The sequence below is a fragment of the Frigidibacter oleivorans genome (assembly GCF_003993775.1).
Taxonomy (GTDB): domain Bacteria; phylum Pseudomonadota; class Alphaproteobacteria; order Rhodobacterales; family Rhodobacteraceae; genus Frigidibacter; species Frigidibacter oleivorans.
Window position 1 is genome coordinate 1 of record NZ_RJRZ01000001.1, and the last position, 108,422, is coordinate 108,422.

Genomic DNA, 108,422 nt, shown 5'->3' on the forward strand with positions numbered 1-108,422 from the left:
GTCCGCGAGGTCGAGAAGCGCGCCCGCCGGCTGACGCTGATGGAACTGACCGAGCGCACCTGCAAATGGCCGATCGGCGACCCGGCGACCGACGATTTCTGGTTCTGCGGCCTCGGATCGCTGCCGGGCAAGCCCTATTGCGAGGCGCATGTCGGCGTGGCCTTCCAGCCGATGAGCGCGCGCCGCGACCGTCGCCGCTGAGGACGGGCCGGGTGGGGGCGCCGCCCCCGTCCGCTGACGCGGACTCCCCCGGGATATTTGGAAACAGAAGATGGGAAGGGCCGTGCCCTTCCCTTCGTCGTCAGGGGCGGATGCGCCCGGCCATGGCAGGGACAGCATGAGCGCCAACCCCCCGAACCTTCGCCCCGATCTGGCGCCCGCCCCGGTATTCGCGGGCGACGCGCCTCTGGCGGCCCGTGCCGGACAGCCGCGCATCGGCATGGTCAGCCTCGGCTGCCCCAAGGCGCTGGTGGACAGCGAGCGCATCCTCACCCGGCTGCGGGCCGAGGGCTATGCGATCAGCCCGGATTACCGGGGCGCGGATGCGGTGATCGTCAATACCTGCGGCTTTCTCGACAGTGCCAAGGCCGAAAGCCTCGACGCGATCGGCGAGGCGCTGCGCGAGAATGGCAAGGTTCTGGTGACCGGCTGTCTGGGGGCGGAACCCGACTACATCACCGGCGCGCATCCGCAGGTTCTGGCCGTGACCGGCCCGCATCAGTACGAGGCGGTGCTGGATGCGGTGCATCGCGCCGTGCCGCCCGCGCCCGACCCGTTCGTCGACCTCTTGCCCGCCACCGGGGTCAGCCTGACGCCGCGGCACTACAGCTATCTGAAGATTTCCGAGGGCTGCAACCACAAGTGCCGGTTCTGCATCATCCCCGACATGCGCGGCCGGCTGGTCAGCCGCCCCGCCCATGCGGTGATGCGCGAGGCGGAAAAGCTGGTCGAGGCGGGAGTGCGGGAACTTCTGGTGATCAGCCAGGACACCTCGGCCTACGGGCTGGACCTGAAACATGCGGTCAGCGCCGGGCGCGGCGGGCGCGAGCACCGGGCGCATATCACCGACCTCGCCCGCGACCTCGGCAGCCTCGGGGCCTGGGTGCGGCTGCACTATGTCTATCCCTATCCGCATGTGCGCGACCTGATCCCGCTGATGGCGGAAGGGCTGGTCCTGCCCTATCTCGATATCCCGTTCCAGCATGCGGACCCGGCGGTGCTGAAGCGGATGGCGCGGCCCGCCGCGGCCGCGCGGACGCTGGACGAGATCGCCGCCTGGCGGTCGGTCTGCCCCGACCTCGTGCTGCGCTCGACCTTCATCGTGGGCTATCCCGGCGAGACGGAAGAGGAGTTCCGGACGCTGCTCGACTGGCTGGACGAGGCGCAGCTGGACCGGGTCGGGTGCTTCAAATACGAGAATGTCGCCGGGGCGCGGTCGAACGCCCTGCCCGATCACGTGCCCGAAGAGGTGAAGCAGGACCGGTGGGAACGCTTCATGGAGAAGGCGCAGGCGATCTCGGCGGCGAAGCTGGCGGCAAAGGTCGGCAGCCGGCAGCAGGTGCTGGTCGATGCGGTGGATGGCGAGGGCGCGACCTGCCGGACCATGGCCGACGCGCCCGAGATCGACGGCAACCTGTTCATCGACGAGGGGTTCGAGGGGCTGGCGCCGGGCGATCTGGTGACGGTCGAGGTCGAGGAGGCCAGCGACTATGACCTGTGGGGGCGCCCCGTCGCCTGACCGCGTCCCGTAGACCGCGCGGAGCGGGCGGCGCCCCCCGGAATCGGGACGGGCCCCCGGAGGGGCCCGCCAGCGGCGCGTGGCCGCGAGTGACGCGTACGGATCAGATCCAGTAGGGCGTTGCACCGTAATAGCTGAAATAGCCTTCTTCCCAGGTCCGGTCGCGGCGCCAGTCGTCCTGACGGCGGGGCGCGCCTTCCAGCTGTTCCCGGGTGATGTCGGTCACATAGCCGTCGAGCGAGGTGTCATAGCGCAGCTTGCTCCACGGGATCGGGTGATAGTCCTCGCCCATCCCCAGGAAGCCGCCGAAGCCCATCAGGGCGTACGCCACCTTGCCGGACTGCTTGTCGATCATCAGTTCCTCGACATGGCCCAGCTTCTCGCCATCGGGGCTGAAGACACGGGTGCCGTTGACGTCCTTGGACGAGATCTGCGGGTCGGGCCGATTGTGTTCCATGGTGGATCCTCCTTCCGGGGTCAGTCGGAGAATCAACTTTCGCCGCCCGGCCTTGTTCCGCGGACCGCATCCGGTCGGCGCCCTCTGGCCGGCGGATCAGTCTGCCGTGACGGGCGCTACGGCGGCCCCTTGCGCAAGCCGGCCCATAAGGTCGCCGTTCCGGCAATAGGCGGGCGGCGCGGCGGCCCCCGTTTCTTGCCGCTCGGCCAGCCAGCGGTGGCAATCGCCGGGCTCGGCGCAGCCGGTGCAGGCCATGACCGCGTCGCGCCAGTCCTCGGCCGTCAGCCGGCCGTCAACCATCGCCTGCATCAGGTCGATGCCCAGCGTCCGGGCCATCTGGCTGACCAGCCCCGCATGTTCGTTCAGCTTGCGCCCGCCGCACATCCTCGCCTCCTCCGGCCATCCGCATGGCCGCCAGCATCGGCCCTCCGGCAGGGGCGCGCCTTGACCCATATCAAGCCGCACAGAGCGCGCGCAGCCGCGCGCGATCCGCGTCCAGCTGCAGCGCCGCCTCGGCCTGGGCCAGCGCCGCGGTGGACTGCACGCGGGCGGCCTCCGCCATCTGCCCCGGGGCGCAGGCCGCCAGCGCCGCCAGCGCCTTCTGCAGGCGCATCTGCACCTCGATCATCGCGGCGCCGTCGCGGGCGATCGGCGCGAAGGCATCCTCGATCAGGTCGGCGGGGTCCAGCAGCGGCACATGCACCCGGTCGTGGCGCAGCGGCGCGGGCGGGCGCGGGGCGGCATAGTCCACCAGCAGGCGCAGGGCGCGGCCGATGACGTCGATTGCGGTGCCGGGATCGTTGACGGCAGGGGACAGCGCCCGCTGCGCGATCTCGGCCAGTACCGACAGGCCGAAGCGCGGATCGGTGTCGAAGGTGCGCTGGTCGCCGAGGGTGAAGGCCCCGCGCACCGCCTGTTGCAGGTCGTCGTCGCAGGGGCCGGTGATCCGGGCCAGATCCGCCGCCGGATGGACGAAGGCCCCGGGCAGCGCCACGACGAAGATTTCGGACCCCAGCCGCTCGGCCGCGGCCTGCAGCGCCGGCACGTCGAGGTGCTGGACATAGCCGACGCCGGCCCCCGCCCCGGCCAGCGGCCGCACCGCCACGCCCGACACCGGCGCGCGCGCCCCGACATCCATGGGCCGCCCGCCCATCGCAGGCGAGCCGGCCCGCGCCGCCAGCGCCGCCGCCGCGGCCTGTTCCACCCGCGCGGTAGTATGGGCGACGCGGCCGAAGCGGGTCAGATGCTCGATCCAGCGCATCATGGTGAAGACGATCACCCCCACCACCGCCATCGACACGACATACAGCACCAGCCGCCCGCGTTCGCCGTAGATCCCCGCCTGCAGCGCGATGATCCCCACCAGCGAAAAGATAAAGGCGCCGAGGAAGGTCGCCAGCGCCGTCTGGGTGGTGCGGTCCTGCATCAGCAGTTGTACCGCCCGCGGCGTCACCCCGCTGGAGGCCCCGGCAAAGGCCTGCACCATCACCGACAGCGAGAAGGTGGTGACCGTCAGCATCGACGAGGCGAGGATGCCGAGGATCGAATCGACCGCGTCGGCGCCGATGCTGGCGCCCAGATCCTCGGGCAGCCAGGGCGCCACCATGAAGCCCGCCAGCGCCGCCGCGACCGAGACCGCGGAAAAGAGCAGTGCCTTCACCCATAGCTGGCGGGCAGCGCGCGCCAGTCTCCAGAACAGTTGCGATGGCATGCGACCTGCGCCCCCCGATCCTGCGGACCCCGTGTCCGGCCGGCGCCCGCCGGCCCGGCAGCCCCGTCCGACCCAAGCGGCGCCCGCCCGTGCCGGTTCCGTCAGATCCGCCGCCCGGCCCGCAGGTCCGCCACCGTGCGCGCCACCAGGTCCATCCGCTGCGCATTGGGCGGGTGCGAGCCGAGGAAGTCGTTCCCCGGATCCGGCAGGCGCGCGAAGAAGCGCGACCCGCGTTCCGGATCGAAGCCCGCGTCCCAGGCGATCACCGTGCCCAGCCTGTCAGCCTCGAGTTCGTAATTCTTGGCATAGACCCGGCCGCCCAGACCTGCGCCCAGATCCTGCGCGGTGCGGATCCCGGCCTCGTCATAGCCATAGGCCGCGGCCAGCCCGCCGAAGATCACCGCCGCCGCCGCCATCGACTGCTGCTGGCGGGGGATGTGGCCCGCGATGTGATGCGCGGCCTCGTGGCCCATGACGAAGGCCAGTTCGTCGATATTGCGCGCCTCGGCGATCAGGGCGAGGTTGAAGGCCACCACCGGCCGGCCGGCCTCGTCCAGCGTCTGGAAGGCGTTCGGGTCCTGCCCCGGCCGGTCATCGACGACGATCTGGAAATCGCAGTTCACGTTGCGGGTGCGGGCGCGGCATTCCTGTTCGATCGACGGCTCCATCCGGCGCACGACGGTAACGAAGTTCTGCGCCGCCTCGCGCACCGGCAGGGGCGGGCTGTCATCGGGCAGCAGCACGGGCACCGGGCCCGGCACCGTCGCGGGCGGCGGCGGTGCCGCCGCGACGCAGGCCGACAGCAGGGCCGCGGCGAGAGGCAGCAGGCCAAAGCGCGGCAGGCGAGGGCGCGGCAGTCGGATCGGCAGGGCAGGAAGAACGGGCATCGGCAGATGGGCTTCCGCTGGGCTGGTAGGGGCGTGCGAGGGGCCGGAAGGGGCGACCGCGGGCGAAAATAGCCGCCGCGCCCGGTCTGCGGAAGATGCGTTGCAAGGGGTTGGCCCCACCTCACGCGGGGGTGATGCGGCGGCGCCCGAAAGCGCCGCTTTCGATGCCGGCCGGGGGTGCGGATCCGCCCCGGGGCTGGCATGATCGGCCGCAGGCGGACGCAACGGCGAGCGAAAGGAGCCCCCCATGTTCAGCATCGAGCACGATTTCGACGCGACGATCATCACGCTGGTGGACGAGGGATCGGTGAACCTGCAGGAGGATGTGACGATCCAGAGCTTCGAGGATTGCGTGACCGTCCAGCAGTTCGATCCGCGGCTGGACGAGCCGGTGACGATCACCCTGTCGCTGGCGCAGGTGCGCGAGCTTGCGGCGGCGCTGAACCTGCCGGAGGGCGTCTACCGGCTGAAGGCGGTGCGGCAAGGCTAGTCGAGCCGGAACAGCTTGTCCCGCGCGGTGGCGCCGCGGACCAGCACCAGCCGCGACTTGGCGATGCCCAGGGCCTCGGCCAGCAACTCCTGCACGGCGGCGGTGGCGCGGCCGTCCTCGGGCACGGCGGTCACCGCGATCTTCAGCGCGCCGCCCTCCAGGCGGACGATGTTGCGCGCGGCGCGCGGCGTCACCCGCACGGCGAACTCCGCGCCCGGCACGGCGAGATGCCCCAGTTCGCCCTTCTTCATCCGCCCCACCCGACTGCCCGGCCTTTCCCCTGCCCTAGCCTGCCGCTAGGCTCCGCGCCAGCGCCCGATGCCGCCCGAGGGAGAGTGCCATGACCACCGCCTTTCTGACCGATGAACGCTGCTTCTGGCATGGCGGCGGCGCCTATGCGTTCACCCTGCCGGTGGGCGGGCTGGTCCAGCCGGGCGCCGGGCTGCCCGAAAGCCCTGAGACCAAGCGCCGCCTGCGCAACCTGCTGGAGGTGACGGGCCTGCTGCGCGAGATGGCGGTGTCCTCGGCCCCCGAGGCCCGGCGCGAGGATCTGCTGCGCGTCCATCCCGCCGCCTATCTGGACCGGTTCCGGGCGGCCTCGGAGGCGGGCGGCGGCGAATTCGGGCCGCGCGCCCCCTTCGGCCCCGGCGGCTATGACATCGCGGCGCTGTCGGCGGGGCTGGCGATGGCCGCGCTGCGGCAGGTGCTGACCGGGCAGGCGCGGAACGCCTATGCACTTTCCCGGCCGCCGGGGCATCACTGCCTGCCGGAATTGCCCAATGGATTCTGCCTTTTCAACAATATCGCCGTTGCCATCCGGGCGGCGCAGGCGGAAGGGCTGGCCCGCCGGATCGCGGTCATCGACTGGGACGTGCATCACGGCAACGGCACCGAGGCGATCTTCTACGACGACCCCGAGGTGCTGACGATCTCGATCCATCAGGACCGCAACTACCCCACCGACAGCGGCGCGGCGCTCGACCGGGGCGCCGGGCGCGGGCACGGCTTCAACGTCAACCTGCCGCTGCCGCCGGGCTGCGGCCATGTCACCTATCTCGAGGCGATGGACCGGATCGTGCTGCCGCTGCTGGCGCGGTTCCGCCCCGAGGCGATCGTCGTCGCCTGCGGATACGATGCCTCGGCGGTCGATCCGCTGGGCCGGATGCTTGCCACCGCCGACACCTTCCGCGAGATGACGCGGATGGCCCGCGCCGCGGCCGAGGAGCTGTGCGGCGGGCGGCTGGTTCTGGTGCATGAGGGCGGCTATTCCGAGGCCCATGTGCCCTTCTGCGGCCATGCGGTGCTGGAGGAACTGACCGGCAGCGCCTTTCGCGCGCCCGATCCGCTGGCCGAGGTGCTGGCGGCGCGGCAGCCCGGACCGGCGGCGCAGGCCTTTCAGTCCGGGCAGGTCGCGGAACTGGCGGCCCTGTTCCTTTGACGCTGTTCCCCTGACGCTGTTCCCCCTGACGGGCGCTTGCGCTTGCCCGCGCCTCGGGCAAACAGTGGCGCCAACCGCAAAGGAGCCGCCATGCCGCATCCGAACCCCCATGCCGTCGACTTCCTGCTGGCGCGCCGCTCGCGCCCGGCCAAGACCCTGACCGGCCCCGCCCCGGATCGCGTCGCGCTGGAACCGATCCTGACCGCCGCGCTGCGCGTGCCCGACCACGGCAAGCTGGAACCGTGGCGGCTGATCGTGCTGGAACGGGCCGCGCTCGACCGGGTGGCCGAGGTCGCGGCCCGGCGGGGCGAGGCGCAGGGCCTGCCCGAGGAGCAGACTGCCAAGGGCGTGTCGCAATTCCGCGAAAGCCCGCTTTGTGTGGCGGTGGTCGCGGTGCCGCGCCCCACCGACAAGGTGCCGGAATGGGAACAGCTGCTGTCGGCCGGCTGCGTCTGCCTGAGCCTCGTCAACGCCGCGCTGGCCTCGGGCTGGGGTGCCTGCTGGCTGACGGGCTGGCCCGCCTATGACGCAGGCTTCCTGACAGACGCGCTGGACCTTGCGCCCGGCGAACGGATCGCGGGATTCGTCCATCTGGGAACCGAAGGCGCGGTGCCGCCCGACCGGCCCCGCCCGGACCTCGCCGCCACGGTCCGCTGGGTGTCGGCATGATCTTCGGCAGCATCCTCGCGGCCCTTCGCCAGATCCCCGACCCGCGCTTCCTGCGGGTGCTGCTGGCCGGGATCGGGCTGACCCTGCTGCTGCTGGCGGGCTGCTATGCGGGCTTCGTCTGGCTGGTGCAATGGCTGACGCCCGACAGCTTTACCCTGCCCTGGATCGGGCCAGTGACCTGGGTGGACGACCTGCTGTCCTGGGCCTCGGTCGCGGTGATGATCGCGCTGTCGGTCTTCCTGATGGTGCCCGTCGCCTCGGCCTTCACCGGGCTGTTCCTCGACCGGGTGGCGGCGGCGGTCGAGGCGCGGCACTACCCGCATCTACCGCCTGCCAAGGGTCTGGGCGTCGTCGAGGGGCTGGCTGACGCGGCGGGGTTCCTGGGCGTGATCCTGCTGGTGAACGCGCTGGCGCTGCTGGCGCTGTTCTTCGTGGGGCCGCTCGCGCCGATCCTGTTCTGGGCGGTGAACGGCTATCTGCTGGGGCGGGAGTATTTCCAGCTGGCCGCCGCGCGGCGGATCGGCACGCAGCAGGCGGCGCTGATGCGGCAGCGGAACATGGGCCGGATCTGGCTGACCGGGGTGCTGATGGCGGCGCCGCTGACGATCCCGCTGGTTAACCTGACGGTGCCGGTGCTGGGGGCCGCGGCCTTCACGCATCTGTTCCACCGGCTGGCCGCGGCCGAAGCCCGCTGAGCAGCGATCGCGGCCATGACCACCCCGCTGATCCTGCTTGGCCTGTCCCTCGCCGCGCTCGCCGCCGCCGTCGCGATTCCGGGCCTGTCGGACCTCGTGCTGCTGGCCGCGCCCTCGGCCCTGGCCAGCCTGTGGCTGCTGCTGCGGGCGGCCTTGGGCAAGGACCGCCGGAAATGGATCGTGGTCGACGGCTCGAACGTGATGCACTGGAAGGACAACACCCCGCGGATCGAGACGCTGCGCGAGGTTCTGGCCCGGCTGATCCGCCACGGCTATACGCCCGGCGTGGTCTTCGACGCCAATGCCGGCTACCTGATCTCGGGGCGGTATCTGGACGACGGGGCGCTGGCGCGGATGCTGGACCTGCCCGCCGACCGGGTGCTGGTGGTGCCGAAGGGCAGCCCGGCCGATCCCGTGGTGCTGGCCACCGCCCGCGACCTCGGCGCCCGTATCGTCAGCAACGACCGCTTCCGCGATTGGGCCGAGGGTCACCCGGAACTGCAGGAACCGGGCTGGGTCGTGCGCGGCGACTATCGCGACGGCACGTTGCGGATGGACCTCGGCTGAGCCCCGCGCGGTCAGCCGCCGGTGGCGGGGGCCGGCGCGCTGTACCAGCCGCCGCCCGGCCCCATCCGGTGGAACCAGTCCAGATCCTGCACCGTGACCGCGCCGGACAGGATCACCGCCGCCAGCACCGCCCAGATCCCGGTGGCCCAGATCGTCGTCAGCCGCGCCTTGCGCCCGACGACCGCCCCCGCCGGGGCCGAGGCCGGCGTGCCCGGCACCACCTCGCCCGCCTCGGCCTGGGTGGTGAAGCGCAGCGGCAGCACCACGAACAGCGTCATGAACCAGCAGACGGCGTACAGCACGACGGCGGCGGTGATCGTCATCAGACCTGCTCCAGTTCCAGAAGGCAGCCGTTGAAATCCTTGGGATGCAGGAACAGCACCGGCTTGCCATGCGCCCCGATCTTCGGCGTGCCGTCCCCCAGCACCCGTGCGCCTGCCCCCGTCAGCCGGTCGCGCGCGGCGAGGATGTCATCGACCTCGTAGCAGATGTGGTGGATGCCGCCGGCCGGGTTCTTGTCGAGAAAGGCCGCGATGGGCGAGCCCTCGCCCAGGGGATGCAGAAGCTCGATCTTCGTGTTCGGCAGTTCGATGAACACCACCGTCACCCCATGTTCGGGCAGGGGCTGCGGCGCGCCGACCTCGGCCCCCAGCGGGCCGCGATACTGCTCTGCCGCCGCCGTCAGGTCCGGCACGGCAATGGCGACGTGGTTCAGGCGTCCGATCATGTTCTCTCTCTCCCCCGGGACGGGGGGGTTATCCAACGGCCGGGGCAGGCCGCGCAAGGGGCAGCAGGGTCGCGGCCCCTCTGCCCGGGTCGCGCGGCGTTTACTCGCCGTTAGCCAGCGCCGCCGCCTACTGCGACTCGCCGCCCCGGCCCGCGCGGCGCCAGCAGAGGAGACCGGATGATGACCGACGACCCCTTCGCCCCGCTCTCGCCGCCCCGGCCGCAGGGCGACCGGCCCCTCGCCGGCCTGACCGTGCTGCTGGTCGAGGACAGCCGGCTCGCGTCGGAGGCGGTGCGCCTGCTGTGCCTGCGCTCGGGCGCGCGCATCCGCCGGGCGGATACGTTGAAGGCGGCGCACCGGCATCTGGCGACCTATCGCCCCGCGGCGGTCATCGTCGACATGGGCCTGCCCGACGGGTCGGGGGTCGAGCTGATCCGCCTGCTGACCGCCCTGCCCCAACCGCCGGCGATCCTCGCCACCTCGGGCGATGACGCGGTGGAGACGGCGGCGCTGGCGGCAGGGGCCAACGGCTTCCTGCCGAAGCCGGTGGAAAGCCTCGCCACCTTCCAGACGGCGATCCTGTCGGCACTACCGGCGGCGCAGCGTCCGCGCGGGCCGCGCGAGCTGGACGATGACCGGGTGCAGCCCGATCCGCTGGCCCTGCGCGAGGATCTGGCGCTGGCGGCGGACCTGCTGGCGGGGCGCGGCGCGACCGGCCCGGAAACCGGCCGCATCGCCTATGTCGCCATGTTCCTGGGCGGGGTCGGGCGCAGCTCGCATGACCTGCAACTGACCCGCGCCGCCGAAACCCTGCGCCGCAACCTCGCCCGCGGCGGCCCGGTCGAGGCCGACCTGTCGGGACTGTCCGCCCTGGTCCAGGCGCGGCTTTCGGCCGAGGCGGCGGCGATCTAGCGCAGCTCCGCCAGCACCGGGTCCGAACTGACCCGCACCAGCGCCGTCAGGTCCGACAGCCGCTCGATCTGCGCGCCCTCGGCGGTGAAGTTGCCGGGGTCCAGCCAGACGCGGAACGCCTCGGCCAGCGCCGGCCAGTCCTGATCGGTGATCGCGAACCAGGCGGTGTCGCGGTTGCGGCCCTTGACCACCGCCGCCTGCCGGAACGTCCCCTCATAGCTGAAGCCCAGCCTCTGCGCCGCCCGCCGCGACGGCAGGTTCAGCGCGTCGCATTTCCATTCATAGCGGCGGTAGCCCGCGGCGAAGGCCCAGTCCATCATCAGCCACATCGCCTCGGTCGCCGCGCGCCCGCGCTGCAGTTCGGGCGCGAGGTTGATGTGGCCCACCTCGATCGTGCCCTGTGCGGGCGTGATCCGCAGCCAACTGGCCACCCCGCCCAGATGGCCCGTCGCAAGGTCGCGGATCGCATAGAAGAACGGGTCCGCCTGCCCCGCCATCTCGCGCGCCCAGCGGTGATAGGTCGCGGCCGAGGCGAAGGGGCCATAGGGCAGGTAATCCCAGATCGCGTCATCGGCGGAATTGGCACGGAACAGGTCGGCGGCATGCGCCTCGGCATCCAGCCGTTCCAGCCGGGCATGACGCCCCTCCAGCACATCCGGCCCCGGCGCCGCAGGCGGCCTCCATCCCGGCAACAGCTCTCCGAACCTGCGCTGCATCGTCGACCCCGCTCACCCTGTCGCGGGCGATCCTAGGGCCGAAAAACCGCGCCGTCACGGGGGGATGAGCGACCGGCGCTCCGATCCGGCCGGGCCGGCTACAGCAGCAGGCCCGGGTCCGAGCCCATGTCCAGCCCGGGGAACAGCGTGGCCTCGATCAGCGCCCGGTCGAAACCGAACATCCCCCGCATCGTCCACCCGGCCCAGGCCCGCACATCCGAGGTGGGCATCAGGTCGCGCCGGTCATAGAGGTCGGCCTCCGCCAGCCCCGGCCATTGCCCGAGGACGCGCCCGCCCTTCAGCGCGCCGCCCGCCATCAGCATCGCGCCGCCGGTGCCGTGATCGGTGCCCTGGGTGCCGTTCTGCCGGGCGGTGCGGCCGAATTCCGTCATCGCCAGAACCGCCGTCCTGCCCCAGACCGGCCCCAGATGGTCGCGCAGCGTAACCAGCGTCTCGGCCAGCCGCGCCAGCCCGCCCTTCAGCGCATTGGCCTGATTGCGATGCGTGTCCCAGCCCCCGATCGAGAAGGTGGCGATCCGCGTCTCGCCCCTCAGCTGCGCCGCCGCGAATTCCGCCAGCCGCAGCGGCTGTGCATTGGCATTGGGTCCGATCGATTCCGAGGCATTCGCGGCGCTCAGCTCCACCGCCTGCGCCACCGCCTCGCGGAAGGCGGGATCGTCGTGATACACATGGTCCAGCAGCCGCACCGCCTGGTCCGAGATCTCCAGCCGCGCGGCGGGCGCCCAGCTGGACGCGGGCGCGGGACCGGCAAGGATGCGCATGTCGTCCGACCCCACCGCGAAGGCGGTGCGCGAGGTGACGCCCGGCATCGCCTGCAGCATCCGGTTCAGCCAGCCATCGCGCCGCGCCTCGGCCGCGACATCCATGCCGGTCCCGGCCTCCAGCAGGTCCTGCCCGTCGAAATGGCTGCGCTTGTCACGGTAGGGGGTCGAGGTGGCGTGCACGAAGGCCAGTTCCCCCGCCTGCCACATCGGCATCAGCGCGGTCAGCCCCGTATGCATGGCGAAGCGGCCGTCGAGGTCCAGCGCCGCCTCCGGGCCCGATCCCGGCGGCAGCGCGAGCCCGGGGCGCAGCGCGGCGAAGTCCGGGTCGCCCCAGGGCTGCAGGATGTCGAGCCCGTCCGCCGCCCCGCGCAGGATGATCACCACCAGCCGGTTGTCGCCCGGCGCGCCGGCGAAGGTCGCGGTGGTCAGCCAGGGATGTGCGGCGGCCGAACAGCCGATCAGCGTCGCGCCCTTCAGGAACAGTCGGCGGGTCGTCGGGTCCATCGGAACCTCCCTCAGCGGCGGTTGAATTCGGGCGCGGCCAGCACCAGCCCGATCGCCTCGGGCCGGGTCTCGGCCTTGGGCACGGCCCAGGCGAGCCGGTCGCTCAGCGCATCCGACAGCGCCGCCTCGGCGAAGGCCATCGGCTCGGGCAGGTCGCCCTTGCGCCAGGCCAGCGCCGCGCCCATCGCCCACTGGATGCGCGCGGCCAGCCCCTGGGGATGGATCCAGGCCTCGGGCTCCTCGCGCCAGCCGTCGGGGCCGGGCGCCCGCATCCAGGGCTGGCCCATGTCGCGCAGGGGGCCGAGCAGCCGCCGGCCGGCGGACTTCGGTTCCAGCCCGGCCACCTCGTCGCCGCTGACGCCGAAGGCCCGCAGCCCCGCCACCAGCAGGTCATAGGGCTGGCGCAGCTTGGCGCCGAGGCCCTGCCAGCTGGCGGGATGATCCAGCAGCGCGGCATAGGTCGGCATCAGCGCGCCGCCCGAGCCGGCATAGGCCGCGGCGACGTGATCGACCAGCGCCGGGTCCGGATCGTCCGCCACGAAATGCACCGCGAGCTTGCGCGCCAGATGCCGCCCCGTCGCCGGATGCACGGCGAGGTCCGCCAGCGCCGCATGGATATCCTCGACCCGCGCCGCACCCGCGCCGCCATAGCTGGCCCCCAGCACGGTTTCCGCCCCCGGCTCCGCCCGGGCGGGATCGAAGATCCAGCCGGTCTTTTCCGTCCAGCGCAGCCCGGTCAGCAGCAGCGCCATCTGCCGCACATCCGTCTGGCCGTATTCCGCACCTACGCCGAGCGTGTGCAGTTCCAGCAGTTCGCGGCCGAGGTTCTCGTTCAGGCCGCCCTTGCCCTTCTGCCCCGCCTTCGACCCCGGCCCCAGCGAATTGCTCTGGTCCAGATAGTGCAGCATCATCGGATGGGTCTCGGCCGCGATCAGCATCTCGGCGAAGCGGCCGGTCAGATGCGGGCGGATCGCCTCGTCGGCGAAGACCTGCAGCATCGGCTGCATTTCCTGGTTCTTGGCGCGGACGGTGAAATGGTCGAGCCAGAAGGCCATCAGCCGTTCGCGCAGCCCCGCCGGGTCCGCCACCGCCCGGGCGACGGCCATCTGCGCGCCGCGTTCCATCGCCAGCCGGCTCTCGGCCTGCATCGCCTTCAGCGCCGCCTGCGCCTCGGGATCGCCGTCCCGCGCCGCGCGGCGGGCGGCGGTCAGCGCGCGGTGCAGCGACTCGGCCCCGGCAAGGTCCAGCACCGGATAGCGGCGCGCCAGATCGTCGGGCGCCGCCAGCGCAGCCAGCAGCGCCCCCGCATCGGCCGGGGGGGCATGACCCGGCGCAAGGCCGAAGCCGAAGCGAAGCGCGGCGATGGTCGGGGGCGAGGGCATGGCGGGCCTTCCTGCGCGGCATCGTGACGGGAGCCGGGACTCGCGCCCCCGCCCCGCCATTCTACCCGCGTCGCGCCCGACCTGTCCTCACGTTGCAGTGCGGCAAGGCCGGTGCAGCGAAAACCGGCCGGTCCGGGGCAGCTTCATCCCGGGTTTACTTTTGTTCCGGCATTGTTCAAGGTGCAACCAACCTGCAGCACCACATGTCGGACATGACCAGCCAAGCAACGCAAGACCTACGCCGGTTTTTGGGATCCGATCGGTTCGGCTGTGTCCTCGCCGATCCTCCCTGGCGCTTCACTAACCGCACGGGCAAGGTCGCGCCCGAGCACAAGCGGCTGGCCCGCTATCCCACGATGGATCTGGATGAGATCTGCGCGCTACCGGTGGCGGACTATCTGGATGATCGGGCACATTGTTACCTTTGGGTTCCGAACGCGCTTCTGCCCGATGGCTTGCGTGTGCTGTCGGCTTGGGGCTTCGAGTACAAGTCGAACCTGATCTGGCACAAGGAGCGTAAGGACGGCGGCTCCGACGGTCGTGGCGTCGGCTTTTACTTTCGTAACGTCACGGAAGTCATTCTGTTCGGCACGCGCGGGAAGAACGCCAGAACGCTGGCAGCCGGTCGTCGACAGGTCAACTTCATGTCTACCCGCAAGCGCGAACACTCCCGCAAGCCGGACGAGCAATACGATCTAATCGAAGCCTGTTCGTGGGGTCCGTATCTGGAAATGTTCGGGCGCGGTGTGCGCGAGGGCTGGACTGTATGGGGCAACCAGGCCGACGCCGACTACAAGCCGAGCTGGAAAACCTACGCCTACAACTCGTCGCTCGCAGCGGAGTAGGGCTGGACGATTCCGTCGGGAAGGCCAACCAGCAGGAGCGGGCACGGATTGCCGACGCCTCGCGCGACGCGCTCCATCAGCTTCGCCCAATGCGTCGTCGCCATTCCGAACTTGTCCGCAACGAAAAGCCGCGAAAAGGCTTCCGGGAATGGCGTCCCCTGCCTGACCGCCTTATCCACCAGCCCGCTTTGCCGATCCGTTCGCTTCTTGACACCGTGCATGAGCAAATCTTCTGGCTGCTCGACGCGCGCAGCCGCCAGAAAGTCGTGCACGATCCGGGCAAGCGCGCGCTGAAGCGATGCTCCACGCGTGACGATTATGCCGATGCTGATCACGGACTGCGCATGCAGCCGCTGAAAGTTCTCCAGATCGCGGTCGAAGAACGGATCCTTGTTGTTCCATTCGATCTCCAACGCGAGCAGACCATTCGGTGCTTGGCGAACATGATCGATTTCGTGAGTTGTCCCCTCTCCGAGCTTCCGACCGTCGAGCAGAGTCTCGATCCGAAAGTTGTGCTTGCGCCAGCCCATCGCCGCCAGCTGCCGCCGCAGACGCTGGGTTGAGGGCGCCTCACCGCCGCCCGAGGTTATAATCTCGCGAACGTCGAGACGCATCGTCAACAGGGCGTCAATCAGTTCCGCGGTTTCATCCGCGAAATCGGCGGCGAGAATGGCTTGGGCATGGTTGCGGGTCGCAACGTCGAAGCCAGCCTCCCTCAACCGATCCAGCATCCCCCTACTCCTTCGGCACCACCCGCAGCCGCAATTCGCGCAGCTGTTCATTGGTGGGCTCCGAGGGCGCACCCATCATCAAATCCTCGGCGCGCTGGTTCATCGGGAACATGATGACCTCGCGGATATTCTGCTCGTCGGCCAACAGCATCACCGCCCGGTCGATGCCCATGGCGCAGCCGCCATGCGGCGGGGCGCCGTATTTGAACGCCTTGACCATGCCGCCGAAGCGCTTGTCGACCTCGGAATTCGGGTAGCCCGCGATCTCGAAAGCGCGGTACATGATTTCCGGCGTATGGTTGCGGATGCCGCCCGAGATCAGTTCATAGCCGTTGCAGGCGAGGTCGTACTGATAGGCATGCACCTTCAGCGGGTCGCCCGACAGCGCCTCCATCCCGCCCTGCGGCATCGAGAAGGGGTTGTGGCTGAAGTCGATGCGGCCCTCGTCGGTCTTCTCGAACATCGGGAAGTCGACGATCCAGGCGAAGCGGAAAGTGTCCGTCTCGGTCAGGCCCAGTTCCTCGCCGATGACGTTGCGGGCGCGGCCGGCCACCGCCTCGAAGGTCTCGGGCCTGCCGCCGAGGAAGAAGGCCGCGTCGCCCTCGCCCAAGTTCAGCTGCACGCGGATCGCCTCGGTCCGCTCCGGGCCGATGTTCTTGGCCAGAGGGCCGGCGGCCTCCATGCTGCCATCCTCGGCCTTCCGCCAGAAGATATACCCCATCCCCGGCAGGCCCTGGCTCTGCGCGAAGGCGTTCATCCGGTCGCAGAACTTGCGGCTGCCGCCCTTGGGCGCGGGGATCGCGCGGATCTCGGTCCCCTCCTGCTCCAGCAGCTTCGCGAAGATCGCGAAGCCCGAGCCGGCGAAATGCTCGCTGACTACCTGCATCCGGATCGGGTTGCGCAGGTCGGGCTTGTCCGACCCGTACCACAGCATCGCGTCGCGCCAGGCGATGCGGGGCCAGTCGGCGGGCACGGAACAGTCGGGGCGGAATTCCTCGAACAGGCCCTGGATCACCGGCTGGACCGCGGCGAAGACGTCCTCCTGTTCGACGAACGACATCTCGATGTCGAGCTGGTAGAAGTCGGTGGGCGAACGGTCGGCGCGCGGGTCCTCATCCCGGAAGCAGGGCGCGATCTGGAAATAGCGGTCGAAGCCCGCCACCATGATCAGCTGCTTGAACTGCTGCGGCGCCTGCGGCAGCGCGTAGAACTTGCCCGGATGCAGCCGCGACGGCACGAGGAAGTCGCGCGCGCCCTCGGGCGAGGAGGCGGTGATGATCGGCGTCTGGAATTCGTTGAAGCCCGCCTCCCACATCCGGTTGCGGATCGACCGCACCACGTTCGACCGCAGCATGATGTTGCGGTGCAGCCCCTCGCGCCGCAGGTCGAGGAAGCGATAGGCGAGCCGCGTTTCCTCGGGATAGTCCTGATCGCCGAAGACCGGCAGCGGCAGGTCGCCCTCGACCGCGCCCAGCACCTCGACGCCGGTGGCATAGACCTCGATCTCGCCCGTCGGGATCTTCGGGTTCACGAGGCTGTCGTCGCGCAGCTTCACCCGGCCGTCGACGCGGATGACGTATTCGGCGCGAACCTTTTCCAGCGCCGCGAAGGCGGGGCTGTCGCCGTCGCAGATGATCTGGGTGATGCCGTAGTGGTCGCGCAGGTCGAGGAACAGCACGCCTCCGTGGTCGCGGACGCGATGCACCCAGCCCGACAGGCGGACATTCTGGCCGGCATCGGCGCGGTTCAGTCCGGCACAGGTATGGCTGCGATAGGCGTGCATCGTCGTCCCCTTTCCCGAGGCATTCGGTCGTCGCGCCGATAGAACGTGCCGCCCCTGCGAAGTCAAGGCCGCGGGCCCGGGCCCGGCCGGACGCGACCGCGGCGCGGGGCGGAACCGGCGGCATCGGGCAGACCGGGTTGTGCGCAGCCGCACCGCAGAAACCCCTTGCGAGCGGCCGCAACCCTTATTTAACCTGCATCTCGACTTCCGTTTGGTTGCGGTTCTCGCGGCACCTCCGGTCCTTTCCCGCATACGGCCCGTCCCGCATGTCCGACCGGCGGCCCCGCCAGCTGGAGGGTCCCCGCCCATGTGGCCATCACTTCTGGATCAGTTTCTGTCCCGGTTCCTGCAGATCGGCTCGCTGCGCCTGTCGATGCCGGACGGCACCCTGCATCGCTATGGCGACGGCACGGCGCCCGAGGTCGCGGTCGCGCTGACCGACCCGGACCTGCCCCGGCGGCTGGTGCTGTCGCCCGACCTTACGCTGGGCGAGGCCTATATGGACGGCACCCTGACCGTCGGGGACGACGATGTGCGGGGCCTGCTGACGCTGCTTCTGCGCAACCTCAACCGGCCCGGCGCGCGGCGGCGCGGCTGGATCGCCGCGCTCGACACCCTGTCCACCGCCGGCCGCCGCCTGCAGCAGTGGAACCCGGTGTCCCGGTCGCGCCGCAACGTGGCGCATCACTACGACCTGTCCGGCGCGCTCTACGACCTGTTCCTTGATGAGGACCGGCAATATTCCTGCGCCTACTTCCGCCATCCCGACGATACGCTGGACCAGGCGCAGCGGCAGAAGAAGGCGCATATCGCCGCCAAGCTGCGGCTGCAGCCGGGGATGCGGGTGCTCGACATCGGCTGCGGCTGGGGCGGCATGGCGCTGACGCTGGCGCGCGACCACGGCGCGCAGGTTCTGGGCGTGACGCTGTCCGAGGAACAGCATCGCGTGGCGACCGAACGGGTGCGGGCGGCCGGGCTCGGGGACCGGATCGAGATCCGGCTGACCGACTATCGCCGCGTCACCGGACGGTTCGACCGGATCGTGTCGGTGGGCATGTTCGAACATGTGGGCCTGCCGCAGTACCGGACCTATTTCGGCAAGGTGCGCGAATTGCTGGACCAGGACGGGATCGCGCTGATCCACACCATCGGACGCGCCGCGCCGCCTGCCGCCACCTCGGCCTTCATCCGCAAGTACATCTTTCCCGGCGGCTATGTCCCCGCCCTGTCCGAGGCCATGCGCGCGGTCGAGGCGCAGGACCTGTGGACGACGGATGTCGAGATCTGGCGCCTGCACTATGCGGAGACGTTGCGCCACTGGGAGATGCGCGTCAGCGCGAACGCCGACCGGATCGTGGCGCTTTACGATGCCCGCTTCCTGCGGATGTGGCGCTATTACCTGATCGCCTCGGAACTCTCCTTCCGCGAGGGGCGGCAATGCGTGTTCCAGATCCAGCTGGCGCCCCGGGTGGCGACGGTGCCGCTGACCCGCGACTACCTCTACCCGGCCAAGGACGTGGTGCCGGGGCAGCAGGAGCTGGCGGCGGAATAGCGCCCTGTTGCCAAACGGCCGGGCGGCAGGCGATGACGGGGCGACCCTTCCGACGGAGCCGCGATGCCGCCTGCCCCGCTTCCCCCGCTTCTCGGCTCGACCCGGCGCGACCGGGTTCAGGCGCTGCTGGCGCTGCTGTTGTGCCTGTGGGCGGGGTTCACGCTGCTCGATCCCGATCCGGCCGCCGACCTGCGGGCGCTGTGGCTGGCGGCCGAGGCCTTCGCGCAGGGCCGGACCGGCGCGGTCTATGCGGCCGACAGCACCGTCTTCACCATGCGCCCGCCCGAGGAGTGGGTGGCGCGGCTGGCCGCGGGGGTCTCGGCCCCGGTGTATCCCTATCTCTACCCGCCGCTTTGGGTGGCGCTGCTGGCGCCGCTGACCGGGGTGCTGAGCTTCGACACCGTCACCACCGCCGCCGCGGTGCTGAACATGGCGGCGCTGTGGCTGGGCCTGCTGCTGGCCCGGCGCGCTGTGGCGGGCGGCGGACGGCGGCAGATGCCGCCCGCGGGCTGGCTTGCCCTCGGCATGACGCTCATGGCCGCGACGCTGGTGGGCTGGGTGGCGCTGGCGCAGGCACAGCCCCAGATCGTGGTGGCGGTGCTGACGGTGCTGGCGGTCGAGCGGCTGGCCGCCGGGCGCGACGGCCAGGCGGGCGCGGTGCTGGCACTGGCGGCGGCACTGAAACTCTATCCCGCGCTCTTCGCGCTGATGCTGCTGGCGGGCGGACGCTGGCGGGGCCTTGGCGCCTTCCTTCTGGCCGGTGCCGGGCTGGCCGGCCTGTCGGTGCTGCTGGCGGGATGGCCGCTGCACCGGCTGTTCCTCGGGCAGATCGCGCTGGTGTCGGACACGGGGTTTCTGACGGCGCTCAACTTCAATCTCGACGCGCTGGCGATGCAACTGTTCCCCCCGGCAGATGCGATCCGGGTCATGGCGGTCCACAGCGGTCCCGACCCCGGGGCGCTGGACCGGGGCTGGGTCGTGGCGGCGAAAGGCCCGCTCTGGTCCGCGGCGTCGCGGGCGGCGATGCTGGCGGTGGTGCTGGCCTATGCCTTTGCCCTGCGCCGCAGCCGGTCGCCCGCGCTTGGCTGGGCCGGGATGATGGCGGCGCTGGCGCTCGTCTCGCCGCTCAGCTGGGGCTATCACTACATCGCCCCCGCCCTCTTCGCCCCGGCGCTGGTCGACCGCTGGGGCGCCGCGCGGGGCGGTCTGGCGCTGGCGGCGGTGTTCGTGCCGGTCAGCCTGCCGGTCTTGCCCGTGGTCAAGAACCTGGGCGGCGCGATCATGGCGGTGCAGGTCGCCGGAACGGCGGCGATGGCGCTTCTGGCGCTGGTTCTGACGGTCGCGCAGTTCCGTGATGGAACCGACCGGCCCCGGGGGGCGTAGTCGGCACATCCCCGATCAAGCGGACAGGACAATGGCCCTTTACGACCAGCACATCCAGCAGGCGCGCCGCGCCTTCTGCCGCCAGCGGGCGGAGGAGTTCCCGGCATGGCGGACGCTGCTGCGGGCCGAGTTCCTGCTGCTCTATGTCCTGCTGCCCGCCGGCATCGCAATCCTGCTGCCGCCGAGTTCGATGTTCCTGGCCCTCTTTGCCTCGATGTTGCTGGGGCTGTATCTGCTGTGGCGCACCCCCGGCTTTTCCTGGGCGCATCTCTGGGATGGCTGGCGCGGCCTGCCCTGGGGGCTGATCGCGGGCTTCGGGCTGTTCACGCTGATCGGCTCGGCGCTGATCGTGCACTGGACCGCGCCGGCGGCGCTGTTCCTGCTGCCCCGGCATTCGCCGGACCTGTGGCTGACGATCCTGATCTTCTATCCGCTGCTGTCGGCGCTGCCGCAGGAACTGGTGTTCCGGCCGCTGTTCTTTCGCCGCTATGCGACGCTGATGCCGCCGGGCCGCGCGCCGCTGGTGCTGAATGCCGCCGTCTTCTCCTTCGCGCATCTGATGTACTGGAGCTGGATCGTCGCCGGCATGACCTTCATCGGCGGCCTCGTCTTCGCCTGGGGCTATGAGGAGCGTCGCAGCTTCCCCCTGGCCTTCGCGCTGCATGCGGTGGCGGGGCTGGCACTGTTCACCGCCGGCCTGGGCGTCTACTTCTATTCCGGCAATGTCGACCGGCCGTTCTGACCGCCCCGCCCGGCCACCCGCCCGCCGTTAGCCCTTGCGCCCCTTCGGCCACCGACTATAACCGCGACGATTTGCGCCGCCGGGGGTCAGGACATGCCGAAGAGAACCGATATCAAGTCGATCCTGATCATCGGTGCCGGACCCATCGTCATCGGTCAGGCCTGCGAGTTCGACTATTCCGGTGCACAGGCCTGCAAGGCGCTGCGGGAAGAGGGGTATCGGGTCATCCTCGTGAACTCGAACCCGGCGACGATCATGACCGACCCGGAAATGGCCGACGCCACCTATATCGAGCCGATCACGCCCGAGATCGTGGCCAAGATCGTCGAGAAGGAGCGCCCCGACGCGATCCTGCCGACGATGGGCGGGCAGACCGGGCTGAACACCGCGCTGGCGCTGGCGGACATGGGCGTGCTCGACCGGTTCGGGGTGGAACTGATCGGCGCGCGGCGCGAGGCCATCGAAATGGCCGAGGATCGCAAGCTGTTCCGCGAGGCGATGGACCGGATCGGGCTGGAAAATCCCAAGGCCACCATCGTGTCGGCGCCGAAGCTGCCGAACGGGAAGTACGACATCACCGCCGGCGTGCGCGAGGCGATGGATGCGCTGGAAGAGATCGGCCTGCCCGCGATCATCCGCCCCGCCTTCACCCTGGGGGGCACCGGCGGCGGCGTCGCCTATAACCGCGACGACTACGAGGCGATCGTGCGCTCGGGCCTCGACGCCTCGCCCGTGGCGCAGGTGCTGGTCGACGAAAGCCTGCTCGGCTGGAAGGAATACGAGATGGAGGTCGTCCGCGACAAGGCGGACAACGCGATCATCGTCTGCGCCATCGAGAACGTCGATCCGATGGGCGTCCATACGGGCGATTCGATCACCGTCGCCCCGGCGCTGACCCTGACCGACAAGGAATACCAGATCATGCGCAACGGCTCGATCGCCGTCCTGCGCGAGATCGGCGTCGAAACCGGCGGGTCCAACGTGCAATGGGCGATCAACCCCGCCGATGGCCGGATGGTGGTGATCGAGATGAATCCGCGGGTGTCGCGGTCCTCGGCGCTGGCCTCGAAGGCCACGGGCTTTCCCATCGCCAAGATCGCGGCGAAGCTGGCCGTGGGCTACACGCTGGACGAGTTGGACAACGACATCACCAAGGTCACGCCCGCCAGCTTCGAACCGACCATCGACTATGTGGTGACGAAGATCCCGCGCTTCGCCTTCGAGAAGTTCCCCGGATCGAAGCCCGAACTGACCACGGCCATGAAGTCGGTGGGCGAGGCGATGGCCATCGGCCGCACCATCCATGAATCGCTGCAAAAGGCGCTGGCGAGCCTGGAAACCGGGCTGACCGGCTTCGACGAGATCGCCATCGAGGGCGCCCCCGAGAAGGCCGCGGTGATCAAGGCGCTCAGCGCCCAGACCCCGGACCGGCTGCGCCTGATCGCGCAGGCGATGCGGCACGGGCTGGCGGATTACGAGATCCAGGCCGCGACCAGCTTCGACCCGTGGTTCCTGTCGCGCATCCGCGAGATCGTCGAGGCCGAGGCGCGGGTGCGGAAAGAGGGCCTGCCCGTCACCGCCGACGGCCTGCGCCGGCTGAAGATGATGGGCTTCACCGATGCCCGCCTCGCCCGGCTGACCGGCCGCGACGAGGATCAGGTCCGCCGCGCCCGCCGCAATCTGGGCATCACCGCCGTCTTCAAGCGGATCGACACCTGCGCCGCCGAGTTCGAGGCGCAGACCCCCTACATGTATTCCACCTACGAGGTGCCCGCGATGGGCGATGTGGAATGCGAGGCGCGGCCTTCGGACCGCCGCAAGGTGGTGATCCTCGGCGGCGGCCCCAACCGGATCGGCCAGGGGATCGAGTTCGACTATTGCTGCTGCCATGCCTGTTTCGCGCTGACCAAGGCCGGCTATGAAACGATCATGGTCAACTGCAATCCGGAAACGGTGTCGACCGACTACGACACCTCGGACCGGCTGTATTTCGAGCCGCTGACGCTGGAACATGTTCTGGAAATCCTGCGGGTGGAGCAGGAGAACGGCACCCTGCACGGCGTCATCGTGCAGTTCGGCGGCCAGACGCCGCTGAAGCTGGCGCAGGCGCTGAAGGACGAGGGCATCCCGATCCTCGGCACAACGCCCGATGCCATCGACCTGGCCGAGGATCGCGAGCGGTTCCAGAAACTGCTGAACGACCTCGGGCTGAAGCAGCCGGTGAACGGCATCGCCGCCAGCCGCGACCAGGCCTTCGCGATCGCCGGCCGCGTCGGCTATCCGCTGGTGATCCGCCCCTCCTACGTTCTGGGCGGACGCGCGATGGAGATCGTGCGCGACGACGCGCAGCTGGAACGCTACATCACCACCGCCGTGCAGGTTTCGGGCAAGAACCCGGTGCTGCTCGACAGCTACCTCGCCGGCGCGATCGAGGTGGATGTGGACGCGATCTGCGACGGCGAGGCGGTGCATGTCGCGGGGATCATGCAGCATATCGAGGAGGCGGGCGTCCATTCCGGCGACAGCGCCTGTTCGCTGCCGCCCTATTCGCTGTCGGCCGAGACGGTGGCAGAGCTGAAGCGGCAGACGGAACTGCTGGCGCGCGGCCTGAACGTCGTGGGCCTGATGAACGTGCAGTTCGCGATCAAGGACGGCGTGATCTATGTGCTGGAGGTGAACCCCCGCGCCAGCCGCACCGTGCCCTTCGTCGCCAAGGCCACCGACAGCGCCATCGCCTCGATCGCGGCGCGGGTGATGGCGGGCGAAAAGCTGTCGGCCTTCCCGCTGCGCGCACCCTATCCCGCCGATGTCGGCCCGGACACGCCGCTGCCCTATGCCGATCCGCTGACGCTGGCCGACCCGCAGACGCCGTGGTTCTCGGTCAAGGAGGCGGTGCTGCCCTTCGCCCGCTTCCCCGGCGTCGACACGCTGCTCGGGCCCGAGATGCGCTCGACCGGCGAGGTGATGGGCTGGGACCGGACCTTCCCGCTGGCCTTTCTCAAGGCGCAGATCGGCGCGGGCACGCATCTGCCCGAGACGGGCCGCGTCTTCGTCAGCGTCAAGGATGCCGACAAGACCGCCGAACTGGCCGAGGCCATGCGCCAGCTGACGGGCATGGGCTTCACCCTCGTCGCCACCCGCGGCACCGCGTCCTGGCTGAAGGCGGCGGGCGTCGCCTCCGAGGTGGTGAACAAGGTCTACGAAGGCCGGCCGAACATCGTCGACCGATTGAAGAACGGCGATGTGGCGCTGGTGCTGAACACCACGGAATCGACGCAGGCCGTGTCCGACAGCCGCGACATCCGGGCCGTCGCGCTCTATGACAAGATCCCCTATTTCACCACCGCCGCCGCCTCCGTCGCCGCCGTGGCCGCGATGAAGGCGCGGGCGGAAGGGATCGGCGTGCGCACGCTGCAAGGGTGAGGTGCGGCCGGGTCAAAGGCCCGGCGGCATCGAACGCCCGGAGCGCAGGCGGGGGGCCGGAGGAAGTTCAGGACGGCAGGGGCACTATCGCACGCGTCCCTGCAGCTGACCGAAATATCCCGGGGGGAGGCCCGGAACGGGCCGGGGGGCAGCGCCCCCCCCTCTGCCCTCTCCGCCTCAGCCGAAGCGGTTCGGCCCCGGATCGCCCTTGCGGCTGGCCCAGACGACGAGCACGATCCAGCCCACCAGCGGCACGAACCACAGCAGCAGCCACAGCCCGCCCTTGCCGATATCGTGCAGCCGCCGCACGCCGAGCGCGAGCGAGGGCAGCAGCGACACGAGGCTCCACAGCGCGCTGACCGGCCCGCCCGCCTCCATCGCCAGATCGCCGAACAGGATGGCGTCGACGATGCCCATGCCGAGGCCGATCAGGAAACTGCCCAGAACCCACCACCAGAATTCGCCGCGGTTCGACCGGCCCGAAAAGTCGAAATAGCGGGTGAAGCCCAGCCGCACCGCCTCGCGCAGGCCGACCTCGGCGTAATAGGGCGAAGCCGCCTGATCGTCCCATCCGGGCCGGGGGTCGGCCGGGGCCGCGCCCGGCACCCAGGGGCCGGTCCGCGGCGGGTCGGAGGGGCCGGGCAGCGGCGGCGGCTGCATCGCCAGCGCGGCGCGGGCGGGTTTCCAGTCGCTCATGCCCTCGGTCCAGACCAGCGCATCGGCGGACAGCGCGCCGGTGTCGATCAGCGCCCGCAGCGACGGCTCCGCCACCGGGCCGCGCCGTTCCTGCCCCACCGCATAGTGCCACATCCGGTCCGACATGCCGAGATCCCCGCAGACGCCGCCCGACCGGCGGCGCGCGCAGCCTAGCCGCGACAGGGACTGCGTCAATCCCGCGCCGCGCCCCCGGAGGCCTGCCCGCGACATCCGCGCACCGGCGGCCTGCGCCGCTGCGCGGTTGCACCCCGCCGCCCCGCGCGCCTATGTTCCGCCGGGCTGCACCGCACCCCGCCCCATCGAAGGAGACCTCATGTTCACCGGCATCGTCCAGGCCACCGTTCCCGTGATCTCCGTCACCCGGCATCCCGGCCATATCGCGCTGGTGCTGGACCTGCCGGCGCCGCTGCTGGACGACCTGAAGATCGGCGCCAGCGTCGCGGTCGAGGGCGTCTGCCTCACGGTGACCGGCATCGACGGCAGCCGCATCGGCTTCGACGCGATGACGGCGACGCTGGACCGCACCAATCTCGGGCGGCTGCAGGCCGGGGGGCGGGCCAATGTCGAACGCTCGGCGAAGCCTACGGACGAGAATGGCGGCCATGTCGTGTCGGGACACATCTCCTGCACGGCGGAACTGGTGGCGGTGCAGACCGGGGGCGCCGATGCCTTCCTGCGGTTCCGCGTGCCCGAGGACTGGGCGCGCTACATCTTTCCGCGCGGCTTTCTCGCCGTGAACGGCGCGAGCCTGACGGTGGCCGAGGCCGAGGGCAACGAGTTCACGATCTACCTGATCCCCGAAACCCTGCGGCAGACCACCTTCCCCGACTATGCGGCGGGCGACCGGGTGAACATCGAGGTCGAGCAGCAGACGCGGATCACCGTGGACGTGCTGGAACGCACGCTGGAACGGGTGCTGCCGCGGCTGCTGCAGGCGGGGCGCGGCTAGCCGATCAGGATGGCGCGGAAGTCGTTGACATTGGTCAGCGTCGGCCCGGTCACCACCTGCGCCCCGGCGGCGGCGAAGGCGGTATGGGCATCGTTCGCCGCCAGCGCCGCGCGCGGGTCGATCCCCGCCTTCCGCATCCGGTCCAGCGTGTCGGGGCCGATCAGCGCGCCCGCCACCTCTTCGGCGCCGTCCACGCCGTCGGTATCGGCGGCCAGCGCGTGGATGCCCGGATGGCCGGCAAGTTCCACCGCCAGCGCCAGCAGGAATTCCACGTTGCGTCCGCCCCGCCCGCCGGGATTGCGCAGCGTCACCGTCGTCTCGCCCCCGGACAGCAGGATGCAGGGCCGGGCGAAGGGCTGACCGCGCGTCGCGACCTGACGCGCGATCCCGGCCATCACCCGCCCCATCTCGCGCGCCTCGCCTTCCAGCGCGTCGCCGAGGATATGCACCGGAATGCCCGCCGCCCAGCCAAGGGCCGCCGCCGCCTCCAGCGCCATCTGCGGCGAGGCGACGATCCGCGCCTCGGCCCCGGCCAGACGCGGGTCGCCGGGTTTCACCGTCTCGGCCTCGGGACGGTCCAGCGCGGCGGCGACGGCGGGCGGGGGCGCGATGCCATAGCGCGCCAGGACCGCTCGCGCCTCGGCCACCGTCGTCGGGTCCGCCACGGTCGGGCCCGAGGCGATGGTTCCCGGATCGTCGCCCGGCACGTCCGAGATCATCAGCGTCACCACCCGCGCCGGATGGCAGGCCGCGGCGAGCCGCCCGCCCTTCACCGCCGACAGGTGCCGGCGGACGGTGTTCATCTCGGCGATGGTGGCGCCCGAGGCCAGCAGCGCCCGGTTCACCGCCTGCTTGTCGGCGAGCGTGACGCCCGGCAGGCCCTGCACCAGCAGCGCCGAACCGCCGCCCGAGATCAGGCACAGCGCGAGGTCGTCGGGGCCGAGCCCGCGCGCGAGGTCCAGCATCCGCGCCGTCGCCGCCGCGCCCGCCGCATCGGGCACGGGATGCGCGGCCTCCACCACCTCGATCCGGTCGCAGGGCACGGCATGGCCATGGCGGGTGATGGCCAGCCCCGACAGCGGCCCGTCCCAGACCCGCTCCACCGCGCGCGCCATCGCCGCCGCGGCCTTGCCCGCCGCCAGCACGACCGTGCGCCCCCCGGGCGGGGCGGGCAGCGCGCCCGGCAGGCAGATCTCCGGCTGCGCCGCCGCCACCGCCGCGTCGAACATCCGCCGCAGCAGGGCGGCCGCCTCGGTCATTCGCCGATGGCCTGGGCGTAGAGCCCGGCGATCTCGCCCGTCACCACGCCCGGCAGGCCGGTGCCCACCAGCCGCCCGTCGATGCTGCGCACCGGGGTGACGCCGCCCAGGGTGCCGGTGACGAACGCCTCGTCGGCGGCATAGACCTCGGCCATGGTGAAATCGGCCTCGCGCACCGTCTCGCCCGCCGCGCGCCACAGCGCGATCACCTTGGCCCGGGTGATGCCGTTGAAACAGCAGGCCCCGGTCGAGGTCCAGAGCTCGCGCCCCCGCAGGATGAAGAAGTTGGTGGAATTGCAGCTGGCGACGAAGCCGCGGTCGTCCAGCATCAGCGCCTCGTCCGCGCCCATGTCGATGGCCTGGATCAGCGCGCGAATGAAGTTCAGCCGCGAATGCGAGTTCAGCCGCAGGTCGAAGACATCGGGCGTCGAACAGCGGATGGCCGAGGTCATCAGCCGCAGCCCCGTCTGCTTGATCGCCGGGTTCGGGCGCTTGTATTCGGCGACGATGACGATGGTTGGGCCGCCGGTAACGAAGCGCGGGTCCTGGTTGACGGTGGACTTGATGCCCCGGGTGATCATCAGCCGGATATGGACGCCGTCCTCCATGCCGTTGTGGCGCAGCGTCTTCCAGATCTCCTCGACCAGCGCCGCCGGCGTCAGGCCGATGTCCAGCCGGATGGCGTTCGCGCCCTCGTAGAGCCGGGCCATGTGGTCGTCGATGGCCAGCAGCCGCCCCTTGACCAGCCGCAGGCCTTCCCACACGCCGTCGCCCAGCACGAAGCCCGCGTCGAAGATCGACACCGTCGCCGCCGCGCGCGGCACGAAGGCGCCATTGACGTAGATCTCGACCGTCTCGTTGCGCGGGTCGGCGACGTAGCTTTGCGAACTGGTGCTGCTGTCGGGGGCCATCGGATCCTCTGTCGCGGGGTCAGGCGCAGAGAACGGGGCCGCGCCGGGCTTGTCAACCGGGCGGCACGGTCCCCCGCAGCGCCGCCTCGATCACCCGCAGATGGGCGCGCATCGCGGCGGCGGCGCCGGCCGCGTCGCCCGCGGCGATCCGGTCCACGATCGCCGCATGCTGGTCGCTGTGCGCGCCGCGAAAGGCCGCCAGCCCGAGCCGGCGATAGACCCGGTCCCATTCGCGCTGCCAGGCGGCGCGGCGGCGCGCCTCGGACAGGAAGTTCAGAAGGCCGATCAGCACCGGATTGCCCGCGACCGTGGCGACGGCGGCATGGAAGGCGTCGTCGGTGCGTTCGCCCTCCGCCCGGTCCGCCGCCGCGCGGCCCGCCCGCACCCGCGCGCGCAGATGCGCCACATCCTGCGGTCCGGCCCGGCGCGCGGCCTCTGCCGCCACGCCGGGTTCGACGACCAGCCGCGCCGCGATCACATCGAGCGGCGAGGCCCCGGCGGCGAGCGTCGCGTCGCGGGGCCGCCGGTGCGGCGGCGGCTGGCCGCGAAAGGTGCCCTGCCCCACATGCCGCCACAGCTCGCCCCGCGCCTCGAGCGCGGCCAGCGCATGGCGCAGGGTCTGGCGGCTGCAGCCCAGTTGCCCCGCCAGCACCCGTTCGGGCGGCAGCCGGTCGCCGGCATCGGGCGCGGTCTGGGCCAGCAGGCGGGTCAGCGCCGCCTCGGCTTCGGCGCGGGGGGTGCGGGGCATCGGGCCTCCCGATCGTGGCTGCGGGCGCAGACCAAGTTGCAGACCAATCGCCCCTTGGGCAAGAGGGTGTCGCCCGTCATAAGGACCGCCCGATGTTCGACCTGCTGCTTCTGCTTCTCGCCGGCCTCGGCGCCGGCATCCTCAACGCCGTGGCGGGGGGCGGCACCTTCCTGACCTTCCCCACGCTGATCTGGCTGGGCGTGCCGCCCGTCGCCGCCAATGCCACGGCGACGCTGACCGCGCTGCCCGGCTATTTCGGCAGTGCCTGGGCCTATCGCCGCGACATGGGGGGCGAGGGCAGCCTCGGGTTGCGGACGATCACGCTGATCTCGGCGCTTGGCGGTGCGGCGGGTGGGCTGTTGCTGATCGTGACGCCGGGCGACACCTTCCGGGGCATCGTGCCCTGGCTGCTGCTGGCGGCGACGGTCCTGTTCGCGGCTGGGCCCTGGCTGCTGACACAACTGCGCAAGCGCGGCGGCGGCGATGCGGGGCCCCTGGTCTCGGGCCTCGCGATTTTCGCGGTGTCGGTCTATGGCGGCTATTTCAACGGCGGCCTTGGGATCATGCTGCTGGCGACGCTGGGCCTGATCGGCCACACGAACCTGCACGGCATGAACGGGCTGAAGAACCTGCTCGCGGCGGTGCTGTCCACGATCTCGGCCGCGGCCTTCGTCATCGCCGGGCTGATCTTCTGGCGCGAGGCGGCAATCATGGCCGTGGGCACGCTGGCGGGCGGCTATCTGGGCGCGCGGATCAGCCGCCGGATGCGGCGGACCGGGCCGCTCCGGGCCTTCGTCGTCGCGGTGGGTCTGGCGCTGACGGTGGCCTTCCTGATCTGACGGCGCGGTCCCGGCGCGGCGCGGCGCACAACCATCCTGTCGCGCCCGCCACGGCCCGGGGCTTCACACGCGCATTCAATTCCATTACACATGAAATATGGAAAAGAATCGCGCCATCTCCTCGCTCGCCGCGCTGGCCCATGACCAGCGCATCGACGTGTTCCGGCTGCTGGTGCAGGCCGGCCCCGAGGGCATCCCGGCGGGCGAAATCGCGGCGGCGCTGAAAAGCCCGGCCAACACCCTGTCCAACAACCTGCGCATCCTGACCGCCGCGGGGCTGATCCGCTCGGCCCGCGAAGGGCGGTCGATCCGCTATTTCGCCGACATGGACGGGATGCGGGTGCTGCTGGCCTTCCTGATGCAGGATTGCTGCGGCGGCCGCGCCGAGCTGTGCCAGCCCGTTCTCGACACCATCACCTGCAACTGTTGAGGTCCGCCATGCAACGCCCCTACAACGTGCTGTTCCTCTGCACCGGCAACTCCGCCCGGTCGATCATCGCCGAGGCGATCGTGAACCGCGAAGGCGCGGGCCGGTTCCGCGGCTTTTCCGCCGGATCGCGCCCCAGGGGCGAGGTGCATCCCTTCACCCTGCAGCTGCTGCAGCGGCTGAACCACGACACAAGCGGCTTCCGGTCGAAAAGCTGGGACGAATTCGCCGGCCCGGACGCGCCGCAGATGGATTTCGTCTTCACCGTCTGCGATCAGGCGGCGGCCGAGGAATGCCCCTACTGGCCCGGCCAGCCGATGAGCGCGCATTGGGGCCTGCCCGACCCCGCCGCGGCCACCGGCAACGACGCCGAACGGCACCTGGCCTTCTCCGAAACCTACCGGATGCTGCGCAACCGGATCTCGATCTTCGTCAACCTGCCGCTCGGCTCGCTCGACCGGCTGTCGCTGCAAAAGCAGCTCGACGACATCGGACGGACCAAGAGCGAGGCATGATCTTCGACCTGAAGCGCCGTCTGGCGGCCGAGGCTCTCGGCACCGCGCTGCTGGTCGGCACCGTCGTCGGGTCGGGCATCATGGCCGATGCGCTGTCGGGCGACGATGCCGTTTCGCTGCTTGGCAATACCATCCCCACCGGCGCGATCCTGTTCGTGCTGATCACCATCCTCGGGCCGGTGTCGGGGGCGCATTTCAACCCGGCGGTGACGCTGGTCTTCGCCCTGCGGCGCGAGATCGCGGTGGGCGCCGCCCTGGCCTATCTGGCGGCGCAGGTGGGGGGCGGCGTTGCGGGCAGCCTGATCGCCCATGCGATGTTCGACCTGCCCATCGTGCAGATGTCGACGAAGATCCGCACCGGCGGCCCGCAATGGCTGGCCGAGACGGTGGCGACCTTCGGCCTGGTCGCCACCATCCTCGGCGGGCTGCGGTTCCGTCCCGCGGCGATCCCGGCGCTGGTCGGGCTCTATATCACCGCGGCCTACTGGTTCACCGCCTCCACCTCTTTCGCCAATCCGGCCGTGGCCATCGCCCGGGCGCTGTCGGACACCTTCGCCGGCATCCGGCCCGTCGATGTGCCGGCCTTCGTCCTGGCCGAATGCGGCGGCGCGCTGCTGGCGCTGGCGCTGATCGGCTGGCTGCTTTCCCCACAGGAGACCGAATGACCATCGTCATCCATCACAACCCCGATTGCGGCACCTCGCGCAACGTGCTCGACATCATCCGCAAATCCGGGGCCGAGCCCGTGGTGATCGACTATCTGCGGGAAGGCTGGACCCGCCCGCAGCTGCTGGCGCTGTTCGCCGCGGCCGACCTGACGCCCCGGCAGGCGCTGCGCGAGACGAAGTCGCCGGCCAAGGAACTGGGCCTGCTGGACGAGGATGTGACCGACTCCGCGATCCTCGATGCGATGCTGGCCCATCCGGTCCTGGTGAACCGGCCCATCGTCTGTTCGCCGAAGGGCGCGCGCCTCTGCCGCCCGTCGGAAACCGTGCTCGACCTGCTGGACAGGCTGCCGCCGGGCCCGCTTTACAAGGAAGACGGCGAGATGATCCTGAACGACCGGGGCGAGCGCGTTGGCTGATCCGAAGGACGACAGCTTCCGCCCCGCCGACCCCGCCGCGCTGTTCCCCGCCACCCGCAGCACCCATCTGCCGCGGATCCTGATCCTCTACGGCTCGCTGCGCGCCCGCAGCTTTTCGCGGCTGGCGGCGGAAGAGGCGGCACGCATCCTCGACCGCCTCGGCGCCGAGGTGCGGTTCTTCGACCCGTCCGGCCTGCCGCTGGTCGATGACGGCACCGATGCCACCCATCCCAAGGTGCAGGAACTGCGCGATCTGGTCGGCTGGTGCGAGGGCATGGTCTGGTCCTCGCCCGAACGCCACGGGGCGATGACCGGACTGATGAAGACGCAGATCGACTGGATCCCGCTGTCGGACGGCGCGGTGCGCCCGACGCAGGGCAAGACGCTGGCGGTGATGCAGGTGTCGGGCGGCAGCCAGTCGTTCAACGCGGTCAACCAGCTGCGCATCCTCGGGCGCTGGATGCGGCTGCTGACGATCCCGAACCAGTCCTCGATCCCGAAGGCATGGACGGAGTTCGACGAGGACGGCCGGATGAAGCCCTCGGGCCTCTACGACCGGATCGTGGACGTGATGGAAGAGCTGGTGAAGTTCACCCTGCTGACCCGCGACATCCGCGACCATCTGGTGGACCGCTATTCCGAACGGGTGGAAACGGCGGCCGACCTGATGCGCCGGGTGAACCAGGGCAACCTGTAGCGGGACGTTATTTCGATACTCATGGAAAGAGCCTTGCGCGGCCGCGCCGCTGCGGCTAGCGCTATTTCCATGGATATCGAAACAGCTACCCGCCAGTTGCGCGCCATCGGCCATGACACCCGGCTGCAACTCTATCGCCTGCTGGTGCGCGCCGGTCCCGGCGGCCTGCCGGTGGGCGAGGTGCAGGCGCGGCTCGGCTTGCCGGGCTCGACCCTGTCGCATCACCTGCGCCGGCTGGTCGACACCGGGCTGGTCCGGCAGGACCGCCATGGCACCAGCCTGATCTGTACCGCCGTCTACCCGGCGATGCAGGGGCTGGTGGACTATCTTGCCGGCGAATGCTGCGCCGACGCGCCGGACGCCGAAACCGCAACCGCCCCGCCGGAGCGCGCCGGATGACCACGGACCTGTCCGCCCGCGCGCTGTGGTCGCTGGGCGCGACCCAGATCATCGGCTATGGCACGCTCTACTATGCCTTCGCCTTGCTCGCGCCCGGGATGGCAGCCGACCTCGGCTGGTCGGAGGCACAGGTCTTCGCCGCGCTGACCGTCGCGCTGCTGGTGGGCGGGTTCTGCGCGCCGGTCGCGGGACGGCTGGCCGACCGCCACGGCGCCGCGACGGTGATGGCGGCGGGATCGGTGGGGGCGGCGCTGGCGCTGACGGTCTGCGCCCTGTCGCCGGGGCCGGTCCTCTATGCCATCGGGCTGGTGGGGATGGAGATCGCGGGGGCCTGCGTGCTGTATGCCACGGCCTTCGTCGCCATCGTCCAGATCGCGGGCGACCGGGCGCAGCGGCGGATCACCCACCTGACGCTGATCGCGGGTTTCGCCTCGACGATCTTCTGGCCGCTGACGACCTGGCTGGCGGGCATGTTCGACTGGCGGCAGATCTTCGGCCTCTTCGCGGCGATGCACCTCGGCCTTTGCCTGCCGCTGCATCTGTCGCTGCGCGGTGCGGGGCATCCCGCGCCCCGCACCGCCGCGCCGCGGGTTCCGGCCGGCCGGGGCGACGGGCAGACGGGCGACCTCGTGCTGCTGCTCGGCGCCTTTGCGATCTTCGGCTATGTGCTGGGATCGGTGACCGTCCACATGCTGCCGCTGCTGACGGCCCTGGGGCTCGGTCCCTCGGGCGCGCTGGTGGCGGCGCTGTTCGGGCCGGCGCAGGTGGCAAGCCGCGTGGTGAACATGGCCTTCGGGCGCAACCTGGGCCAGATCGAGCTGGCGGTGATCGCCGCGATCCTGCCGGTCGCGGGCATCGCGGCGCTGGCGAGCGGCGGAACGGTCGCCGCCGCCATCTGCTTCGCGCTGCTGTTCGGCATGGGATCGGGGCTGACGAGCATCGTCTCGGGAACGGTCCCGCTCGAACTCTTCGGGCGCGAGGGCTACGGGCGGGCGGTGGGGAGCCTTTCGGCCGCGCGGCAGCTGGCGGCCGCGCTGGCGCCCTTCCTGCTGTCGGTGCAGATCAGCCGCTTCGGGGCAGCCGCGGCGCTGTGGTCGGCGGTGGCGGCGGGACTGGCGGGCACGGTCCTGCTGATCTGGCTCGCCCTGCGCCGGCGCCCGCGCGCGGTCCTGCGCCAGGGCTGACGGCTCAGTCGGGTGCCGCCGGCGGGTCCGGCCGATCCTCCGGCTTCCATCCGCGCGGCCGCGTTAGCGCCTCTTCCAGCCGGTCGGCGAAGGCAAGGCGCGCGGCCTCGTCCATCTGCAGGATGCGGTCGGTCAGGATCGCGTATCCCAGTTCGAACCCGTCGCGCGCCCGCGCCTTCTGGATGTCGAAGGCGGCCGTCGCCTCGGCCGGGTCGAAGGGCTGGGCACGCAGCGCGGCCAGCACGCGGCGGGTATCGGCCTCCATCTCGCGGCGGATATCGTGCATCCCCGGGCCCCGGCGCGCAAATTCCTCGCGGATCGCCCGCCGCTCGGCCTTGCTCAGCGCGAGCGTATAGGGACCGAAGCCTACCTCGACCCGGTCGCGACCGGAGGGGGGGCCGGGTTCGGGATCGGTGACCGCAAAGCCAATCACCGTGCCCGCCACCAGCAGGTTCAGCGCCAGCGAGGCGATCAGCGCCGGTTTCAGCCAGCGCGAGCGCGCCCCGGGCGGAACGGCGGCAGAGGGCCGGTGCGGGTCAAGACCGGTCATTCCGCGGCCTCCGGTTCCAGCAAGGCGTAGGTCATGCTGTCGAGCCCGCCGAACGGGTCGAACTCCTGCGCGGCGCTGTCGGCGCCGGGAACCAGCGCCATGCCGCTGCCGACGCCCGGCAGGCCGGTTGCCAGCCCCGATGCCCCCAGCCACAGCCCGACCGAGGCGGCACTGACCAGACCGCCCGCCGCCGCGCCCCAGCCTGCAAGCCCCTCGCGCAGCCGCCGCGCCAGCGACGCGGATCGCCGCGGCCGCGCCGTCGCCGGGCGCCACACCTCCGGCGTCGCCGCCAGCCGGTCGCGCAGATCCGCCTCGGTTTCCGCATCGGCCAGCACCCGCGCCAGGAAATCCGCCGGCGGCAAGGGTTCGGCCGCGCGCAGATCCGCGAACAGCGCCAGCAGCGCCGCCTCGTCGTCCCGTTCGTTGGCCGGCATCGCCGGACCCGATCGCCTGTCGCTAGTCATCCTCGTACCCCAGTTCCTCGCGCCGTCCCGCCAAGGCGCGGACCAGCGCCCGTTTTCCCCGTGCCGTCAGACTTTCCACGGCCTCTACCCCCACGTCCATGATCGCGGCGATCTCGGGGTTGGCCAACCCCTCCAGATGGCGCAGCACGACGGCCTGCCGCTGCCGGTCGGGCAGGTCCGCCAGCGCCTGCCGCAGCGCCTCGGCGCGGTCGGCCTCGATCATGCCCGCCACCGCGGCCGGCCGGTCATCCGCCGGTTCGTCGATCGCCTCCAGCGGCATCCCCCGGCCCGCACGGCGCAGGCGGTCGGTGCAGAGGTTCGACGTCACCCGGTAGAGCCAGGTCGAGATCTTCGCCTCGCCCGGCCGCCATTCGGGCGCGATCCGCCACAGCCGCAGCATCGCCTCCTGCGCCACGTCCTCGGCCTCGGCGGGATCGCGCAGCATCCGCTGCGCGACACGCAGGGCGACCGGGGCGCAGCGCAGGGTCAGCTCGCGCGCGGCGGCACGGTCGCCCGCCGCGTAGGCCAGCAGCAACGCGTCGTCCGAAACCTCGCCATGCGTGTCGAGCGCCATCACCATCGCCCCGGCACTAGCCCGGCCCCGACGGCTTCGCAACCGCCGGGATCGTCGCCGATCCCGGCCTTGCGTCGCCGCCGGACGGCCGCGTCAGTTGCCGCTGCCGGCCGCACCGGGCTGCGCGCCCTCGGGCGCGGGCGGCGGCGTCACGGCTTCGGGTGCGGTGCCGGCGGGTGCCGCGGCTTCCGGCGGCCCGCGCCGGTCGCCCCGGCGTTCCTCGCGGCGTTCCTCGCGCTGCATGTCCCGGCCCATCCGCGCGCCGCGCTCACCGTCGCGCGGGCCTTCGGCACGGTCGCGCCCGCCGCGGTCATGCATCCGCATCATCCGCTCGCGGACCGCGGCGATCTCGGCCTCGGTCACAGCGCCGTCGCCATCGGCATCGACCCGGTCGAACAGCCGCTCGGGCATCGGCGGGGCCATCAGCTCGCCCACCGACAGGGCGCCATCGCCGTCGAGGTCCTGCGCCGCGATCTGCCGCTCGGCCTTTTCGCGGATCCGCGCCTCGGCGGCGCGCATCTCATGCGCCACCAGTTCCTCGGTGTCGATCCGGCCGTCGCCATTCGCGTCCAGACCCTCGACCCGGGCGGCACGGAAGGCGGTCACCTCGGCTTCGGTGATGCGGCCATCGCCATCGGCATCCACCTCGGCGAAATCGGGCAGACCGCCCATCATGTTCATCATGCCCATCATCCCGGGCATCGGCCCGTCGAACGGGCGGTGGTGCGGCATCTCGCGCCCCTCGCGGGGAGGTGCGGCCTCCTGTGCGAGCACCGGCGTCAGCGCGGTCGCGCCGGCCAGAAGGGTCACGGCCGCCAGAACGGTCTTGGTCCGCATCGAGAGTCTCCTCTGATCTGTCCGGCAGCCTCCAGCAGCCGCCGATGCAGATGAAACGCGGCAGGGCGCGCGATCCGTCGCGGCCATGTCGGCGGCCATGCCTGTCGACGGGGCAAACGGCCCGGCGGTCCTTTGCGACATCTGCGCGCGGCCCCCTCGCGGGGGCTTGGCGGCACCCCATGTTTCGGGGGATAAGGCGCATTGCGCGACAGGATCCGATCACATGCCCGACACGTCCCTTCCCGGCGAGAGGCTCGCCGTTCCGACCGACCGTTCCGGCAGCCAGCCGGAGGAGCGTCCGCTGCGCCCCGCGCTGATCCGCGGCTGGCGGCGGCGCTGTCCGGCCTGCGGCGGCGGCCCGATGCTGTCGGGCTATCTGACGGTCCGCGATGCCTGCCCCGCCTGCCACGAGGATCTGCACCATCACCGCGCCGATGACGGCCCGGCCTATCTGACCATCCTGATCGTCGGCCACCTGATGGCGCCGGTGATCCTGTGGGCCTTCGTCACCTTCCGGCCCGATCCGCTGATCCTCGCCTCGGTCTTTTCGGTCGGGACGGTCGCGCTGTCGCTGTGGCTGCTGCCGCGGCTGAAGGGGGCCTTCGTCGCGCTGCAATGGGCCAAGCGGATGCACGGCTTCGACGAGGCGGCCGGCAGTGGGGCAGCCCGCGGCGGGGCGGCCGGCAGTTGAACGACCCCGTCCCGATCCGCGACGCGGCCACCATCATCCTCGTGCGCCGCGGACCGGCGGGGCCGGCGATCCTGATGGGCCAGCGCGGCGCGGCAGCGGTGTTCATGCCGTCGAAATTCGTCTTTCCCGGCGGCGCGCTCGATCCGGGCGACGCCGCGGTGCCGCTGGCCGCGCCGCCCGATGCCCGCTCGACCGCGCGGTTGGCCCAGGGCGGGGGCGACCCGCGCGCACTGGCCGCCGCCGCGATCCGCGAATTGTGGGAGGAGACGGGCCTGCGCCTTGCCGCGCCGGGGGACTGGGACGATCCGCCGCCGGACTGGACTGAATTCGCCGCGGGGGGATTCCTGCCCGATGCCGCCGGCCTGACCTATGTCTTCCGGGCGATCACCCCGCAGGCCCGGACGCGCCGGTTCGATGCGCGGTTCTTTCTGGCCGATGCCGCCCGGCTGACCGGCAACCCCGACGATTTCGGCCGCGCGACGGACGAGTTGTCCTTCCTGCACTGGGTGCCCGTGGCCGAGGCGCGGCAGCTCGACCTGCCCTTCATCACCGAGGTGGTTCTGGCCGAGGTCGCGGCGCTGCTGGCCGAGGCCGGGGAGGGGCCGCTGCGCCTGCCCGAGTCGGTGCCCTTCTTCGACAGTTCCGGCGCGCAGCCGGTCTTCCGCCGGATCGCCTGATCCCGTCAGGCCCGATGCGCCAGCACGATGGCCAGCAGGCTCGCCACCACCAGCAGGATGCCCGCGGCCTCGCGCAGGGTCAGGCGTTCGTGGAACACCAGCGCCGAGATAATCAGCGTGAACACCACCTCGACCTGCCCGACCGCGCGCACATAGGCCGCGTTCTGCAGGGCGAAGGCACAGAACCAGGCGGCCGACCCGACGATGCCGGTGACGCCCACCCAGACTGTCCGCCGCCAGGCGCGGAGCGTGCGCGACAGTTCCCCCGGCTCGCGCCAGGCCAGCCACAGCGCCATGCCGATGCTTTGCGCCGCGGTGACACAGGCCAGCGTCACCAGCGCCCGGGTGACGAAGGGCAGCGGCATCAGGTCGATCGTCGCGCCCCGGTAGAAGATCGAGGACAGCGCGAACAGCCCGCCCGCCAGCACGCCGTAGAGCGTCGCCCGGCCCGAAAAGCCGCCCGCCCCGCGCTGGCGCGACAGCAAGAGGACGCCCGTCATCCCGATGGCGATGGCGAGCCAGCCGGCAGGCCCGACCGCCTCGCCCAGGATCAGCGCGGAAAACAGCGCCACCTGCACGGTTTCGGTCTTGGTAAAGGCGACGCCCACGGCGAAGTTGCGCAAGGAGAACAGCGCGACCGTCAGCCAGGTCGCCGTCACCTGTGCGGCGCCGCCCGCCAGCACGAACAGCGCGAAACGCGCGCCGGGCAGCGGCGGCAGGTCGCCGCCGCCCAGCCCAAGGGCCAGCAACGCCGACAGCGCGGCGATGGGCGCGCCGAACAGGAAGCGCGAGAAGGTGGCGCCCCCGACCGACAGGCCCGCGGCCCGCAACTGCTTTTGCAGCATGAAGCGCAGCGTCTGCACCGCCGCGGCGGCGAGGGTGATGGGGATCCAGAGCACGGAGGGTCCTCGCCGGGGTTGCTGCGGCCCCGGCCCGCACCGTCAGGCCAGGATCAGGCCCGCCTCAGGCGCCGCTGCGGCCCCGCGCCGCCGGATGGGGCACCGGATCCTTCGCCCGCAGGAAATGGCGGCGAAACACCTCGGCATAGGAGCCATAGCGATAGCCGTCGTTCTTGGCGAGGTAATAGTCGCGCCGCGCCTTGTAGATCGCGGGCAGCCGGTACCAGGCCACGCCCGGATGGGTATGGTGGACGACATGCAGGTTGTTGTTGAGGAACAGCAGCGCCAGCGGGCCGCGATCCTCGACGATCACGGTGCGGCCCCGCGCCTTTTCATGTGCCCGATGTTCGAGGAAGGTGCGGATCTTCAGCACCGACATTGCGGCATAGGCGGCAGGCAGATAGGCCCAGACCGGCATCGCCGCCTGCGACAGCCACAGCGCCACCACCGCCACGCCCCCCAGATGCATCAGCCAGTCGTCCTGGATGCGGGCATCGCCGGCGCGGATCGCGTCCCAGTCCCCGCGCAGGAACACCACCGCCGACACGAGCGGCCCCAGCAGCATCCGCCCCGCCAGCGTGTTGTTCAGCCGCAGCGCGAACTGCACCGCGCGGGGCAGCGTTTCCCAGATCCCCGGATCGAGGTAGTTCGACTCCGGATCGTCATAGGGGTCGGTCAGCCGTTCGTCCTGATGATGCGCCAGATGCGTGTCGCGGAACCGGCCGTAGGGATAAAGCAGCCCGAGCGCCGGAAACACCGTCAGGTCGCTGAGCATCCGGTTGCGGAAAGGGTGGCCGTGCAGCACCTCGTGCTGCAGCGAGGAATGCAGCGTGATCGCCAGCACCACCAACAGGAATCCGGCGGGTGCGAACAGCTGCCACAGCACCGTGGTTCCGATCCCCCAGCTGCCATAGCAGGCCACCAACAGCAGAAGCGTCGGCCATTCGGCCGGCGCGGCAGTCTTGACTCCGTTCATGAACGTCCCCGATGACCCGCTCTGTCGCCGCACGGCGGGTTCGGCTGCGCAGCAAACACGACTTGCCCGAGTCGTGCAAGAGTCGGGGAAGGCAGAGTGCCGCGGCGCGGCAAGGCGGCGTCAGCGCAGGCGCAGCCGGTCCGTCGTGTAGCCGTTGAAATCCAGCACCTCGCGCGCCGCCGCGAACAGGTCGCCGCGCCGCTCGGGGCTGCGGCCGAGGATCGTGCCGAACCGTCCCGAGGGCGTGCCAAGCACCGCCACCCGGTAGTCGGCATCGACCCACAGCACCCAGACCGGCGCGCCCTCCAGTTCGGCGCGGGCAGGGGCAGCAAGGTCGATCCGCCCCGGTCCGGTGACGGTGGCCCGCCCGTCGAAGCGGATCGCCCCGCGCGGGCCGCAGGCGGTGCCGGTCACCGTAAAGCGGCCCGGCCCGACCGACCGCCAGCTTTCGCGGGTGACGCCGCAGGCGGCGGTGCCGGCGGGGAAATCCGCCAGCACGAACCAGTCGCCGGCAAAGCGCGCCGGGTCGAACAGCGCAGCCGAGGCGATGGTGGCGCGGGGGTCGCGGTAGCCCTGCCGGTCGGCGGGGCCGGCACAGGCGGCCAGCAGCAGAAGGGCAAGAAGGGCGCGCCTCATTGCAGGCATTCCGTCACCCTCAGGGCGCTGGCGGTGACCACCTCGTGGCAGCCGAACAGCGGCACGACCGGCGCGCAGGTCATCGAACGGGCGAGGCAGGCGCCCTCGCAATCGGCGCCGGTGCGGCAACTGTCGCCCGCGTCGCGGGGGGTGCGGATGCAGGCGAAGGCCCCGCCGCCGCCCTGCGCCGCGAAGCGCCCGCCCGTCCGGGTGCAGGCCTGCGCGGCGCCGTTCATGGCCGGTGGCCAGGCGTTGGTTACGGGGGCCGGCGCGGCCTCCGCCCCCGCCGCGGGTGCCGGGTCCGGCGCCGGTTCCGGCGTCGCAGCCACAGGGGGCGCCGCGGTGACGGCAGGGAAGGCAGGCGCCGCGTCGAGCGGCGTCGTCTCGATGGCCTCGCCGGCGATGGCGGCGGCCACCGGCGCGTCCACCTGCGCACTGCCCCCGCCCCGGCCCGGCAGCGTCATCCCGCAGCCGGCGAGCATCGCCATCAGCCCGAAGGCCACCAGAACCCGCCGCATGCCATCCTCCCTGCCGGATGCCCGCAGGCAACCCGATCCCGGCCGCCGCCGCAAGCCGCTCAATAGGGCATCGGATGGGCGCGGTGGATGCGTCCGATCGCCGTCAGCAGTTCCGGCGCCAGCACCAGATCCGCCGCGCCGATGGCGGTGCGCAGCTGCGCCTCGCTGGTCGCGCCGAGGATCGGGATCACCGGGAAGGGCCGCGTCAGGATCCAGGCGATGGCCATCTGCGCCGGATCCATCCCCTGCACTCGCGCCAGATCGACATAGGCGGCGATGGCATCCCAGACCCGCGGCGCGATCCGCCCGCCCAGATCCGGCGTGCGCGACCGGCGCGAGCCTTCGGGCGTGACATCGGGGGCGTATTTGCCGGTCAGCAACCCCGCCGCCAGCGGCGAATAGGCCAAGAGCGTCACATCCTCGTTCACCGCGAGTTCCGCCAGATCGCTGTCGAAATAGCGGCAGAGCAGCGAATATTCGTTCTGGACCGAGGCGGCGCGCGGCCCTGCCCCGGCTTCGGCCAGACGCAGCCATTCCGCCATGCCCCAGACGGTTTCATTCGACAGGCCGAAGGCGCGGATCCGGCCCTCCGTCACCAGATCGGCCAGCGTGCCGAGGCAATCCTGCATGTGCTGCAGCGTTTCGGCCCGGTCCTGCTGCGAGGGGTCGTAGTCCCAGATCTGGCGGAAGTGATAGCTGCCGCGGTTCGGCCAGTGGAACTGGTAGAGGTCGACATGGTCGGTGTTCAGCCGGCGCAGCGACGCCTCCAGCGCGCGGCGGATCGAGGCGGGGGTGATCGGCTCGCCGTCCCGCGCCTTGCCGCCCTTGCCGGCCATCTTCGTGGCCAGCACCACCTCGGACCGGCGACCGGTCTTGCGGAACCACGAGCCGATGATCTCTTCCGTGCGGCCGATGGTTTCCACCGCGACCGGGTTGACCGGATACATTTCGGCCGTGTCCCAGAAGTCGATGCCGTGATCCAGCGCCATATCCATCTGGACGTGACCCTCGGCCTCGCTGTTCTGCGTGCCCCAGGTCATCGTGCCGAGGCAGAGGACGGATACGGAAATGCCGGTCTGGCCGAGCGTGGTGCGGTTCATCGGGGGCCTCTGGATCGGGAAGGTCGGGTTCGGGACGGGTCGGGTTCGGGATGGGTCGGGGCACCCTAACGGCCCGGGCGGCGACGGCAAGATGCCGCGCCGCGACCCCGGTCACCGCCGGGCAACGTTGCCTTCGGGGCGCGCGCGCCCGCCGTCCCCGATCCGGCCGGCCCGCCGCCCCGAATTCCGCAAGGCTCTGGCCCTCGGGGCGCAGGGGCTGTAAATCGGCGCCCGGACCCCTGGAACAGGCGCGCATGGCACGGATTCTCATCACCTCGGCACTGCCCTACATCAACGGCATCAAGCATCTGGGAAATCTCGTCGGCTCGCAGCTGCCCGCCGACCTGTACGCCCGCTACATGCGTGCCCGCGGGCATGAGGTGATGTTCATCTGCGCGACCGACGAACATGGCACCCCCGCCGAGCTTGCCGCCGCCAAGACGGGCGAGCCGGTCGATGTCTATTGCGCGCGGATGCACGAGGTTCAGGCCGATCTGGCGCGCGGGTTCCGGCTGTCCTTCGACCATTACGGCCGGTCCTCCAGCCCGCGCAACCATCGCCTGACCCAGCATTTCGCCGGCCGGCTGGCCGAGAACGGCTTCATCGAGGAAGTGACCGAACAGCAGGTCTATTCCGTGGCCGACGGCCGCTTCCTGCCCGACCGCTATATCGAGGGCACCTGCCCGAACTGCGGCTATGACCGCGCCCGGGGCGACCAGTGCGAGAACTGCACCAAGCAGCTCGACCCCACCGACCTGATCAACCCGCGCTCGGCCATCTCGGGCTCCACCGATCTCGAGGTGCGCGAGACCAAGCACCTCTATCTGAAGCAGCGCGCGCTGAAGGACGAGATCGACGCCTGGATCGACCGCCAGACCGACTGGCCGGTGCTGACGACCTCGATCGCGAAGAAATGGCTGCATGACGGCGACGGGTTGCAGGACCGCGGCATCACCCGCGACCTGCACTGGGGCGTGCCGGTGAAGAAGGGCGATCAGGACTGGCCGGGGATGGAGGGCAAGGTCTTCTACGTCTGGTTCGACGCGCCCATCGAATATATCGCCGCCACCGCCGAATGGGCCGATGCGAACGGCAAGACCGATGCCGACTGGGAACGCTGGTGGCGCACCGACAAGGGCGCGGCAGACGTGCGCTATGTGCAGTTCATGGGCAAGGACAACGTGCCCTTCCACACGCTCAGCTTCCCCGCGACGATCATGGGCTCGCGCGAGCCCTGGAAGCTGGTCGATTACATCAAGTCTTTCAACTACCTCAACTATGACGGCGGCCAGTTCTCGACCAGCCAGGGCCGGGGCGTGTTCATGGACATGGCGCTGTCGATCCTGCCGCCGGACTACTGGCGCTGGTGGCTGCTGAGCCACGCGCCCGAAAGCAGCGACAGCGAATTCACCTGGGAGAATTTCCAGGCGAGCGTGAACAAGGATCTGGCCGATGTGCTGGGGAATTTCGTCAGCCGCATCACCAAGTTCTGCCGGTCGAAATTCGGCGAGACGGTGCCCGCGGGCGGCAGCCCCGGCGCGCGCGAGGCGGCGCTGGTGGCGGAACTGGCCGGCCGCATCCGCGCCTATGACGGCTTCATGCAGGCGATGGAGGTCCGCAAGGCCGCGAACGAACTGCGCGCGATCTGGGTGATCGGCAACGAGTACCTGCAGGAGGCGGCCCCCTGGACGACCTTCAAGACCGATCCCGACGCCGCCGCCGCGCAGGTGCGCACCGGCCTTGCCATGATCCGGCTGTTCGCGATCCTGTCGCGTCCCTTCATCCCCGATGCCGCGGCCGAGATGATGCGCGCGATGCACAGCGACGACTGGTCTTGGCCCGAAGACGTGCAGGGCTGCCTGAACGCGCTGCAGCCGGGCCAGCCCTTCGAGGTGCCGGACAACCTGTTCCGCAAGATCGCGGACGAGGAACGCGAGGACTGGCAGAAGCGGTTCTCGGGCATCCGCGCCTGACGGCCCGGAGCGGCGGACAGACGCGGCGAACGGGCGGGTCGGATCAGACCAGATCCACCTGCCCCTGCGTCCCCAGCACGAAGATCGCGACCGCGACGTAGAAGATCACGCTCGCGGTCAGCACGAAGACATGCCAGATCGTGTTGTGGAAGGGCATCGCCTCGTAGAGGTAGAAGATCACCCCGACCGTATAGACGATGCCGCCCGCCACGATCAGCGCCAGCACCGCCACCGGCAGCGCGGCCAGCATGCCCCAGCCGGCGACGAGCCCCGCCCAGCCCATGCAGAGGTACAGCGCCAGCGCGGCCCAGCGGAACCGCTGCGGCGAGACCAGCTTCAGCCCCGTCCCGGCCAGCGCCGCCCCCCACAGCCCCGCCAGCAGGTAGCCCTGCCCGCTGAGCAGCGTGAAGGGCGTGTAGGTGCCCGCGATCTTGCAGTAGATCGCCGAATGGTCCAGCCGGCGCAGGACCCCCTTCCACGCGGCGAAGGGCACCATGTGGTAGAGCGCGGAACACAGGATCATCCCGATCAGCGTGACGCCGTAGATCGTGGTCGCCACCACTGCGGTCACGTCGCCGCGCAGCACGATGGTCAGTGCGATCAGCACCGGCACCGCCATGGCGGCGGCGGTCAGGCCGGACACATGCACGATGGCGTCGCTCAGGCGTTCGGCGCGGCTGTAGGCGGGGCGAAGGATGCGCGTCAGGGTCATGTCCCCAAGGTAGTCCACAAGGCGGCTTCTGGAAACGGCCGTGCTGCCGCAGGCCGCTCACAGCGGCGCGAGTGCCGACATTCCGGGCAGGTCAGCCGCCGAGCGATGCGCCGATGCCCTGCCCCGCCACCAGCGCGAGCCAGGCCAGCACCCCGAAATAGGCGATGGTCAGCCCGTTGAAGGCCCAGCCCGCCAGCACCGTCAGCCCGTCGCGCTGCATCATGCCCAGAGACAGCAGCAGCACAGCCACGCCCGGCAGCGTGTTCGAGAAGGGAACGAAGCCCAGGGGCGCCATCAGCAGGATGCCGGCCAGCATCAGCATCAGCCCGTTCACGCGCGGCATCACCGGCCCGTCCGTCAGCCCGCCGAGCCGCGGCTTCACCCAGCCCTCGACCCGGCCCGCCAGTCGCGCACCGCGTTCCAGCGCGCCGCGCAGCTTGTCGGCCGGCATCTCGCGGTCCAGCACCCGTCGCGGCAGCCAGGGCATCCGGTTCAGCGTGATCGCCACCGCCGCCAGCACGATGGCAAGGCCGAACACGGTGGAGACGCCCGGGATCGACACCGGGATCAGGAAGGGCAGCGAGGCGATGCCGCACAAAAGCAGCAGCCCCTGTTCGCCGATCTGCGCGATCAGGCCGCGCAGGGTGATGCTGTCGCCCTCGATCCGGCCGATCGTGTCGCGCAGGGCCGCCGAGAAGGACTGTTCGGTATCCGCGAAGCGGGGTGCGCCGTCTTGCATGGGGATCGTCACCTTCTGCCCGTCCCCGCGGCCAGACATCCGGCCGGCGGGACGCGGGCATCTTCGCATGCCGCGTCGCGGCGAGGCAAGCAGATCGCCCTTCGCATCGCGCCCACATCTTCGGCGCATCCGGCGGTTGCGCATCGCGGGGCGAAAGACATTATCAAGATTGAATGCGTTACGCTTTTCGTACCTTATCCGGTTTGCCTTGCACAGGGCGAGGCACAATGTCATCCGGCGCGGCCATTCCGGTCGCTGCGTGCAGTTTTTGGGGGACTTCATGAAGCGCAGGCTTCTGTCGCTGGCCTTGGCCGGCACCTTCCTGGCGGTCGGCACCGCCCAGGCGGAGGATCTGGACTTTCACATCATCAACCAATCGTCGTCGAACCTGCTAGCCTTCTACACCTCGCCGGTCGGCGTCGACTCGTGGGAGGAGAACGTCTTCGAAGGCGGATACCTGCCGCCCGGATACGAGATCCAGGTCGTCGTCGCCGATGGCCGCAGCCAATGCGACTATGACCTGAGGTTCGAGTTCGAGGATGGCTCGGTGCTGGAGGACAGCGGCGACATCTGCGAGATGGCCTCCTATACCCTGTCCGACTGACGGCCGGAGGTCGACCGCCGGTGCGGGGCGCGGCTAGACCCGGCCGCCCCGGACCGGCGGCACCCTCAGCCCAGCAGATGCACGCCGAGCGTGACGAAGACGGCAAGGAACAGCGTCTCGGCCAGAACCAGCGCCACCGCGCCGCCACCTACGTCCAGCATCCGCGCGAGCGAGGTCTTGATGCCGACGCCCGCGATCGCCACCAGCAACGACCACCGGCTCAGCATCTCGGCGGCATGGGCGACGGCCGACGGAATCAGGCCCAGCGAATTCGCGACGGCCAGCAGCAGGAAGGCCAGAACGAAGCCCGGCAGCAGCGGCGGCGCCTCGCCCGTCCCGCCGGCGGCGCCCTGTCCCGCAAGACCCGCGACCCGCAGCCCGAGCGACAGGGCCAGGACCACCGGCGCCAGCATCGACACGCGGATCAACTTGACCAGCGTTGCCGTCTCGCCCACCTCGGGGCTGACGGAAAAGCCCGCGCCGACCACCTGCGCCACGTCATGGATCGTTCCCCCCAGAAACACCCCGGATTCGCGCGGCGTCATGCCCACCAGCGCCGCCAGCGGCGGGTAGGCGACCATCGCCACCGTCGACAGCACGGTGACCGACATCACGGTAAAGGCGAGGTTGCGCTCTGACGCCGCGGTCTTCGGCAGCACGGCGGCAATCGCCATTGCGGCAGAGGCGCCGCAGATCGCCACCGCCCCGCCGGTCAGCAGCGCCAGCCGCCAGCCGCGGCCGATGACCCGCGCCGCCACCAGCCCGAAGCCCACCGTCGCCGCCACACCGCCCGCGATCAGCGCGATCATCGGCCCGCCCAGATCCGCCAGCATCTGCGCCGAGACCCGCGCCCCCAGCAGCGCCACGCCCAGGCGCAACACCACGCGGCCCGCGACCTCGACCCCCGGCGCGGTGCGGGTGCCGGCCTCGGCAAGGAAATTGAGCGCAAGCCCCAGCAGCAGCGCCATCAGCATCGCCGGCGCGCCGTAATGTTCGGACAGGAACTGCGCGGTGATCGCGACCAGCCCGCAGACCGCGAGCCCGGGGAACAGCGCACGCGCCGTCCCGGCGGCGGTCGGCGCGCCGGAACCCGCGCGCCCGGCCATGCCTACAGCCCCAGCTTCCGCGACACCATCGCGTTGACGACCGCCGGATCGGCCTTGCCGCCGGTGGCCTTCAGCACCTGCCCGGTGAACCAGCCCGCGAGCTTGGCATTGACCTTGGCCTTTTCCACCTGCGCCGGGTTGGCGGCGATCAGCTCGTCCAGCGCCGTCTCGATGGCACCGGTATCGGTCACGGCCTTCATGCCCCGCGCGGCCGCCACCTCGGCCGGGTCGCCGCCCTCGGTCCACAGGATCTCGAACAGGTCCTTGGCCATCTTGCCGGTGATCTCGCCCCCGGCCAGCAGGTCGAGCATCCCGCCCAGCTGGCCCGCCGTCACCGGGCTGTCGCCGATCGCCAGACCCTCGCGGTTCAGCCGCCCGAACAGTTCGTTGATGACCCAGTTCGCGGCGATCTTGCCGTCGCGGCCCTCGGCCACCGCCTCGAAGAAGGCGGCATTCTCCTTCTCGGCGGTCAGCACCGAGGCGTCATAATCGGTCAGGCCGAAATCGGCCATGTAGCGCGCCTTGCGGGCATCGGGCAGTTCCGGCATCGAGGCGGCGATGTCATCGACCCACTCTTGCTCGATCTCCAGCGGCAGGAGGTCGGGATCGGGGAAATAGCGGTAGTCGTGCGCCTCTTCCTTCGACCGCATCGAGCGGGTCTCGCCCCGGTCCGGATCGTAAAGCCGGGTTTCCTGCACGATGGCGCCGCCATCCTCCAGGATCGCGATCTGGCGACGGGCCTCATAGTCGATGGCGGCCTGGATGAAGCGCAGCGAGTTCATGTTCTTGATCTCGCAGCGCGTGCCCAGATGGCCGAAATCGCCGGTCTCGATGAAGCGTTCATAGGCGCCGGGACGGCAGACCGAGACGTTCACGTCGGCGCGCAGGTTGCCGTTCTGCATGTTGCCGTCGCAGGTCCCCAGATAGCGCAGGATCTGCCGCAGCTTGGCGACATAGGCCGCCGCCTCCTCGGGGCCGCGCAGGTCGGGGCGGCTGACGATCTCCATCAGCGCGACGCCGGTGCGGTTGAAATCGACGAAGGACATCGACGGGTCCATGTCGTGGATCGACTTGCCCGCATCCTGTTCCAGATGAATGCGTTCGATCCGCACGCGCCGGGCAACGCCGGGCGACATCTCGACGATCACCTCGCCCTCGCCGACGATGGGGTGATACAGCTGGCTGATCTGATAGCCCTGCGGCAGGTCGGGGTAGAAATAGTTCTTGCGGTCGAAGGCCGAGCGCAGGTTGATCGCGGCCTTCAGCCCCAGCCCGGTGCGCACCGCCTGCGCCACGCAGAATTCGTTGATGACCGGCAGCATCCCCGGCATCGCGGCATCGACGAAGGCGACATTCGCGTTCGGTTCCGCGCCGAAGGTGGTGGACGCGCCCGAGAACAGCTTGGCGTTCGAGGCGACCTGCGCATGGATCTCCATCCCGATCACCAGTTCCCAGTCGGCCTTGGCGCCGGCGATTACCTTGGGGGCGGGCGGGGTGAAGGTCAGGTCGAGCATCCGTGCCTCGTGCAGCTGGTCCCGGCGTATCCGGGCAACGTCTTCTCTTACGGCGATGGCCCTTGGGGGGCAAGGGCGGCGCCCTGCCCGGCCCTTCGCACCGGACCTTGACGCCCGGTTTCCCCGGCTGCGGCGAATTTTCGCGAATCGGCGAAATCTCGCCGCCCCCGGCCCGTTCCGGCAGGGTCCCGCCTAGGCGGAAAGGCGCGAATTGTGTGCGGGTGCGGCGTCAGGCAGAAGGCCCGGCGCCGGGCATGAGGGGTCCGGTGCCTTCGATCGGGACCAATGAACAGCTTCGCTTTCCGTCACTCGCCCGCGCTTCGCCGCGTCCTTACCATCTGCGGCGTGGCCATGCTCGCCGCCTGCGTGCAACCCGGCGACGGCGATGCCGTCACCCCCGCGATGCGGTGGGATCACCGCCCCGAGGCGCTGCACTGGACGCAATCGACGCTTGCGGCGCTGGACACGGACGGTGCGGTTCTGGCGACCACGGTGCCCGCCGATATCGACACCTTCTGCCCCGGCTATGTCGAGGCGGGGCTGGAGGAACGGCAGGCCTTCTGGTCGGGCCTCTTCTCGGCACTGGCCAAGCATGAAAGCACCTGGAACCCCGCGGCCTCGGGCGGCGGCGGCAAGTGGCTGGGCCTGCTGCAGATTGCCCCCGGCACGGCGCGGGCCTACAACTGCGATGCCACGACCGCGGCGGCGCTGAAGGACGGCGCGGAAAACCTGGAATGCGCGGTGAAGATCGCCGCGCGGCAGGTCGGGCGCGACCGGGCCATCGTGTCGAACGGCCAGCCCGGCTGGGAAGGTCTGGCCCGGGACTGGGCGCCGATGCGCTCGTCCTCGAAGGTGGCCGAAATGGCGGCCTGGACCCGCGCGCAGCCCTATTGCCGGCCGAAGGGCAGCAAGGCCTGACCAGAGGCCGCACATCGGAACAGCAAAGGGGCCCGCGGGCCCCTTTTTCGTATCCTTGCAGCGCGCGGCGGTTGCGGTCACCCCCGCGCGATGACCGCCCGGCGTTTCGGCAACAGCTTGCGCGTGGCGTCGATCATCGAGATGCCGGGGCCGTTGCGTTCGCCGAGCGCCAGGGTTTCGGCCTTCAGCATCTCGATCCCCTCGGCCGAGGTTTCGGGCAACCGCTCGGCCGGGATCGGCCGGCCCACGGTGATCCGGTAGGGCTGGCGCGCCTTGTTCAGCGTCTCGTGGAACAGGGTGATGTCGCGCAGCGTCGGGTGGATCAGGTCGAACAGGTAGAACAGCGCCGAGTTGCGGGCGCGGATGTTCAGCGGAATCACCGGGATGTCGAACTTGCGGGCGATCATCGCTGCCGAGGGCATCCATTCGCGCTCATACAGCCGCAGGCCCCGGCGCTTGGCCAGCCGGCCCGAGGGGAAGATCACCCCCAGCCGCCCCCGCTCGATCGCGGTGCGGGTCAGGGCCATCGTCTCGCGCGTCTTGGCGAGCGTGCGCTTTTCCAGCCGCCATTCGACGGGCAGGATCAGGCTTTCCATCTGCGGCAGGATGCGCAGGATGTCGGAATTGGCGTAGATATACAGGTCCGGGCGGATCGCCTGCAGCACCGACCACAGGATGACGCCATCGGCGATCCCCGTGGGATGGTTCGCGACCACCATCGCCGGCCCGTTGCGAGGAATGTTGTCCAGCCCGCTGACCTGCACGTCGCGCGCGATGATCTGCGCGACCGTCGCCATGATCCGCTCGGTCGGCTCATGCTCGACCACCGTGCCGATGGCCAGCGTCTTCTGATAGCCGAGAAGCCGGGTCAGCGCATGCTTGGCCAGCGTATGATGCGGCCTCCCGGTGAACAGCCAGGGTGCGCGTTCGGCGATAAGCGGGTCGACTTTGTCCTGCATGCTGCACTCCCAACACAGCGTCACAACAGGAATATGACACCGGAGTTCCGTGCGCCAGTGGGCGGGGCGTGGCCGGCTGTTATCGGCGGCCCGCTGCCGTATCTTCGCCGCAGACGGCGAGGAGCGCAAGATCCGCGGCCAGACGCCCGGTCAGGGCGCGGATCTGTGCCGCCGCGGCGACCGCGGCCAGCACCGCCACCGGCCAGAGGCCGCTGCGGGCGGCGCAGGCAAAAATAACCAGCGCCGCCCACAGCAAGAGGTATTGGCGCGACTTGGCAGCGCGCCGACGTGTCGCCACGTCGAAGGTGAAAACCCCTGCGTCATCGGAAATGGCTTTGGTCATGGGCCGGATCATGGCGGAAAATGTGTCTCAATTGTGGCACGCCACGATTCCGCCCATTTTCCGGAAACAGTGCCGCCCGCAACGGCCCACCGGCGCCGCGGCAGGGACGCCGGGGCGCCCCGGCGGCCGTTTTCGCACCATCCTCGCCGCTCAGCCGCCGAGGATTCGCCCTACCATCTCTGCCAGATCGCGGCTGAGGCCCGGTTTCGCGGCGATCCGCTCCAGCGCCGCCCGCGCCCCCGCCTGCCGGTCGGCGTCATAGCGCCGCCACGTCTCGAAGGCCGTGCTCATCCGCGCCGCCGTCTGCGGGTTCACCGCGTCGAGCCGGATCAGCCAGTCCGCCAGCAGCCCATAGGCCGCGCCCGAGGCATGATGGAAGCCCGCATGATTCTCGGGCAGGGCCCCCATGACCGAGCGGAAGCGGTTCGGGTTCTTCCAGTCGAAATCCGGATGCGCGGTCAGGGCCGTCGCCACCCCGGCCAGCCGGTCGGGCGCGGCATGCAGCACCTGCACCGCGAACCACTTGTCGATCACCAGCCGGTTGCCGCGCCAGCGGGCGTGGAAGGCGGCCAGTTCCTCGGCCCCGCGCCCGGCATCCAGCAGGCAGGCCAGCGCGCCCAGGCTTTCGGTCATGTTGTCGGCCTGGGCGAAGACCTGCGCCGCCCGCGCGCCGCCGTCGAGCCGGGTCATCAGCCCCAGGCAGGCCAGCCGCAGCGCCCGCCGCCCGGCCGAGGCCGCATCGGGCGAGAACGGACCGGGGCTGTCCATCTGCTCGTGGATCGCGGGCAGGACCGGGGCCAGCCGCGTCGCCAGCGCCAGGGCCAGCCGGCGACGCGCGGCGTGGATCGCGTCGGGGTCCGGCACCCGGCCGGCATCGTGCAGCGTCTGGGCGATGTCATCCTCCGACGGCAGCCGCAGGCACAGCGCCCGGAAGGCGGGGTCGAGCCCGTCGTCGCGCAGCACCGCCTCCAGCCCCGCCAGCAGGTCGGTGGGCGGGTCGACGCCTTCGGCCACCATCCGCGCCAGCGCGTCCTTCGCCAGGGCACGCCCGGCCTCCCACCGGTTCACGGGGTCGGTGTCATGGGCCAGCAGGAAGGCACGTTCGCCGGCCGGCGCCTGCCGGTCCAGCACCACGGGCGCCGACAGGCCCCGCAGGATCGAGGGGATCGGCCGCGCCGCCAGCCCCTCGAAGCGGAAGATCTGCCTGGCCTCCGTCATCTCCAGCACCGTGGTCGGCAGCACCTCGTCGCCATTGGGGTTCAACAGGCCCAGGGCGATCGGGATCACGCGCGGCGGCTTGTCGGGCTGTCCGGGCGTGGGGGGCGTCGTCTGCGCGAAGGTCAGGGTATAGGTGCCGTCCTGCCAGTCGTCGGTCACCGACAGGCGCGGCGTGCCCGCATCGGTGTACCAGCGCTTGAACTGGGTCAGGTCGCGTCCCGTCGCATCCTCGAAGACCTGCAGCCAGTCCTCGATCGTCGCCGCCTGCCCGTCATGCCGGTCGAAATAGAGGTCGAGCGCGCGGGCATAGGCATCGGGTCCGACGAGGCTGCGCAGCATCCCGATCAGCTCGGCGCCCTTCTCATAAACGGTGGCGGTGTAGAAGTTGTTGATCTCGACAAAGCTGTCGGGCCGGACCGGATGGGCGAGCGGCCCCATATCCTCGCGGAACTGGCGGGCGCGCAGCACCAGCACATCCTCGATGCGCTTCACCGGGGCCGAGCGCATGTCGCACATGAACTGCTGGTCGCGGAAGACGGTCAGCCCCTCTTTCAGGCACAGCTGGAACCAGTCGCGGCAGGTGATGCGGTTGCCGGTCCAGTTGTGGAAATATTCATGCGCGATCACCCGCTCGATCCGTTCGAAATCCGCATCCGTGGCGGTGTCGCGGCTGGCCAGGACGAGCTTGGAGTTGAAGATGTTCAGCCCCTTGTTCTCCATCGCGCCCATGTTGAAATCGTCCACGGCGACGATGTTGAACACGTCGAGGTCGTATTCGCGGCCATAGACCTGTTCGTCCCACCGCATCGACCGTTTCAGCGCGTCCATGGCGAAGGTGCAGCGGTCCTCGTCGCCCGCCCGCACCCAGATCGCCAGCGCCACCTCGCGCCCCGACCGGGTGGTGAAACGGTCGCGCACCGCCACCAGATCGCCCGCCACCAGCGCAAACAGATAGGCGGGCTTCGGCCAGGGATCGTGCCATTCGGCCCAGCCCGGCCCCTGCCCCGCCGGATTGCCGTTCGACAGAAGCACCGGCATGTCGCTTTCGATCCGCACCCGGAACGGCGCCATCACGTCGGGCCTGTCCGGATAGAAGGTGATCTTGCGGAAGCCCTCGGCCTCGCACTGGGTGCAGTAGATGCCGCCCGACATGTAGAGGCCTTCCAGCGCGGTATTGTCCTCGGGCGCGATCTCGACCTCGGCCTCCCACAGGAAGGGGCCGGCGGGCAGGCGCGCGGCGGGCACCGTCAGCAGGCCGTCCGCCACCTGCAACGCGGCCCCGGTCAGCTCCACCCCGTCGATGGCACAGCGGACGGGCCGCAGCCCTTCACCGTGCAACACCAGATCCTGCGCCGGACCCTCGACCGGCACGAAGTGCAGCCGCGACAGCACCCGTGTGGTCCGGAGCGCCAGCCGGAAGGTCAGTTCGACCGCGTCGAGCCGGAAGGGACAGGGGCGGTAATCCGCCAGATGCACGGCGCGGGGTGCATCGTCGTCGGGGGAGTGGGTGGCGGCGGCGGGGTCGGCATGGTCGGGGGGGGTCATGGCACTTCCTGCGGCTGAGGCATCCCCGAAGCCTAGGCAGCGGCACGGGCGGGTTCAACTGCCCAGCGGGCGGGCGCCCGCGCGCCGCCCTCCGCCGGCGGGCCACGGCACGGTTGCATCGCCGGACGCCTCCGCCTAGCTGTGTGCGGGATATCCCGGGGACAGGAGGAACGGATGACGGATCGCGTGGATCGCTACGGGCTGCAGGTCGATCTGCGGCTGGCGGAGTTCGTCGAGACCGCGGCGCTGCCCGGCACGGGCATTGCGGCGGACACGTTCTGGCAGGGCCTGTCCGCGCTGATCCACGACCTCGGGCCCAGGAACCGCGCGCTGCTGGATCGCCGCGACGCGCTGCAGAAGCAGATCGACGGCTGGCACAGCGCCCGCCGCGCCTCGGGCCACGATCCGGCGGCCTACCGCGCCTTCCTGGAAGAGATCGGCTATCTGCTGCCCGAAGGTCCGGATTTCACCATCGACACCCGGAACACCGATCCCGAGATCGCACAGATCGCCGGACCGCAGCTGGTGGTGCCCATCACCAATGCCCGCTATGCGCTGAACGCCGCCAATGCCCGCTGGGGCAGCCTCTATGACGCGCTCTACGGCACCGACGCGCTTGGCGATCTGCCGCAGGGCAAGGGTTATGACGCCGAACGCGGCGGGCGGGTGATCGCCTGGGCCAAGGCCTTCCTCGACCGCACCGCGCCGCTGGCCGCCGGATCCTGGGCGGATGCGGTCGCGCTGACGGTGTCGGAGGGCGCGCTGGCGGTGACCACCGGCAGCGGGCAGACCGCGCTGGCCGATCCGTCGCAATTCGCGGGCCATGCCGGCGATCCGGCCGCGCCGGGGCAGGTGCTGCTGAAGAACAACGGCCTGCATGTCGAGATCCTGATCGACCGCGACAGCCAGATCGGCGCCAGCGACCCGGCCGGCATTTCCGACATCTGGCTGGAGGCGGCGCTGTCCTCCATCATGGATTGCGAGGATTCGGTCGCCTGTGTCGATGCCGAGGACAAGGTGCTGGCCTATTCCAACTGGCTGGGCCTGATGAAGGGCGACCTGACCGAGACCTTCCGCAAGGGCGGCGAGACGATGACCCGCCGCCTGAACCCGGATTTCGACTATGTCGCGCCGGACGGATCGACCCTGACGCTGAAATGCCGCGCGCTGATGCTGGTGCGCAACGTGGGCCATCTGATGACCACGCCCGCCATCCTCGACCGCGACGGCAACGAGGCGGGCGAGGGGCTGATGGACGCGATGCTGACCACGATGATCGCGATGCACGACCTGAACAAGACGGACGGCCCGCGCAATTCCGTCACCGGGTCGGTCTATGTGGTGAAGCCCAAGATGCACGGGCCCGAGGAAGTGGCCTTCGCCGACGAGATCTTCACCCGCGTCGAACAGGTGCTGGGCCTGCCGCGCAACACGGTGAAGCTGGGCATCATGGACGAAGAGCGGCGCACCTCGGTCAACCTGAAGGAATGCATCCGCGCCGCGAAGGACCGGGTGGCCTTCATCAATACCGGCTTCCTCGACCGCACCGGGGACGAGATCCATACCGGCATGGAAGCCGGGCCGATGGTGCGGAAGGGCGAGATGAAGACCCAGCCCTGGATTTCCGCCTATGAGGATCGCAACGTCGATATCGGGCTGGCCTGCGGACTGCAGGGCCGCGCCCAGATCGGCAAGGGGATGTGGGCGGCGCCCGACCTGATGGCCGCGATGCTGGACCAGAAGATCGGCCATCCGCAGGCGGGGGCGAACTGTGCCTGGGTGCCCTCGCCCACCGCTGCCGTGCTGCACGCGACGCATTACCATCAGGTCGATGTCTTCGCCCGGCAGGACGAGATCGCGGCGCAGCGGCGGCCCGCGCGGCTGGACGATCTGCTGACCCTGCCGCTGGCCAGCGGGCGCAACTATTCCGAGGAGGAGATCCGCGCCGAGATCGAGAACAACTGCCAGGGCATCCTTGGCTATGTCGTCCGCTGGGTCGATCAGGGCGTGGGCTGTTCCAAGGTGCCGGACATCCACGATGTCGGGCTGATGGAGGACCGCGCCACCTGCCGGATCAGCGCGCAGGCGCTGGCCAACTGGCTGCATCACGGCGTGGTCAGCCAGCAGCAGGTGATGGACGCGCTGCGCAAGATGGCCGCGGTGGTGGACCGGCAGAACGCGGGCGACCCCGCCTATCGCCCGATGGCGCCGGGCTTCACCGGCCGCGCCTTCCAGGCGGCCTGCGACCTGGTCTTCCTCGGGACGGTGCAGCCCTCGGGCTATACCGAGCCGGTGCTGCACGCCCGCCGGCAACAGGCGAAGGGAGAGATGGCATGACCCTGACGCTGGAGGCGGCCCGCACCATCATCGCCACCGCGCTGGACCACGGGCGCGACCACGGGTGGAAGCCGCTGTCGGCGGTGGTGCTGGACGCGGGCGGGCATGTGCTGTCGTTCGACCGCGGCGACGGGGCCAGCCCCGGCCGGTTCGAGATCGCCCGCGCCAAGGCCTATGGCGCGGTGATGCTGGGCATGGGCGGGTCCGCGCAGATGGCGCGGGCCGAGGCGCAGGCCTATTTCATGGCGGCGGTGAACGGTGTCTTCGGCGGGCAGGTGCTGCCGGTGCCGGGGGGCGTCCTCGTCCGCGATGCGGCGGGGGCGGTGATCGGCGCGGTGGGCGTGACCGGCGACACCTCGGACAACGATGCCGCGGCGGCCGCCGCGGGTATCCGCGCGGCGGGGTTCGAGCCGGAGACCTGATCGGGAGACCTGAACTGGCAACCCGATCCGGCGACCGAGGCCCGATGACCCGACCCGCCGTGCCAACAGCCGGCCCGCAGTGCCCCGTCGCGGGCGACCCGGGCCGGGGAAAGGAGCACGATGCCCTACCTTCCGCAAGGCCGGAACGTCGCGCAGATCCGCCGCCTGACTGCGGCGGCGGCCGTGAACGCGATCAGCCTGTTCCTGCTGGGCTATGCGCTGGTGCCCGATGCCGGCCTCGCCCGGCTCGACCCCAACCGGATCTGCCTTGCCCTGACGATGGCGGTGGCGGGGGTCGCTGTCTTCTGGGCGCTGCTGCGGCCCCAGCCCACCGCGCGCGGCAACCTGCGGGTGGTGGCGCTGGCGCTGGTCGCGGCGGCGGGACTGCTGGGCCTGCTGCGCAGCCAGATCCTGACGGGCGACCGCGCGGCGCTGGCCACGATGATCCGCAGCCAGTCGAGCGCGATCCTCGTCTGCAACCGCGCGCGCCTGCAGGACCCGCAGGTGATTGCGCTGTGCGACGGGATCGTGGCGCGGCGCGAGGCGGAGATCGCGCAGATGCAATCGCTGATCGCGGCGCTCGACGGCGATGCGCCGGCGGCCGATCACGCCGCGCTGCGAACCGGCCGCTGACCGCGGAGGCGGCAGCACGGTGCCGCATCGCCCACCGCGCCCCAGGCGCTGCCCCCGGCCGCGCCCGCACGCGATCTGTGCGAGCCGGCGCTTTCCGTCGTCGCGCGGGCGGCATATGTTGTCTCACATATGCAGCAGAAAGGACCGGCCATGACGCGTCCGTGCGGGGAACACCCCTCCGATCGGGCCACCGATCGACCTGTCGTCGGCATCATCGGCAATTCGGTGCTGATCAACGACACCTATCCCGCGCATAGCGGCGGCACGATGAACAGCCTCGCCGTGGCCGAGGTCGCGGGCTGCCTGCCGCTGGTGATCCCGGCGGACCCGCGGCTGGTCTCGGTGCCCGAACTGCTGGAGGTCTGCGACGGCTTCCTGCTGACCGGCGGCCGCCCGAACGTGCATCCCAGCGAATATGGCGAGGACGAGACGCCCGCCCATGGCGCCTTCGACCGGGCGCGCGACGCCATCACCCTGCCCCTGATCCGCGCCTGCGTCGAGCGGGGGCAGCCCTTCCTCGGCGTCTGCCGCGGCTTTCAGGAGGTGAACGTGGCGATGGGCGGCACGCTCTGGCCGGAAATCCGCGACCTGCCGGGCCGGATGAACCACCGGATGCCGCCGGACGGCACCGTGGAGGAGAAGTTCGCCCTGCGCCACAAGGTGACGGTGACCGAGGGCGGCCCCTTCCACCGCGTCTTCGGGGCGACCGAGGTGATGACCAATTCGCTGCATGGACAAGGCATCAAGCACCCCGGCCAGCGCATCGTCATCGACGGGCTGGCCCCCGACGGCACGCCCGAGGCCGCCTATGTCGAGGGCGCGCCCGGCTTTACCCTGTCGGTGCAGTGGCACCCGGAATGGAACGCGGCCAACGATCCGGTGTCGCGGCCGCTGTTCGCGGCCTTCGGCGATGCCGTCCGGGCCTGGGCCGCGGCGAAGGCGGGCGCCGTCCCGGCGCGGCGGTCGGCCTGAACGCCCGACGGGGCGCAGGAGAGCGCGCGGTCGGCTTCAGTCTGCCGTGATCGCCGCGGCGGCCGGCTTGACCTTTGCCCGCCCTGCCGACACGGTGCGCGCCGACCCGCCGCCGACCCATCCGGGCACGGCGCCCCTTGCGAGAAGCCCCATGAGCACCACCGGACGCAGACCCGGCCGCACCGCGCCCTTCGCGCCCTTCGAATTCGCCATCGCCTGGCGCTATCTGCGGGCGCGCCGCGCCGAAGGCGGGGTCAGCGTGATGACCTGGATCAGCCTGATCGGCGTCACCCTCGCCGTCTTCGCGCTGATCGCCACGCTGGCGGTGCGCGCAGGATTCCGCGCCGAATTCGTCGACACGATCCTCGGCGCCAACGCGCATGTGACGGTCTATCCCGAACCGCGGATCACCGAGACCGGCGCCACCATCCGCACCATCGAGGATTACGACGCGCTGGCGGCCCGGCTGGCCGAGGTGCCGGGCGTCACCCGCACCGCGCCGCTGATCCGCGGGCAGGTGATGGTCAGCCTCGGCGACCGCGCCTCGGCCGGCGATCTTTACGGCATCCGGGCCGAGGATCTGGCGGGCATCCCCCGTGTCGCCGATCCCGAGGCGAGCGAGGGCGACATCGCGCGGTTCGACGAGGGGGTCGCCATCGGCTCGGGCCTCGCCCGCGAACTGGGCGTGGTGCCGGGCGACCGCATCCGGCTGATCCAGCCCAACGGCGTGAAGACCGCCTTCGGTACCAGCCCGCGGGTGAACGCCTATGAGGTGGTCTATGTCTTCACCGCCGGGCGCTATGACATCGACCGCACCCGCATCTACCTGCCCTTCGCCGTGGCGCAGGACCATTTCAACCGAGAGGGGCTGGCCGACGAGATCGAGGTGATGCTCGACGATCCCGAGGCGGTGGAGGAGATGACCCTGCCCCTGCTGCGCGCCGCCGGTCCGGGTGCCTATCTCTGGACGTGGCGGGACAGTTCCGGCGCCTTCCTGCGCGCGCTGGATGTCGAGGACAACGTGATGTTCATCATCCTGTCGATCCTCGTGCTGATCGCGGCGATGAACATCACCTCGGGGCTGATCATGCTGGTCAAGAACAAGGGCCGCGACATCGGCATCCTGCGGACCATGGGCCTGACCGAGGGTTCGGTACTGCGGGTGTTCTTCCTGTGCGGGGCCTTTACCGGCATCATCGGCACCGCGGCGGGGGTGGCGCTCGGTTGCCTCTTCGCGATCTGGATCGACCCGATCTTCAGCTTCGTCAACTACATGGCCGGCGGCGGGGTCTGGGATCCGTCGATCCGCGGCATCTATACCCTGCCCGCCAAGCTGCAATGGTGGGACGTGGGCCGCGCCGCGGGGCTGAGCCTGTTCCTGTCCTTCGTGGTGACGATCTTCCCGGCGCGGCGCGCGGCCCGGATGAACCCGGTGGAGGCGCTGCGCTATGAGTGACCCGGTGCTGGAACTGCAGGGGCTGGAAAAGGGCTACAACCTCGGCCAGCCGTCCGAGGTGCGGGTGCTGCGCGGGCTGGACCTGACCGTCGCCCGGGGTGAGGCGGTGGCGCTGGTCGCGCCCTCGGGGGCGGGGAAATCGACGCTGCTTCACATCGCCGGGCTGCTTGACACCGCCGATGCGGGCCGGGTGGCGATCGGCGGGCAGGATATGGGGCAGGCCGGGGACCGCGCGCGCACGGCGATGCGGCGGGCCGAGGTGGGCTTCGTCTACCAGTTCCACCATCTGCTGCCGGAATTCACCGCGCTGGAAAACGTCATGCTGCCGCAACTGGCGAACGGCGTGGCGCGGGAGGCCGCCGAGGCGCGGGCCCGCGACCTGCTGGGCCGGGTCGGCGTGGCCGACCGCGCCGGCCACCGCCCCGCCGCGCTGTCGGGCGGGCAGCAGCAGCGCGTGGCCTTCTGCCGGGCGCTGGCCAACGGCCCGGCGCTGCTGCTGGCGGATGAACCCACCGGCAACCTGGACGGCGCGACCGCCGAACAGGTCTTCGACGCGCTGATGGCACTGGTCCGCGACACCGGCATGTCGGCGCTGATCGCGACCCACAACCTCGACCTCGCGGCACGGATGGACCGGGTGGTACGGATGGACGAGGGGCGGATTGCCGGCTGACGGCCCCGCCGGTCAGGCGGCAGGAGAGGCGTGACGGCGGACCAGTTCCTCTGCCGTCAGGTGCTGCAACTGCCACAGGTTGCGGTCGTGGATGCCGTGCTCTTCCAGCTTGGCGACGGTGTTGTAGAGGTATTCGGCGCCCGATCCGCGATGCCCGCAGGCGGTGGCGAGCCGCCGCGCCTGTTCCTCGACCGGCAGGCTGACCACGCCCTCGCCCTTCGGACCGGCCCAGAAAGTCAGCGCCGGCACCGCCTCGCCCTCCGACCGGACGCTGACGACGCGCACCATATGCGTGTGTTCGCGCGCCGCGATCTCGCGCCGCAACAGCGCCTCGATCCCGGCCCGTTCCTCGCCCGGCGCGACCTCCATCAGCAGTCCGGCCGCCGATCCGCCCGCTTCCAGCGCGAGCATCAGGCCGGGATATTCCGGCGAGCCGCGCCAGCTGGTCAGGTGCAGGCAGAAGCTGCGATGCCAGCCATGCGCCACGCCGCGGGTGATGCGGCCGACGGGGAAGCCGGGGTTCCAGATCAGCGAGCCATAGGCGAAGACGCGCACGGGTCCGCCGCCCGAGCGTTCCAGCCAGTCATCGGCCAGCCGGGCGAAATCCTCGTCGGTCAGCGCGGTCCATTCCGGCGGCAGGCCGGGATCCTCGACCTCGCGGAAGGCCCGGGCAACAAGCTCGGGCGTCAGCGTCATCCGGCGGGCGGATGCGGCGGGGGCGGGATCGAAGGGCATGGGCCGAAGGTAAGCGGCGGCGCCGCCGCGATCAACCGCTGCCGGATGCAGAGCCGGACCTGCGCCTGCGCACCGAAGCGCGGCCGGCTCAGACGTCCAGCTCTTCCACGAAGCGGGCATTCTCCTGGATGTACTGGAAGCGCAGTTCCGGCTTCTTGCCCATCAGCCGCTCCACCAGATCGCCGGTCTCGCCCGGCGCATCCTCGTCGATGCTGACCCGGATCAGCTTGCGCGTCGCCGGGTCCATCGTGGTGTCCTTCAGGTCCTTGGCGTCCATCTCGCCCAGGCCCTTGAACCGCTGCACGTCGATCTTGCCCTTGCCGCCCAGCCCCTTGGCCAGCCATTCCTCTTTCTCGGCATCGCTGCCGACATAGAGCCGCCGCGACCCCTGCGTCAGCCGGTAGAGCGGCGGGCAGGCGAGGAACAGGTGGCCCTTGTCGATCAGCGGACGCATCTGGGTGAAGAAAAAGGTCATCAGGAGGCTGGCGATATGGGCGCCGTCCACATCGGCATCGGTCATGATGATGATCTTGTCATAGCGCAGGTCGTCGACGCGGAACTTCGTGCCCATGCCGACGCCCAGCGCCTCGCAGATGTCGCGGATCTCGGAATTGTCGTTCAGCTTGGCCGAGGCCGCGCCCAGCACGTTCAGGATCTTGCCCTTCAGCGGCAGCAGGGCCTGCGTCTCGCGGTTGCGGGCGCCCTTGGCCGAGCCGCCGGCCGAGTCGCCCTCGACGATGAACAGCTCCGTCCCCTCGCGGTTCTTCGCGGAACAGTCGGTCAGCTTGCCGGGCAGGCGCAGCTTTTTCGTCGCCGACTTGCGCGCCGTCTCCTTCTCCTGCCGGCGGCGCATCCGTTCCTCGGCCCGCAGGACGAGGAAATCGAGGATCGCGCCCGCGGCCCTGGTATCGGCGGCGAGCCAATTGTCGAAATGGTCGCGGACCGCGCTTTCCACCCATTTCGCCGCCTCTTCGGTCGACAGCCGGTCCTTGGTCTGCCCGACGAACGAGGGTTCGCGGATGAAGATCGAGATCAGCGCGCAGCCGCCGGTCAGCATGTCCTCGCGGGTGATGTCGGCGGCCTTGCGGTTGCGGACCAATTCGCCATAGGCGCGGATGCCCTTCAGCATCGCCGCCCAGAACCCGGCCTCATGCGTGCCGCCATCGGGCGTGGGCACGGTGTTGCAATAGGATTGGATGAAGCCGTCCCGCGCCGCCGTCCAGTTGATCGCCCATTCCACCGATCCGGGCACACCGAACTTGTCCTGGAAGCTGACCTTGCCGGCGAAGGGTTTGTCGGCATAGGTGCTGTGCCCGGCGAGGTTTTCCGCCAGAAAATCCGACAGGCCGTTCGGAAAGTGAAACACGGCCTCGGCCGGCGTCTCGCCGTCCTCGACGGCCGAGCGCCAGCGGATTTCGACGCCCGAGAACAGGTAGGCCTTGGACCGCACCATCTTGAACAGCCGCGCCGGCTTCAGCTGCTGCGAGCCGAAGATCTGCGCGTCGGGATGGAAGGTGACGCTGGTCCCCCGCCGGTTGGGGGCCGGGCCGATCTTCGCCACCGGCCCCTGCGGCACGCCGCGGGCGAAATCCTGCGCGTAAAGTTCGCGGTTGCGCGCGACTTCGACCCGCATCCGGTCGGACAGGGCGTTGACCACCGACGAGCCGACGCCGTTCAGACCGCCCGAGGTGGAATAGGCCTTGTTGGAAAACTTGCCCCCCGCATGCAGCGTGCACAGGATCACCTCCAGCGCCGACTTGCCAGGGAATTTCGGATGCGGATCGACGGGGATGCCGCGGCCATTGTCGCGCACCGTCACCGAATGATCGGCATGCAGCTCGACCTCGATGCGGTTGGCATGGCCCGCCACCGCCTCGTCCATCGCGTTGTCGAGGATCTCGGCCACCATGTGGTGCAGCGCCCGTTCGTCGGTGCCGCCGATATACATGCCGGGCCGCTTGCGCACGGGTTCCAGCCCCTCGAGCACCTCGATGGACGAGGCGTCATAGGTGTCGGAGGGACCGGACAGCAGGTCTTCGGGCATGGGATCGCTCTTTGCTGGTGATGGGTCCGTCTTACAACACAGCCGGGCCTGACGCGCAATCTTTCGTGGGTCGCGGCGCCGGAACCGCCAATTCTGGCGCGACTGCCGCGGTTTTGCGCAGTCAGTCGCGCGGGCTGCCCTGTGCCCGCAGCCGCGCCTCGATCCGGCGCAGGATCAGCGACAGGCCGACAGTCAGCGTCAGATAGATCAGCGCCACGAGGTTGTAGGTCTCGAAATAGCGGAAGTTCCCGGCAGAGATCACCTTGCCGAGCTGCGTCACATCCGTCACCCCGAGGACGGAGACGAGCGAGCTGTCTTTCACCATTGCGACAAAGTCGTTGCCGAGCGGCGGCAGGATCACCCGGAATCCTTGCGGAAACACGATCAGCCGGAAGATCTGCCCCCGGCTGAGGCCAAGGCTTTCCGCCGCCTCCACCTGCCCCTCCGGCACCGCCATCAGCCCGGCGCGGAAAATTTCGGCGAGAAAGGCCGAATAGGCCAGCGTCAGCGCCGCCACCGCCCGCCACAGCAGCGGCACGTCGCGGGTGCGCAGAGGCGGCAGTCCCGCGGCCTCGGCCAGCGCGTTCCAGCCGGCGATCGCGCCCGGCACGATCACGAAGGCCACATAGAGCAGCAGCACCAGGATCGGGATGCCGCGCATCACCTCGATCCACAGCCGCGCCGCCTGCCGCAGCAGCAGATGACGCGACAGGCTCATCACCGCCAGCCCCAGCCCGAGCGCCGCGGCGGCCAGATAGGCCACCACCGAAACGACGACCGTGATCTGCACCCCCTGCAGCAGCGCGGCCATCACCCCGGCCTGGACCGGGCTGGTCGCCACCTGCCAGCCGGCCCAAAGGCCGGTCGCGCCCAGGATCAGCAGCCACCACGGAAAGTCGCGGTCCGGGTCGCGCCGTCGCGGCATCATGTGCCCTGCGGTCCGGCCGTCACCGGGTCCGCGTCCTCACTGGCCCATCTTGTAATCGAGGAACCACTTGCGGTTCAGCGCCTCCAGCGTGCCGTCGGCCTGCATCGCGGCAATGGCGGCATCGACCGGCGCCACCAGATCCGAGCCCTTGGGGAAGATGAAGCCGAAATCCTCGGTCCCCAGCGGCTCGCCCACCAGCTTCAGCGCGCCATTCGAGGCGGCCACATAGCCCTCGCCCGAGGTGCCGTCGGTCAGCACCAGATCGACATCCCCCGCCCGCAGCGCCGCCACCCCGGCACCGAAGGTTTCGAACAGCTTGATGCGGGGATTGGCCTCGTTCCCGTCCAGCACCTCGTAGACGCCGACATAGAAGGGCGTGGTGCCCGGCTGCGCGGCCATCAGCAGGTCGGCGTCGGCGGCGAAACCCGCCGCGTCATCGAAGCGCGTCTCGTCGCCGCGCACCATCATCACCATCTGCGACCGCATGTAGGGGGCGGAGAAATCGACCATCTCCTTGCGGTCGTCGCGGATGGTGATGCCGGTCATGCCGATGTCGAACTGGCCCTCGGCAATCGCCTGTATCATCGCGTCCCAGCTGATATTCTCGTAGGTCACGGTCATGTTCAGCCGTTCGGCGATCTCGGCCATCGCGTCATATTCCCAGCCCACGGTCTGCCCTTGGGCATCGACGAATTGCAGCGGCGGATAGGCGTTTTCCGTCACCACCGTCACCGCGCGGCCTCCGAGGTCGGGCAGATCGGCGGCGGCGAGCGGGGCGGGCAGCAGGGCGGCGGCAAGGACGGCGGCGCGGGCAAGGGGCAGGGACAGGCGCATCTGGGGGCTCCTCGGACGGGGGTGGCGCGAGCCTAGGGACGGGTGCCCGCGCTGTCCAGCAGCCGTCTTACCGGCTGTCCCGGTCGCCGGGGCCGGCCGGATGCACCTGCCCGCAGACCGGGCAATCCGCCCGCCTGCGCACCGTCACCACCCGGTTCTCGCCCCACAGCGCATCCAGCAGCATCAACCGTCCGCGCAGCGACTGGCCCGCGCCCGTGATCTCCTTGATCGCCTCGGCGGCCATGGTCGCGCCGAGGATGCCGGGCAGCGCCCCCATCACCCCCGCCTCGGCGCAGGAGGGGGCGAGGCCCGGCGCCGGCACCTCGGGGAAGACGCAGGCGAAGCAGGGCGCGCCCCGGTCGGGATCGTAGAGCGACAGCTGCCCTTCCCATTGCGTGATCGCGCCCGACAGCAGCGGCTTGCCCGCCGCCACCGCCGCTTCGTTCACCAGAAGCCGGGTATCGAAATTGTCGGACCCGTCGAGGATCAGGTCATAGTCGGCGAACAGCGCCGGCGCCGCCTCGGCGGTCAGGCGGCGATTGTAGGGGCGCAGCGTGACGAAGGGGTTCAGCGCCTTCACCGCGATCTCGGCGGAAAAGACCTTGGGCATCCCGATCCGCGCATCGGCATGGATGATCTGCCGCTGCAGGTTGGAATTCGACACGGTGTCGTCGTCGATCACGCCGATCGTGCCCACACCCGCCGCTGCCAGATAAAGGATCGCGGGCGAGCCGAGCCCCCCCGCCCCCACCACCAGCACCCGCGCCTGTTTCAGCCGGCGCTGGCCCATGCCGCCGACCTCGCGCAGCACGATATGGCGGGCATAGCGGTCGAGTTCGGTGTCGGAAAAGACGCCGGGTTTCGCCGCCGCGGGGGGCGCGGCCCCGGCGCGGCGCCGCAGCCGGCCCAGCACCGTGCGATAGGCCAGCGCCAGCGCCACCAGCACCGCCAGCGCCAGCCAGCCCCGCGCGGTGCCGCCCACCGCCTGACGCAGCGGCGCGCCGTCGGGCAGCACCAGATGCACCAGCACCGCCCCCGCCCACAGCGCCAGCAGCATCGCCCCGATCAGCCAGCGCGGCAGCCGCAGCAGCGCGCCGAAGGCGATCAGCGCCGCCGCGGCGGCCAGCACCGTCATCGCCGGCCCGTCGATCCGAAGCCGCCCGTCCCGCGCGGCGTGTCGCCCAGACGGTCGGCCAGCGCGAATTCCGCCTGCAGCACCGGCGCCACCACCAGCTGCGCGATCCGGTCGCCATGCTGGATCGTGTAGGGGTCGTTCGACAGGTTGATCAGCAGGATTCCCACCGGCCCGCGATAGTCGCTGTCGATGGTGCCCGGGGTGTTGGGCAGGCTGATCCCGTGTTTCAGCGCAAGGCCGGACCGCGGGCGCACCTGCACCTCGAATCCTTCGGGGATTTCCATGCGAAAGCCCGCCGGCAGCACCGCGCGGCGGAACGGATCGAGGATGAAGCCCGTCGCCCGGTCCTCGGGCCGCAGGTTGGCGCGCACATCGGCCCCGGCGGAGCCGGCAGTCTCATAGCCCGGCAGCGGCAGGTCGCGGTCGGCCCAGTCTTCCCACATCAGGCGGATCAGCGGCGCGGCGGTCATGCCAGCGCCCCGGCGATCCGTTCGGCCAGCCTGCGGGCCACGGCATCCTTGGTCATGCGCGGCCACTCCTCTGCGCCCTGGTCCGTCACCAGCGTGACGGCGTTTTCCGACCCGCCCATGATCCCGGTCGCGGGCGAGACATCGTTGGCCACGATCCAGTCGCAGCCCTTGCGCGCCCGTTTCGCGGTCGCATGTTCCACCACCCGTTCGGTTTCGGCGGCGAAGCCAACGACCAGGCGCGGCCGTCCCTCGGCCCGGCGGGCGATGGTGGCGAGGATGTCGGGATTTTCCGCGAAGTCCAGCGCGGGGGGCCGGCCGCTGCCATCCTTCTTCATCTTCTGCGCGCCCCGGTTCGCCACGCGCCAGTCTGCCACGGCGGCGGCGAAGACGGCGGCATCGGCGGGCAGCGCCGCCTCGACCGCCGCCAGCATCTCGGCCGCCGATTCGACGCGGATCACCGTCACCCCGGCGGGCGGGGGGATCGCGGCCGGGCCGGTGACGAAGCTGACCCGCGCGCCGAGGTTGCGCAGCGCCGCGGCCAGCGCCGTGCCCTGCGCGCCGGAGGACCGGTTGGCGATATAGCGCACCGGGTCGATCGGCTCATGCGTCGGACCGGAGGTCACCAGCACATGGCGCCCCGCCAGCGGCCCCGCCGGCACGGGCGACAGCGCGGCGGCGATGGCGGCGACGATCGCGGGCGGCTCGGCCATGCGCCCCGGCCCCCATTCGCCGCAGGCCATGTCGCCCTCGTCCGGGCCGACGGACAGCACCCCGTCCGCCGCCAGCCGGTCGCGGTTGCGCTGCGTCGCCGGATGCTGCCACATCCGCACGTTCATCGCCGGGGCGATCAGCACCCGCTTGTCGGTCGCCAGCAGCAACGTGGTCGCCAGATCGCCGGCCAGCCCCTGCGCCATCTTCGCCATCAGGTCGGCGGTCGCGGGGGCCACCACCACCAGATCGGCGGCGCGGGACAGCTGGATATGCCCGATCTCGGCCTCTTGCGTCAGGTCGAACAGATCGCGATGCGCCGCCTGCCCCGCCAGCGTCGCGACGGACAGCGGGGTCACGAATTCCTCGGCGGCGCGGGTCAGCACCGGCACCACCGAGGCACCCTGCCCCTTCAGCAGCCGGATCAGTTCCAGCGCCTTGTAGGCCGCGATGCCGCCGCCGACGATCAGAAGGATGCGCTTGCCCGCCAGCATTCCGGCCTCCGCTTCTGTCGTGACGGGTTCGGGCGTCACGGCTTCCGGCGCCACAGGATTAGGGGCCGGTCCCGGCGAAGGCAACCTATCGCAGCGCCGCGCAGGGGTCGTCGCGTTCGGCGGGCGGGGTGACGATCCAGCGGTCGAAGGGCTGGTCCGGCGCGGCCGGGGCCTCCACCTGGCCCACCGACAGCACCGTGATGCCGGGCTCGGCCAGCCGGATCAGCGCCGGAACGCCCCAGTCGCTGCGCGCGTGGCCGGAGCCTGCGATCACCGCCACCGGCCCGCCAGTATCGGCCAGCGCCTGCAGCGCCGCCTCGGCCAGCGCCGCGTCGCGCAGGCGCTGCGCCTCGACCATGCCGGGCATCAGGTCTTCGGGCATCGCCCGGCAATGCGCCTCCATCTGTTCGGCCTCGCGCAGTGCCTGTTCGGGCGCGGGCAGCGGCCGGTCCAGCCCGAAACGCGGCGCGTCCGGGCCGAAGACGGCGGCCGCGCCCTCGGCGACCGACCGGCGCACCGCATCGCGCGGCAGGGCCGCGCCATAGACGCGCGCCCCGCGGGCGGCAGCGAAGATCGGGTGATACATGGCGAAATCCGGCCAGCCCGACCTCTCCCACTCCAGCGCCGCGGCCAGCGCCGCCGCGTCGTCGCGCAGGTCGGGCGTGGCCCGCGCCGCCTGCTCCGGGGTCAGCATCTCGAACACCAGCGCGGCGGGGCGCAGCGCCGCGACCGCCTGCGCCTGATGGGCATGATGAGCCGGATTGTCATGCACCTCGCCCAGCACCACCACCTGGGCTCCCAGCATCGCCCCGGCCAAGTCCGCCGGGGCAATCTCGCGGGCGAAGACAGGCGCGCACAGCAGCAGCGCGGGGATCACGGCGCGGATCATGCGAGGAAGTGATGCACTTCCTGGCTCTGCTCCTCAAGGCTGCGGCGCATCTTGCCGAAGGCCTGCGCCTCGAGCTGGCGGATCCGTTCCTTCGACAGGCCCAGTTCCTCGCCCAGCGATTCCAGCGTGCGCGGCTCGGCCCGCAGCTTGCGTTCCTCGACGATATAGCGTTCGCGCGCGGTCAGCACGGCCATCGCCCGCCCCAGCCAGGCGCGCAGCCGTTCGGCATCATGCGCCTCGGCCACCCGGTCCGAGGCCTGGGGACTGTCATCCTCCAGCGCGTCGATCCATTCGCGCCCGTCCTCGTCGACGCTCTGCGTCGCGTTGAGCGAGAAGTCCGACCCCGACAGCCGACCTTCCATCATCTCGACATCCGCGAGCGGCACCCCCACCTCGACCGCGATCCGCGCGCGCAGCTGGTGCGAATCCAGTCGCTCGCCGCGCCCCTCGGCCTCGCGCTCCAGCCGGGCCTGAACGCGGCGCATGTTGAAGAACAGCGCCTTCTGCGACGAGGTCGATCCGGTGCGCACCATCGACCAGTTGCGCATGACGTAGTCCTGGATCGAGGCCTTGATCCACCAGACGGCATAGGTCGAGAACCGCACGCCCCGGTCCGGGTCGAACTTGTCCGCGGCCTTCATCAGGCCCAGCCCCGCCTCCTGGATCAGGTCGTTCATCGGCGCGCCATAGCGGCGGAACTTAGACGCCATCGAGATCGCGAGCCGCATATAGGCGGTGACCAGCCGGTGCAGCGCGGCCTCGTCGCGCCGGTCGCGCCAGGCGACGGCCAGCGCGTGTTCGGTCTCGGCATCCAGCAGCTCGGCCTTCATGGCGCGGCGGGGAAGCACGCTTTCGGCAAGTCCATCCAGAGCCATCGGATCCCTTCCTTCCTGCGCTGCAGCGGGGCCGCCTCTCGTCGCGCCCTGCTCCTCGCTTCCCTACGCGTCGCGGCCGGGGGTGGATCACCGGCGCGGGGTGGATGGCGAAACCGTGAACATCACGTTCCGTGATGTCCCGCCGCACCAATCTCCGTTCGCTCCGGGCGCCCCGCGCCGTTAGCACTACGCCCGAGACAGTCAAATCGTTCCGGGGATGCCGCCATGAGCTATGAACTCGCCATCGGGGATCGCACCTATTCCAGCTGGTCGCTGCGCGGCTGGCTGATGTTCGAGGCGTTCGGCATCCCCGTCCGGGTGCGCCGCGCGCGGCTTTACAGCGACGAGGTTCCGCGTCTTCTGGCCGATTTCGCGCCCGCCCGGCTGGTGCCGGCGATGCGCACGCCGGAGGGGATCGCGGTGGGCGAGACGCTGGCGATCGCCGAAACACTGGCCGAACGCCACCCCGAGGCCGGGATGTGGCCCGCCGACCCGGCGGCGCGGGCCTTCGCGCGCTGGCTGTCGGCCGAGATGCATGCAGGCTTCGCCGCGCTGCGCGACCACTGCACCATGCATCTGGGGAAAAGCTATACCGACTGCGCGCCGCCCCCGGCCGTGCTGGCCGACGTCGCGCGGATCGAGGCGCTGTGGGCCGAGGCGCGGCAGCGGTTCGGCGCGGGCGGACCGTGGCTCTTCGGCGCCTACAGCATCGCCGACGCGATGTATGCGCCGGTCGCGGGCCGGATCGCCACCTACAATCTGCCGGTGGGCGCCGGCGCCGCGGCCTATGTCGCGGCGCATCTGGCCGACCCCGCCTTCCGCCGCTGGCGGGCGATGGGTCTGGCCGAGAATTTCGAACAGCCCGTCTATCGCCGCGACTACCCGGAGCGCCCCTGGCCCGGCCCCGCGCCGCGGCCCGCGGACCGGGCCGAAGGTCCGTCGGAAAACGTGGCCTGTCCCTATTCGGGCGATCCCGTCACGCACTACCTGCGGATGGACGGGCGGGTCTGGGGCTTCTGCAACGCCTTCTGCCGCGACAAGACCCTGCATGACCCCGAAGCCTGGCCCGCCTTCATGGCGATGGTCGGGGCAGCCGCGCTGCTGTCCACAGTGCCCCCCGCGCCCGCCCGTTAACCATTCGGCAACCAAGCGCCGCTACCGCTGAACCGCAAGGGTGGGCGGCGCATGGTGGCACGGGCCTATACGGTGGCCTTCGACGGGGTCGAGGCCCGCATCGTCGAGGTGCAATGCGCGGTGACGGCCGGCCTGCCGGGCTTCGCCGTCGTGGGCCTGCCCGACAAGGCCGTGTCCGAGGCACGCGACCGGGTGCGGGCCGCGCTGTCGGCGCTGTCCATCGCGCTGCCATCGAAGAAGATCACCGTCAACCTCTCGCCCGCGGACCTGCCCAAGGAAGGCTCGCATTTCGACCTGCCGATCGCGCTGGCGCTGCTGGCCGCCATCGGCATCCTGCCGGGGGAAGAGGTCGAGGGCTGCGTGGCCCTGGGCGAGATGTCGCTCGACGGGCGGCTGGTGGCGGTGGTGGGCGCGCTGCCCGCGGCGATGGCGGCGGGGGCCGAGGATCGCGCCCTGATCTGCCCCGCGGCCTGCGGGGCCGAGGCGGCCTGGGTCGGCGCGGTGCCGGTCTTCGCCCCCGCGACCCTGACCGAGGCGATCCGCCACCTGACGGGCGAGGCGCCGCTGTCGCCGTCGCGTCCCGGCGAGGTGCGCGACGACGCCGCCGTCCCCGACCTGCGCGACGTGAAGGGGCAGGAACGCGCCAAGCGCGCGCTGGAAATTGCCGCGGCCGGGCGCCACCACCTGCTGATGACCGGCCCGCCCGGCAGCGGCAAGTCGATGCTCGCCCGCCGGATGCCGGGCCTTCTGCCGCCGCTGTCGCCGGTCGAGGCGCTGGAAACCTCGATGATCCATTCCCTGGCCGGGCGGCTGCCCGAAGGCGGCATCTCGCGCCGCCGGCCCTATCAGGACCCGCATCACACCGCCTCGTCCCCCGCCATCGTCGGCGGCGGGCGCGGCGCGAAGCCGGGCGAGATCAGCCTCGCCCATAACGGCGTGCTGTTCCTCGACGAACTGCCGGAATTTCCCCGCGCCATCCTCGACACGTTGCGCCAGCCGCTGGAAACCGGCGAGATCATGGTGTCGCGCGCCAATGCCCATGTGCGCTATCCCTGCCGCTTCCTGCTGGTCGCGGCGGCGAATCCCTGCAAGTGCGGGCATCTCGCCGATCCCGCCCGCAGCTGCAGCCGGGTGCCCGCCTGCGGCGAGGACTATCTCGGCCGCATCTCGGGCCCGCTGATGGACCGCTTCGACCTGCGCGTCGAGGTGCCGCCCGTGGCCTTCCGCGACCTCGACCTGCCCGCCGCGGGCGAGGGCAGCGCCGAGGTGGCGGCCCGGGTCGCCGCCGCCCGGGCCCGGCAGGCGGAGCGTTATGCCGGCCATCCCGGCCTGCGCTCCAACGCCGATGCCGAAGGCGCGCTGCTGGAACAGGTGGCCGGACCGGATGCCGAGGGGCGCGCCGTGCTGGCCACCGCCGCCGAACGCTTCGGCCTGTCCGCCCGCGGCTATCACCGGGTGCTGCGGGTGGCCCGCACCATCGCCGATCTGGCCGGCTCCGACGGTGTCGCCCGCCCGCATGTGGCCGAGGCGATCAGCTTCCGGCTGAGCGTGGCGGCGCCGGGCTGACCTCACACAGTCCGAGATCGCGGCGGATGGCGCGGGCCAGCAGCCGCAGGCCCTGCCGCGCCTCGGGCACCCAGCCGTCGAACAGATGCACGACATGCGGCGCATGGGGATGCAGATGCAGGTCCACCGCCACGCCCTCCGCCCCCAGCCGCCGCGCCAGCCGCAGGCTGTCGTCCAGCAGGATCTCGGTTTCGCCCACCTGCAGATGCAGGCAGCGCAGCCCCCCGAAACGCGAATGCAGCGGCGAGGCCGCGACCGGATCGCCCCCCGGTCCCAGCACCAGCGCCGCCACCTCGGGCAGGCGCCGCGCCGACAACAGCGCGTCGCGCCCGGCATTTTCGCGGATCGAGGCGCCGCTGCCCGCAAGATCGGTCCAGGGCGACAGCGCGTAGACCGTCCCCGGCGCCTCGCCCCGCGCCAGAAGGCGCGCGGCCAGCAACAGCGCCAGTCCCCCGCCGGCGGAATCGCCGCCGAGGGCGATGCGGCCGGCGGGATAGTCCCGCCGCAGCCGGTCCCAGGCGGCGCAGGCATCCTCCAGCGCGGCGGGGAAAGGATGTTCCGGGGCGAGGCGATAGCGGGGCGCCACCACCGGCAGCCGCGCCAGCCGCGACAGCCGGGCCAGCATCGCGGCATGGGTGCGGGGCGAGCCCGCCACATAGGCGCCCCCGTGGAAATGCAGGATCGCGGCGCCGTCCTCCACCGGCCCCGCGGTCAGCCGCAGCCCGCCGGGTCCCGGCGCGGGGTCGCCCCAGGGCTCGGCCCGGGCCTCCGGCACCCGCAGGCCGCCCGTCCGGGCCGCCCGCTCCATCATCCGCCGGGCCAGCGCCGGATCGACGGGCCGGTCGGCCAGCGGCCGCACCGCCCGGCGCAGCCACAGGTTCAGCAGGCGCAGCCGCAGGCTCGGGGGCCGCGGCCCCACGGCATCGTCGGGATCCTGCGCGCCCCCCGCCGCGGCCATGGCTCAGGCCGCGGGCCCCGCCGCGGCGCGCTTCGCCTCGATCACCTGCCAGATCCGCTCGGCCGCGTTGGTGCCGTCGAACCGTTCCAGTTCCTGGATGCCGGTGGGCGAGGTCACGTTGATCTCGGTCAGCCAGTCGCCGATCACGTCGATGCCGACGAAGATCTGCCCCTTCTCGCGCAGCACCGGGCCGATCCGCGCGCAGATCTCGCGGTCCCGCTCCGTCAGGCCGACCTTTTCGGGCCGGCCGCCGACATGCATGTTCGACCGCGTCTCGCCATCGGCGGGCACCCGGTTGATCGCGCCCACCGGCTCGCCGTCCACCAGGATGATCCGCTTGTCGCCCTTGCTCACGTCGGGGACGAATTTCTGCACGATCAGCGGCTCGCGGTTGATGCCGGTGAAGAGTTCATGCAGCGAGGCGAGGTTGCGGTCGGCCGGGTCCAGCCGGAACACCCCCGCCCCGCCATTGCCGTAGAGCGGCTTCAGGATCACGTCGCCATGCCGGTGCTTGAAGGCCCGGATCGTGCCGAGGTCGCGCGCGATCAGCGTCGGCGGCGTCAGGTCGGGGAAGTTGAGCACCAGCAGCTTTTCCGGCGAGTTCCGCACCCAGAACGGGTCGTTGACGACCAGTGTCCGCGGATGGATCCGGTCCAGCAGATGCGTCGTGGTGATGTAGCCCATGTCGAAGGGTGGATCCTGCCGCAGCCAGACCACGTCCCAGCCGGCCAGGTCGATCTCCGCCTCCTCGCCGAGAGTATAATGGTTGCCCGGCTCGCGCCGGACCTGCAGCGGCCAGCCCCGGGCCAGCACCCGGTCCTCGCGATAGGCCAGCCGGTCGGGCGTGTAGTAGAACAGCTCATGCCCCCGCGCCTGCGCCTCGAGCGCGATGCGGAACGTGCTGTCGGCGGCGATGTTGATCGCGCCGATCGGGTCCATCTGGAACGCCACCTTCAGAGGCCGGCCCCGTCCGGCCGCCGCCCGGTCCCCCTCCGGTCCGGCCCCGATCCCGCCTGCCGTTCCTGCCGCTGCCATGGCCGCCCCCTTGCTCGCGCTGTGCCGGCCCTTGATGGCCGAGAGCCGGCGGCGTTGCAAGGCGGCAGCGGGCTCCGCCGACCGGGCGCCGGCCGGGCGCCTGCGGGCGGGTGCGCCTCAGCCGCCGAAGGCGTTCTCGACGATCTCGACCCGCCCGGCCCCGTCCACCAGCGCCACGTCGAAGCGCATCTCGGTGTCGAGCCCGCGCGGTTCCGCCGCGACGAAGGCCTGCGCCGAGGCGCAGATCCGGTCCATCTGGCGGCGCGACAGCCGTTCGGCCGCGGCGGCATGGCTGCGCGAGGCCTTCACCTCGACGAAGATCAGCGCCGCTCCGTCGCGGGCGATCAGGTCGATCTCGCCGCCGGGTCCGCGCCAGCGCCGCGCCGCGATCGGCCGGCCGCTGTCCTCATAAAGCCGTTCCACCTGCGCCTCCGCCGCCTGGCCCGCCAGCCAGGCGGTCCGGCCCGTATCCCGGCGCGCCGCGGCAGGCATCGCCGCGCGGGGCGTTTCGATCCGGTCCTGCTGTGCCGCGATGGCCATTCAGCGCTCCTTTCCCAGCCGCAACGCGGCCTGATATACCTCGCGCTTCGGCAGGCCGAGGCTTTCGGCCACCGCCGCCGCCGCATCCTTCACCCGCATCCGGGTCAGCGCCTCGACCAGCGCGGCCTCGACCTCCGCTGCCTCGACCCTGCGCCCCCGGGCACGGTCGATCACCAGCACGACCTCGCCCTTCACCGTCCGGTCCGCATGATCCGCAGCGAGCTCAGTCAGCGTGCCGCGCCGCACCTCCTCGAACCGTTTGGTCAGTTCCCGGCACACCGCCGCCTCCCGCTCTCCTCCCAGACTGTGGACGCAGTCTACTAACAATTCCCCAACGCGCTTCGGCGATTCGTAGATCACCAGCGTCGCCGGCACATTTGCGATCTCCTCGAGCCAGCGGCGGCGGGCAGCGCCGGTGGCCGGCGGGAACCCGGCGAAGAGGAAGCGGTCCGTGGGCAGCCCCGCCACCGTCAGCGCCGCGAGCACGGCCGAAGCCCCCGGCGCGGCATGGACGGGATGGCCCGCCGCGATCGCCGCGCGCCCCAGCTGGAAGCCGGGATCGGCCACCAGCGGCGTTCCGGCTTCGGAGACATAGGCGACGCTCCGCCCCTCGGCCAGCGCCGCCAGCAGCCGCGGCCGGGCCTCGGCGCCGTTATGGTCGTGATAGGCGACGAAGGGCCGGCCCCGGGCGGGGAGGCCGTGGATATCCATCAGATGGCGCAGGGTCCGCGTATCCTCCGCCGCCAGAACATCCGCCCCGGCGAGGATGTCGAGCCCGCGCAGGGTGATGTCCCGGGCCGCGCCGATCGGGGTGGCCACGAAATGCAGGCCCGGCGGGATCGCGCGCGCCGTGGGTCCTCCGGCTTGTCCTCCGGCCTGCCCCGGGGGGCCCGCGGGGCCCGCGTCCTGCGGCATCGCATCCGTTGCCCTGCCGGGCTTCGTTTCGCCGACCATACGCTCAACGCCCCCTTCGCGGACCGGGTGAAAGTTGCCTTCCCGCCGCGGAACGCATAGGGTCCCGCTGACGTTGCCGACCCGCCACAACCGGGACAGAAGGATAGGCCAATGATCGCGTTTTTCCGCAACCCCCGCAAGCCGATCGCCCGGCTCGCCGGTCTCGCCTCCGCGCTCTGGCTCGCTGCCTGCGCCCCCACGATGAACACCGGCAGCGGCCCGGCGGTCAGCCGGGGCGAGGCGGTTCCCGTCGCGCTGCTCTTGCCGGGCGCCACCGGAAATGCCGGCGACGAGGTGATCGGCCGCAGCCTGCGGCAGGCGGCGCAGCTGGCGATTTCGGACCTGCAGGGGGTCGAGATCGACCTGCGCGTCTATGATACCGGCCCTTCGGCGGCGGGTGCGGGCGCCGCGGCGTCCCGCGCGGCCGACGAGGGCGCGAAGATCATCCTCGGCCCGGTCTATGCCGAGGCCGCGAATGCGGCGGGGCTCGCCGTGGCGGGGCGCGGCATCAACGTGCTGTCCTTCTCCAACAACACCGACATCGCCGGCGGCAATGTCTTCGTGCTGGGCCCGACCTTCCAGAACACCGCCAACCGGCTGGTTTCCTTCGCGCGCAGCCAGGGCCGCAACCGGATCATGGTCGTGCATGACCGCAATGCCAGCGGCGAGGCCGGACGGCGGGCCATCGAGACCGCGATCCAGCGCAACGGCGCGGTGATGGCGGGGACCGGTTCCTACGACTTCTCGCAGCAGGGCGTGATCGCGGCGGTGCCGCAGATCGTGTCCACCGCCCAGGCGAGCGGGGCGGACGCGATGTTCCTGACCGCCGATACCGCCGGCGCGCTGCCGCTGCTGTCGCAGCTTCTGCCGGAGGGCGGGCTGAACACCGGAACCACCCCCTTCATCGGCCTGACCCGCTGGGACATCCCGGCGCAGACGCTGGCGCTGCCCGGACTGCAGGGCGGCTGGTTCGCGCTGCCCGACCCGACGCTGAGCCAGCAGTTCCAGGCGCGTTATCAGGCGGCCTATGGCGAGGCGCCGCATCCGATCGCGGGGCTTGCCTATGACGGGATCGCCGCCATCGGCGCTCTGGTGCGGTCGAACCGCTCCAACCCGCTGTCGGCGGCGGCGCTGACCCAGGGTTCGGGCTTTGTCGGAGTGAACGGCGTCTTCCGCCTGCGCGGCGACGGGTCCAACGAACGCGGGCTGGCCGTGGCGCAGATCCGCAACGGGCAGGTCGTCGTCGTCAGCGGCGCGCCGAGGAGCTTCGGTGGCGCGGGCTTCTGACCGGGCGCAGCGGGCAGAACCCGCATCCGGCCTCGACGGGCAGAGCGATGGCCGGATCCGGCAGGGTCCGGCCCCCGACCTTTCGCTGCCGGGACTTCCCGATCTCGCCGCGCTCTGCGCGGATCTCGACGCCGCGGTGGCCGGGGCGGCGCCCGGCAGCAACCTGCGCCAGCTGGCGGTGGAACATCTGGCCGAGACGCGCCGCGCGGCACTGCTGGCGATCGAGGCGGATTTCGCCCTTCATCCGCGGCTTGCGGGTGCCACCGTGCGCGCCTATGCGGCGCTGACGGATGTCACCGTCCGCGCCGTCTTTCACATGGCCACGACGCATCTGCATCCCCTGCCGACGCCGACGGACGGCGAGCGCATCACGGTGATGGCGGTGGGCGGCTATGGCCGGGCGGAGATGGCACCCTTCTCCGACGTGGACCTGCTGTTTCTGACGCCCTGGAAGGTCACCCCCTGGGCCGAGAGCGTGGTCGAATCCATGCTCTACATGCTGTGGGACCTGAAGCTGAAGGTCGGCCATGCCACGCGCACGGTGAAGGACTGCCTGCGCCTCGGCACCGAGGACATCACCATCCGCACCGCGCTGCTGGAACACCGCTTCCTTGCGGGCGACCCGCGCATCGCCGCCGACCTGCATCAGCGGCTGTGGCGCGACCTGTTCCAGCGCACCGGCCCCGCCTTCATCGAGGCCAAGCTGCAGGAACGGACCGAGCGCCACCGCCGCCAGGGCGGCCAGCGCTATGTGCTGGAGCCCAACGTGAAAGAGGGCAAGGGCGGGCTGCGCGACCTGCAGACGCTGTACTGGATCGCCAAGTACATCCATGGCGTCGAGGAAGTGTCGGAACTGGTGGGCAAGGGCCTGTTCACCGCCGAGGAATACCAGCAGTTCGAACTGGCCGAGGATTTCCTCTGGGCGGTACGCTGCCACCTGCACCTGAATGCCGGCCGCGCGGTGGAACAGCTGACCTTCGACCAGCAGATCGAGGTCGCGGCGCGGATGGGCTATCAGGACCGGGCCGGGCGGCGCGGCGTCGAACTGTTCATGCAGGACTACTTCCGGCAGGCGACGAAGGTGGGCGAGCTGACCCGCATCTTCCTGACCGCGCTCGAGGCGCAGCATGTCAAGAAGGTGCCCAAGCTGGAAGGGCTGCTGCGGCGGCGCCGCACCGTTCCCGGCCCCTACCGGATCGACCAGAACCGGCTGAACGTGGCCGATCCCGCCGCCTTCCTGAAGGACAGGCTGAACCTCCTGCGGGTTTTCGATCTGGCGATGCGCACCGGCTACCAGATGCATCCCGATGCGATGCGGCTGGTGGCGGCCAACCTTCACCTGATCGACGACGCGATGCGCGAGGACCCCGAGGCGGGGCGGCTGTTCCTGGGGCTGATGCTGGATCACGGCGCGCCGGAACGCGCCCTGCGCCGGATGAACGAACTGGGCATGCTTGCCGCCTTCATCCCGGAATTCGAGCCGGTCGTGGCGATGATGCAGTACAACGTCTACCACCATTACACGGTGGACGAGCATACGATCCAGTGCATCAGCACGCTGGACCAGCTGGAACGCGGCCAGCTGGTCGAGGAACTGCCCCTGACCACCGGCATCCTGCAGCAGGGGGTGAACCGCCGGGTGCTGTATCTGGCGCTGTTCCTGCACGATATCGGCAAGGGCCGGCCCGAGGATCATTCCATCGTCGGCGCGCAGATCGCCCGCCGGGTGGCGCCGCGTCTGGGGCTGGACGCGGAAGAGACCGAGACGGTGGAATGGCTGGTGCGCTATCACCTGTTCATGTCCGACGTGGCGCAGAAACGCGACCTCAGCGACCCGCGCACGCTGCGCGACTTCGTCAAGGCGGTGAAGACGCGGCGGCGACTGGACCTGCTGACCGTGCTGACGGTCTGCGACATCCGCGGCGTCGGGCCGGGGACGTGGAACAACTGGAAGGCCATGCTGCTGCGCCGGCTCTACCGGCTGGCGCTGGAGGCGCTGGAAGGCGGCGGCGAGGTGCTGAACCGCGACCGCAACGCCGAGGAAAGCAAGGAGCAGCTGCGCGAGGCGCTGGCCTTCTGGCCCGCCGAGAAGATCGAGGCCGAGCTGAACCGCCACTACGGCCCCTACTGGCAGGCGCTGTCGACCGAGGGCCATGTGGTCTTCGCCCGGCTGCTGGACGGGCTGGGCACCGACGAGATCCGCATCGACCTGATGCCCGATCCCGACCGCGACGCGACGCGGGCCTGCTTCGCGCTGATCGACCATCCGGGCATCTTCTCGCGCCTCGCGGGGGCGCTGGCGCTGGTGGGGGCGAACGTGGTCGATGCGCGCACCTATACCTCGAAGGACGGCTATGCCACCGCCGTCTTCTGGGTGCAGGATGCCGAGGGCCGGCCCTACGAGGCCGCGCGCCTGCCCCGCCTGCGGCAGATGATCGAAAAGACCCTGCGCGGCGAGGTCGTGGCGCGCGAGGCGCTGAAGGACCGGGACAAGGTCAAGCGGCGCGAGCGCGGCTTCCGGTTCCCGACGACGGTCTCGTTCGACAACGAGGGGTCGGACATCTACACCATCGTCGAGGTCGATACCCGCGACCGGCCCGGGCTGCTGTACGACCTGACGCGGACGCTGGCGGCCAGCAACATCTATATCGCGAGCGCGGTGATCGCGACCTATGGGGCGCAGGTGGTGGACACCTTCTATGTCAAGGACATGTTCGGGCTGAAGCTGCACCAGAAGGCCAAGCAGGAGGCGCTGGAGCGCAAGCTACGGCAGGCCATCGCCGACGGCGCCGAACGGGCGCGGGGCTGACGGCGGATCATGGCGGCACCGATCCGTCTGGTGAAGGGCTTCCTGACCGTCGGCGGCTGGACGCTGGCGAGCCGGGTGGTGGGCTTCGTGCGCGACATGATGATCGCCGCGAACCTCGGCACCGGGCCGGTGGCGCAAGCCTTCATCGTGGCCTTCACCCTGCCCAACCTGTTCCGCCGCTTCTTCGCGGAGGGCGCCTTCAACACCGCCTTCGTGCCGATGTTCGCCAAGCGGCTGGAGGCGGGCGAGGACGCGCATCGCTTCGCCGAGGATGCCTTCAGCGGGCTCGGCTTCACCGTGCTGCTGCTGACCGCCGTCGCCACCGTCGCGATGCCGGGGCTGGTGCTGCTGCAGGCGGGCGGCTTCGCGGGTGACGAACGGTTCGACATCGCGGTCGTCTTCGGCCGCATCTGCTTTCCCTACATCCTGTTCATCTCGCTGACGGCGCTGCTGTCGGGGCTGCTGAACGCGGGCGGGCGCTTCATCGCCGCCGCCGCCGCGCCGGTGCTGATGAACGTGGTGTTCATCATCGCCATGTGGCTGGCCGACCGCGCCGGCTGGCCGATGGGCCTGACGCTGGCCTGGGCGACCCCCGTCGCCGGCATCGCGCAGCTGGCCGTGGTCTGGGTCGCGGCGGCGCGGATGGGCTTTGCCGTGCGCCCGCGCCGGCCCCGCCTGACGCCGGAACTGCGGCAGTTGCTGGCCGTGGCCGCGCCCGCGGTCCTGGCCGGGGGGGTGGTGCAGGTCAACCTGCTGGTCGGGCGGCAGGTGGCGAGCTTCTTCGACAATGCCATCGGCTGGCTCTACAATGCCGACCGGCTGTACCAGCTGCCGCTCGGCGTCGTGGGCATCGCCATCGGCGTGGTGCTGCTGCCGGAACTGGCGCGGCGGCTGAAGGCGGGGGACGAGGGCGGCGGCCAGCATTCCTTCAGCCGCGCCACCGAATTCGGCCTGTTCCTGACCCTGCCCGCCGCCGTCGCGCTGGTAGTGATCGCGGAGCCGCTGGTGTCGGTGCTGTTCGAAAGGGGCGCCTTCACCGCCGCCGACACGCCCCCCACCGCGCTGTCGCTGGCGATCTACGGCGCGGGGCTGCCGGCCTTCGTGCTGCACAAGGTGCTGCAGCCGCTGTTCTTTGCGCGCGAGGATACGCGGCGCCCCTTCCGCTATGCGCTGAACTCCATGATCGTCAACGCCGCCGTCGCCATCGGGCTGGCCCCGGTCATCGGCTTCTCGGCCGCCGCCTGGGGCACCACCATCGCCGGCTGGTCGATGGTGGCGCAGCTGTGGTGGGGCAGCCGCGACATGGGCCGCGCCGCGGCGCCCGATGCCCGGCTGGCCGCGCGCCTGCCGCGCATCGCGCTGGCCTCGGCGGTGATGGGGGCGGTGCTGTGGATCGGCGCGCGCTGGCTCGACCCGGCGCTGCACATGCCCGGCACCCGCTATGCGGCGCTGGCGGCGCTGGTCGTCGCGGGGATGGCGGTCTATGCGGTGGCGGCCTTCGCCACCGGCGCCTTCCGCCCGGCGGACCTGAAGGCCGGGCTCAGGCGCGGGGGATAGCGTCCGGGTCCAGCCGGTCGTCCAGCCGCAGCTGCAGGAAGGCGAGGTCCAGCCAGCGCCCGAACTTGCAGCCCACCTCGGGCATCAGCGCCGTCTGGCGGAAGCCGAAGGATTCGTGCAGCCGGATCGAGGCGAGGTTGCCGGCCTCGATCCCCGCCACCATCACATGCTTGCCCTGCGCGCGCGCCCGGTCGATCAGCGCCGCCATCAGCAGCCGCCCGACCCCGCCGCCCCGCGCCGCCGGGGCGACATAGACGGAATGTTCGACCGTGTGGCGAAACCCGGCAAAGGCGCGCCACTCGCCATAGCTGGCATAGCCCTGCACAGCGCCCTGCGCATCCTCGGCCACCAGCACCGGCAGGCCCGCGCCCTGCCGCGCGGCGATCCAGTCGGCACGGTTCGCCGCGCTCACCTCGGCCTCGCTCCAGATGGCGAGCGTGTTGCGCACCGCGTCGTTGAAGATCGCGGCGATGGCGCCCGCATCCGCCGCCACAGCATCGCGCAGCCGCATCAGCGCGACCGGATGGTGACAAGCAGGCGCTGCCAGCCGCCGGGCGCCACCCCGAAGGACAAAAGGAACCCGGCCGCGAAGCCCGCCAGTTCCGCCACCCAGGTCCAGCTGCCGCCGAAGATCAGGCCGAAGACCAGCTGGATGCCCAGCAGGAAGCCGATCAGCGAAAAGGCGCGGTAGCGGTTGGCATTCACCGCGCCGAGCCGCGCCCAGAGGATATAGGTGAAGGCGCCGATCAGCCCGTAGACCGGCGGATAGCCCCCGAACAGCGGTTGCGCCGCGGGCACGGCCATATAGGCCGCGGCCCCCGCCAGCGTTGCCGCCAGCCAGACCGCGACCACCGCCCACCAGCGGAAGATTTCGCCCACCATCTTGCCGAGCGCCAGCAGGAACACCGCGACGAACAGCGTCTGGGTGAAGCTGCCATTGACGAAGGGATAGGTCACGGCGCGCATCAGCTGCTCGGGCGGGAACTGCCGCGCCTCGATCATCATCGTCATGATCTGCGGGGCGAAGCTGAAGCGCTGCAGCGCCTCCAGCCGCCAGCCCACCGCCCCCGGCCCGCCGACCAGGCCGGACCCGCCCGCCGACAGCACCACCTCCATCGCCACCAGCGGCAGGAGGATCGCCCAGACCACCGGCGGGATCGGGTTCAGGGGCGAAGTGTGATCGCTGTGCATGGTGCCTCCTGCAGTGGGCCGCATTGACGCCCCCGGCGCCCAGCGATAAGCGAGCCGTGCAGGAATTTCCAGACGAAGAGGCTGCCGATGGCCACCGCCTTTGCCCCCCGGATCTTTTCGGGCATCCAGCCGTCGGGCGGCCTGACGCTGGGCAACTACCTCGGCGCGCTGAAACGTTTCGCCGAAAAGCAGGACGAGGGGATCGAGACGATCTACTGCCTGGTGGACCTGCACGCGATCACCGTCTGGCAGGAGCCCGAGGCGCTGCGCCACCAGACGCGCGAGGCAGCGGCGGCCTTCATGGCCTCGGGCGTGGACCCGGCGCGGTCGATCCTGTTCAACCAGAGCCAGGTGGCGGGCCATGCGCAGCTTGCGTGGATCTTCAACTGCGTGGCGCGGCTCGGCTGGATGAACCGCATGACGCAGTTCAAGGACAAGACGGCCGGCAAGAACGCCGAAAACGCCTCGCTGGGGCTCTACGCCTATCCCTCGCTGATGGCGGCGGACATCCTGCTCTATCATGCCACCCATGTGCCGGTGGGCGAGGACCAGAAACAGCATATCGAGCTGACCCGCGACATCGCGGCGAAGTTCAACCACGATTACGGGGTGGAGTTCTTCCCCCTGACCGAACCGCTGATCGAGGGCGCGGCGACGCGGGTGATGAGCCTGCGCGACGGCACGAAGAAGATGTCGAAATCCGATCCCTCGGACGCGAGCCGGATCAACCTGACCGACGATGCCGACGCGATCGCCGGCAAGATCCGCAAGGCCAAGACCGACCCCGAGCCCCTGCCCGAGACGCTGGAGGGACTGGCGGGCCGGCCCGAGGCCAAGAACCTGGTGAACATCTATGCCGCACTGGCCGGGATCGCGCCCGAGGCGGTGATGAGCGAATTCGGCGGCAAGGGCTTTGGCACGTTCAAGCCGGCGCTGGCCGATCTGGCGGTGGCGCGGATGGCGCCGATCACGACCGAGATGAACCGGCTGATGGCCGACCCGGCCGAGATCGACCGCATCCTCGGTCAGGGCGCCGACCGGGCGGATGCCATCGCGCAGCCGATCCTCGCCCGAACGATGGAGATCGTCGGCATGGTGCGGTCACGTCAGGTCTGACGCCTCTGCCGCCTGCGGGCGGGCCGCGCCGCATCCGGCGCAACGGGGCGGAACCGCCCCTGTCGCGGCCACCGCAGCCGGCGCTTCCGGCCCTGCCCGGCGCCCGACGCCACGACGGGCTGCCCGATCCCCTGGTCCTGTCGGCCAGCCTGCGGGTGGCGCCGCCGGAACCCACCCCTCGCCGCGCCGGACCCTCGCTCCTGCGCCTCGGCCTGCGGCTGGCGGTGCGGCGGCTGGTGCTGCTGGTGCTGCTGGTCTCGCTGGCGGTGTCGCTGCAAAGCCTCGCCACCATCGCCCGCAGCCCCGGCATCTCGCCCTTCGTGGATCGCGGCGCGGAGGGGATCGCGGCGGCGATGGACCGGGCGATGGCGCGCGACGCGACGCCCGGGCGGATCGCGGCGCGGCTGGCGGACCTGCTGGCCGAGGAGGACCGCAACTGGATCGCCATCCGCGCGGTCGAGGAGGTGGCCGCGGAGCGCGGCATCCCCCTGCCGCCGGACCTGACCGGGGACATCGCCGCGGCATGGGCCGCGGATTCCGGCTTCCTCGCCCGCGCCCGCGACTGCGCGGCCTGCGCCTATGATCCGGCGGACTGCACGCTGTCGGCGACGCTGATCTGCCAGGCGCCGATGATCGTCACCCCCGCGGGCGACGTGGCGGCGGTGGCCAACGAGGGCTTCGCCTATGCCACGGGCGGCGAGGTGGACGAGATCAACCTCGCGCTCGGGCTGGTCGGGCTGGGGGCGACGGGGCTGGTGGTGGCCACCGGCGGCACCAGCCTGACGCTGGACGCGGCGGCGGGGGTGGCGCGGCTGGCGCACCGGATGGACCTGATGTCGGCGCCGCTGCGCGCGACGCTGCGCGGCGCCGCCCGCGAGGGCGTGGACTGGGCCGCCCTGCCCGCCGCCCGCAGCACCGATGCCCTGCGCGCCGCGATCCGCGGCGAGCGGCTGGCCCCCCTGGCCGCCATCGTCGCCGATACCGGCCGCATCGCCGCGCGAACAGATACCGCCACCGCGCTGCACCTGCTGCGCCATGTGGACGACGCCGCCGATGCCCGGCGCATCGCCAATGCGACCGAGGTGCTGGGCCCCCGCGCCGTGGGCCGGATGGAGGTGCTGGGCAAGTCGCGCTTCCTGCGGGCGACGGTGCGGCTGTCGAACCTCGCGCTGGAACTGGTGGCGGGGCTGGTCGGGCTGATGCTGTCGGCGGCGAGCCTCGCCGGGTCGATGCTGTCGAACGCGGTGCTGCGCGGGCTGGGGCGGCTGGCGCGGCGGCTGTGACCGCGACGGCCATGTTGCACCTGCAGCATTCCTGCCCTATGACCGCCCCAGCAAGCAGGAGCCGGTGCGATTCCGGCTGGCTCTTCCGGCCGCCGATCCGCCGGACAACCGACAGCATACCGCGTTCCGCGCCCACCGCGCCGTTCCGGCCTGATTTCGGACCCATGCACACACAGACCTATGTCCGGCAATGGACCTCGAACATCCGTGGCGACCTCCTGTCGGGGCTCGTCGTGGCGCTGGCCCTGATCCCCGAGGCCATCGCCTTTTCCATCATTGCGGGCGTGGACCCGAAGGTCGGGCTTTATGCCTCCTTCTCGATCGCGCTGATCACCGCCATCGCCGGCGGGCGGCCCGGCATGATCTCGGCCGCGACCGCCGCCACCGCGGTCTTGATGGGCAGCCTCGTGCGCGATCACGGGCTGGACTATCTGCTGGCCGCGACGGTGCTGGCGGGGCTGATCCAGATCGGCGCGGGCTTCCTGCGGCTGGGGTTCGTGATGCGCTTCGTCTCGCGCTCGGTGATGACGGGCTTCGTCAACGCGCTGGCGATCCTGATCTTCCTCGCGCAGCAGCCGGAGCTCGACCCCGCGCGGGTGCCGTGGCTGACCTATCCGCTGGTCGCGGCGGCGCTGGCGGTGATCTACCTGTTCCCGCGCCTGACCCGCACCATCCCGTCGCCGCTGGTGGCGATCCTGCTGCTGACCGCGGCGACGCTGGCCTTCGGCTGGGAGGTGCGGACGGTGGCCGATATGGGCGCGCTGCCCGATGCGCTGCCCCGCTTCCTCGTCCCGGACGTGCCCGTCACGCTCGACACGCTGCGCATCATCCTGCCCTATTCGGTCGCCGTGGCGGCGGTGGGGCTGCTGGAAAGCCTAATGACCCAGGTCATCGTCGACGACCTGACCGACACGCCGTCGAACCGCAATCAGGAATGCATCGGACAAGGCATTGCCAATGCCTGCACCGGCTTCATCGGCGGGATGGCGGGCTGCGCGATGATCGGCCAGTCGATCATCAACGTCACCTCGGGCGGTCGGGGCCGGCTGTCCTGCGCCTTCGCCGGGGTGATGCTGCTGGTCTTCTGCGTCTTCCTCGGCGACTGGGTCGGGATGATCCCCATGCCCGCGCTGGTGGCGATCATGATCATGGTCTCGGTCGGCACCTTCCGCTGGTCCTCGCTGCGGCAGTTGCGCGAACATCCCCTGCCCTCCTCGGCGGTGATGCTGGCGACGGTCGCGGTGGTGGTGGCCACGCACAACCTCGCGCTCGGCGTGCTGACCGGGGTGCTGATGTCGGGCATCTTCTTCGCCTGGAAGATCACCCACAGCTTTGCCGTGACCTCCACCCTGTCCGAGGACGGGCAGGAACGGGTCTATGCGGTCGAGGGGCAACTCTTCTTCGGCACGGTCGAGGATTTCCTCGCCGCCATCGACACGCGCGACCGGGTGGCCCGGGTGGTGCTGGATGTCAGCCGCGCCCATATCTGGGACATCTCCTCGGTCGCCGCGCTCGATTCGGCGGTGCTGAAGCTGCGGCGCAACGGGGTGGAGGCGCGGCTGGTCGGGCTGAACCGCGCGTCCGAGGGTCTGGTGACCCGCCTCGCCCGCCACGACAAGCCGGGGGCGGAGGCAGGACTGCCCGCCCACTGAACCGGGCCAGTTTTGCAAAAGGGTCGCAAAACGGAATCAAACCGCCCCTAGCGTTGGGCCTGCGCGCCGATTCCCCGCCGGCCCGCAGCCATCCGACCGGACCGCGAAGTCACCCCGACGCTGCACCCCCGCCTCGGTCCCGGTCAACCGGCACCCGGCCTCCGGGCTTCCCCGCCCGGAGGCCTTCCCGCCGCCTGCCGCCCCGGCTGGACCAGCCCCGTGTCGACATGCTAGGTCCGGCGCAGGCATGGTCCATGCGGCGCCTGCGCGCGCCGGGACGGGATCCGGAAAGGAAACGAGATGTCCTTCGGCACGAATATCCGCACCTGGTTCGACGGTCGCTGGCACGATGGCGATGCGATGGTGATGCGCGCGGCCGATCACGGCATCTGGCAGGGTTCCAATGTTTTCGACGGCGCCCGGCTGTTCGACGGGCTGACCCCCGATCTCGACCGCCACTGCGCCCGCCTGAACCGCTCGGCCGAGGCGCTGATGATCCGCCCGACGGTCGATCCGGCCGAGATGGTCGAGATCGTGCGCGAGGGTCTGCGCGCCTATGGCCGCGGTCAGGCCGTCTATATCCGGCCGATGTACTGGGCGATCCATGGCAGCGCGCTCGGCATCACGCCCTCGCCCGAGGAGACGGGCTTCGCGATCAGCCTCGAAGAGGTGCCGATGCCCCCGGCCGAGGCGACGACGACGCTGACCACCACCCAGTTCCGCCGCCCGGTGCTGGCAGACAATGTCTGCAACGCCAAGGCCGGCTGCCTGTACCCGAACAACGCGCGGATGCTGGTCGAGGCGCAGCGCAAGGGCTTCGGCAATGCGCTGGTGCAGGACGCGGCCGGCAACGTGGCGGAAAGCGCCACGGCCAACGTCTTCATCGTGAAGGATGGCGAGGTCTTCACCCCCATCGCCAACGGCACCTTCCTGTCGGGCATCACGCGGGCGCGGCACATCGCCAACTTGCGCGCCGACGGCGTGACGGTGCACGAAACCGTCCTGACGCTGGACGATGTGCGCGCTGCGGACGAGGTGTTCCTGTCGGGCAACTTCGCCAAGGTGACGCCGGTCACCGCCTTCGACGACCGCAGCTATGCGCACGGGCCGGTGACGAAACGGGCGCGGGCGCTTTACTGGGACTGGGCGGCCTCGACCGGGGTTGCGGCGGCGGCCTGAGCGTCCCGCCGCCCGCTCTTGCGCGCCGCGCCCGCCTTCGGCCATGATGGCGCGCCTTGGGGGAAAGATCATGCGCAAGTTCCTCGTCATCCTCGACGATACCCGTGAATGCCTGAACGCGATGCGGTTCGCCGCCATGCGTGCCGCCCATTCCGGCGGCGGCGTGATCGTGCTGAGCGTCATCCCGCCCGACGAGAACCAGCCCTGGATGGGCGTGGCCGAGATCATGCGCGCCGAGGCCCGCGAGCGGATCGAGGCGCATTTCGAGGTCTTCGCGAAGTGGATGCGCGACCGGCAGGGGGTGAATCCCGAACTGCGCATCCGCGAGGGCGACCCCGCCACGCAGATACTCGAGGCGATCCGCGAGGATCCGGAGATCGGCATCCTCGTGCTGGGCGCGGGCACCGACAAGTCCGGGCCCGGCCCGCTGGTCAGCCAGATGACACGGCAGGCGGGCAGCCTGCCCTGCCCGATGACCATCGTCCCGGGCGACCTGTCCAAGGAACGGCTGGAATCGATTACCTGAGGCCGGCCGGGGGTGCGCCCCCGGCCGCGCCCGGTGTCAGCGGATCTGGGTGTTGCTGATCTTCACCCCCCGCGCCTGCAGGCGGTCGACGAGGTTGGCCGCCACCCCGCCTTGGTCCGGGTCCTGCATCCCCGATCCGTAGATGTCGTTCGCGATGCCGAGCCCCAGCGGCACCCCGCCGATGGGCAGGTCGGCATCGGTGACGCCCGCCGGCCGCGGCGCCGTCCAGACATTGCTGTAGGCCGCGGGCGGCGCGCCCGCGCCCGGGGCCACATCCGCCGGTGCGAAGGCATCGAAGGACCAGTGCACGCCCAGATAGATGCGGCTGATCGCGTTCTCGTAGATCGCCTGCCACAAGGACGGGAAGTGGCGGTTGACCAAGGTGCGCACCAGTCCCGGCTGATCCTCCAGCGGCTGGCCCGGATCATGCGGCTGGTGCAGGTCGCGCGAGATGCCGTTCAGTTCCTCGGACACGAAGCTGAAGGCGATGTCGTCCACCTCGCCCGCAAAGCTGGCCTTGCCCTTGTCGCGATAGTAGAGCCGCGCGATGTGAAAGCAGGCCGCGCCGAAGGTCGCGTGACCCGAGGGATAGGCCGGGAACGGCGGCTTGAAGGACAGCTTGTTGGTATTGGTCTCGGGCGCGCCGAGCGGCAGCCAGAACGGGTCGGCCATCGCCGGCATGGCGGCATGGCCCGCCGCCGGTTCGCCGATGGTGTGATGTTCGCGCACGCCCGACAGCGGCCGCCACAGTTCAAAGCGGTATTTCTCGCGCCAGGCGTATTTGCCGGCATCGGCCATCGCGACATTGGCCAGCGCGAAGACGCGGACCAGTTCGATATGCTGGTCCATCGCGGCCATGCCCGCCGCCTTGTCCCAGGCGATTACCCGCAGGATCTGGTTGTAAAGCCGAGGCGGCGTGCCGATCAGGTTGGCGCCGTCATAGGCCCAGTAGAGCGCGGCCACCGTCTGGTCGGGCGTCCGCGTCGTCGTCGCCCGGCCCGCGGCACCGCCGACGGCGACCACCTCGGCCACCGCCGCGTCATAGGCCGCGCCCTTCGGCCAGTCGGCAATCCGGTGCCCGTCGGGATCGGTGACGGCGAAGTCGCGCACCGTCTGCCCGTAATAGGGCCCGTGATAGATCCGGCGCGCCCGCTGCCCGCGGGCCGGGTCATCGGGATCGACCGGCGCCAGCCGCACCGGGTTCAGCGGCTCGTCGCGGAAGTAGAAGGGGCCGGACCGCGGCTCGTACCGCCCCGCATCGGCGCCGATCTCGCCCGGCGCGACCGCCAGCTTGCCGAGGATCACGCGGGCCACCGCCACGCCATAGCGATAGGCGGGCAGCAGCGTGTCGATATGCGGGGCATGATCGGCGATCAGCCGCGACAGGGCGCTGGTCAGCGTGTCGCGCGCCAGCACCGAGATGCCCGCACCGCCCCCGCCATAGAGATGGTCGAGCACGGTCACCGCCGCACCGGTCAGGGCGATATTGGCATTGGCCAGCGTCCTCAACGCCGCCGGCACCGGCGCGGGCAGGCCCACATCGGCCGGCCGCGGCCAGTCCGCCGGCCGCAGCCAGGGATCGGGGTCCGAGGCGGCAGGCTTGCCCAGCACGATGAAGAAGGCGTCATGCATCGCCAGATGCAGCAGCCCCAGCGCGCGGGAACTCATCGTCGGGCCGGTTTGCGGCCCGCCGAGCGAATGGGTGATCCGGTTCAGTTCGAGACCGGCATGATTCCAGTAGAGAACCGGGATGGCGTTCAGGCCATCCGGCTCCGAAACCTTCGGAAGCACGAGCATTTGGGGAAACTCCGCAGAAAAGCGACAGGAAATGAAAAGACTTCAGGAAAGGCGGTCGTCAGCGGCGTGAAATCGCCGTGCCGGGCACCCTAGCCGATGCCTGCCCCTGCGTCACCGATTCTCAACCACAGGATGTATACTGAACCCCGCCCGTCGCGCCCTTCGCGCCCCCTGTCCGCGCGGGCCGCATGCCCCGCGCCTTGACAGCGGGGGGTCCGGCCCGCATATCCATGGCCTCACCCCGGAGGCCGCCATGTTCATCCAGACCGAGTCCACGCCCAACCCCGCGACGCTGAAATTCCTGCCCGGGCAATCGGTGCTGGAGATGGGCACCGCCGATTTCCCCTCGGCCGACACGGCGGAAGCCTCGCCCCTCGCGCGGCGCATCTTCGCGGTCAGCGGCGTGGCGGGTGTGTTCTTCGGCACCGATTTCGTCACCGTCACCAAGACCGACGCGGTGGCATGGGAACATGTGAAGCCCGCGATCCTCGGCGCGATCATGGAACATTTCCAGTCGGGCGCCCCGGTGATGGAGGGCGCGGGCGCGGCGGCGGCCGCCGGCGGTCATGCGGCGCATGACGGCCCGGACGGCGAGATCGTCAAGCAGATCAAGGACCTTCTCGATACCCGCGTCCGGCCCGCGGTGGCGCAGGATGGCGGGGACATCACCTTCCACGGCTTCGACCGCGGCGTGGTCTACCTGCACATGCAAGGCGCCTGCGCGGGCTGCCCCTCCTCGACCCTGACGCTGAAAATGGGGATCGAGAACCTGCTGCGCCATTACATCCCCGAGGTGATCGAGGTGCGGCCGGTGGCCGCCTGACGGTCGCCCGTTCCGCATGCCCGACAGATACGTCCTGGCCTTCGACACATCGGCCGCGCATTGCGCGGCCGCTTTGCTGTGCGGCGACCGCCCCGTCGAGGCGCGGCGCGAGGAGATGGCGAAGGGACAGGCGGAACGGCTGATGCCGCTTCTGGCCGAGACGCTGGCGGCGGCGGGGATCGGCTGGCGCGACCTGTCGGGGATCGGCGTCGGCATCGGTCCCGGCAATTTCACCGGCATCCGCATCGCCGTCGCGGCGGCGCGCGGGCTGGCACTGGCGCTCGGCATTCCGGCGGCAGGCATCGGCACGCTGGAGGCGCTGGCCGAGGGCCTGCCCGGGCCGCTGGTCGCCCTCGAGGATGCCCGGCGCGAGGAGCTTTATGCCCAGGGCTTCGGCACCGGCCCGGCGGAACCGCGGATGCTGCCGCTGGCGGAGCTGGCACAGACCCTGCCGGCGGGGATGGCGGTGACGGGCGGCGCGGCGGGGCTGCTGCTGGCGGTGCGGCCGGACCTGCGGCTGCTGCCCCCGGCCCTGCCGCTGGCCGAAGCGATGGCGCGGATCGCGGCGCGGCGGATCGGGCAGGGTGCGGTGCCCCGCCCCGCGCCGCTGTACCTGCGGATGGCCGATGCCGCACCGGCCGCCGACCCGCCGCCGCGGATCCTGCCGTGACCCCCGCACCCGCCCCGGCAGGGTTTCGCCCCGGCGATCCCGACCGGCTGGCGCGCCTGCACGCGGCCGCTTTCACCATCCCCCGCCCCTGGACGGCGACGGAGATCGCGGAAACCCTGGCCGGTCCGGGCGCCTTTCTGGTCGAGGCGGCGGCGGGCTTCCTGATCGGCAGGGCACTGGCGGGCGAGGCGGAACTGCTGACGCTGGCCGTGGCCCCCGAGGCGCGGCGGCAGGGAATCGGCGGGCAGCTGGTGGCGGGCTTCCTGCGCGACGGCGCCGCCCGGCGGGCCGAGCGCGCCTTTCTCGAGGTGGCGGTGGACAACGAGGCAGCGCAGGCGCTGTACCTGCGCGCAGGCTTCGCCGAGGCGGGGCGGCGGCGCGGCTATTACGCAGCGCCCGACGGCGGCCGGGTCGACGCGCTGGTGATGACGCGGCAGATCGACGGCGCGGCGGGTTGAGCCCGTCCGCCGCCGCTGCCGCCGGAGGGCAGCACACAGGGGCGCGAGGCGGGCGGGAGGCCCACAATCGCTATTGACCCCTTGCGGCCTTCGCGCCCTAATCCCGGTCAGGTTCCGCCAACGAGACCCCGGACGCACCGCAGCACCGCGAGGCGCGTCCGCCACAACCGGGAGACATGCATGAGCCTTTCCAGATACTTCCTCGGCGCGGCCGCGACGCTGGCCCTGTCGGCCGGCGCGACCTTCGCCGATCCGGCGCTGATCTTCGATCTCGGCGGCAAGTTCGACAAGTCGTTCAACGAGGCGGCCTTCGCCGGGGCGGAACGCTGGAAGGCGGAAACCGGCGGCAGCTATCGCGAGCTGGAGATGCAGTCCGAGGCGCAGCGCGAACAGGCGCTGCGGCGTCTGGCTGAATCCGGATCGAACCCGATCGTGATGACCGGCTTTGCCTTCGGCGACGTGCTGAACAGCGTCGCCCCCGACTATCCCGACACCAAGTTCGCGATCATCGACATGGTGGTGGAACAGCCCAACGTGAAATCGGTGGTCTTCACCGAGGAACAGGGGTCCTACCTGGTCGGCATGATGGCGGCGATGGCGTCGGAGTCGGGCACTGTCGGCTTCATCGGCGGCATGGACATCCCGCTGATCCGCAAGTTCGCCTGCGGCTATGCGCAGGGCGTGAAGGCCGCGAACCCCGACGCGACCGTGCTGTCGAACATGACCGGCACGACGCCGGCCGCGTGGAACGACCCGGTCAAGGGCGGCGAACTGGCCAAGGGCCAGATCAGCCAGGGCGCGGACGTGATCTATGCCGCGGCGGGCGGCACCGGCATCGGCGTGCTGCAGGCCGCCGCCGACGAGGATGTCCTGTCGATCGGCGTGGACAGCAACCAGAACCACCTGCATCCGGGCAAGGTGCTGACCTCGATGCTGAAGCGGGTGGACAATGCCGTCTATGACGCCTTCATGGCCGGCGAGGATCTGGAACCCGGGATCGCGGTCATGGACCTCGGCTCCGAAGGCGTGGGCTATGCGCTGGACGAGAACAACGCGAGCCTCGTCACCGACGAGATGAAGGCGGCGGTGGACGAGGCGGCGGCGAAGATCGCCTCGGGCGAGATCACCGTGCACGACTACATGTCGGACGAAACCTGCCCCGCCCTTTCGTTCTGAATGGTGGCCGGCGCGCAGTCGGGGCGGCAGACCGCCGCGCCCGGGACCGATACGGGGGCCGGCGCGGCGATCGCGCCGGCCATCGAACTTGTGGGCATCTCCAAGGCCTTCGGGCCGGTGCAGGCCAACCGCGACATCAGCATGCGGGTGATGCCCGGCACCATCCACGGCATCATCGGCGAGAATGGCGCGGGCAAGTCCACGCTGATGTCGATCCTCTACGGCTTCTACAGGGCCGACGCGGGCGAGGTGCGGATCGGCGGCCGGCCCGTCGCCATCCCCGACAGCCAGGCCGCGATCCGCGCGGGCATCGGCATGGTGTTCCAGCATTTCAAGCTGGTGCCGAACTTCACCGTTCTGGAAAACGTCGTGCTGGGGGCCGAGGAAGGCGCGCTGCTGCGCCCCTCGCTGGCCAAGGCGCGGGCCAGCCTGCGGGACCTCGCACAGGAATATGAACTGGACGTCGATCCCGATGCGGTGGTCGAGGATCTGTCGGTGGGCCACCAGCAGCGGGTGGAAATCCTCAAGGCGCTGTACCGGCAGGCCGACATCCTGATCCTCGACGAGCCGACGGGGGTGCTGACCCCGTCCGAGGCGGATCACCTGTTCCGCATCCTGCGCGGGCTGAAGGCGCAGGGAAAGACCGTGATCCTGATCACCCACAAGCTGCGCGAGATCATGGAGATCACCGACACCGTCAGCGTGATGCGGCGGGGCGAGATGACGGCGACGGTCGAAACCGCCGGCAGCAGCCCCGAGGAACTGGCCGAGCTGATGGTCGGGCGCAAGGTGCTGCTGCATGTGCCGAAGGCGCCGGCGACCCCGGGCGCGACCGTGCTGAAGGTCGAGGATCTGCGCGTCACGGACGCCGATGGCGTCGAGCGTCTGAAGGGCATCGACCTGGAGATCCGGGCGGGCGAGATCCTGGGGATCGCCGGGGTGGCGGGCAACGGCCAGTCCGAATTGCTGAAGGTGCTGGGCGGGTTCGAGAAGGCCACCGGCCGCGTCACGCTGAACGGGCATCCGCTGGACCTGTCCGGCGACCGGCTGGCGCAGTCGCGCCGCGCGGCGGGCATCGCGCATGTGCCCGAGGACCGGCATCACCTCGGCCTGATCCTCGACTTCGCGGCGTGGGAGAATGTGGCCTTCGGCTATCACCACGCGCCGGAATATCAGGCGAACGCGCTGCTGATGGACAATGCCGCCCTGATCCGTGACACGGCGGGCAAGATGGAACGCTTCGACGTGCGCCCGCCGATCCCGACGCTGGCCGCGAAGAGCTTTTCCGGCGGCAACCAGCAGAAGATCGTGCTGGCGCGGGAAATCGAGCGCAATCCCGACCTGCTGCTGGTCGGCCAGCCGACGCGCGGGGTCGATATCGGCGCGATCGAGTTCATCCACAAGCGGATCGTGGAACTGCGCGATGCGGGCAAGGCGGTGCTGCTGGTCAGCGTCGAACTGGACGAGATCCTGTCACTGTCCGACCGGATCGCGGTGATGTTCGACGGGCGGATCATGGGCGAACGGCTGCCCGACCGGACCGACGAGCGCGAACTTGGGCTTCTGATGGCCGGGGTGGCGGAGTGATGCAGAGACTTCCCGTCTGGGCCGATGTGGTTCTGGTCCCGATCCTCAGCCTGCTGGCGGCCTTCCTGATCTCGGCGCTGGTGATCCTCGGCATCGGCGGCAACCCGGTCGAGGCGCTGCAGGTCATGGTCACCGGCGCGCTCGGGTCGGCCTATGGCTGGGGCTACACGCTCTATTACGCCACCAACTTCATGTTCACCGGGCTGGCCGTGGCCGTGGCCTTCCGCGCGAGCCTGTTCAACATCGGCGGCGAGGGGCAGGCGATGCTGGGCGGGCTCGGCGTGGCGCTGGTCTGCCTTGCGGTGGACTGGCCGCACTGGGCGCTGGCCCTGCCCGCCGCGATGCTGGGCGGCGCGGTCTTCGGCGCGGCATGGGCGGCGATCCCGGCTTGGCTGCAGGCAAAGCGCGGCAGCCATATCGTGATCACCACGATCATGTTCAACTTCATCGCCGCCTCGGTGCTGGTCTATCTGCTGGTCAACGTCCTGCGCCCGCCGGGCAGCATGGACCCCGCCACCGCCCGTTTCCCCGAAGGGGCGGGCCTGCCGACGCTGCATGACATTCCGGGCCTCGGCGGCATCTTCGACCGCAACACCCCGGCCAACATCACGCTGTTCCTCGCGCTCGCCTGCGTCGGTCTGGTCTGGCTGCTCCTGTTCCGCAGCCGGCTGGGATACGAGATCCGGGCCTTCGGCAAGTCGGAACCCGCAGCCGTCTATGCCGGCATCTCGCCCGTCCGCATCACCATGATCGCCATGCTGATTTCGGGCGGGCTGTCCGGGCTGATGGCGGTCAACAACGTGATGGGCGAGGCGGAACGGCTGGTCCTGAATTCGGTCGAAGGTGCGGGCTTCATCGGCATCGCCGTGGCGCTGATGGGCCGCAACCATCCGGTGGGCGTGATGTTCGCGGCGCTGCTGTTCGGGTTCCTCTATCAGGGCGGGGCGGAACTGGGCCTGTGGACGACGATCCCGCTGGAACTGCGCACCGTGGTGCAGGCGCTGGTGATCCTGTTCACCGGCGCGCTCGACACGATGATGCGCATGGGGGTGGAACGGGTCTTCGCCCTGTTCGCAAGGAGGGCCGCGTGATGGATTTCGGAACGCTGCTGCAGATCCTCGATTCCACCGTCCGGCTGGGGGTGCCGCTGCTGCTGGCCTGCCTCGCCGGGCTGTATTCGGAACGCGCCGGCGTCTTCGACATCGGGCTGGAAGGCAAGATGCTGATGGCGGCGATGCTGTCGGGCGCGGCGGCCTTCGTCACCGGCTCGGTCTGGCTGGGCTGCCTTGCCGGGATCGGCGGCTCGCTGGTGCTGGCCGCGATCCACGGCGCGGCGGCGATCACCTTCCGCGGCAACCAGCTGATTTCCGGCGTGGCGATCAACTTCCTCGCCTCGGGCCTGACGGTGCTGATGGCGCAGTCCTGGTTCGGGCAGGGCGGGCGCACCCCGGCGCTGGACGGCGGCGCGCGGTTTCAGGCGCTGACCCTGCCCCTGGCCGACACGCTGCGCCCGGTGCCCGTGCTGGGGCCGGTCTATGCCGACCTGATTTCCGGCCATACGGCGCTGGTCTACCTCGCCTTCGCGGCGGTGCCGGTGACGTGGTGGGTGCTGTACCGCACCCGGTTCGGCCTGCGGCTGCGGGCGGTGGGCGAAAACCCCGGCGCGGTGGATACGGCGGGCATCTCCGTCACCCGGCTGCGCTATACCGCCGTTGCGATCACCGGCCTGCTGTCGGGGCTGGCGGGCGCCTACATGGCCACCGCGCTGCAGGCGGGCTTCGGCAAGGAGATGACGGCGGGCCGCGGCTATATCGCGCTTGCGGCGCTGATCTTCGCCAAGTGGCGGCCCTGGGGCGCGCTGTGGGCCTGCCTGCTGTTCGGCTTCTTCCAGGCGATCGCGCTGCGCCCCGACGTGGTCGAGGCGATCGTGCGGGTGAAGGTGCCTGTGCCGGCGCTGGACGCCCTGCCCTATGTGCTGACCGTCTTCATCCTCGCCGGCTTCATCGGCAAGGCGATCCCGCCCCGCGCCGGGGGCGAGCCCTATGTGAAGGAGCGCTGAGATGACCGAGGCCGCCGGGGCGCTGGCCGCCCGCATCCGCGACATCGCGGGACCGGAGCCGGTGGAGGTGGGGATGGTGCTGGGCTCGGGCCTCGGCCATCTGGCGGCGGCGGTCGAAGGCGTGGCGATCCCCTATGCCGACCTGCCGGGCTTTCCCCATGCCGGCGTCTCGGGGCACAGCGCGACGCTGGCCATCGGCCGGATGGAGGGGCGGCGCGTCGCCATCTTCGGCGGGCGCGAACATTACTACGAACGCGGCCGGGCCGATGCGATGCGCCTGCCGCTGACGGTTCTGAAGGGGCTGGGCGCCGACCGGCTGATCCTGACCAATGCCGCCGGGTCGCTGGTGCCGGAGGTGCCGCCGGGCGGGCTGATGCTGCTGGCCGATCACATCAACTTTTCGGGCCTGAACCCGCTGATCGGCGAGCCGACGGATGCGCGCTTCGTGCCGATGACGGCGGCACATGACCCGGACCTGCGCGCCGCCTTGCGCGCCGCCGCGGCGGCCGAGGGCATCGCGCTGGCCGAGGGCGTCTATGCCTGGTATTCCGGCCCCTCCTTCGAGACGCCGGCCGAGATCCGGGCGATCCGCCGGCTGGGGGCCGATGCGGTGGGCATGTCGACGGTGCCGGAGGTAATTCTCGCGCGGTTCCTGGGGCTGAAGGTCGCCGCGATTTCGGTCATCACCAACATGGGCGCGGGCCTGTCCGACGAGGCGATCAGCCACGACCATACCAAGGCGATGGCCCCCCTCGGCGCGGCCAAGCTGGAACGGGTGCTGCGGCGCTGGCTGCGGGAGGCGGGCGAGGCGCAAACGCGCTAAGCCGATAGGATTAATCGTGTATTTGACACCGGCCCGGGGCTCGTCCATGTGCAGTCGCAGCAACGACTCACCCGTCGCCTCTCTGGAACCCTGTCGCCCCCGATGCAGATCTACCTGCCCATCGCCGAGATCTCGGTCGGCCTTTTTGCCCTGCTCGGCGTCGGCGGACTCGTGGGGTTCCTGTCGGGGATGTTCGGGGTCGGCGGCGGCTTCCTGATCACGCCGCTGCTGTTCTTCCTGGGCGTGCCGCCCACGGTCGCGGTGGCGACGGGCGCGAACCAGGTCGTGGCCTCCTCCGTCTCGGCGGTGCTGAGCCATATCCGCCGGCGCACCGTCGATTTCCGTATGGGATGGGTGCTGCTCGCCGGCGGCCTGATCGGGTCGAGCCTCGGGATCTTCGTGTTCAACCTGCTGTCCCGGCTGGGGCAGATCGACCTTGCCGTGCAGCTGAGCTACGTGCTGTTCCTCGGGCTGGTCGGGCTGATCATGTTCCAGGAATCGATGCGCGCGATCCTGCGCAGCCGCAGCCAGCCCGGCAAGGTGCCGAAGCGGCATCAGCATCTGTGGGTGCATCGCTGGCCGCTGAAGATGAAGTTCCGCGCCTCGGGCCTGTATATCAGCGTCATCCCGCCGCTGATGGTGGGGGCGCTGGTGGGGGTGCTGGCCGCGGTGATGGGCGTCGGCGGCGGCTTCATCATGGTGCCGGCGATGATCTACCTGCTGGGGATGCCCACCAAGGTCGTGGTGGGAACCTCGCTGTTCCAGATCATCTTCGTTTCCGCCTACACGACGATGATGCATGCCATCACCAACGGCACGGTCGACATCATGCTGGCCCTCGCGCTGATCGTGGGGGGCGTGATCGGCGCGCAGTTCGGGGCGCAGGCGGGCGCACGGCTGAAGGCGGAACAGGTGCGCATCCTGCTGGCGCTGATCGTGCTGGGGGTGGCGGCGACGCTGGCCACGGGGCTGCTGCTGCGGCCGGACGAGCTGTATTCCATATCGAGCGAGGGGCACGCATGATCCGGCGCATCCTTGCCCCGCTGCTGGCGCTGGCGCTGCTGGCGCCGCCCCTGCCGGCGCAGGAACCGGCGGGCGAGACCATCGTCGCCGGCCTGAGCCAGACCCGCATCGCCATCACCACCAGCTTTTCCGGCTCGGACGTGCTGGTCTTCGGCGCCGTCCGGCGCGAGGCGCCGATCCCGGACGGCCCCCTGCAGGTCATCGTCACGCTGGAAGGCCCGGCCGAACAGGTCACGGTCCGCCGGAAGGAACGCGTCGCCGGCATCTGGATCAACACCGACGCGGTCGAGATCGACCGCGCCCCGTCCTTCTACTCCGTCGCCTCCTCCGTGCCGCTGCGCGAGGCGCTGACCGATACCGAGGATCTGCGCTATTCGATCTCGATCCCCCGGGCGATCCGCTCGGTCGGCGCGGTGATCGAGGGCGCGCCGACCTTCGTCGAGGCGCTGATCCGCATCCGCGAGGAGGAGGCGCATTACGTCGACGAGCCGGCGGGGGCAGAGATCGCCGAGGACACGCTGTTCCGCGCGCAGTTCCGCATGCCGGCCGACCTGACCGAAGGCACCTATCTGACGCGCATCTTCCTGACCCGCGACGGGCGGGTGGTCGACAGCCACGAAACCGCGATCGACGTGCGCAAGGAGGGGCTGGAACGCTGGCTATTCGCCCTGTCGCGCGAACAGCCGCCGCTCTACGGCCTGCTGTCGTTGTTCATCGCCGTGGCGCTCGGCTGGGCGGCCTCGGCCGGGTTCCGGTATCTGCGGCGCTGAGGCGCGCGCCCCCGGTTCAGAACGCCCTGAACGTGATCGTCGTCAGCGTCCGCGAGATGCCGGGGATGTCGAACAGCCGGTCGTTCAGCCAGCGGCCCGCATCCTCCTCTTCGGGGATGTAGACCTTGGCGATCAGGTCGTATTCGCCCGAGGTCGAGAACAGCTCGCTCGCCACCTCGCGGTCATAGATCGCGTCGGCCACCTCATAGGTCCTGCCGGGATGGCAGCGGAACTGGACGAAGACGCAGCGCATCGGGGTTCTCCTTCTTCGGACGCGGCCAGCCTAGCGGGCAGCGGGCGCGACCGGAAGGGCCGCGCTGGACAGGCGGGCGCGGCCGGTCTAGGCAGCGGTCATGCAGGCCCTGCCCCTTTACCTCGCTGCCGCGCTGGCGGAAATCGCCGGCTGCTTCGCCGTGTGGTCGGTGCTGCGGCTGGACCGCTCGCCCCTGTGGCTGCTGCCCGGGCTGGCGGCGCTGGCGGTCTTTGCCACGCTTCTGGCCTTCAGCCCGGCGGATGCGGCGGGGCGGGCCTATGCGGCCTATGGCGGCATCTACATCGCCGCCTCGCTGGCCTGGCTGCGGCTGGTCGAGGGGCGGCAGCCCGACCTGTGGGATCTGGCCGGAACCGCGCTGTGCCTGATCGGCGCAGCGCTGATCCTGTGGGGGCCGCGCGGCTAGCCCTCCTCGTCGCGCAGCATTTCCAGCGGCGCGGCGGCCTTGGGCAGATCGTCCACCGTCAGCGGCACTGCCGGGCGGGACATGCGGTTGCGCACCACCCAGAACAGCCGCTGTTCCGCGCGGGTGATCGCCACATAGGCCAGCCGCTTCCACAGCGGGATCCCGGCCTCGCTGCGCCCGGCCCGGTAGGCGGCATAGAGGTCGGGGGCGAAGACCTGCACGTTTTCCCATTGCGAGCCCTGCGCCTTGTGGATCGTCACCGCCGCGCCGTGCAGGAAGGCCGCGCCCATCCGCGCGGCATAGGGAATGAAGGGCTCTTCCTCGTCCGGCATCTCGATCTTGATGATCGAGGCGGCGCTGACCTGCGGCTCCTCGGCGCCGATCACATGGATACGGCTGAAGCCCGGCTTGCGCCCGGGGCCGAGCCAGATCACCTGCGCGCCCTTGATCAGGCCCCGCGCCTCGAGGTCGATGCGCTTCTTGCGGTGCTTCAGCGGCAGTTCGATCCCGTCGCAGATCAGCGGCTCGCCCGGCAGCAGCGCGTCGGCCGGCGCACCGTAGGCACCGCGGAAGGCATGGATCAGCCGGATCCGCGTCTGGTTGCGCCAGACCAGCACCGGCGAGCGGGCCATCAGCCCGGTTTCCACCCGTTCCGCCCAGACCACGCGCGGGTCGCGCCGCGCCGCATCCTCCACCATCCGCTCGAACCGCTCGAAGGTCAGGCTGTCATCGGCCAGCGCATGGGCGAGGTCGAGGATCGGGTTGTCCTCGGTCTGGCGGTGGATGCGGTGCAGTTCCAGCCGCTGGCCCTCGGGCAGCCGGTCGAAGGCCATGGCGCCCGACTGGTTCACCGGGGCCAGCTGCGCCGGGTCGCCGAACATCACCAGCGTCGGGAAGATCTCTTTCAGGTCGTCGAACTGCCGGTCGTCCAGCATCGAGCTTTCGTCGATGAAGCCGATGTCGAGCGGGTCTTCGCGCCGCTTCCAGCCGAGGATGAAATCCGATCCGCGCAGCCCCGCCGCCGCCAGCGCGCCGGGGATCGACTTCATCTGGTCGTAGAAGGCCTTCGCCCGGTCCAGCGCCGCCTCGGTCAGGCCCTCGATCGTCGGCCGGTCGCCATTGCCGGCCAGCCATTCGGCGATGCGTTCGTATTCCGGGTCATAGACCGGGGTGTAGAGAATCCGGTGGATCGTGGTCGCCGGCACGCCGCGGTTGCGCAGCACGCTCGCCGCCTTGTTGGTGGGCGCGAGGATCGCCAGCGTCCGCCGCTCCTTGCGCCGCCGGCCCTCGTAATCGCCCGAGATCACGTCGACCCCGGCCTCCTGCAGCGCCTTCGCCAGTTGCGACAGAAGCAGGGTCTTGCCCGATCCCGCCTTGCCGACCACCGCCATCACCCGGTTCGGTCCGTCGCCCGGCGGCTCGGTGTCGCCATCGGCGATGTCGATGCCTGCCTCGGCCAGCACCTCGGCCAGCCGGTCCCAGGCCTCGGCCTGATCGTCGGAGAAGATGGGGGCAGGCAGGCTCATGGGCCGGGACCATAGTGCGGCAGGCGAGCGGCCGGAAGGGCGGAAGAACGTCAGCCCTGCAGCGGATAGCGCGCCAGTTCCTCATAGACCGGCCCGTCGCGGTGCAGCGAGGACTGCCACAGGGCGAAATCCCGCACCGGCACCGGATCGAGCCGCACCGCGCCCTCGGCGGCAAGGAAAGCCTGCAGCCGCACCTGCTCGCCGCCCCCCGGCCGCCGGCGGCCGAAGCGCGCCAGCGTCACATGCGGGCGGAACCGCTGGCGCGGCAGCGCGATCCCCGCGCGGCGCACCGCCGCCTCGACCCGGGCATGCAGCTGCACCAGCGGCGGCGACGGATCCGCCGCAATCCAGATCAAAGCGGGCGCCGCGCCCCCCGGCCCGCCGAGCCCCGCCAGCGTCAGGTCGAAACCCGGCGCGCGCAGGCCGGACAGGTCGTCATGCAGATCCTCCAGCACCGCGGGCGGCTGATCGTCGAGAAAGGCCAGCGTCAGGTGCAGGTTTTCCTCCGCCACGGGCCGCCCCACCGGCAGGCGGGCCTGCAGGTCGGCCAGCGCCGCGCGGGCGCTGTCGGGCAGGGCGATGGCGATGAAGGCGCGCATGGAAAGGCATTCTGCCCGCCCCGGCCCGCAGCACAAGCCGGATCGCCCCGGTCCCTGCAGCCGATCCAGTTATCCCGGGGGTGCGGGGGCTGGCCCCCGCCGCGACGCGGCCAGCCCGTGCCGCCCGTGGCGGAAGCGCGCCAGATGGACGCGACACGGGGCTTGCGCTATCAGGCCCGGGCAGACAGCGAAGGAGCGCGCCCCATGTCCGGCCACGGCAATCCGATCCCGATGACCGCCCGCAGGTCCGGTCCGCTGACCGGCGTGGCCGAGGTGCCGGGCGACAAGTCGATCAGCCACCGGGCACTGATCCTGGGCGCGCTGGCCGTGGGCGAGACCGAGGTGACAGGGCTGCTGGAAGGTCAGGACGTGCTCGACACCGCCAAGGCGATGCGGGCCTTCGGCGCCACCGTCACCCGCCACGGCGACGGACACTGGACGGTGGCCGGGGTGGGCGTCGGCGGCTTTGCCGAACCCGCCGATGTGATCGACTGCGGCAATTCCGGCACCGGCGTGCGGCTGATCATGGGGGCGATGGCCACCTCGCCCCTGACCGCGACCTTCACCGGCGATGCGAGCCTGCGCAAGCGCCCCATGGGCCGCGTGACCGACCCGCTGGCGCTGTTCGGGGCGCAGGCCTATGGCCGGTCGCAGGGCCGGCTGCCGATGACCGTGGTGGGCGCGGCCGATCCAGTGCCGGTGACCTATCGCACGCCCGTGCCCTCGGCGCAGGTGAAGTCGGCGGTGCTGCTGGCCGGGCTGAACGCGCCGGGCGAGACCGTCGTGATCGAGAAGGAAGCGACGCGCGATCATTCCGAACGGATGCTGCGCGGCTTCGGCGCGGCGGTCGAGGTCGAGGATACCGCCGAGGGCCGGCTGATCCGGCTGACGGGCCAGCCCGAACTGCGGCCGCAGCGCGTGGCGGTGCCGCGCGATCCCTCCTCGGCCGCCTTCCCCGTCTGCGCCGCGCTGATCGTGCCGGGGTCGGACATCCGGGTTCCCGGCGTCAGCCAGAACCCCACGCGCAACGGGCTTTACACCACGCTGGTCGAGATGGGCGCCGACATCGTCTTCGAAAACCCGCGCGAGGAAGGCGGCGAGCCGGTCGCGGATCTCGTCGTGCGGCATTCTTCGCTGCGGGGCGTCGAGGTGCCGCCCGGACGCGCGGCCAGCATGATCGACGAATATCCGGTGCTGGCGGCGGTGGCGGCCTTTGCCGAGGGCCGCACGGTGATGCGCGGGGTGAAGGAGTTGCGGGTGAAGGAAAGCGACCGCATCGACGCGATGGCCCGCGGGCTCGAAGCCTGCGGCGTGACGGTGGAAGAGGACGAGGACACACTGATCGTGCACGGACTGGGGGCGGATGGCGTGCCGGGCGGGGCCACCTGCGCCACGCATCTGGACCACCGGATCGCCATGTCCTTCCTCGTGCTGGGGCTGGCGGCGCGGGCGCCGGTCACGGTGGATGACGGCTCGCCCATCGACACCTCCTTCCCGGTGTTCGAGACGCTGATGGCCGGTCTCGGCGCGCCCGTCGCGCGGGACTGACCCGCATGGCCGAGGCGCAGGATCATCTGGCCCTCGCGCTGGCGCTGGCGGATGCGGCCGGCGCGGCGGCGCGGCGGCACTGGTTCGCGGGCGGCAGCGTCGGCACCAAGGCGGACGGTTCGGCCCTGACCGAGGCCGACCTCGCCATCGAGCGCGACTGGCGCGACGCGATCGCCCGGGCCTGTCCCGATCACGGCATCCTCGGCGAGGAATTCGGCGCCGAGGCCACCGGCCGCAGCCATGTCTGGGTGCTGGATCCGATCGACGGCACCCGGCAGTTCGGCTGCGGGCTGGCGAACTGGGCCACGCTGATCGCGCTGTGCCGCGACGGCGTGCCGGTGCTGGGGGTGATCGACATGCCGCTGGCCGGGGCGCGTTTCGTGGGCGCGGCAGAGGGCAGCACACTGAACGGCCGGCCTATCCGCTGCCAGTCCGCCGCGACGCTGACCGGCGCGCGGATGGCGCTGGCGAACCCCGCGAGCTTCGATGCGGCGACCCGTCCCGGCCATGACGCGCTGCTGCGGCTGGCGGGGCTGACGGTGTTCGACGGCGGATCGCCCGCCATCGGCGCGCTGGCGCGGGGGCTGGCGGACCTGTGCCTGTACGGTCCCGACCTCGATGCCTTCGACATATGCGCGCTGGTGCCGGTGGTGACCGGCGCGGGCGGGCGGATCAGCGACTGGCAGGGCGGCGATCTGGGCCTGTCCTCGGCGGGCGCGGTGCTGGCCAGCGGCCATCCCGCGCTGCACGACGCGGCGCTGGCGGTGCTGAAGGGGGTGCGATGATCTTCACGGTGGCCATCGACGGGCCGGCGGCGGCCGGCAAGGGCACGATCAGCCGGGCGGTGGCCGCGGCCTTCGGCCTGCCGCATCTGGACACGGGGCTTCTGTATCGCGCGGTGGGTGCGCTGGTGGCCGAGGGCGCGGAGCCCGCCGCTGCCGCCCGCGCCCTCACCCCGGCCAATCTGGCACGCGACGATCTGCGCAGCGCGGCGGCGGGTCAGGCCGCCAGCCGCGTGGCGGCGATCCCCGAGGTGCGGGCCGCGCTGCTGGAGTTTCAGCGCCGCTTTGCCCGGGCCGAGGGCGGCGCGGTGCTGGACGGGCGCGACATCGGCACGGTCATCTGCCCCGAGGCTGAGGTGAAGCTCTATGTCACCGCCAGCCCCGAGGTGCGGGCGCGGCGGCGCTGGCTGGAACTGGGGGGCGATGCGGCACCCCTGCCCTTCGACCGGGTGCTGGCCGAGGTGCGGGAACGCGATGCCCGCGACATGGGCCGGGCGGATGCGCCGCTGCGCCCGGCGGCAGACGCGGTGATCCTCGACACGACCGAACTGACGGCGGAGGAGGCGGTGGCGCGGGCGGTGGCGCTGGTGGCGGAACGGCGCGGGTGCTGATCCGCGCGGGCTGGCCGGGGGGCGGCAGAATGCCTATCTCTGCCAGATGCGCGCCCTTCTGCTGATCCTTGCCCTGCTCGCCCCACCCGCCTCCGCGGACAGCCCGCCCGCCGGCCTGATGTGGAACCGCAGCGGCCTGCCCGCCACGCTGCCGCTGATCCTGCGGACGGATGCGGACCGCGACGCCTATCTGCGGCTGCGCGACCCGGACGGCACCGCGCGGCTCGCGGCCTTCGTGCAGGGCGGCCAGCCCTTTCGCCTGCTGGTGCCTCCGGGGGACTGGCAGGTGGATCTGGCGCTCGGGCAGGACTGGCAGGGCGAGGACGACCTGTTCGGCCCGGACACCGAGCGGCTGTCCCTGCCCGGTCCGCTGCGTTTCGCCGCCGGCGACGACCGCCGCGACGGCCACCTGATCGACCTGCGCGGCGGCGAGGTGCGGGTGTCCGACCGGGCGCTGTGCCAGACACTGCGGCTCGACCCGGAAAGCCTGCGCGAACTGACGCCGATCGAGGCGGAACGGGCCGGCATCCCACCCCGCGACCGGCGCTTTCCGACGCCGGACTATGAGGTGACGACGCGGCTTTGCGACTGACGGCGCGGTTATTTCCTTGCCCGGCCCGGCCCTCGCGACTATATCGCGCGCAGTCCGGGGCCCGGGTGCCGCAGGACGCGACGGATTCGTGACGGATCCACCGAAGGGTTTCGCGGGCCAGCGATGGACCGGAGGCCGCTTCGGCGTTTCGCGTTCCGTCCCTGCCCGGATGGCAACCAAAGACCGGCGGAGCCAACCGCATGGCCAGAAAAACGCTTGTAAAGGAACACGATCCGCATGTGCGCTAAAGCGACTATGGAAGAATTCGAAGCCCTGCTGCAGGAAAGCTTCGAGATCGACACCCCCGACGAGGGTTCGGTCGTCAAGGGCAAGGTCATCGCCATCGAGGCGGGCCAGGCCATCATCGACGTCGGCTACAAGATGGAAGGCCGCGTCGACCTGAAGGAATTCGCGAACCCCGGCGAAACGCCCGACATCACCGTCGGCGACACCGTCGAGGTCTATCTCGACCGCGTGGAGAATGCCCGCGGCGAAGCCGTCATCAGCCGCGAGAAAGCCCGCCGCGAAGAGGCATGGGACCGGCTGGAGAAGGCCTACGAGAAGGAAGAGCGCGTCGAGGGCGCCATCTTCGGCCGCGTCAAGGGCGGCTTCACCGTCGATCTGGGCGGTGCCGTGGCCTTCCTGCCCGGCTCGCAGGTCGATGTCCGCCCGGTGCGTGACGCCGGCCCGCTGATGGGCATGAAGCAGCCCTTCCAGATCCTGAAGATGGATCGCCGCCGCGGCAACATCGTGGTGTCGCGCCGCGCCATCCTGGAAGAAAGCCGCGCCGAGCAGCGCGCCGAGGTCATCGGCAAGCTCAGCGAAGGCGATGTCGTGGACGGCGTGGTGAAGAACATCACCGAATACGGCGCCTTCGTCGACCTGGGCGGCGTGGACGGCCTGCTGCACGTCACCGACATGGCCTGGCGCCGCGTCAACCACCCGAGCGAGATCCTGAACATCGGCGAGACCGTCAAGGTCCAGGTGATCAAGATCAACAAGGAAACCCACCGCATCAGCCTGGGCATGAAGCAGCTCCAGTCCGATCCGTGGGACACGGTGGAAAGCAAGTTCCCGATCGGCTCGGTCCACAAGGGCCGCGTGACCAACATCACCGACTACGGCGCCTTCGTGGAGCTGGAAGCCGGCGTCGAAGGTCTGGTCCACGTGTCGGAAATGTCCTGGACCAAGAAGAACGTCCATCCCGGCAAGATCGTCTCCACCTCGCAGGAAGTGGATGTCATGGTGCTGGAGATCGACACCGCCAAGCGCCGCGTGTCGCTGGGCCTGAAGCAGACCATGCGCAACCCGTGGGAAGTCTTCGCGGAAACGCATCCGATGGGCACCGTCATCGAGGGCGAGGTCAAGAACATCACCGAATTCGGTCTGTTCGTGGGTCTCGACAACGACATCGACGGCATGGTGCACCTGTCCGACCTCAGCTGGGAACAGCGCGGCGAGGATGCGATCCAGAACTACCGCAAGGGCGACGTGGTCAAGGCCGCCGTCACCGAGGTGGATACCGACAAGGAACGCATCTCGCTGTCGATCAAGGCGCTGGACGCCGACACCTTCTCGGACGCCGTTGACGGCGTGAAGCGCGGCTCGGTCGTCACCACGACCGTCACCGCGATCGAGGATGGCGGCATCGAGGTCGAGTACAACGGCATGAAGGCCTTCATCCGCCGGTCCGACCTGTCGCGCGACCGGTCGGAACAGCGCCCCGAGCGGTTCCAGATCGGCGACCACGTCGATGCGCGCGTGACCAATGTCGACAGCAAGACCCGCCGTCTGGGCCTGTCGATCAAGGCGCGCGAGATCGCGGAAGAGAAGGAAGCCGTCGAACAGTATGGCTCGTCCGACTCGGGCGCCTCGCTGGGCGACATCCTCGGCGCCGCGCTGAAGGGTGCGGGCGACCGCTGACCGGTTCCGCCGGACGTCATGAAAGGCCCCGCCCCGGCGGGGCCTTTTTCGTTTTGCCGCCGGTGCAGCCGATTCGGCATGGCGGTGCCAGCCCCGGCCCGGCGGCCGTCCGGCGGGCCGTTCCGACCCCGCGTGCGGGGCGGGTTGCGGGCGGGTGACGGCCACGATCATGCGCAACGGGTCGCCGATCACGGCAGATCACGCTTAAAACGACGATATTCCAAAGGCTTTCCTGTTTGTGCGCAGAATGTTTGCGCCTATAGTCCCCGCCACAGGCGCGACGGCACCGCGCCCAGGGGGACACACATGATCCGGTCGGAACTGATCCAGAAGATCGCCGAGGAAAACCCGCACCTGTTTCAACGCGACGTCGAACGGATCGTAAATACGATCTTCGACGAGATCACCGATGCGATGGCCCGGGGGGACCGGGTGGAATTGCGCGGGTTCGGCGCGTTCTCGGTGAAGGGACGAGAGGCACGCACCGGGCGGAACCCGCGGACGGGCGAGTCGGTTGAGGTCGAGGAAAAGCACGTGCCCTTCTTCAAGACGGGCAAGCTGCTGCGCGACCGGCTGAACGGACAGGACTGACCCCAAGATGATGCGTATCCTGCGACTGGCGCTGCTTGGCGCATTGGCCATCCTGCTGGTGGCGCTGGCCCTGGCCAACCGGGGGCCGGTGACACTGCGCCTGCTGCCGGACGAGGCGGGCCGCTTCCTCGGCCTCGGCTGGTCGGTGGACCTGCCGCTGTTCCTCGTCATCGCGCTCGGCGTGCTGGTGGGGCTGGCCATCGGCTTCGTCTGGGAATGGGCGCGCGAGTCGCGCCATCGCAGCGCCGCCAGCCGCAACGCCCGCGAGGCGGCCCGCCTGCGCGGCGAGGTCAGCCGCATGTCGGGAGGCGACGCGCAGAAGGACGATGTGCTGGCGCTGCTGGAAGGTGGCGGCCGGGCGCGCTAGAACCCCCGCATGGACAGGGTTAGGGTCAAGATATGCGGGCTGAGCACCCCGTCGCAGGTGGCTGCCGTCGCTTCGGCCGGCGCGGATTACGTGGGCTTCGTCTTCTTCCCGAAATCGCCCCGCCATCTCGAGGTCGACACGGCGGCCGCGCTGGCGCGGTCGGTGCCCGCAGGCATCGCGCGCGTGGCCCTGACCGTCGATGCCGATAA

Annotated in this window: 113 protein-coding genes and 1 other annotated feature (1 of these 114 running past the window's edge); of the genes, 62 read left to right on the top strand and 51 right to left on the bottom strand. The window is 70.7% G+C overall.

Translation table 11 applies throughout. The features are described 5' to 3' along the window. On the top strand, positions 1-201 hold a 201-nt coding region (locus EEY80_RS00005; protein ID WP_328590470.1), incomplete at its 5' end, for a GcrA family cell cycle regulator. 136 nt (positions 202-337) lie between these two features. Beyond that, the gene (gene rimO, locus EEY80_RS00010) at positions 338-1,738 is read left to right on the top strand and encodes a 30S ribosomal protein S12 methylthiotransferase RimO (protein ID WP_126974521.1); all 1,401 of its coding nucleotides are present in this window, start codon (positions 338-340) and stop codon (positions 1,736-1,738) included. A 103-nt stretch (positions 1,739-1,841) separates the two neighbouring features. Here the strand turns inward: rimO and EEY80_RS00015 are convergent, their stop codons facing one another. From EEY80_RS00015 to EEY80_RS00030, 4 genes are all read right to left on the bottom strand, one after another. Next, on the bottom strand, positions 1,842-2,195 hold the full coding sequence (locus EEY80_RS00015) for a PRC-barrel domain-containing protein (protein ID WP_126974522.1): 354 nt from the start codon (positions 2,193-2,195) through the stop codon (positions 1,842-1,844). Positions 2,196-2,291: 96 nt separating this feature from the next. Further along, complete coding sequence (locus tag EEY80_RS00020) at positions 2,292-2,579, bottom strand: DUF6455 family protein (RefSeq protein ID WP_126974523.1); 288 nt, start codon at positions 2,577-2,579, stop codon at positions 2,292-2,294. 70 nt (positions 2,580-2,649) lie between these two features. Then, positions 2,650-3,906, bottom strand: a complete 1,257-nt coding sequence (locus EEY80_RS00025) for a DUF2254 domain-containing protein (protein WP_126974524.1) — start codon at positions 3,904-3,906, stop codon at positions 2,650-2,652. A 101-nt stretch (positions 3,907-4,007) separates the two neighbouring features. Next, entirely contained in the window at positions 4,008-4,793 is a 786-nt protein-coding gene (locus EEY80_RS00030; protein ID WP_126974525.1) for a M48 family metalloprotease, read from the bottom strand. 247 nt (positions 4,794-5,040) lie between these two features. Between EEY80_RS00030 and EEY80_RS00035 the strand changes: the two genes are divergently transcribed. Continuing rightward, on the top strand, positions 5,041-5,283 hold the full coding sequence (locus tag EEY80_RS00035) for a hypothetical protein (RefSeq protein ID WP_126974526.1): 243 nt from the start codon (positions 5,041-5,043) through the stop codon (positions 5,281-5,283). On the opposite strand, the gene EEY80_RS00040 is transcribed toward EEY80_RS00035, so the two are convergent. After that, complete coding sequence (locus EEY80_RS00040; RefSeq protein ID WP_126974527.1) at positions 5,280-5,534, bottom strand: DUF167 domain-containing protein; 255 nt, start codon at positions 5,532-5,534, stop codon at positions 5,280-5,282. The genes EEY80_RS00035 and EEY80_RS00040 overlap by 4 nt on opposite strands. 89 nt (positions 5,535-5,623) lie before the next feature. On the opposite strand from EEY80_RS00040, the gene EEY80_RS00045 reads away from it, so the two are divergent. From EEY80_RS00045 to EEY80_RS00060, 4 genes are all read left to right on the top strand, one after another. Beyond that, complete coding sequence (locus tag EEY80_RS00045; RefSeq protein WP_126974528.1) at positions 5,624-6,721, top strand: class II histone deacetylase; 1,098 nt, start codon at positions 5,624-5,626, stop codon at positions 6,719-6,721. Positions 6,722-6,811: 90 nt separating this feature from the next. Then, entirely contained in the window at positions 6,812-7,390 is a 579-nt protein-coding gene (locus EEY80_RS00050; RefSeq protein ID WP_126974529.1) for a nitroreductase family protein, read from the top strand. After that, on the top strand, positions 7,387-8,085 hold the full coding sequence (locus EEY80_RS00055; RefSeq protein ID WP_126974530.1) for an EI24 domain-containing protein: 699 nt from the start codon (positions 7,387-7,389) through the stop codon (positions 8,083-8,085). Before EEY80_RS00050 ends, EEY80_RS00055 begins: the two co-directional genes overlap by 4 nt. Before the next feature lie 15 nt (positions 8,086-8,100). Beyond that, on the top strand, positions 8,101-8,652 hold the full coding sequence (locus tag EEY80_RS00060) for an NYN domain-containing protein (protein WP_126974531.1): 552 nt from the start codon (positions 8,101-8,103) through the stop codon (positions 8,650-8,652). An 11-nt stretch (positions 8,653-8,663) separates the two neighbouring features. Here EEY80_RS00060 and EEY80_RS00065 read toward each other — a convergent pair whose 3' ends face one another. After that, positions 8,664-8,975, bottom strand: a complete 312-nt coding sequence (locus tag EEY80_RS00065; RefSeq protein ID WP_126974532.1) for a DUF1467 family protein — start codon at positions 8,973-8,975, stop codon at positions 8,664-8,666. Next, positions 8,975-9,379, bottom strand: coding sequence for a methylmalonyl-CoA epimerase (gene mce / locus EEY80_RS00070; protein WP_126974533.1), 405 nt, complete (start codon positions 9,377-9,379; stop codon positions 8,975-8,977). Before mce ends, EEY80_RS00065 begins: the two co-directional genes overlap by 1 nt. A 177-nt stretch (positions 9,380-9,556) precedes the next feature. Here mce and EEY80_RS00075 point away from each other — a divergent pair, with 177 nt between their 5' ends. Next, positions 9,557-10,291 (top strand): response regulator, encoded by a 735-nt coding sequence (locus tag EEY80_RS00075; protein ID WP_126974534.1) that lies wholly within the window; start codon positions 9,557-9,559, stop codon positions 10,289-10,291. Here the strand turns inward: EEY80_RS00075 and EEY80_RS00080 are convergent. The 3 genes from EEY80_RS00080 to EEY80_RS00090 all read right to left on the bottom strand — a co-directional run bounded on the left by EEY80_RS00080 (position 10,288) and on the right by EEY80_RS00090 (position 13,678). Further along, the gene (locus tag EEY80_RS00080) at positions 10,288-11,007 is read right to left on the bottom strand and encodes a GNAT family N-acetyltransferase (protein WP_126974535.1); all 720 of its coding nucleotides are present in this window, start codon (positions 11,005-11,007) and stop codon (positions 10,288-10,290) included. The two genes, EEY80_RS00075 and EEY80_RS00080, sit on opposite strands and share 4 nt — an antisense overlap. Positions 11,008-11,105: 98 nt before the next feature. Continuing rightward, positions 11,106-12,296: a DUF1501 domain-containing protein gene (locus EEY80_RS00085; RefSeq protein WP_126974536.1), complete on the bottom strand. Its 1,191-nt coding sequence runs from the start codon at positions 12,294-12,296 to the stop codon at positions 11,106-11,108. A gap of 11 nt (positions 12,297-12,307) precedes the next feature. After that, positions 12,308-13,678: a DUF1800 domain-containing protein gene (locus tag EEY80_RS00090; protein ID WP_164738083.1), complete on the bottom strand. Its 1,371-nt coding sequence runs from the start codon at positions 13,676-13,678 to the stop codon at positions 12,308-12,310. Positions 13,679-13,890: 212 nt separating this feature from the next. Here EEY80_RS00090 and EEY80_RS00095 point away from each other — a divergent pair, with 212 nt between their 5' ends. Further along, positions 13,891-14,523, top strand: coding sequence for an MT-A70 family methyltransferase (locus tag EEY80_RS00095; protein WP_126975055.1), 633 nt, complete (start codon positions 13,891-13,893; stop codon positions 14,521-14,523). Here EEY80_RS00095 and EEY80_RS00100 read toward each other — a convergent pair. Continuing rightward, positions 14,496-15,254, bottom strand: coding sequence for a BglII/BstYI family type II restriction endonuclease (locus tag EEY80_RS00100; RefSeq protein ID WP_126974538.1), 759 nt, complete (start codon positions 15,252-15,254; stop codon positions 14,496-14,498). The genes EEY80_RS00095 and EEY80_RS00100 overlap by 28 nt on opposite strands. Positions 15,255-15,258: 4 nt before the next feature. Further along, positions 15,259-17,037: an aspartate--tRNA ligase gene (aspS, locus tag EEY80_RS00105; protein WP_126974539.1), complete on the bottom strand. Its 1,779-nt coding sequence runs from the start codon at positions 17,035-17,037 to the stop codon at positions 15,259-15,261. Between the two features lie 307 nt (positions 17,038-17,344). On the opposite strand from aspS, the gene EEY80_RS00110 reads away from it, so the two are divergent. From EEY80_RS00110 to carB, 4 genes are all read left to right on the top strand, one after another. Beyond that, positions 17,345-18,589, top strand: a complete 1,245-nt coding sequence (locus EEY80_RS00110; RefSeq protein ID WP_126974540.1) for an SAM-dependent methyltransferase — start codon at positions 17,345-17,347, stop codon at positions 18,587-18,589. A 63-nt stretch (positions 18,590-18,652) separates the two neighbouring features. Beyond that, entirely contained in the window at positions 18,653-19,972 is a 1,320-nt protein-coding gene (locus tag EEY80_RS00115; protein ID WP_126974541.1) for a glycosyltransferase 87 family protein, read from the top strand. Between the two features lie 31 nt (positions 19,973-20,003). Next, positions 20,004-20,714, top strand: coding sequence for a CPBP family intramembrane glutamic endopeptidase (locus EEY80_RS00120; RefSeq protein WP_126974542.1), 711 nt, complete (start codon positions 20,004-20,006; stop codon positions 20,712-20,714). A 93-nt stretch (positions 20,715-20,807) separates the two neighbouring features. Beyond that, the gene (gene carB, locus EEY80_RS00125; RefSeq protein WP_126974543.1) at positions 20,808-24,137 is read left to right on the top strand and encodes a carbamoyl-phosphate synthase large subunit; all 3,330 of its coding nucleotides are present in this window, start codon (positions 20,808-20,810) and stop codon (positions 24,135-24,137) included. Positions 24,138-24,314: 177 nt separating this feature from the next. Here carB and EEY80_RS00130 read toward each other — a convergent pair whose 3' ends face one another. Then, complete coding sequence (locus EEY80_RS00130) at positions 24,315-24,959, bottom strand: DUF805 domain-containing protein (RefSeq protein ID WP_164738084.1); 645 nt, start codon at positions 24,957-24,959, stop codon at positions 24,315-24,317. A gap of 208 nt (positions 24,960-25,167) precedes the next feature. On the opposite strand from EEY80_RS00130, the gene EEY80_RS00135 reads away from it, so the two are divergent. Further along, positions 25,168-25,803 carry a riboflavin synthase subunit alpha gene (locus EEY80_RS00135; RefSeq protein ID WP_126974545.1) on the top strand — a complete coding sequence of 212 codons (636 nt, stop codon included), beginning with the start codon at positions 25,168-25,170 and terminating at the stop codon, positions 25,801-25,803. Here the strand turns inward: EEY80_RS00135 and EEY80_RS00140 are convergent. Genes EEY80_RS00140 through EEY80_RS00150 form a run of 3 tightly spaced genes read right to left on the bottom strand, consistent with a single transcriptional unit; the run spans position 25,800 to position 28,721 of the window. After that, positions 25,800-27,062, bottom strand: a complete 1,263-nt coding sequence (locus EEY80_RS00140) for a glycerate kinase type-2 family protein (RefSeq protein WP_126974546.1) — start codon at positions 27,060-27,062, stop codon at positions 25,800-25,802. The genes EEY80_RS00135 and EEY80_RS00140 overlap by 4 nt on opposite strands. After that, positions 27,059-27,973 carry an aminotransferase class IV gene (locus EEY80_RS00145; RefSeq protein WP_126974547.1) on the bottom strand — a complete coding sequence of 305 codons (915 nt, stop codon included), beginning with the start codon at positions 27,971-27,973 and terminating at the stop codon, positions 27,059-27,061. Before EEY80_RS00145 ends, EEY80_RS00140 begins: the two co-directional genes overlap by 4 nt. Before the next feature lie 52 nt (positions 27,974-28,025). Continuing rightward, positions 28,026-28,721, bottom strand: coding sequence for a FadR/GntR family transcriptional regulator (locus EEY80_RS00150; RefSeq protein ID WP_126974548.1), 696 nt, complete (start codon positions 28,719-28,721; stop codon positions 28,026-28,028). Positions 28,722-28,813: 92 nt separating this feature from the next. On the opposite strand from EEY80_RS00150, the gene EEY80_RS00155 reads away from it, so the two are divergent. The 8 genes from EEY80_RS00155 (at position 28,814) to arsK (ending at position 33,866) form a co-directional block, all read left to right on the top strand. After that, entirely contained in the window at positions 28,814-29,560 is a 747-nt protein-coding gene (locus tag EEY80_RS00155) for a sulfite exporter TauE/SafE family protein (protein ID WP_126974549.1), read from the top strand. 97 nt (positions 29,561-29,657) lie between these two features. Then, positions 29,658-29,990: an ArsR/SmtB family transcription factor gene (locus EEY80_RS00160; protein WP_126974550.1), complete on the top strand. Its 333-nt coding sequence runs from the start codon at positions 29,658-29,660 to the stop codon at positions 29,988-29,990. An 8-nt stretch (positions 29,991-29,998) separates the two neighbouring features. Next, entirely contained in the window at positions 29,999-30,502 is a 504-nt protein-coding gene (locus EEY80_RS00165) for an arsenate reductase ArsC (RefSeq protein WP_126974551.1), read from the top strand. Next, complete coding sequence (locus EEY80_RS00170; RefSeq protein WP_126974552.1) at positions 30,499-31,167, top strand: aquaporin; 669 nt, start codon at positions 30,499-30,501, stop codon at positions 31,165-31,167. The genes EEY80_RS00165 and EEY80_RS00170 overlap by 4 nt, the downstream gene beginning before the upstream one ends. Beyond that, the gene (gene arsC, locus EEY80_RS00175) at positions 31,164-31,586 is read left to right on the top strand and encodes an arsenate reductase (glutaredoxin) (protein WP_126974553.1); all 423 of its coding nucleotides are present in this window, start codon (positions 31,164-31,166) and stop codon (positions 31,584-31,586) included. Before EEY80_RS00170 ends, arsC begins: the two co-directional genes overlap by 4 nt. Further along, a complete protein-coding gene (arsH, locus tag EEY80_RS00180; protein ID WP_126974554.1) occupies positions 31,579-32,283 on the top strand; it encodes an arsenical resistance protein ArsH in 705 nt (234 codons plus the stop codon). The genes arsC and arsH overlap by 8 nt, the downstream gene beginning before the upstream one ends. A gap of 69 nt (positions 32,284-32,352) precedes the next feature. Next, positions 32,353-32,682 (top strand): ArsR/SmtB family transcription factor, encoded by a 330-nt coding sequence (locus EEY80_RS00185; protein WP_126974555.1) that lies wholly within the window; start codon positions 32,353-32,355, stop codon positions 32,680-32,682. Next, positions 32,679-33,866: an arsenite efflux MFS transporter ArsK gene (gene arsK / locus EEY80_RS00190; RefSeq protein ID WP_126974556.1), complete on the top strand. Its 1,188-nt coding sequence runs from the start codon at positions 32,679-32,681 to the stop codon at positions 33,864-33,866. The genes EEY80_RS00185 and arsK overlap by 4 nt, the downstream gene beginning before the upstream one ends. A 4-nt stretch (positions 33,867-33,870) precedes the next feature. On the opposite strand, the gene EEY80_RS00195 is transcribed toward arsK, so the two are convergent. The 4 genes from EEY80_RS00195 to EEY80_RS00210 all read right to left on the bottom strand — a co-directional run bounded on the left by EEY80_RS00195 (position 33,871) and on the right by EEY80_RS00210 (position 36,291). After that, a complete protein-coding gene (locus EEY80_RS00195; RefSeq protein ID WP_126974557.1) occupies positions 33,871-34,416 on the bottom strand; it encodes a periplasmic heavy metal sensor in 546 nt (181 codons plus the stop codon). Further along, positions 34,413-34,850 (bottom strand): hypothetical protein, encoded by a 438-nt coding sequence (locus EEY80_RS00200; RefSeq protein ID WP_126974558.1) that lies wholly within the window; start codon positions 34,848-34,850, stop codon positions 34,413-34,415. Before EEY80_RS00200 ends, EEY80_RS00195 begins: the two co-directional genes overlap by 4 nt. A 22-nt stretch (positions 34,851-34,872) precedes the next feature. Next, the gene (locus tag EEY80_RS00205) at positions 34,873-35,460 is read right to left on the bottom strand and encodes an RNA polymerase sigma factor (protein WP_126974559.1); all 588 of its coding nucleotides are present in this window, start codon (positions 35,458-35,460) and stop codon (positions 34,873-34,875) included. Positions 35,461-35,547: 87 nt separating this feature from the next. Further along, positions 35,548-36,291, bottom strand: coding sequence for an EF-hand domain-containing protein (locus EEY80_RS00210; RefSeq protein ID WP_164738085.1), 744 nt, complete (start codon positions 36,289-36,291; stop codon positions 35,548-35,550). Positions 36,292-36,514: 223 nt separating this feature from the next. Between EEY80_RS00210 and EEY80_RS00215 the strand changes: the two genes are divergently transcribed. Both EEY80_RS00215 and EEY80_RS00220 read left to right on the top strand, forming a co-directional pair. Continuing rightward, the gene (locus EEY80_RS00215) at positions 36,515-36,982 is read left to right on the top strand and encodes a DUF983 domain-containing protein (protein ID WP_126974561.1); all 468 of its coding nucleotides are present in this window, start codon (positions 36,515-36,517) and stop codon (positions 36,980-36,982) included. Then, positions 36,979-37,659: an NUDIX hydrolase gene (locus EEY80_RS00220; protein ID WP_235829660.1), complete on the top strand. Its 681-nt coding sequence runs from the start codon at positions 36,979-36,981 to the stop codon at positions 37,657-37,659. Before EEY80_RS00215 ends, EEY80_RS00220 begins: the two co-directional genes overlap by 4 nt. Before the next feature lie 5 nt (positions 37,660-37,664). On the opposite strand, the gene EEY80_RS00225 is transcribed toward EEY80_RS00220, so the two are convergent. The 5 genes from EEY80_RS00225 to EEY80_RS00245 form a co-directional block, all read right to left on the bottom strand. Continuing rightward, positions 37,665-38,558 carry a DMT family transporter gene (locus EEY80_RS00225; protein ID WP_235829661.1) on the bottom strand — a complete coding sequence of 298 codons (894 nt, stop codon included), beginning with the start codon at positions 38,556-38,558 and terminating at the stop codon, positions 37,665-37,667. A gap of 64 nt (positions 38,559-38,622) precedes the next feature. Next, a complete protein-coding gene (locus tag EEY80_RS00230) occupies positions 38,623-39,534 on the bottom strand; it encodes a fatty acid desaturase (RefSeq protein ID WP_126974563.1) in 912 nt (303 codons plus the stop codon). Between the two features lie 120 nt (positions 39,535-39,654). Beyond that, entirely contained in the window at positions 39,655-40,170 is a 516-nt protein-coding gene (locus EEY80_RS00235) for a lipocalin family protein (RefSeq protein ID WP_164738086.1), read from the bottom strand. Then, positions 40,167-40,688, bottom strand: coding sequence for a lipoprotein (locus EEY80_RS00240; RefSeq protein WP_126974565.1), 522 nt, complete (start codon positions 40,686-40,688; stop codon positions 40,167-40,169). The genes EEY80_RS00235 and EEY80_RS00240 overlap by 4 nt, the downstream gene beginning before the upstream one ends. Positions 40,689-40,747: 59 nt before the next feature. After that, positions 40,748-41,788, bottom strand: coding sequence for an aldo/keto reductase (locus EEY80_RS00245; protein WP_126974566.1), 1,041 nt, complete (start codon positions 41,786-41,788; stop codon positions 40,748-40,750). A gap of 254 nt (positions 41,789-42,042) precedes the next feature. On the opposite strand from EEY80_RS00245, the gene metG reads away from it, so the two are divergent. Next, on the top strand, positions 42,043-43,761 hold the full coding sequence (metG, locus tag EEY80_RS00250; RefSeq protein WP_126974567.1) for a methionine--tRNA ligase: 1,719 nt from the start codon (positions 42,043-42,045) through the stop codon (positions 43,759-43,761). Positions 43,762-43,804: 43 nt separating this feature from the next. Here metG and trhA read toward each other — a convergent pair whose 3' ends face one another. Both trhA and EEY80_RS00260 read right to left on the bottom strand, forming a co-directional pair. Next, positions 43,805-44,473, bottom strand: a complete 669-nt coding sequence (gene trhA, locus EEY80_RS00255) for a PAQR family membrane homeostasis protein TrhA (protein WP_126975057.1) — start codon at positions 44,471-44,473, stop codon at positions 43,805-43,807. 91 nt (positions 44,474-44,564) lie between these two features. Beyond that, positions 44,565-45,212 (bottom strand): exopolysaccharide biosynthesis protein, encoded by a 648-nt coding sequence (locus tag EEY80_RS00260; protein WP_126974568.1) that lies wholly within the window; start codon positions 45,210-45,212, stop codon positions 44,565-44,567. 280 nt (positions 45,213-45,492) lie between these two features. Here EEY80_RS00260 and EEY80_RS00265 point away from each other — a divergent pair, with 280 nt between their 5' ends. Beyond that, a complete protein-coding gene (locus tag EEY80_RS00265; RefSeq protein WP_126974569.1) occupies positions 45,493-45,816 on the top strand; it encodes a hypothetical protein in 324 nt (107 codons plus the stop codon). Positions 45,817-45,881: 65 nt separating this feature from the next. Here EEY80_RS00265 and EEY80_RS00270 read toward each other — a convergent pair whose 3' ends face one another. Both EEY80_RS00270 and gatB read right to left on the bottom strand, forming a co-directional pair. After that, positions 45,882-46,922 carry a YeiH family protein gene (locus EEY80_RS00270; RefSeq protein ID WP_126974570.1) on the bottom strand — a complete coding sequence of 347 codons (1,041 nt, stop codon included), beginning with the start codon at positions 46,920-46,922 and terminating at the stop codon, positions 45,882-45,884. A 2-nt stretch (positions 46,923-46,924) separates the two neighbouring features. Next, positions 46,925-48,436 (bottom strand): Asp-tRNA(Asn)/Glu-tRNA(Gln) amidotransferase subunit GatB, encoded by a 1,512-nt coding sequence (gatB, locus tag EEY80_RS00275; protein WP_126974571.1) that lies wholly within the window; start codon positions 48,434-48,436, stop codon positions 46,925-46,927. A gap of 351 nt (positions 48,437-48,787) precedes the next feature. Between gatB and EEY80_RS00280 the strand changes: the two genes are divergently transcribed. Continuing rightward, a complete protein-coding gene (locus tag EEY80_RS00280; protein WP_126975058.1) occupies positions 48,788-49,354 on the top strand; it encodes a transglycosylase SLT domain-containing protein in 567 nt (188 codons plus the stop codon). A gap of 77 nt (positions 49,355-49,431) precedes the next feature. Here the strand turns inward: EEY80_RS00280 and EEY80_RS00285 are convergent, their stop codons facing one another. The 3 genes from EEY80_RS00285 to pepN form a co-directional block, all read right to left on the bottom strand. Then, a complete protein-coding gene (locus tag EEY80_RS00285) occupies positions 49,432-50,313 on the bottom strand; it encodes a lysophospholipid acyltransferase family protein (RefSeq protein ID WP_126974572.1) in 882 nt (293 codons plus the stop codon). A 79-nt stretch (positions 50,314-50,392) separates the two neighbouring features. Then, a complete protein-coding gene (locus EEY80_RS00290; protein ID WP_126974573.1) occupies positions 50,393-50,656 on the bottom strand; it encodes a hypothetical protein in 264 nt (87 codons plus the stop codon). A 150-nt stretch (positions 50,657-50,806) separates the two neighbouring features. Next, positions 50,807-53,419, bottom strand: coding sequence for an aminopeptidase N (gene pepN / locus EEY80_RS00295; RefSeq protein WP_126974574.1), 2,613 nt, complete (start codon positions 53,417-53,419; stop codon positions 50,807-50,809). Between the two features lie 174 nt (positions 53,420-53,593). Between pepN and EEY80_RS00300 the strand changes: the two genes are divergently transcribed. The 6 genes from EEY80_RS00300 to EEY80_RS00325 all read left to right on the top strand — a co-directional run bounded on the left by EEY80_RS00300 (position 53,594) and on the right by EEY80_RS00325 (position 59,912). Beyond that, positions 53,594-55,756 (top strand): malate synthase G, encoded by a 2,163-nt coding sequence (locus tag EEY80_RS00300; protein ID WP_126974575.1) that lies wholly within the window; start codon positions 53,594-53,596, stop codon positions 55,754-55,756. Then, the gene (locus tag EEY80_RS00305) at positions 55,753-56,178 is read left to right on the top strand and encodes a GlcG/HbpS family heme-binding protein (RefSeq protein ID WP_126974576.1); all 426 of its coding nucleotides are present in this window, start codon (positions 55,753-55,755) and stop codon (positions 56,176-56,178) included. The genes EEY80_RS00300 and EEY80_RS00305 overlap by 4 nt, the downstream gene beginning before the upstream one ends. Before the next feature lie 120 nt (positions 56,179-56,298). Next, on the top strand, positions 56,299-56,811 hold the full coding sequence (locus EEY80_RS00310; protein WP_126974577.1) for a DUF305 domain-containing protein: 513 nt from the start codon (positions 56,299-56,301) through the stop codon (positions 56,809-56,811). A gap of 150 nt (positions 56,812-56,961) precedes the next feature. Next, a complete protein-coding gene (locus EEY80_RS00315; RefSeq protein WP_164738087.1) occupies positions 56,962-57,783 on the top strand; it encodes a gamma-glutamyl-gamma-aminobutyrate hydrolase family protein in 822 nt (273 codons plus the stop codon). Positions 57,784-57,934: 151 nt separating this feature from the next. Then, positions 57,935-59,239 carry an ABC transporter permease gene (locus tag EEY80_RS00320; protein ID WP_126974579.1) on the top strand — a complete coding sequence of 435 codons (1,305 nt, stop codon included), beginning with the start codon at positions 57,935-57,937 and terminating at the stop codon, positions 59,237-59,239. Next, positions 59,232-59,912: an ABC transporter ATP-binding protein gene (locus tag EEY80_RS00325; protein ID WP_126974580.1), complete on the top strand. Its 681-nt coding sequence runs from the start codon at positions 59,232-59,234 to the stop codon at positions 59,910-59,912. The genes EEY80_RS00320 and EEY80_RS00325 overlap by 8 nt, the downstream gene beginning before the upstream one ends. 12 nt (positions 59,913-59,924) lie before the next feature. Here EEY80_RS00325 and EEY80_RS00330 read toward each other — a convergent pair whose 3' ends face one another. From EEY80_RS00330 to EEY80_RS00370, 9 genes are all read right to left on the bottom strand, one after another. Beyond that, complete coding sequence (locus EEY80_RS00330; protein WP_205749001.1) at positions 59,925-60,647, bottom strand: gamma-glutamylcyclotransferase; 723 nt, start codon at positions 60,645-60,647, stop codon at positions 59,925-59,927. Positions 60,648-60,735: 88 nt separating this feature from the next. Next, on the bottom strand, positions 60,736-62,691 hold the full coding sequence (gene parE / locus EEY80_RS00335) for a DNA topoisomerase IV subunit B (RefSeq protein ID WP_126974581.1): 1,956 nt from the start codon (positions 62,689-62,691) through the stop codon (positions 60,736-60,738). A 121-nt stretch (positions 62,692-62,812) separates the two neighbouring features. Further along, complete coding sequence (locus EEY80_RS00340; protein ID WP_126975060.1) at positions 62,813-63,616, bottom strand: amino acid ABC transporter permease; 804 nt, start codon at positions 63,614-63,616, stop codon at positions 62,813-62,815. Between the two features lie 39 nt (positions 63,617-63,655). Further along, on the bottom strand, positions 63,656-64,453 hold the full coding sequence (locus EEY80_RS00345) for a transporter substrate-binding domain-containing protein (protein ID WP_126974582.1): 798 nt from the start codon (positions 64,451-64,453) through the stop codon (positions 63,656-63,658). A 67-nt stretch (positions 64,454-64,520) separates the two neighbouring features. Continuing rightward, on the bottom strand, positions 64,521-65,588 hold the full coding sequence (locus EEY80_RS00350) for a HesA/MoeB/ThiF family protein (protein ID WP_126974583.1): 1,068 nt from the start codon (positions 65,586-65,588) through the stop codon (positions 64,521-64,523). Then, on the bottom strand, positions 65,585-66,058 hold the full coding sequence (gene dut, locus EEY80_RS00355; protein ID WP_126974584.1) for a dUTP diphosphatase: 474 nt from the start codon (positions 66,056-66,058) through the stop codon (positions 65,585-65,587). The genes EEY80_RS00350 and dut overlap by 4 nt, the downstream gene beginning before the upstream one ends. After that, the gene (coaBC, locus tag EEY80_RS00360; RefSeq protein WP_126974585.1) at positions 66,055-67,260 is read right to left on the bottom strand and encodes a bifunctional phosphopantothenoylcysteine decarboxylase/phosphopantothenate--cysteine ligase CoaBC; all 1,206 of its coding nucleotides are present in this window, start codon (positions 67,258-67,260) and stop codon (positions 66,055-66,057) included. Before coaBC ends, dut begins: the two co-directional genes overlap by 4 nt. A gap of 85 nt (positions 67,261-67,345) precedes the next feature. Then, entirely contained in the window at positions 67,346-68,149 is an 804-nt protein-coding gene (locus EEY80_RS00365) for a ChaN family lipoprotein (protein WP_126974586.1), read from the bottom strand. Further along, the gene (locus EEY80_RS00370) at positions 68,146-69,024 is read right to left on the bottom strand and encodes an RNA polymerase factor sigma-32 (RefSeq protein WP_126974587.1); all 879 of its coding nucleotides are present in this window, start codon (positions 69,022-69,024) and stop codon (positions 68,146-68,148) included. The genes EEY80_RS00365 and EEY80_RS00370 overlap by 4 nt, the downstream gene beginning before the upstream one ends. Positions 69,025-69,249: 225 nt before the next feature. Between EEY80_RS00370 and EEY80_RS00375 the strand changes: the two genes are divergently transcribed. Further along, a complete protein-coding gene (locus EEY80_RS00375; RefSeq protein WP_126974588.1) occupies positions 69,250-70,158 on the top strand; it encodes a glutathione S-transferase in 909 nt (302 codons plus the stop codon). Positions 70,159-70,209: 51 nt separating this feature from the next. Next, on the top strand, positions 70,210-71,724 hold the full coding sequence (locus tag EEY80_RS00380) for a YifB family Mg chelatase-like AAA ATPase (RefSeq protein WP_126974589.1): 1,515 nt from the start codon (positions 70,210-70,212) through the stop codon (positions 71,722-71,724). Here the strand turns inward: EEY80_RS00380 and EEY80_RS00385 are convergent. The 4 genes from EEY80_RS00385 to rsmI all read right to left on the bottom strand — a co-directional run bounded on the left by EEY80_RS00385 (position 71,690) and on the right by rsmI (position 75,172). Continuing rightward, a complete protein-coding gene (locus EEY80_RS00385; protein ID WP_126974590.1) occupies positions 71,690-72,682 on the bottom strand; it encodes an alpha/beta hydrolase in 993 nt (330 codons plus the stop codon). The genes EEY80_RS00380 and EEY80_RS00385 overlap by 35 nt on opposite strands. A 3-nt stretch (positions 72,683-72,685) precedes the next feature. Then, positions 72,686-73,639, bottom strand: coding sequence for a glutathione synthase (gshB, locus tag EEY80_RS00390; RefSeq protein ID WP_268885642.1), 954 nt, complete (start codon positions 73,637-73,639; stop codon positions 72,686-72,688). Positions 73,640-73,834: 195 nt separating this feature from the next. Next, positions 73,835-74,209, bottom strand: a complete 375-nt coding sequence (locus EEY80_RS00395; RefSeq protein WP_126975061.1) for a YraN family protein — start codon at positions 74,207-74,209, stop codon at positions 73,835-73,837. Positions 74,210-74,257: 48 nt separating this feature from the next. Next, a complete protein-coding gene (rsmI, locus tag EEY80_RS00400) occupies positions 74,258-75,172 on the bottom strand; it encodes a 16S rRNA (cytidine(1402)-2'-O)-methyltransferase (RefSeq protein ID WP_126974592.1) in 915 nt (304 codons plus the stop codon). Between the two features lie 150 nt (positions 75,173-75,322). Here rsmI and EEY80_RS00405 point away from each other — a divergent pair, with 150 nt between their 5' ends. Genes EEY80_RS00405 through murJ form a run of 3 tightly spaced genes read left to right on the top strand, consistent with a single transcriptional unit; the run spans position 75,323 to position 80,864 of the window. Beyond that, positions 75,323-76,498, top strand: coding sequence for a penicillin-binding protein activator (locus tag EEY80_RS00405; RefSeq protein ID WP_126974593.1), 1,176 nt, complete (start codon positions 75,323-75,325; stop codon positions 76,496-76,498). Positions 76,499-76,553: 55 nt separating this feature from the next. After that, entirely contained in the window at positions 76,554-79,307 is a 2,754-nt protein-coding gene (locus tag EEY80_RS00410) for a [protein-PII] uridylyltransferase (RefSeq protein WP_126975062.1), read from the top strand. A gap of 9 nt (positions 79,308-79,316) precedes the next feature. Beyond that, positions 79,317-80,864, top strand: coding sequence for a murein biosynthesis integral membrane protein MurJ (murJ, locus tag EEY80_RS00415; protein ID WP_126974594.1), 1,548 nt, complete (start codon positions 79,317-79,319; stop codon positions 80,862-80,864). Here the strand turns inward: murJ and EEY80_RS00420 are convergent. Next, complete coding sequence (locus tag EEY80_RS00420; protein ID WP_126974595.1) at positions 80,848-81,375, bottom strand: GNAT family N-acetyltransferase; 528 nt, start codon at positions 81,373-81,375, stop codon at positions 80,848-80,850. The two genes, murJ and EEY80_RS00420, sit on opposite strands and share 17 nt — an antisense overlap. Further along, positions 81,375-82,055 (bottom strand): rhomboid family intramembrane serine protease, encoded by a 681-nt coding sequence (locus EEY80_RS00425; RefSeq protein WP_126974596.1) that lies wholly within the window; start codon positions 82,053-82,055, stop codon positions 81,375-81,377. Before EEY80_RS00425 ends, EEY80_RS00420 begins: the two co-directional genes overlap by 1 nt. A gap of 87 nt (positions 82,056-82,142) precedes the next feature. Here EEY80_RS00425 and trpS point away from each other — a divergent pair, with 87 nt between their 5' ends. The 5 genes from trpS to EEY80_RS00450 all read left to right on the top strand — a co-directional run bounded on the left by trpS (position 82,143) and on the right by EEY80_RS00450 (position 87,811). Continuing rightward, positions 82,143-83,171: a tryptophan--tRNA ligase gene (trpS, locus tag EEY80_RS00430; protein WP_126974597.1), complete on the top strand. Its 1,029-nt coding sequence runs from the start codon at positions 82,143-82,145 to the stop codon at positions 83,169-83,171. A 155-nt stretch (positions 83,172-83,326) separates the two neighbouring features. Continuing rightward, complete coding sequence (locus tag EEY80_RS00435) at positions 83,327-84,454, top strand: hypothetical protein (RefSeq protein ID WP_164738088.1); 1,128 nt, start codon at positions 83,327-83,329, stop codon at positions 84,452-84,454. A gap of 54 nt (positions 84,455-84,508) precedes the next feature. Continuing rightward, positions 84,509-84,564 (top strand) — a sequence feature (sul1 is cis-regulatory element that is thought to sense ions involved in sulfur or methionine metabolism; They are found in Alphaproteobacteria). A 54-nt stretch (positions 84,565-84,618) separates the two neighbouring features. After that, positions 84,619-86,106, top strand: coding sequence for a SulP family inorganic anion transporter (locus tag EEY80_RS00440; RefSeq protein ID WP_126974598.1), 1,488 nt, complete (start codon positions 84,619-84,621; stop codon positions 86,104-86,106). A gap of 300 nt (positions 86,107-86,406) precedes the next feature. Continuing rightward, the gene (locus EEY80_RS00445) at positions 86,407-87,285 is read left to right on the top strand and encodes a branched-chain amino acid aminotransferase (protein WP_126974599.1); all 879 of its coding nucleotides are present in this window, start codon (positions 86,407-86,409) and stop codon (positions 87,283-87,285) included. Positions 87,286-87,355: 70 nt separating this feature from the next. Continuing rightward, positions 87,356-87,811: a universal stress protein gene (locus EEY80_RS00450; RefSeq protein WP_126974600.1), complete on the top strand. Its 456-nt coding sequence runs from the start codon at positions 87,356-87,358 to the stop codon at positions 87,809-87,811. A gap of 36 nt (positions 87,812-87,847) precedes the next feature. Here EEY80_RS00450 and EEY80_RS00455 read toward each other — a convergent pair whose 3' ends face one another. After that, the gene (locus tag EEY80_RS00455) at positions 87,848-89,608 is read right to left on the bottom strand and encodes a vanadium-dependent haloperoxidase (RefSeq protein WP_126974601.1); all 1,761 of its coding nucleotides are present in this window, start codon (positions 89,606-89,608) and stop codon (positions 87,848-87,850) included. A gap of 253 nt (positions 89,609-89,861) precedes the next feature. Here EEY80_RS00455 and EEY80_RS00460 point away from each other — a divergent pair, with 253 nt between their 5' ends. The 10 genes from EEY80_RS00460 to EEY80_RS00505 all read left to right on the top strand — a co-directional run bounded on the left by EEY80_RS00460 (position 89,862) and on the right by EEY80_RS00505 (position 98,997). Beyond that, the gene (locus EEY80_RS00460; RefSeq protein ID WP_126974602.1) at positions 89,862-90,431 is read left to right on the top strand and encodes a NifU family protein; all 570 of its coding nucleotides are present in this window, start codon (positions 89,862-89,864) and stop codon (positions 90,429-90,431) included. Between the two features lie 16 nt (positions 90,432-90,447). Continuing rightward, positions 90,448-91,101, top strand: a complete 654-nt coding sequence (gene tsaB / locus EEY80_RS00465) for a tRNA (adenosine(37)-N6)-threonylcarbamoyltransferase complex dimerization subunit type 1 TsaB (protein ID WP_126974603.1) — start codon at positions 90,448-90,450, stop codon at positions 91,099-91,101. After that, positions 91,098-91,559 (top strand): ribosomal protein S18-alanine N-acetyltransferase, encoded by a 462-nt coding sequence (rimI, locus tag EEY80_RS00470; RefSeq protein ID WP_235829665.1) that lies wholly within the window; start codon positions 91,098-91,100, stop codon positions 91,557-91,559. The genes tsaB and rimI overlap by 4 nt, the downstream gene beginning before the upstream one ends. A 180-nt stretch (positions 91,560-91,739) precedes the next feature. Then, the gene (locus EEY80_RS00475; RefSeq protein ID WP_126974604.1) at positions 91,740-92,735 is read left to right on the top strand and encodes a BMP family lipoprotein; all 996 of its coding nucleotides are present in this window, start codon (positions 91,740-91,742) and stop codon (positions 92,733-92,735) included. Next, a complete protein-coding gene (locus EEY80_RS00480) occupies positions 92,736-94,322 on the top strand; it encodes an ABC transporter ATP-binding protein (protein ID WP_126974605.1) in 1,587 nt (528 codons plus the stop codon). After that, complete coding sequence (locus tag EEY80_RS00485) at positions 94,322-95,413, top strand: ABC transporter permease (RefSeq protein WP_126974606.1); 1,092 nt, start codon at positions 94,322-94,324, stop codon at positions 95,411-95,413. Before EEY80_RS00480 ends, EEY80_RS00485 begins: the two co-directional genes overlap by 1 nt. Further along, entirely contained in the window at positions 95,413-96,381 is a 969-nt protein-coding gene (locus EEY80_RS00490) for an ABC transporter permease (protein WP_126975064.1), read from the top strand. The genes EEY80_RS00485 and EEY80_RS00490 overlap by 1 nt, the downstream gene beginning before the upstream one ends. A gap of 1 nt (position 96,382) precedes the next feature. Further along, complete coding sequence (locus tag EEY80_RS00495) at positions 96,383-97,204, top strand: purine-nucleoside phosphorylase (RefSeq protein ID WP_126974607.1); 822 nt, start codon at positions 96,383-96,385, stop codon at positions 97,202-97,204. 102 nt (positions 97,205-97,306) lie between these two features. Continuing rightward, the gene (locus EEY80_RS00500) at positions 97,307-98,227 is read left to right on the top strand and encodes a sulfite exporter TauE/SafE family protein (protein ID WP_126974608.1); all 921 of its coding nucleotides are present in this window, start codon (positions 97,307-97,309) and stop codon (positions 98,225-98,227) included. Next, positions 98,224-98,997, top strand: coding sequence for a TIGR02186 family protein (locus EEY80_RS00505; protein ID WP_126974609.1), 774 nt, complete (start codon positions 98,224-98,226; stop codon positions 98,995-98,997). The genes EEY80_RS00500 and EEY80_RS00505 overlap by 4 nt, the downstream gene beginning before the upstream one ends. Before the next feature lie 16 nt (positions 98,998-99,013). On the opposite strand, the gene EEY80_RS00510 is transcribed toward EEY80_RS00505, so the two are convergent. Further along, entirely contained in the window at positions 99,014-99,250 is a 237-nt protein-coding gene (locus tag EEY80_RS00510) for an Lrp/AsnC family transcriptional regulator (RefSeq protein ID WP_126974610.1), read from the bottom strand. 100 nt (positions 99,251-99,350) lie between these two features. Between EEY80_RS00510 and EEY80_RS00515 the strand changes: the two genes are divergently transcribed. After that, positions 99,351-99,674 carry a YnfA family protein gene (locus EEY80_RS00515; protein WP_126974611.1) on the top strand — a complete coding sequence of 108 codons (324 nt, stop codon included), beginning with the start codon at positions 99,351-99,353 and terminating at the stop codon, positions 99,672-99,674. On the opposite strand, the gene EEY80_RS00520 is transcribed toward EEY80_RS00515, so the two are convergent. Both EEY80_RS00520 and thpR read right to left on the bottom strand, forming a co-directional pair. Continuing rightward, positions 99,671-101,200, bottom strand: a complete 1,530-nt coding sequence (locus EEY80_RS00520) for an ATP-dependent DNA helicase (RefSeq protein WP_126974612.1) — start codon at positions 101,198-101,200, stop codon at positions 99,671-99,673. The genes EEY80_RS00515 and EEY80_RS00520 overlap by 4 nt on opposite strands. Positions 101,201-101,250: 50 nt before the next feature. Next, positions 101,251-101,799, bottom strand: coding sequence for an RNA 2',3'-cyclic phosphodiesterase (gene thpR, locus EEY80_RS00525; protein ID WP_126974613.1), 549 nt, complete (start codon positions 101,797-101,799; stop codon positions 101,251-101,253). A gap of 204 nt (positions 101,800-102,003) precedes the next feature. Here thpR and aroA point away from each other — a divergent pair, with 204 nt between their 5' ends. The 8 genes from aroA to EEY80_RS00565 all read left to right on the top strand — a co-directional run. Then, entirely contained in the window at positions 102,004-103,347 is a 1,344-nt protein-coding gene (aroA, locus tag EEY80_RS00530) for a 3-phosphoshikimate 1-carboxyvinyltransferase (RefSeq protein ID WP_126974614.1), read from the top strand. 5 nt (positions 103,348-103,352) lie between these two features. Then, the gene (locus EEY80_RS00535; RefSeq protein WP_126974615.1) at positions 103,353-104,132 is read left to right on the top strand and encodes an inositol monophosphatase family protein; all 780 of its coding nucleotides are present in this window, start codon (positions 103,353-103,355) and stop codon (positions 104,130-104,132) included. Then, positions 104,129-104,740: a (d)CMP kinase gene (locus tag EEY80_RS00540; RefSeq protein ID WP_126974616.1), complete on the top strand. Its 612-nt coding sequence runs from the start codon at positions 104,129-104,131 to the stop codon at positions 104,738-104,740. The genes EEY80_RS00535 and EEY80_RS00540 overlap by 4 nt, the downstream gene beginning before the upstream one ends. Before the next feature lie 46 nt (positions 104,741-104,786). Next, entirely contained in the window at positions 104,787-105,332 is a 546-nt protein-coding gene (locus EEY80_RS00545) for a hypothetical protein (RefSeq protein ID WP_126974617.1), read from the top strand. 237 nt (positions 105,333-105,569) lie between these two features. Then, the gene (gene rpsA / locus EEY80_RS00550; protein WP_126974618.1) at positions 105,570-107,255 is read left to right on the top strand and encodes a 30S ribosomal protein S1; all 1,686 of its coding nucleotides are present in this window, start codon (positions 105,570-105,572) and stop codon (positions 107,253-107,255) included. Positions 107,256-107,561: 306 nt separating this feature from the next. Beyond that, a complete protein-coding gene (gene ihfB, locus EEY80_RS00555; protein WP_126974619.1) occupies positions 107,562-107,846 on the top strand; it encodes an integration host factor subunit beta in 285 nt (94 codons plus the stop codon). 7 nt (positions 107,847-107,853) lie between these two features. Beyond that, positions 107,854-108,213, top strand: a complete 360-nt coding sequence (locus tag EEY80_RS00560; RefSeq protein WP_328590472.1) for a LapA family protein — start codon at positions 107,854-107,856, stop codon at positions 108,211-108,213. Positions 108,214-108,222: 9 nt separating this feature from the next. After that, positions 108,223-108,422, top strand: the 5' end (the start) of a protein-coding gene (locus EEY80_RS00565) for a phosphoribosylanthranilate isomerase (protein WP_126974620.1). Its footprint extends 442 nt past the window's final position; the window shows 200 of its 642 coding nt (coding positions 1-200); its start codon is at positions 108,223-108,225; the stop codon falls past the right edge of the window.

What these genes read in the sequence shown, in the direction of transcription:
- rimO (WP_126974521.1), top strand. Translation starts at nt 338, where the DNA reads ATGAGCGCCAACCCCCCGAACCTTCGCCCCGATCTGGCGCCCGCCCCG.
- EEY80_RS00015 (WP_126974522.1), bottom strand. Translation starts at nt 2,195, where the DNA reads ATGGAACACAATCGGCCCGACCCGCAGATCTCGTCCAAGGACGTCAAC.
- EEY80_RS00020 (WP_126974523.1), bottom strand. Translation starts at nt 2,579, where the DNA reads ATGTGCGGCGGGCGCAAGCTGAACGAACATGCGGGGCTGGTCAGCCAG.
- EEY80_RS00025 (WP_126974524.1), bottom strand. Translation starts at nt 3,906, where the DNA reads ATGCCATCGCAACTGTTCTGGAGACTGGCGCGCGCTGCCCGCCAGCTA.
- EEY80_RS00030 (WP_126974525.1), bottom strand. Translation starts at nt 4,793, where the DNA reads ATGCCCGTTCTTCCTGCCCTGCCGATCCGACTGCCGCGCCCTCGCCTG.
- EEY80_RS00035 (WP_126974526.1), top strand. Translation starts at nt 5,041, where the DNA reads ATGTTCAGCATCGAGCACGATTTCGACGCGACGATCATCACGCTGGTG.
- EEY80_RS00040 (WP_126974527.1), bottom strand. Translation starts at nt 5,534, where the DNA reads ATGAAGAAGGGCGAACTGGGGCATCTCGCCGTGCCGGGCGCGGAGTTC.
- EEY80_RS00045 (WP_126974528.1), top strand. Translation starts at nt 5,624, where the DNA reads ATGACCACCGCCTTTCTGACCGATGAACGCTGCTTCTGGCATGGCGGC.
- EEY80_RS00050 (WP_126974529.1), top strand. Translation starts at nt 6,812, where the DNA reads ATGCCGCATCCGAACCCCCATGCCGTCGACTTCCTGCTGGCGCGCCGC.
- EEY80_RS00055 (WP_126974530.1), top strand. Translation starts at nt 7,387, where the DNA reads ATGATCTTCGGCAGCATCCTCGCGGCCCTTCGCCAGATCCCCGACCCG.
- EEY80_RS00060 (WP_126974531.1), top strand. Translation starts at nt 8,101, where the DNA reads ATGACCACCCCGCTGATCCTGCTTGGCCTGTCCCTCGCCGCGCTCGCC.
- EEY80_RS00065 (WP_126974532.1), bottom strand. Translation starts at nt 8,975, where the DNA reads ATGACGATCACCGCCGCCGTCGTGCTGTACGCCGTCTGCTGGTTCATG.
- mce (WP_126974533.1), bottom strand. Translation starts at nt 9,379, where the DNA reads ATGATCGGACGCCTGAACCACGTCGCCATTGCCGTGCCGGACCTGACG.
- EEY80_RS00075 (WP_126974534.1), top strand. Translation starts at nt 9,557, where the DNA reads ATGATGACCGACGACCCCTTCGCCCCGCTCTCGCCGCCCCGGCCGCAG.
- EEY80_RS00080 (WP_126974535.1), bottom strand. Translation starts at nt 11,007, where the DNA reads ATGCAGCGCAGGTTCGGAGAGCTGTTGCCGGGATGGAGGCCGCCTGCG.
- EEY80_RS00085 (WP_126974536.1), bottom strand. Translation starts at nt 12,296, where the DNA reads ATGGACCCGACGACCCGCCGACTGTTCCTGAAGGGCGCGACGCTGATC.
- EEY80_RS00090 (WP_164738083.1), bottom strand. Translation starts at nt 13,678, where the DNA reads ATGCCCTCGCCCCCGACCATCGCCGCGCTTCGCTTCGGCTTCGGCCTT.
- EEY80_RS00095 (WP_126975055.1), top strand. Translation starts at nt 13,891, where the DNA reads ATGACCAGCCAAGCAACGCAAGACCTACGCCGGTTTTTGGGATCCGAT.
- EEY80_RS00100 (WP_126974538.1), bottom strand. Translation starts at nt 15,254, where the DNA reads ATGCTGGATCGGTTGAGGGAGGCTGGCTTCGACGTTGCGACCCGCAAC.
- aspS (WP_126974539.1), bottom strand. Translation starts at nt 17,037, where the DNA reads ATGCACGCCTATCGCAGCCATACCTGTGCCGGACTGAACCGCGCCGAT.
- EEY80_RS00110 (WP_126974540.1), top strand. Translation starts at nt 17,345, where the DNA reads ATGTGGCCATCACTTCTGGATCAGTTTCTGTCCCGGTTCCTGCAGATC.
- EEY80_RS00115 (WP_126974541.1), top strand. Translation starts at nt 18,653, where the DNA reads ATGCCGCCTGCCCCGCTTCCCCCGCTTCTCGGCTCGACCCGGCGCGAC.
- EEY80_RS00120 (WP_126974542.1), top strand. Translation starts at nt 20,004, where the DNA reads ATGGCCCTTTACGACCAGCACATCCAGCAGGCGCGCCGCGCCTTCTGC.
- carB (WP_126974543.1), top strand. Translation starts at nt 20,808, where the DNA reads ATGCCGAAGAGAACCGATATCAAGTCGATCCTGATCATCGGTGCCGGA.
- EEY80_RS00130 (WP_164738084.1), bottom strand. Translation starts at nt 24,959, where the DNA reads ATGTCGGACCGGATGTGGCACTATGCGGTGGGGCAGGAACGGCGCGGC.
- EEY80_RS00135 (WP_126974545.1), top strand. Translation starts at nt 25,168, where the DNA reads ATGTTCACCGGCATCGTCCAGGCCACCGTTCCCGTGATCTCCGTCACC.
- EEY80_RS00140 (WP_126974546.1), bottom strand. Translation starts at nt 27,062, where the DNA reads ATGACCGAGGCGGCCGCCCTGCTGCGGCGGATGTTCGACGCGGCGGTG.
- EEY80_RS00145 (WP_126974547.1), bottom strand. Translation starts at nt 27,973, where the DNA reads ATGGCCCCCGACAGCAGCACCAGTTCGCAAAGCTACGTCGCCGACCCG.
- EEY80_RS00150 (WP_126974548.1), bottom strand. Translation starts at nt 28,721, where the DNA reads ATGCCCCGCACCCCCCGCGCCGAAGCCGAGGCGGCGCTGACCCGCCTG.
- EEY80_RS00155 (WP_126974549.1), top strand. Translation starts at nt 28,814, where the DNA reads ATGTTCGACCTGCTGCTTCTGCTTCTCGCCGGCCTCGGCGCCGGCATC.
- EEY80_RS00160 (WP_126974550.1), top strand. Translation starts at nt 29,658, where the DNA reads ATGGAAAAGAATCGCGCCATCTCCTCGCTCGCCGCGCTGGCCCATGAC.
- EEY80_RS00165 (WP_126974551.1), top strand. Translation starts at nt 29,999, where the DNA reads ATGCAACGCCCCTACAACGTGCTGTTCCTCTGCACCGGCAACTCCGCC.
- EEY80_RS00170 (WP_126974552.1), top strand. Translation starts at nt 30,499, where the DNA reads ATGATCTTCGACCTGAAGCGCCGTCTGGCGGCCGAGGCTCTCGGCACC.
- arsC (WP_126974553.1), top strand. Translation starts at nt 31,164, where the DNA reads ATGACCATCGTCATCCATCACAACCCCGATTGCGGCACCTCGCGCAAC.
- EEY80_RS00185 (WP_126974555.1), top strand. Translation starts at nt 32,353, where the DNA reads ATGGATATCGAAACAGCTACCCGCCAGTTGCGCGCCATCGGCCATGAC.
- arsK (WP_126974556.1), top strand. Translation starts at nt 32,679, where the DNA reads ATGACCACGGACCTGTCCGCCCGCGCGCTGTGGTCGCTGGGCGCGACC.
- EEY80_RS00195 (WP_126974557.1), bottom strand. Translation starts at nt 34,416, where the DNA reads ATGACCGGTCTTGACCCGCACCGGCCCTCTGCCGCCGTTCCGCCCGGG.
- EEY80_RS00200 (WP_126974558.1), bottom strand. Translation starts at nt 34,850, where the DNA reads ATGCCGGCCAACGAACGGGACGACGAGGCGGCGCTGCTGGCGCTGTTC.
- EEY80_RS00205 (WP_126974559.1), bottom strand. Translation starts at nt 35,460, where the DNA reads ATGGTGATGGCGCTCGACACGCATGGCGAGGTTTCGGACGACGCGTTG.
- EEY80_RS00210 (WP_164738085.1), bottom strand. Translation starts at nt 36,291, where the DNA reads ATGCGGACCAAGACCGTTCTGGCGGCCGTGACCCTTCTGGCCGGCGCG.
- EEY80_RS00215 (WP_126974561.1), top strand. Translation starts at nt 36,515, where the DNA reads ATGCCCGACACGTCCCTTCCCGGCGAGAGGCTCGCCGTTCCGACCGAC.
- EEY80_RS00230 (WP_126974563.1), bottom strand. Translation starts at nt 39,534, where the DNA reads ATGAACGGAGTCAAGACTGCCGCGCCGGCCGAATGGCCGACGCTTCTG.
- EEY80_RS00235 (WP_164738086.1), bottom strand. Translation starts at nt 40,170, where the DNA reads ATGAGGCGCGCCCTTCTTGCCCTTCTGCTGCTGGCCGCCTGTGCCGGC.
- EEY80_RS00240 (WP_126974565.1), bottom strand. Translation starts at nt 40,688, where the DNA reads ATGCGGCGGGTTCTGGTGGCCTTCGGGCTGATGGCGATGCTCGCCGGC.
- EEY80_RS00245 (WP_126974566.1), bottom strand. Translation starts at nt 41,788, where the DNA reads ATGAACCGCACCACGCTCGGCCAGACCGGCATTTCCGTATCCGTCCTC.
- metG (WP_126974567.1), top strand. Translation starts at nt 42,043, where the DNA reads ATGGCACGGATTCTCATCACCTCGGCACTGCCCTACATCAACGGCATC.
- trhA (WP_126975057.1), bottom strand. Translation starts at nt 44,473, where the DNA reads ATGACCCTGACGCGCATCCTTCGCCCCGCCTACAGCCGCGCCGAACGC.
- EEY80_RS00260 (WP_126974568.1), bottom strand. Translation starts at nt 45,212, where the DNA reads ATGCAAGACGGCGCACCCCGCTTCGCGGATACCGAACAGTCCTTCTCG.
- EEY80_RS00265 (WP_126974569.1), top strand. Translation starts at nt 45,493, where the DNA reads ATGAAGCGCAGGCTTCTGTCGCTGGCCTTGGCCGGCACCTTCCTGGCG.
- EEY80_RS00270 (WP_126974570.1), bottom strand. Translation starts at nt 46,922, where the DNA reads ATGGCCGGGCGCGCGGGTTCCGGCGCGCCGACCGCCGCCGGGACGGCG.
- gatB (WP_126974571.1), bottom strand. Translation starts at nt 48,436, where the DNA reads ATGCTCGACCTGACCTTCACCCCGCCCGCCCCCAAGGTAATCGCCGGC.
- EEY80_RS00280 (WP_126975058.1), top strand. Translation starts at nt 48,788, where the DNA reads ATGCTCGCCGCCTGCGTGCAACCCGGCGACGGCGATGCCGTCACCCCC.
- EEY80_RS00285 (WP_126974572.1), bottom strand. Translation starts at nt 50,313, where the DNA reads ATGCAGGACAAAGTCGACCCGCTTATCGCCGAACGCGCACCCTGGCTG.
- EEY80_RS00290 (WP_126974573.1), bottom strand. Translation starts at nt 50,656, where the DNA reads ATGACCAAAGCCATTTCCGATGACGCAGGGGTTTTCACCTTCGACGTG.
- pepN (WP_126974574.1), bottom strand. Translation starts at nt 53,419, where the DNA reads ATGACCCCCCCCGACCATGCCGACCCCGCCGCCGCCACCCACTCCCCC.
- EEY80_RS00300 (WP_126974575.1), top strand. Translation starts at nt 53,594, where the DNA reads ATGACGGATCGCGTGGATCGCTACGGGCTGCAGGTCGATCTGCGGCTG.
- EEY80_RS00305 (WP_126974576.1), top strand. Translation starts at nt 55,753, where the DNA reads ATGACCCTGACGCTGGAGGCGGCCCGCACCATCATCGCCACCGCGCTG.
- EEY80_RS00310 (WP_126974577.1), top strand. Translation starts at nt 56,299, where the DNA reads ATGCCCTACCTTCCGCAAGGCCGGAACGTCGCGCAGATCCGCCGCCTG.
- EEY80_RS00315 (WP_164738087.1), top strand. Translation starts at nt 56,962, where the DNA reads ATGACGCGTCCGTGCGGGGAACACCCCTCCGATCGGGCCACCGATCGA.
- EEY80_RS00320 (WP_126974579.1), top strand. Translation starts at nt 57,935, where the DNA reads ATGAGCACCACCGGACGCAGACCCGGCCGCACCGCGCCCTTCGCGCCC.
- EEY80_RS00325 (WP_126974580.1), top strand. Translation starts at nt 59,232, where the DNA reads ATGAGTGACCCGGTGCTGGAACTGCAGGGGCTGGAAAAGGGCTACAAC.
- EEY80_RS00330 (WP_205749001.1), bottom strand. Translation starts at nt 60,647, where the DNA reads ATGCCCTTCGATCCCGCCCCCGCCGCATCCGCCCGCCGGATGACGCTG.
- parE (WP_126974581.1), bottom strand. Translation starts at nt 62,691, where the DNA reads ATGCCCGAAGACCTGCTGTCCGGTCCCTCCGACACCTATGACGCCTCG.
- EEY80_RS00340 (WP_126975060.1), bottom strand. Translation starts at nt 63,616, where the DNA reads ATGCCGCGACGGCGCGACCCGGACCGCGACTTTCCGTGGTGGCTGCTG.
- EEY80_RS00345 (WP_126974582.1), bottom strand. Translation starts at nt 64,453, where the DNA reads ATGCGCCTGTCCCTGCCCCTTGCCCGCGCCGCCGTCCTTGCCGCCGCC.
- EEY80_RS00350 (WP_126974583.1), bottom strand. Translation starts at nt 65,588, where the DNA reads ATGACGGTGCTGGCCGCCGCGGCGGCGCTGATCGCCTTCGGCGCGCTG.
- dut (WP_126974584.1), bottom strand. Translation starts at nt 66,058, where the DNA reads ATGACCGCCGCGCCGCTGATCCGCCTGATGTGGGAAGACTGGGCCGAC.
- coaBC (WP_126974585.1), bottom strand. Translation starts at nt 67,260, where the DNA reads ATGCTGGCGGGCAAGCGCATCCTTCTGATCGTCGGCGGCGGCATCGCG.
- EEY80_RS00365 (WP_126974586.1), bottom strand. Translation starts at nt 68,149, where the DNA reads ATGATCCGCGCCGTGATCCCCGCGCTGCTGCTGTGCGCGCCTGTCTTC.
- EEY80_RS00370 (WP_126974587.1), bottom strand. Translation starts at nt 69,024, where the DNA reads ATGGCTCTGGATGGACTTGCCGAAAGCGTGCTTCCCCGCCGCGCCATG.
- EEY80_RS00375 (WP_126974588.1), top strand. Translation starts at nt 69,250, where the DNA reads ATGAGCTATGAACTCGCCATCGGGGATCGCACCTATTCCAGCTGGTCG.
- EEY80_RS00380 (WP_126974589.1), top strand. Translation starts at nt 70,210, where the DNA reads ATGGTGGCACGGGCCTATACGGTGGCCTTCGACGGGGTCGAGGCCCGC.
- EEY80_RS00385 (WP_126974590.1), bottom strand. Translation starts at nt 72,682, where the DNA reads ATGGCCGCGGCGGGGGGCGCGCAGGATCCCGACGATGCCGTGGGGCCG.
- EEY80_RS00395 (WP_126975061.1), bottom strand. Translation starts at nt 74,209, where the DNA reads ATGCCTGCCGCGGCGCGCCGGGATACGGGCCGGACCGCCTGGCTGGCG.
- rsmI (WP_126974592.1), bottom strand. Translation starts at nt 75,172, where the DNA reads ATGCCGCAGGACGCGGGCCCCGCGGGCCCCCCGGGGCAGGCCGGAGGA.
- EEY80_RS00405 (WP_126974593.1), top strand. Translation starts at nt 75,323, where the DNA reads ATGATCGCGTTTTTCCGCAACCCCCGCAAGCCGATCGCCCGGCTCGCC.
- murJ (WP_126974594.1), top strand. Translation starts at nt 79,317, where the DNA reads ATGGCGGCACCGATCCGTCTGGTGAAGGGCTTCCTGACCGTCGGCGGC.
- EEY80_RS00420 (WP_126974595.1), bottom strand. Translation starts at nt 81,375, where the DNA reads ATGCGGCTGCGCGATGCTGTGGCGGCGGATGCGGGCGCCATCGCCGCG.
- EEY80_RS00425 (WP_126974596.1), bottom strand. Translation starts at nt 82,055, where the DNA reads ATGCACAGCGATCACACTTCGCCCCTGAACCCGATCCCGCCGGTGGTC.
- trpS (WP_126974597.1), top strand. Translation starts at nt 82,143, where the DNA reads ATGGCCACCGCCTTTGCCCCCCGGATCTTTTCGGGCATCCAGCCGTCG.
- EEY80_RS00440 (WP_126974598.1), top strand. Translation starts at nt 84,619, where the DNA reads ATGCACACACAGACCTATGTCCGGCAATGGACCTCGAACATCCGTGGC.
- EEY80_RS00445 (WP_126974599.1), top strand. Translation starts at nt 86,407, where the DNA reads ATGTCCTTCGGCACGAATATCCGCACCTGGTTCGACGGTCGCTGGCAC.
- EEY80_RS00450 (WP_126974600.1), top strand. Translation starts at nt 87,356, where the DNA reads ATGCGCAAGTTCCTCGTCATCCTCGACGATACCCGTGAATGCCTGAAC.
- EEY80_RS00455 (WP_126974601.1), bottom strand. Translation starts at nt 89,608, where the DNA reads ATGCTCGTGCTTCCGAAGGTTTCGGAGCCGGATGGCCTGAACGCCATC.
- EEY80_RS00460 (WP_126974602.1), top strand. Translation starts at nt 89,862, where the DNA reads ATGTTCATCCAGACCGAGTCCACGCCCAACCCCGCGACGCTGAAATTC.
- tsaB (WP_126974603.1), top strand. Translation starts at nt 90,448, where the DNA reads ATGCCCGACAGATACGTCCTGGCCTTCGACACATCGGCCGCGCATTGC.
- EEY80_RS00475 (WP_126974604.1), top strand. Translation starts at nt 91,740, where the DNA reads ATGAGCCTTTCCAGATACTTCCTCGGCGCGGCCGCGACGCTGGCCCTG.
- EEY80_RS00480 (WP_126974605.1), top strand. Translation starts at nt 92,736, where the DNA reads ATGGTGGCCGGCGCGCAGTCGGGGCGGCAGACCGCCGCGCCCGGGACC.
- EEY80_RS00485 (WP_126974606.1), top strand. Translation starts at nt 94,322, where the DNA reads ATGCAGAGACTTCCCGTCTGGGCCGATGTGGTTCTGGTCCCGATCCTC.
- EEY80_RS00490 (WP_126975064.1), top strand. Translation starts at nt 95,413, where the DNA reads ATGGATTTCGGAACGCTGCTGCAGATCCTCGATTCCACCGTCCGGCTG.
- EEY80_RS00495 (WP_126974607.1), top strand. Translation starts at nt 96,383, where the DNA reads ATGACCGAGGCCGCCGGGGCGCTGGCCGCCCGCATCCGCGACATCGCG.
- EEY80_RS00500 (WP_126974608.1), top strand. Translation starts at nt 97,307, where the DNA reads ATGCAGATCTACCTGCCCATCGCCGAGATCTCGGTCGGCCTTTTTGCC.
- EEY80_RS00505 (WP_126974609.1), top strand. Translation starts at nt 98,224, where the DNA reads ATGATCCGGCGCATCCTTGCCCCGCTGCTGGCGCTGGCGCTGCTGGCG.
- EEY80_RS00510 (WP_126974610.1), bottom strand. Translation starts at nt 99,250, where the DNA reads ATGCGCTGCGTCTTCGTCCAGTTCCGCTGCCATCCCGGCAGGACCTAT.
- EEY80_RS00515 (WP_126974611.1), top strand. Translation starts at nt 99,351, where the DNA reads ATGCAGGCCCTGCCCCTTTACCTCGCTGCCGCGCTGGCGGAAATCGCC.
- EEY80_RS00520 (WP_126974612.1), bottom strand. Translation starts at nt 101,200, where the DNA reads ATGAGCCTGCCTGCCCCCATCTTCTCCGACGATCAGGCCGAGGCCTGG.
- thpR (WP_126974613.1), bottom strand. Translation starts at nt 101,799, where the DNA reads ATGCGCGCCTTCATCGCCATCGCCCTGCCCGACAGCGCCCGCGCGGCG.
- aroA (WP_126974614.1), top strand. Translation starts at nt 102,004, where the DNA reads ATGTCCGGCCACGGCAATCCGATCCCGATGACCGCCCGCAGGTCCGGT.
- EEY80_RS00535 (WP_126974615.1), top strand. Translation starts at nt 103,353, where the DNA reads ATGGCCGAGGCGCAGGATCATCTGGCCCTCGCGCTGGCGCTGGCGGAT.
- EEY80_RS00540 (WP_126974616.1), top strand. Translation starts at nt 104,129, where the DNA reads ATGATCTTCACGGTGGCCATCGACGGGCCGGCGGCGGCCGGCAAGGGC.
- EEY80_RS00545 (WP_126974617.1), top strand. Translation starts at nt 104,787, where the DNA reads ATGCGCGCCCTTCTGCTGATCCTTGCCCTGCTCGCCCCACCCGCCTCC.
- rpsA (WP_126974618.1), top strand. Translation starts at nt 105,570, where the DNA reads ATGTGCGCTAAAGCGACTATGGAAGAATTCGAAGCCCTGCTGCAGGAA.
- ihfB (WP_126974619.1), top strand. Translation starts at nt 107,562, where the DNA reads ATGATCCGGTCGGAACTGATCCAGAAGATCGCCGAGGAAAACCCGCAC.
- EEY80_RS00560 (WP_328590472.1), top strand. Translation starts at nt 107,854, where the DNA reads ATGATGCGTATCCTGCGACTGGCGCTGCTTGGCGCATTGGCCATCCTG.